This is a genomic window from Streptosporangium sp. NPDC006007 (genome assembly GCF_040614315.1).
In the GTDB taxonomy this organism is placed as follows: domain Bacteria; phylum Actinomycetota; class Actinomycetes; order Streptosporangiales; family Streptosporangiaceae; genus Streptosporangium.
Map to the genome: position 1 here is coordinate 57,672 of NZ_JBEXUG010000010.1, position 113,345 is coordinate 171,016.

Consider the following 113,345-nt stretch of genomic DNA (forward strand, 5'->3'; position numbering starts at 1 on the left):
ACCCCGTGCCAGTACAGGTGCGGCCTGCCACTCTCGTCGAGCGCGCGGATCGCCGCTCTCCGCCGGTCCTGCAGCATTGTGCTCCTCGAAGTCGTCCGGCCGCCCCCACAGGTCGCCTCACCGGATGCTCTCGCTCGGAGGCGGTGCGGGGCACGTACACCGATGCCCCGCGGTGGGACAGTCTCCCGCACCGAGCCCCTCCTACCGGGGACGGGGCTCAGACGTCCACGAGAGAGGCCGGGATTCAGGCGTTCACGAGGGGGACAGGGGGACGGAGTTCGGGCGTCCACGAAGGGAGCGGGACTCAGGCGTCCACGAGGGGGCCGAAGACGAGCCGGCAGCGCCGCCGGTAGCCGCCGCGGAACAGCGACAGCATCACCGTCAGCGCGGGACCGGCCAGTTTGCGCAGCCGGACGAGCTCCTCGGGCCTGGCGTACACCTCGAACCTCGGCAGGTCGACCCTGACGTCGGTCCCCTTGCGGGCGGCGTCCTCGACCCGCTTCCAGTCGGAGACGGACACGTACGCGGTGATGATGGGGAAGATCAGCCGCTCCTCCTCCTCGATGTGCGCGTCGAGCATCTCGGCGAGCCTGGTGAGCGAGGTGGCGAGCGCGGAGGCGTCCCTGGTGGAGGAGAACATCACCGCCTGGCCGTTGATCTCGGCCAGCAGCGGGTCCAGCGCGGAGTGGTCGTCGCTCAGCTCGCGCAGGTCGACCACGGCTCCGGCGGATCGCTCGATGACGGGCCAGAGCACCTCGTCCTCCATCGTGTGGTGATGGTGGATGCCCGCGCACAGCGCCGTGATGAATCCGGTGATGGCCGTGGCGCGGGTCGTGTCGGCGGACTGCCGTCCCTCGGCCAGCTCCGTCGCGAGGACGGCCAGGCGGCGGGCCTCGCCCCGCATGGCGCGGTGGGCGATCTGGAATCCCAGCAGTTCGGGGGTCATCGGGGGTCTCTCCTCGGTCGGTGTGCGGTGTCCACCCGACCACGATGCGACAGTTCACTTGTCGCCCACTTGGGGACCACTTGGTGTGGTTCTCCAGGACGGAGAGACCGGGGGGAGACGGCTGGGCGGCGACGGACGTCGCTCAGCGAGCCGTGGCACCCGGCGCGAGGTACATCTCCAGCTGGATGTCGTCCGGATCCCGGAACGCGATCAGAGTGAAGCCCGTCGCCGGCGTGACCTTGATTCCGGAATGCGTGACACCGGCGTCGGTCAGCCGGGCGACCCACGCCTCCAGCTCGGCCTCCGTCTCCACCGCGAACGCCAGGTGGTCGAGCCCCGTCCGGCGTTCGCTGAACTCCGCGTCGGCGTCCGCGTGCCTGTGCCTCGTCAGCCCGATGACGACTCCGCTCGGGTGGCGCATGACGCGCCTCTCGAAGCTGTCGGTGTCCCAGGGAAACAGCGGCGAGAAGCCCAGGACGTCGCCGTACCAGCGCGCGGAGGTGTCAAGGTCGCGCACGTTCAGCGCGATGTGGTGGATTCCGGAGAAGTTCGCTTCCGACACGTGTTACGCCTCTCGTCGCCGTCTCGCCCGCCCGAGTACGTTCGCAACCTTAGAACCCTCCTCGCCGCCGGGGAGTGCCGGTCCACGAGCCGTGGAAGTGCCCGGTCGGCGGGTTGCGTGGGAGGCCGTCAACGATGCCGGGGGAGTGCCAGGTCGGCGGTGTCGCGGGAGCGTCCGGGGGGCTGTGGCGAGTGCCGTCAACGGTGTTCCCGTGACGCGGGAACCCGGCTGTCAACGGGGCTGTCAACGGTGTCCCCGTGGGGAGGGTGTGGTGATCCGGGTGGTCCTCGATTGATTTCGCATCGCGCTGCCGAGGCGTGTATGGTTACTCCTGTCCGCGGGGCGAAAGCCAAGCCGGACAGGCCCCTTTAGCTCAGTCGGCAGAGCGTCTCCATGGTAAGGAGAAGGTCTACGGTTCGATTCCGTAAAGGGGCTCGACAACTCCAAGGCCCTGACCGTCCGGTTGGGGCTTTTGGCTTGGGTGGGCCTCTGGAGCCACCCGCGACCCCCTCAAGATTCCCGGCGCACGGGTGGGCATACCGGGGAAACCCGGAAGTGATGGCCCTGACCTGCGCAAGTACGCAGTCACTCTGCGGGTCGGGTATCCTTGCGGGGGCCGTCGGTTTTGTCGGCCGCAAGGCGGAGTAGCTCAGTCAGGCAGAGCAAACGGCTCATAATCGTTGTGTCGCCGGTTCAAGTCCGGCCTCCGCTACTACCCTCCCGGCTCCTTCTTCATGAGGAGTCGGCGTGGGTTGTCCCAGTCTCAAACGTAGAAAGGCACTCCCAAGTGGCTGCCACCGACGTTAGGCCGAAGATCACGCTGGCCTGCCAGGAGTGCAAGCACCGCAACTACATCACGCGGAAGAACCGGCGTAACGACCCGGACCGGCTTGAGCTGAAGAAGTACTGCCCCAACTGCAAGACGCATCAGGCGCACCGCGAGACCCGCTAAGTCTCTGCGAAGCCTCCCGGTCTCCCCGGGAGATGGGTACCTTCAGCAGCGCTCTCATACTCGAACACAGACCGGCGCCCTCCGCGAGGGCGCCGGTCTGTCGTATCCGCACAGCTTTTCCGCCCGGGTGTTGACCGTGCTCGACAGCGGGACTCCGGTGCGGGCCGGGCTACCGTTTTCCGGGGGGCGTCCGGGAGGACGATCCCCGGAACCTTGTTCTGTTACTGTCGGCCTCACCAGCCCGGTATCCGCAAAGGAGCACGATGGCTCTGAACCGTGATTTCGTCGGGCGGGCGTCCGCGCCCTCCCCGCCCTACGAGGTCAGCCGTGTGAAGATCAAAGAGTTCGCGACGGCGATCGGCGACGACAACCCGATCTACCGGGACCGCGAGGCCGCCCAGGCCGCCGGTCACCCGGACCTGATCGCGCCGCCGACCTTCCCCATCGTGTTCAGCCTGGCAGGCGGCTCGATCCTGGAGGACCCCGAGCTCGGCCTGAACTTCGCCATGGTGGTCCATGGCGAGCAGCGGTTTGAGTATCGGCGCCCGATCCACGCCGGCGACGAGCTGGTCACCGTCTCGACGGTGACCGACATCCGCAGCGTCGGCCGCAACGAGTTCATCACCGTGAAGAGCGACGTCACCACCGTCGAGGGCGAGCTCGTCTGCACGACCTACAACACCATCGTCGAGCGTGGAGGGGCGGGCTGAGATGGCCGCGACTGTCAAGTACGACGATGTCCAGACGGGCCAGGAGATTCCCGCCGTCGACTATCCGGTCCGCCGGGTCAGCCTGGTGATGTACGCCGGGGCCTCCGGCGATTTCAACCCCATCCACTGGAACGAGCGTTTCGCCAAGACCGTCGGCCTGCCCGACGTCATCGCGCACGGCATGTACACCATGGCGCAGGCCGGCCGGTTCGTCACCGACTGGGCGGGTGATCCGGGCGCGATCGTCGACTACGGTGTGCGCTTCTCCTCCATGGTGGTCGTCCCGGACGACGAGCAGGGCACCGTCATCACGGTGAGCGGCGTCGTCGAGCAGAAGCTTGAGGACAAGCGCGTGGTGATCGCGCTGACCGCCAGGTCCGGTGACTCCCGGGTGCTCTCCAAGGCCCGCGCGGTGGTCCAGCTCGCCTAGCCTCGACGATTACAGACGTTCACCGGGTCGCGTGTCGTTCACCGGTTGAGCCCGGTTGAGCCCGGTCGCGGTGCCGGGCCTCCCGGGAGTGGTTCCGGGCCGTGTCTCCGGCCGTGGGCCGTGTCGCCCGGCCTCTGGACGGGGAGGAGGCACGGGCGGGATCGGCCCCCGGGTACGGCCCACCGGTCGGCGGCCGATTCCTCCCCCGGTCCGTGGGTAGCGTCCGGGAATGAGCGAAATACCACCTCACGTGACCGTCCTCGCCGAGCAGTGGGCCAGGGCCCGGACCATCCGTGACCGTGCCGGGGCCGACGCGCTCCGCGACGAGATCGAAGGTCACGGCTGGCTTGTCCGAGATACCGGCGACGGCTTCGAGCTCACTCCCCGGCCGCCCTTCGAGGTGTGGCCCACGGTGGGGTCGATTCCCGTCCCGGGACGGGCCGGTTCGGATGGGATGCCGGATTCGGAGGGGGCGGCCGGTCCGGAGCGTTCCGGGGCCGCCGGTCGTGAGGCCGTCTCACCGGACGCCGGCCGGGTCGAGCGGGCCGCCGACCCCGAGGCCCGTCCCGAGCGGCTCGGAGATCTGGACGCGGGCCGGGTCGCCGAGACCGAGGCCGCGCCGAGGCAGAGGCCCCAGGGCTCCGAGCTTGTCGGCCGGTCGGCCGGGAACGAGGGCGACTCCGAGCGGATGCTCTCCTCTCAGCTGCTCTGGGACTCCAGTCTCGCGGTGTCGCGGCTTGACGAGGAGATCACCCCGATCAGGGCCGAGGAGCGGGCGGCGCCGCCGACCGTGACGGTCGGGCTCGTGGTGGACGGTTGGCCCGACGACCTGAGGGAGTGCGTCCGCGCTCTGATCGCCCGCACCGAGGTGAAGGTCATCGCCCTGGATCTGGGAAACGTGGACGGAGCCGGGATCGTCCTGCGGGAGCTGGCCGACGAGTATCCGCGCCGGGTGCGGGGGTGGCATGTGGCCGAGACCCCGCACTGGCGGGGAGGTTCGGCGGGGTGGGGCGAGAGCCGTACCAAGCTGCTGGAGCTCGACACCTCCGACGTGCACATCGTGATGGAGACCTCCACGATCATGGACGGCGACGCGATCACCCCGCTGGTCGTGGCGCTGACGGACGATGTGGTCGCGGCGGGCTGGAAGGGGGTGAACCCGGGGGAGGACGGGCACGACTGGCACGAGGCGGGCCCCGGCGAGGTGCGCGCGGTGCTCGGCGACCTGTTCGCCGTCAGGCGGGACGCCGCGCTCGCCGCGGGAGGGTTCTCTCGCGATGCCCGTTACTACCGCAACGCCGACCTGGAGTTCTCCCTCAGACTCTCCGGCACCGTGGTCGCGCTGGGCGAGGATCCGCCGGTCCACCAGGAACGGCATCGTGGCTATCACGACGTCGATCCCGGCTATCGCGACCGGGAGTCCGGCAGGACCTACGATCGTGTGCTGGGGCTGCTGCGCGCCACGTAGGCTGGTCGCCGGATTTCGCACCGGGGGTGGAGACGGGCATGACGGAACGGGTCGCGGGGGTACGGCTGGCGCCGTACACGACGTTGGGGCTGGGCGGACCGGCCAGGGCGTTCGTGGCGGCCGGGTCGGCGGAGGAGATCGTCGAGCTGGTGGCCGAGGCGGACCGGTCGGGGGAGCCCGTGCTCGTGCTCGGCGGGGGCAGCAACCTGGTCGTGGCGGATGAGGGGTTCGACGGGCTGGTCGTGCGCGTCGCCTCGCGGGGGATCGAGATCGACGGGGACCGGGTGACCGCGCAGGCGGGGGAGGACTGGGACGCGCTGGTCGCCCTCGCGACGGCGGAGGGGTGGTCCGGGGTCGAGTGCCTGTCCGGGATTCCGGGGCTGGTCGGGTCCACGCCGATCCAGAATGTCGGCGCCTACGGGCAGGACGTGTCGCAGACGGTCACCGGGGTGCGGGTCTACGACCGCGGGACCGGTGAGGTGCGCGACCTCGTCGCGGGGGAGTGCGGGTTCGCCTACCGGCACAGCGCGTTCAAGGAGGAGCCGGGCCGGTACGTCGTCCTGGCGGTCACCTACGAGCTGGCCGGGGACACGATGTCCGGCCCGATCGCCTACCGGGAGCTGGCCGCCCGGCTGGGTGTCGCGCTGGGCGGGCGGGTGCCGTTGGCGCGGGCCAGGGAGGCCGTGCTGGAGCTGCGCAGGGGCAAGGGGATGGTGCTCGACGGGGCTGACCCCGACACCCGGAGCGCCGGTTCGTTCTTCACCAATCCCGTCCTCACCGCGCGGCAGGCGGCCGAGCTGGAGCTGCGCGTTCCCGGTTTTCCCCGCTGGGACATGCCCGGGGGCGCCCTGAAGGTTCCCGCGGCCTGGCTGATCGAGAACGCCGGGTTCCCGAAGGGCTACCGGCGCGGTCCCGCGCGGATCTCCACCAAGCACACCCTCGCCATGACCAATCCCGAGCTGTCGGCGACGACCGCCGACCTTCTCGACCTGGCCCGTGAGGTCAGGGACGGGGTCTGGGAGAAGTTCGGCGTCACGCTCGTCAACGAGCCCGTGATGGTCGGCGCCCAACTCTGACCCGCGACTCAGCCCTGTTCCCTCTCTCCTGGGAGGACGCCTCCGGCCGGCGGGGTTCCGGCGCCTGTTACAGTCGGAGGGAAACACCCGAAGGGGAGTAGTCCCAATCGCGTGATCGACATGCTGGCGCCTCCGGGCGCCCGGTCGCGCGGGCCTCGAAACGAGGCGGACGAGACCTTCGGCCTGGCAGGCACAGTTGGATGCCGCCGGGCCGAAGTCGTGCCCGAGACTCCCCGAGGGCTCCTTCCGGCCCGGCCGCGCGCGGAAGGGCACCTCGTTGGAAGCGTTCTGGATCAGTCTCGCCGTGATCTTCGTCGCCGAACTCGGTGACAAAAGCCAGCTCATGGCGATGACCTTCGCGACCCGGTTCAGGCCGTGGCCGGTCCTGGCCGGCATCACCGTGGCCACCGCCGTCGTTCACCTGGTCAGTGTCGGCGTGGGCCGGCTGGCGGGCGACCTGATTCCCACCACGGCGATCACGGTCGTCGCGGGCGTCGCCTTCCTCGGTTTCGCCGCGTGGACGCTGCGCGGGGACGAACTGACCGAGGAGGAGGCGCGGAAGGCGGAGCGCACCACCCGGTCGGCGCTCATCGCGGTGACCGTGGCCTTCCTCCTCGCCGAGCTCGGTGACAAGACGATGCTGGCCACCATCACGCTGGCCACGCAGTACGGCTGGTTCGGCACCTGGCTCGGCTCGACGGTCGGCATGGTCGCCGCCGACGCGCTGGCCATCGCGGTCGGCCGGATGCTCGGCAGGCACCTTCCCGAGAAGGTCGTCCGGTACGGCGCCGCCGCGGCGTTCGCCGTCTTCGGCGTGCTTTTGCTGGTCGAGCCGCTGCTCGGCCGATCGTAGGAGGACCCGGGCGCGTGCCGGGGCCCTCCTGTGACGACCTCGCCCGGTCGAACGCCGGCGGTCAGGGCTGGGCCAGGCGTTCCCGGATCTCCTGAACGCCGGGGTTGACCAGGCCGGACCCGTCGGGGAGGACCACGGTCGGGATCAGCCAGGAGCCGCCGCCGATCTCGGTGATGATCTCGACGGCTCCCGGCGTCCGGTCGACGTCCACCTCGACGAAGGGGATGTCCGCGCGGGTGAGCGCTGCCTTCAGGCGGTGGCAGTGGCCGCACCAGGGGGCGCTGTAGACGGTAAGGGAGTCCATGTATTCCCCATTCGAAAGGTGGGATTGACCCGGATGCCATCTAGCGAATACTCTCCTGAGCCAACTGGATAGTAATGGTAGACGCAGCAGCTAGATGAGCTGGCTGGTCGCACGAAAGTAGGCCCCCGTGGCCGATCTCCCCAACGCCGCCTTCACCCGGCGCTCCCTCCTGAGGTCCATGGCCATCGTGGGCGGCCTGGCGGCGGTTCCCGGCCTGACCGCCGCCTGCGGCTCGACCGGTCAAACCGGCCCGGCCGAGAACCCCGGCGGGGCGGCGGGCTCCCTCGACCTCCTCAGGGTCGCGCTGCCCTCCTCCATCAGCTCGCTGCCCCGCGGCCTGGAGGCCACCGGGCGGGTCCGCGTCGCGGGTGAGCGGGTGGACGACGATCCGCGTGCCCGCGCACGGCAGCGCGGCGGAGTGGTCTCCCTCCTCATGCAGGACCCGTTCACCCTGCTCAACCCGTTGCGCAGGGCCGGGCGGCAGATCGCGGACGGGCTGCCGGGGGGAGCCGCTGCACCACGGCCAACGCCCTGTCCTGACTTTCCGCCGTGGTCTCAGTGACCGGAATACCCCTGGGGTTGTCGGTGGCATTCATGACTCCAGGTCCTCCTGGTCACGGAGTAGCCGGGCGAGGCCGGGAACGTCATCGGCGTCGACCATCTGATGCAGGCCCCGGCTCACCTCCTCTTCGGTGAGATGCCGACCGTTCCGAGTGGCCCACAGTCGGCCTGCTGAGCTGCGCCAGATGCGCCAGCCGGGAAAGGCCGCCTGGAGATCTTCTAGAATGACGGGGGTTGACATGGAGTAAGCGTCATTCCGTTTGAGTGACGAACCCACCGCATTCCAGAGACGTCCAGGACGTTTCAGCGTTAAGGGCAAAACGTCCCTGACGTCTTCGTTTCCCGAGGTGTACCGTGGCCAATGTTTCCCTGCGCCGCGCCATGCTCGACGCGAAGCTCAGCAGTCAAATCCTGGCGGACCGCTGCGAGGTGGACGTTAAGGCGGTGGAACGCTGGTTACATGATGAGACGCGAATTCCGCACCTTCAGCATCAGTGGTCTGCGGCTGAGGCATTAGGAGTTGATACGTCCGTGTTGTGGCCGGAGGCTATCCGTAACACCGTGAAGACCGGGCCGGACCGGGAGGTCCTGACCGTCTATCCCTACCGGTCCGCCTGCCCCAAGTCGATCTGGCGCAACCTGATCGGCTCGGCCCGTAACGAGATCGTCTTCGCCGGATACACCAACTATTTCCTGTGGCTGGAGCATCCCAACCTGGCCAAGGTCCTCAAGCGCAAGGCCGAGCAGGGGTGCCGAATCCGTTTCCTGATCGGCGACCCGGACAGCGAGGTCACCCGGCACCGGGAGGAGGTGGAGAACGTCCCGCTGACCGTCTCCACCCGCATCCGGATCACCCTGTCGGAGATCGAACAGGTGCGGGACGTGCCCGGCATCGAGGCGAGGTACGGTGATGAGCACATCGCGATGAGCGTCTTCCGGCTCGACTCCGAGATGCTCGTGACGCCGCACCTGGCCAAGCTCGTCGGGCACGACTCGCCCATGCTGCACCTTCGCCGCTGCCAGGACGACGGCCTGTTCGACCGGTTCGGGTACCACGCCTCCGAGCTGTGGAGCAGCGGCCGGGACGTCTGGGCCTAAGTCCCCGAAGGGAGCGCGGAGAGCGCGGACTCGGGGCGACGTCCTCCCGAGGATTGAGGCTCGAAGGCTCCATGCTGGAGGGATCCGATGGCCGACCAGGGGACGCGGTCCGGTCTTGAGGTTTGGTGCCCCTGAGGGGATCAGTGCTCACCCGGCGGCGGCTTGCCGAATCGAGCCGGCCTGACCAGGCGGAACGGTTTTGGTCCACTCCCGTTGGAGTCTCTGTATTCCCTGGTCAGGCGCCTGCTCGGATCCGTCCTTGCCGCTGAGGTCCGCCGGTCCTTACTCCGGATCGGCGGACAGGATCAGGTCCACGACCTTCTCGGGCTGCTCGGGCTCGACCGCCTGGACACCGGGATCGTCGCGGAGGGACACCAGGTAGCAGCCGGAACGCGCGTCCACGGTCACCGTCGCCTCGCAGTGGTCCTGGGAGCCGAGCACGGTCAGTTCCGGCGGGTACCGGCCCGTCCACGATCGGGGCGGGGCCTGATCAGGCCAGGTGACGCCGTCCACCCGATTGGCGTAGAGCCGCAGGCCGATCGTGTGATGGCACCGTGAACGGATCCCCCGTTCCTGGAGAAGCCGCTGCACGACGGCCAGTGCCCTGTCCTGGCTCTCCGCCGTGGCCTCGTCGATCGCCTCCTGAGGTTCGGTCTGTGCCGCGTGACCTGTCAACCGTCCTCCCGGATCGGAGTCGTCGGATTGGGGCGGCGAATGCCCTGGCACCCGCTCCTCCTCCTATTCTAGGAATCGCGGAGAGGGTTTGTTTTCACACTTTTGGTGAAAGATCATGTCAGGAGAGTTCTTAGAGGGACATGCGGTTTTCGAGTCGCCTCAGGGATTCGGGAATGATTCGGTAATGGGAGGAGAGTTGCCGGACGACTCTTCTCGCGGTGGCATGAAATCGGATCATCTCGGGGGCGACTTTTTCGGCCATGAAAAGTCGTTTCAGTGCCCTGTCCGCCCTGCCGGCCTGGGTGAGGGCCCGTGCCATGTCGATCTCGTGGTGCGCCCGCCGAGCCGCACTCAGAGGGGGGGAGAAAACAAGTCTCTCGTCCATTTTGATTGCTTGATCGTAGTCGCCCATTTCTATGGCGACGGTGCATCCGTGTATCTGGACATTGGAGGTGTTCGCCTGCAGCCCGTAGGGGTCGCCGCGGTGGCCGCCGGGGATTCGGAGGACCGCCTCGGTCGCCAGGGCGTGGTGCTCCCACGCGTCCCCGCCGTGAGCGGCCAGGGCGGCGGCGACGGCGCCGCGCAGGTGTACGGCGGTGAGCACGTGCAAAGCCCCCGGACGGCTCTGGTCGATCCTGCCCGCCGTCTGTCTCATCAGCCTGGAGGCCAGGGGCCAGGAGCCGACGGTGAAGAGCTGCAGGGCGCGCGACAGGTCGGCGATGTGGGGCAGGTTGGGGTCGTCGCCGAGGCCGGCGGCGTGGGAGGCCCGTTCGAGCGCGACCTGTCCCAGGTCGTGGTAGCCGAGCCTTCTGGACAGCGCGAACGCCAGGGAGAGCATGTTGCTCAGCAGCCGCCAGGCGCGGGGGTCCCCCGTCTCCGCGACATGGGCGGTCAGCTCCTCGATGGAGGCGGGCAGCAGCGCGCCGAGTCGCGCGTGGGCGGCGTCGCCCAAAAGCACGCGCGCCCGGTTCCGCTCGGCGGTCAGCTCGTCCAGTGAACGCGGGGGGACCTCCGGTTCGGGGGCCATGTCGATGCAGGCGATGACACGGCGGATCTCCGGAATCGCCAGGTGGGCCGCGTCTGGACGCCGCTCCCCGCCGCGGCGGGGGCGCCCGTCGAGTTTGGCCCTGTCCTCGGAGAGCGCACGGGCCACGGCGGCGACGAGGGCGGCGGAGGCCACTTTATGGCCGGATTCGACTTTGGATAGAAGGCTGTAAGAGATCTTAGCCTTTGCCGCTAAAGCCTGTTGACTGAGTCCCCGATGCTTCCGAACTCTGGCAATACGCTGTCCGGTGTGCTCTCCGAAGTCACTACCAAGATCAGGGTCCCAGTCGTTCCCTGTCATGTCTGTGCCTTCCTCGCGGCTGCGCGGCATCTCCACCATAACCGCCCGGCCATGCCGGTGACATGAACACTGTTTTACCCGTTCTTACACGCTCGCGGATGACGTGCGACGGCGAGGGCGGTGGCACGGCCTTTTCCGCAGGTGACCGTTGACCTTGACAGGGGAGAACGATTACCGGGCTGTTCGGGCCGTTGGTCACAATTGGTATGGATCGAGGGTCTCCTCCGCCCGGACATCCCGGTGGGGATCGAGACGGTCGCCGCAAATCCTCGAACCTCCGAGGCCACGCGCCCTCCCCGTTCAGTCCTCGGAGAAGGAGATCAGCGTCAGCACCCGGCAGGGAACGGGGCCGGTGGCGTAGACGTGGTCGGACTCGGAGGTGAACCGCAGGGCGTCGCCCGCGGCGAGGGTCACCGACCACTCGCCGGTCTCGACGGTCACCTCGCCCGACACGACGTAGGCGTGTTCCACCGAGCCCCGGCCGTGCGAGCTCTTGGCGCTCCGGGTGTCCGCCGGGATGTCGCCCTCGGCCAGCTCGAAGCGGCGCCGGTCCGGGGCTGCGAACAGGGTGCGGATCGTGCTGCCGCCGACCGGCAGCGGGACACCGTCGCCCCGGCGGATCACCTCGGGGCCCACCAGGTGGATCCGGGTCAGCTCGCCGAAGGTCAGCTCAAGGGTGGTCGCCAGCCGGGACAGCACCTCGACCGTGGGGTTGGCGACGCCGCGTTCCACCTGGGAGATCAACGCCTTGCTCACCCCGGTCAGCTCGGCCAGCTCGCGGACGCTGAGACCGCGGGCCAGCCGGGTGCGGCGCAGGTTGGCCGCGATCGCCCCGCGCACCCCCGCCGCCTCCGAAGGGGCGGGGACCATGCCGGCGGCGATGCCGCTCTCGCTCCGCACGTGCTTCCCCTCTCCCACCCTGGCCGACCCCCATGATGCGGGAATCAGCCGATCAGGGCGAGGCGGTGGGCCGCGGCCGCGGCCTCGCCCCGGGTCGAGACGTTGAGTTTACCCAGGATGTTCGAGACGTGGACGCTGACGGTCTTGGCCGAGATGAACAGCTCGGCGGCGATGGCGCGGTTCGACCGCCCCAGGGCGACCAGCCGGAGCACCTCGTGCTCGCGCGGCGTGAGCAGGGGTTCGGCGCAGGCGGCCTCCTTCTCCGTCAGGGAGACGCCGACCCGGCGGGCCAGAGCCTCGATCTCCGTGACCAGCGGCCGGGCCGACAGGCCGAGGGCGATCGGATAAGCCGCGCGCAGCCGTTCGGAGGCGCTCTCACGGTCACCCGCGCCGGCCGCGGCCCGCCCCGAGTGAAGCAGCGACGCGGCGCGCGGCAGGGGACGGCTCAACCGCTCCCAGGCGGTGGCCGCGCCGTCGTGGTCACGGTCGACGCAGAGCCGGTACGCCGCGGCGACCGGGTTGTGCGCCTTCATCGTGGCCGCCGTCTCCTCCACCCGGCGGCGCAGCGCCGCCGCGCGTCTGGGCGCGAACGCCTCGGTGACCTCGCAGACCCCGGCCAGCAGGGCGAGCGTCCGCCAGCCGAGCACGGTCCTGCGGGTGTTCCTGGCCTCCAGGAGGGTCTGCTCGACCGCCTCCAGCGCGGCCAGGGGCTCGCCGTCGAGCATGTGCAGGCCCACCCTGAGCCGGGCGTTGGTCGTCCACTCCTGGGTGAACTCCTCCTGCGCCGTGAAGGCGTCCACCTCGTTCAGCACCGACCTGACCACATCGGTCTGCCCGCGCGCGATCGCCACGCTGGCGCGAACCCGGCGCAGGTGATGCCGGGTGCGCAGGGGCGGATCCATGGTGAGCGCCTGTTCGGCCAGCTGGGCCGCCTCGTCGAGGCGGCCCAGCGCCTCCAGCGCCTCGGCCCGGTTGTTGGCGATGAACGTCCCCGAGACGCGGTAGCGGCCGTACTTCCTGGCCAGCCGCTCGCCTTCGAGCGCCAGCTCGACCGCCTCGGCCGATCGGCCCATGCTGTTGAGCGCGTCCACGTTGTTGGCCAGGGCCCGCAGGACGACGCTGTCGGAGCCCCTGCGCTCGCCGATCGCCTGGGCGGCCGAGTTGACGGCGATCGTGGCGTCGTGGCATCCCTCGATCGAGTGGCCCAGGGCGAGGTTGAGCAGCAGATCGGCCTCCAGGCGCTCGTCACCGTGCTCGCGGACGATCCGCAGCGCCTCCTCGGTGAGCGCGGTGCCCTCGGCCACCTCGCCGTTGAACATGAGGTAGGAGCCCAGCCTGGACAGCACGTGCGCCCGGTCCAGCCCGGGGTGGGGGACCAGCCGTTCGGCGTAGCGCAGGTCGTCGAGGGCTCCGGGCTTGCGCTTGGCCAGCTTGAACTGCGACAGCCGTACGACCAGCCCGGCCACCCGCTCGGGTTCGGCCTTCTCGTCCAGCTCGGCCAGCGCGCCCTTGACGAACTTCATGCCCCGGTCGCTCTCACCGCAGGCGTGGGCGGCCTCCGACGCCTGCTCCAGCACCGTGGTGTGGTCCACGCCGATCCGGGCCGAGGCGTCGGGAACCTTGCTCCACAGTGTGAGCACCCGCTCCAGCAGCTGCATCTTCTCGTTGTAGGCGAAGGTCTTCGCGGCCTTGCCCGCCGCCTCCCAGGCGGAGACGAGGGCCCAGAGGTCGTCGCGGGCGGCGTACCAGTGGTGGGCGATCTCGATGGGGGCCCGGCCGTGCGGGACCAGGGTGCGGTCCCTGCCGATCTCCTCGGCGAAGCGGGCGTGCAGCCGTACGTGCTCGCCGGGCAGGAGTTCGTCGTGTACGGCCTCGCGGATCAGGGCGTGCCGGAAGGCGTAGGCCCGGCCGTCGGCGACCTGTAGCACGTTGGCCGCGACGGCGGGCCGCAGCGCGTCCTCCAGGTCCGTGTCGGAGAGCCCGCTGACCGCGGCGAGCAGGTCGTGGCCGACCCGGATCCCACCGGCGGCGGCCGTGCGCAGCATGCGCTGGGTCTCGTCGGGGAGCTGCTCGATGGTGCCGATCATCAGGTCGTGGAGTGAGTCGGGGAAGGAGGAGTCGCCCCCGCACTCGACCAGCGCCTCGACGAACAGCGGGATGCCCTCACTGCGCTCGAAGACCTTGCCGACCCGTGCGAACTCCGGGGGCCTGCCGAGGATGCCGGCCATCTGGGCGGCCACCTCGTCCCGGGTGAGCCGGGGCAGGTCCAGTCTGAGAACCCCGTCCAGGCGGCCGAGTTCGGCGAGCACCGGCCGGAGCGGGTGCTGGCGGTGCAGTTCGTCGGAGCGGTAGGTGAGGACCATCAGGACCGGTGCGGCGCGCAGGTTCCGGCTGAGGAAGGCGATCAGGTCTCTGCTGGACCGGTCGGCCCAGTGGATGTCCTCGATGATCAGGACCACCGGCCGGCGTTCCGCCAGCCGTTCCAGCAGGGTGAGGATCTGCTCGAAGAGCCGGGCCCTGGCGGTGTCGCTCTTCACGTCTCCGCTCGGCTCCCCGAACTCGGGCAGCAGCCTGGCCAGGTCGCGTGCCGCGCCCTCGGGCAGCAGGGCGGCGACCTCCTCCGCGCCTGACTCGCGCACGAGCTGGCGGATCACCGCGGTGAACGGGGCGTAGGCGAGACCTTCGGTGGACAGTTCCACGCAGCCCCCGACGAGCACGTGGGCGCCGTCCTTGGCGGCGCGTTCGGCGAAGCAGCCGGTCAGCCGTGTCTTGCCGACCCCGGCCTCGCCGCCGAGCAGAACGGCCGCGGCCGTGTGGTTCCGTGCCTGCTCAAGAGCCTCCCCCAGGCCCGCGAGCTCGGCCTCTCGCCCTACAAAAACGGGACTTACCGCCCGACCCATCATGTCTTCCAGCATTTCATGCCTTATATAGCGACATCTTCTTATTTATCGCTCAGCGGAAGACGGGAAGGCTCTCATGGGGGTTGAGAGGCCCGGCCGGGCCTCGGGGTGCGGCCGGGCTCTCGTGACACGGTCATGCGGGAAGGATCCTGCTGAAGAGACCCCGGCGGCGCTCACCGCCGGAGCCGTTCTTCGCGGCCTTCTCCTCGGCCTTCCGCGCCTCGCGGGCGAGACGGTGCTCGTCCGCCGCCCTGCGGAGCTCGGCGGTGCGCTGGGACATCATCTGACGGTGGAACTCGGGAAGCATCTCTGCTCTCTCCTTGGGAGTCGGTGCCGGGTGGTGCGAATTCCTTACACACTCAAGATTCGTCCTAAGGTCCCCCTCGCCACATCGGACGGATGCCCTATCTCCGCGCGGCCGTCGCGCCGGGACTACCTAGGGCGGGGCGGTCCGACTTAGACACGCCGCGGAGAAGGGTGCGCGGGCCCGGCCGGAAGGGGCGCACAGCGGGAACAGCGGGGGAGAAGGGGCACCCGGGACGGCGGGCGGGAGAGGGGGAGGGCGGGAGAGGTGTCCCGCCGTGCCCCGCGCTGAACTCGGCGAATGTTGACGAAAACGAGTGGAGGGACTGGGTGGTGTCCAGTTTGGAACTAATCACACCAGTCGGCATGCTGGAGAGGTGTCAACTACGACGTCGCTCGCCGACCTGGCCACGTCCAACGTCGCGCTGCGAAACCTCCTCCACGGCCTGCCGGGTGTCGACCGTGTGGGCGCCGACCAGCGAGCCGCGATGCTCGGTACCCGATCGATCAAGACGACCGCCAAGGCCGAGGCCATCGACCTGGCCATCCGCATGGTGGACCTGACCACCCTCGAAGGCGCCGACACGCCGGGTAAGGTCCGCGCGATGTGCGCCAAGGCGGTCCGTCCCGACCCGGGCGACCCCTCCGTGCCCAAGGTGGCCGCCGTGTGCGTCTACCCCGACCTGATCGCCGAGGCGGTGAGCGCGCTCGGCGGCTCCGGGGTGAAGGTGGCCGGCGTCGCGACCGCGTTCCCCAGCGGCCGCTCGCCGCTGGACGTCAAGGTCGCCGAGACCGCGTTCGCGGTGGCCGCGGGAGCCGACGAGATCGACATGGTGATCGACCGGGGAGCCTTCCTCTCCGGTGACTACCTCAAGGTCTTCGAGGAGATCGCCGCGGTCAAGGCGGCCTGCGGCCGAACCGGAGCGCGGGGAGAGCCGGGAGGCGGGCACGGCGCGCACCTGAAGGTGATCCTGGAGACCGGTGAGCTGTCGACCTACGACAACGTACGGCGGGCGTCCTGGCTGGCCATGCTGGCCGGGGGCGACTTCATCAAGACCTCGACCGGAAAGGTGCAGCCCGCCGCGACCCTCCCGGTGACGCTGGTCATGCTGGAGGCGGTCCGCGACTTCCTGGCGGCGACCGGCCGCAAGGTCGGGGTGAAGCCCGCGGGCGGCATCAAGACCACCAAGGACGCCGTCAAGATGCTCGTCCTGGTCAACGAGACCGTCGGTGAGGGCTGGCTGGACCCCGGCTGGTTCCGCCTCGGCGCCTCCAGTCTCCTCAACGACCTGCTGATGCAGCGCCAGAAGATGGCCACCGGCCGGTACGCGGGCCCCGACTACTTCACCCTCGACTAAGGCGTCCACATGTTTGAATATGCACCGGCGCCCGAGGCGCGTGACGTCGTCGACATCAGGCCGTCCCACCGGTTGTTCATCGGCGGCGAGTGGGTCGACTCCCAGGGCGAGGAGCCGCACAAGACCGTCAACCCCGCGTCCGAGGAGGTCCTGGCGGAGGTCGCCTGGGCCACCGAGGCGGACGTCGACCGGGCCGTTCGGGCCGCGGGGAGGGCCTTCGCAACCTGGTCGGCGATGCCGGGCTCCGAGCGGGCCAAGTATCTGTTCCGGATCGCCCGCATCATCCAGGAGCGCTCCCGCGAGCTGGCCGTGCTGGAGTCCCTGGACAACGGCAAGCCGATCCGCGAGTCCCGCGACGTGGACCTGCCGCTGGTCGCGGCGCACTTCTTCTACTACGCCGGCTGGGCCGACAAACTCGGCCACGCCGGGTACGGCCCGGACCCCAGGCCACTCGGCGTGGCGGGTCAGGTCATCCCGTGGAACTTCCCGCTGCTCATGCTGGCCTGGAAGATCGCTCCCGCGCTGGCCTGCGGCAACACGGTCGTTCTCAAGCCGGCCGAGACCACCCCGCTGACCGCGCTGCTGTTCGCGGAGATCTGCCTGCAGGCCGACCTCCCGCCGGGCGTGGTCAACATCGTGACCGGTGCCGGTGAGACCGGCGCCGCCCTGGTCAACCACCCGGGCGTCGACAAGGTCGCCTTCACCGGCTCCACCGAGGTGGGCCGCCTGATCGCCCGGTCCGTCGCCGGGTCCGGTAAGAAGGTCACCCTGGAGCTCGGCGGCAAGGCCGCCAACATCGTGTTCGACGACGCCGCGCTCGACCAGGCGGTCGAGGGCGTCGTCAACGGGATCTTCTTCAACCAGGGGCACGTCTGCTGCGCGGGCTCGCGGCTGCTGGTCCAGGAGTCCGTCGCCACCGAACTGCTCGACGCGCTGAAGCGGCGGATCACCACGCTCCGCCTGGGTGATCCGCTGGACAAGAACACCGACATCGGCGCGATCAACTCCGCGGCCCAGCTCGCGAAGATCCGCGAACTCTCCGACCTCGGAGAGGTGGAGGGCGCCGAGCGCTGGTCTCCGGTCTGCCCGCTGCCCGACAAGGGCTTCTGGTTCCCGCCGACGATCTTCACCGGTGTCGCCCAGTCGCACCGGATCGCCCGGGAGGAGGTCTTCGGGCCGGTGCTGTCCGTGCTGACCTTCCGGACCCCGGCCGAGGCCGTGGAGAAGGCCAACAACACCCCGTTCGGCCTGTCGGCGGGGGTGTGGACCGAGAAGGGGTCGCGCATCCTGTGGATGGCGGACCGGCTGCGCGCGGGGGTCGTGTGGGCCAACACCTTCAACCGATTCGACCCCGCCTCCCCGTTCGGGGGGTACAAGGAGTCCGGATACGGCAGAGAGGGCGGCCGTCACGGGCTGGAGGCGTATCTCGATGTGTGACCATCCCAGGAGGCGGCGCCGTTCCCGCCGGGTCCGGGCCACCCAGGGCCACGACCTCGCCCGTGTGGGCCGTCCCGTGCCGCGGGGCTGGTTCGCCCACCGGTGCGGGGTGAGCCGCTGCGGTCAGATCTTCGTGCCGGCGCGGCTGGCGCAACAGGAGAGCACGTGGAGAGGGCAGGGAGATGAGTAGGGCCGAATCCGTGCGGCTGGCCGTGCGCAAGACGTACAAGCTGTACATCGGCGGGGCGTTTTCTCGTTCGGAGAGCGGAAGGTCCTACGTGGTGACCTCCTCCAAGGGTGACTTCCTGGCCAACGCGTCCAAGGCGTCCCGCAAGGACGCCCGTGACGCGGTGTCCGCCGCGCGCGGGGCCTTCGCGGGCTGGTCGGGCGCGACCCCGTACAACCGGGGGCAGATCCTCTACCGGGTGGCCGAGATGCTGGAGGGCCGCCGGGCGCAGTTCGTCGCCGAACTGACCGAGGCGGGCACCAGGAGGGCCGGGGACGCCCGGGACGTCGTGGACGCGGCCGTCGACCGGCTGGTCTGGTACGCGGGCTGGTCCGACAAGATCGCCGCGGTGGCCGGGTCCGCCAACCCGGTCGCCGGGCCGTACTTCAACGTCTCCTCGCCGGAGCCGACCGGCGTGGTCGCGGTGATCGCCCCGGACGATCCGCTGCTCGGGCTCGTCTCCGTGATCGCCCCGGTGATCGTCACGGGCAACACCTGCGTCGTGGTCGCCAGCGAGCGGGCACCGCTGCCGTCGATCACCCTGGCCGAGGTGCTCGCCACCTCCGACCTGCCGGGCGGTGTGGTCAACATCCTCACCGGCTCGGTCGGGGAGATCGCCCCCTGGCTGGCCTCGCACATGGACGTCAACGCCGTCGACCTGACCGGCGTCGCCGACGGGGACCTGGCGATCGCGTGCGAGGAGGCCGCGGCGGAGAACCTCAAACGTGTCTTCCGGCCGGCCGGGGGCGGCAGGACTTCCAGGGCTCCGGGAGCCTTCGGGGGTTCCGACGGGGTTGCCGAGGGGGTTGCCGAGGGGCCGCAGGGGGCCAAGGGGGCTGGGGAGGCGGCACGCCCGGGGCGCGCGGGAGCCCCCGCGACCTCGGCGCCCCCGGCGGCCTCGGGGACCGACTGGTTCGCCGACCCCGGCACCAGGCGGCTGACGGCCTTCCTGGAGACCAAGACCGTCTGGCATCCCACCGGGATCTGACCCTCGGCGCCTACCCCCCCGGCGCCTACCCCCCGGCGTCTGACCCGCGGGGGGAGACGCGCCGGGGAGGCGCGTCACCTCAGCCGGAGGTCTGGTCCGGCTCGTTGGCGTTGTCCCGCTCGGGCGGCCTGAGGCCGCGGCCCGCTCCCTTGAGCGCCAGGCGGAGGGCGTACTCCAGCTGGGCGTTGACGCTCCGCAGGTCGTCGGCCGCCCATCTGGCGATCGCCTCGTAGACGGCCGGATCGAGCCTGAGAAGGACCTTTTTCCGCTCAGGCATACAGGCTGCCGGCGTTGACCACCGGCTGGATCGCCCGGTCTCCGCACAGGACGACCAGGAGGTTGGACACCATCTGAGCCTTGCGCTCCTCGTCGAGCTCCACGACGCCCTCCTCGGCCAGCCGGTTCAGTGCCAGCTGGACCATACCAACAGCGCCGGCCACGATCTGGGTGCGCGCCGCGACCACCTGGGCCGCCTGCTGGCGGACCAGCATCGCCTGGGCTATCTCGGGCGCGTAGGCCAGGTGGGTGATCCGCGCCTCCAGCACCTCCACGCCCGCCAGCTCGGTGCGGTCGCTCAGCTCGGTGGTGAGCTCGGCGGCCACCTCGGCGCCGTCACGCAGGCTGGTGCGGCCCTCGTCGTGGGCGTCGTAGGGGTGGCTGGTGGCCAGGTGCCGCACGGCGGCCTCGGACTGGATCGCCACGTACTCCTCGTAGTCGTCCACGGAGAACGCGGCCTTGGCGCTGTCGGTCACCCGGTAGACGACGACGGCCCCGATCTCCACGGGGTTGCCGTCGGCGTCGTTCACCTTGAGCTTGGCCGTCTCGAAGTTGCGCACCCGGAGGGTGATCCGCCGTTTGGTGGTGAACGGCAACACCCACTGGAATCCCGCGTCGCTCACGGAGCCGACGTAGCGGCCGAGGAACTGCACGACCTTCGCCTCGTTCGGATTGATCACCACGAACCCGCTGGCCGCGACGGCCGCCACGATCACCCACGCGACGGCGGCGCCGATGAGAGCCGGGACTCCGGCGGCCCAGCCCGCTCCTGCCATGACGACGCCGAGAACCAGCAGCCCGACCAGAACGGCGAAGCCGTTGACCCGGAAGGCACGTCGCTCCATGTACTCCACCTTTGCTATCGAAGTGATATCACCAAGATAGCGCATCATCATCGGACATATAACCGCATGTTTCTCTTACCGCTTGTCCCGGAAATGGGTGTCCGCAGACGGGGGTGGGGGCCGGCCTCGATGAGGTGAGGGCGTCCGCCGGCTCAGCGGCGGGGGTTGGCGCGGCGGGTGGCCACCGCGGACAGCGGATCCTCGGGCCACGGATGCCTGGGGTAGCGCCCCCGGAGCTCGGCGCGGACCGAGCGGTAGCCGTCGCCGCGCCAGAAGGCGGCCAGGTCGGCGGTGACCGCCGCCGGCCGTCCCGCCGGGGAGAGCAGATGGACCACCAGCGGCACCCCGGCCACGCGCGGCGCCTCGTCCCACCCGAACAGCTCCTGCACCCTGGCGGCCAGGACCGGCCGGTCACCCGAGTAGTCCACCCTGATCCGCGAGCCGCTCGGCACCTCGATCCGCTCCGGGGCGGTCTCCTCCAGGCGCGCGCTCCACGGAACCAGGCGGTGCAGCGCCGAGACCACGTCGAGGCGCTCCAGGTCGGACCGGCGGCGGACACGGGACAGTTCCGGTTCCAGCCACCGGCCGGCCGCCTCCACCAGGGCGTCGTCGTCCGTCGCCGGCCACGGATCGCCGAGCGCGCGGTGACAGAAGGCCAGGCGCTCCCGCAGGGCGACGGCCTCGGGGGTCCACCGCAGGATCGACAGGCCCTCGGTGCGCAGGCCGTCCAGGACGGCGGGCCTGACGTCGGCGCCGCTGAGCCGTACCGAGGACAGCTCGACGGCGCCCAGGCGCTCCACCCGGCGCGCCGAGACGTCGCCGCGCCGCTCGCCCGGCGGGACCCGCCACACGATCTCCTCGCCGGAGCCGTACAGCGGGGCCGCGGCGAGTCTGGCGATCTCCTCGTCGATCACGACGGCCTGCCTGACGCGGGCCGTCGCCGACCCCGAGGGCCGGTCGGCGACCGCGATCGCCAGCCACTCCGCGCTGCTCAGCCGGGAGCCCTGCGGAAGGTCCGCCGCCGTCCCCGACGCCATCAGATAGGAGCCGCCACGCCGCCTGGCCACCCGCTCCGGGTAGGCCAGCGCCACGACCAGCCCGGCCACGGTGTCGTCGCCCGGCTCCGGTGCCCGGTCCCGGCCGGTCCCTGAGGTCCGGTCGGGTGAGGGGGCGGCCCGGACGAGACGCCGCGTCTCCCGGCGCCAGCGGGCCGAGAAGCCGTCGCCGCCCCGCCGGGCGGCCCGCCAGATCGCCACCAGGTCGTCGCCCGCGTCCCTGGGAAGTTGCTCCGACAGCAGCGCCACCACCTCGGCCGCCCCGGGCCCGGCGTCGAGCAGCGCCCTGGCCAGCCGGGGATGGACTCCGGCCCCGGCCATCCGGCGGCCCCTGGCCGTGACCCGGCCGTCTGGGGAGTCCAGCGCGTCGAGGGCGCGCAGGGTCCGCCGGGCGGCGTCCATCGCGGCGGGCGGGGGCGGATCGAGCAGGGCCAGACCGGTGGCGGCGGGGTCGCCCCAGCAGGCGGCCTGGAGCGCGAAGCCGGTCAGGTCCGCGAGGGCGATCTCGGGCTGGGCGTGGTCGGGGAGCCGGTCGTGCTCCGCCGCCGACCAGCATCGGTACACCACGCCGGGGGCCTCGCGCCCGGCCCGGCCGGCCCGCTGGACGGCCGAGGCCCTGGAGGCGCGGACGGTGGTCAGCGAGCCGAGCCCGCGGGCGTGGTCGGTCCGGGGTTCACGGGCCAGGCCGGAGTCGACCACGATCCGGACACCCGGCACCGTGAGGCTCGACTCGGCGACCGAGGTGGCCAGCACGACCCGCCGGTTCGCGCCGGGTGAGAGTACGGCGTCCTGGACATGGGCGGGGGCCTGGCCGTGCACCTGAAGCACCTCCACCCTCCGGAGCGCCCCACCGTCCCGGAGCGCCTCGGTCTCCCGGAGCCGCCTGCCGTCTTGGAGGCCGTCACCCTCCTGGAGCGCCTCGCCGTTCTGGAGCATCGCGGCCACCCGGCCGATCTCGCCGACCCCCGGCAGGAAACAGAGCACGTCCCCTTGGTGCTCGGCCAGTGCCCGCCGTACGACGCCGGCGACATGGGACAGGAACGCGGGGTCCACCCGCAGCCCGCGCGGTGGGGTCACCGTCCTGGGCGGGGGCACCCAGACGGGGGCGACCGGGTGCGCGGTTCCGGAGGCGTGCACCACCGGGGCCGCCCCGGCGGCCTCGGACCCGGGTACGGCGACGCCCGGAAGGCCGCCCGAGGGGGCGCCGGGGGCGCCGGAGCCCAGCAGCCGGGCCCAGGGGCCGGCGTCGGCGGTGGCGGAGGCCGCGACGAGCCGCAGATCGGGCCGGAGGGTGGCGCGGACGTCGAGAAGGAAGGCCAGGGCGGTGTCCGCGTCCAGGTGACGTTCGTGGCACTCGTCCAGCAGGACCACATCCACCCCGGCGAGTTCGGCGTCACGCTGGAGCCGCTGGAGAAGGACTCCCGTGGTGACGACCTCGACCACCGTCTCCGCGCCGGCCCGGCGTTCGCCGCGGACCGAGAACCCGACCTCCGCCCCGACCTCCGACTCCAGCAGCCACGCCATCCGCCGGGCCGCGGCCCGCACCGCCAGGCGGCGGGGCTCGGCCACGACCACCCGCCTCGATGGCGAGCCGCCGAGCAGCCCGGCCAGCGCGAGTGGGACGAGGGTGGTCTTGCCGGTGCCGGGCGGCGCGGTGAGCACGGCGACGCCACGCTCGTCCAGGGCGGTGAACAGCTCGGGCAGAACGTGACGGACGGGAAGGCCGGACCAGTCGGAACGCACCCTGTCAGTCTCCTCCGCCGGCCGCCCTCCCGCGCCGGACGGGGCGGCCGACGTACTGAACGTGCGCGGTCCGGTGAGGGGGCTCGGGTCGCCCGGTCAGGCGGAGGGGTCGAGGTATCCGAGGCCGACCAGGGTGATGATGAGGACGCCGAGGATGATCCGGTAGATCACGAAGCCGGTGAAGCGGTGGGTGCTGATGTACTTCAGGAACCACGCCACCGCGGCGTAGCCGACGATGAACGAGATCACGGTGGCCAGGATCGTCGGGCCCCAGTCGGGGGCCGTACCGTCGCCGATCTTGAAAAGCTCCAGCAGGCCGGCGCCCAGCACGGCGGGGATGGCCAGCAGGAAGGAGTACTTGGCGGCCTCCTCCCGGCGGTAGTCCAGCAGCAGGCCGGCGCTGACCGTGCCGCCGGAGCGGGAGACGCCGGGGATCAGGGCGAGCGCCTGGGCGAAGCCGTAGACCAGGGCGTGCGGGAAGCTGAGGTGCTTCTTCAGTGTGAGCTTGTTGCGGGCGGTGCGGTCGGCCAGCCAGAGGATCAGGCCGAAGACGATCAGCGTGGTGCCGATCAGGCGCAGGTCGCGGAAGACGGTCTCGATGCTGTCCTTGAACAGCAGGCCGAGGACGACGATCGGCAGGGTGCCGACGATGATGTACCAGCCCATCCGGGCGGCGTGGTGCGTGCGCAGGGCGGGCGTCCAGAGCGCGCGGACCCAGGTGGAGATGATCTCCCAGATCTCCTGACGGAAGTAGATGACCACCGCGGCCTCGGTGCCGATCTGGATCACCGCGGTGAACGCGGCCCCCGGATCCTCCCAGCCGAACAGGGCCGACACGACCCTGACGTGGGCGCTGGACGAGATGGGCAGAAACTCCGTCAATCCCTGAATGAGCCCGAGGACCACCGCTTCGAACCAGCCGATCAACTTGGGCACCTTCCGTCCCAGCGCGTGCGTGACGTACGCGAGGCTAGCGGAGCCCGGGACCTCCCGTGACGCGCCGGCCGGACCGGGGAGGAGCGCGCCCGGCCGAGCGATCACGACGGGGACCGCCGGATCGGCCGGCCGGGCGGGAACCGACCCTGTCAGGGTTTTCTCAGGGGTACACCGGGAACGGGGACGTCTTCGCGCTTCGTTGGATCAGATGAAGAGACCATGACCAGGGAGGAAAAGTGCATCGTTCGACGAACCACAAGATAATCGCCGGGGTCTGCGGTGGGATCGCGGAGAGCATCGGCTGGTCGCCCACGGTCGTCCGGGTGTTGTGGCTGCTGCTCTCGCTCCTGCCGGGACCGATGTGGGTCCTCTACCTCGTCATGTGGGTTCTCGTCCCGAAGGCTCCGCGGGCCCGCTACTGAGCCGCGGGCCGGTGCCGCCGGGGCGCGGGCGTGCCTTCGCTGAAATTAGGCTGGGGGTATGAGGGAACGGCCGCTGGCACTGCTGCGAGACGATCTGGTGGACTACGAGAAGGCCATGGAGCGGATGACCGACCTGGTCGGTCGGCGGCAGCGCGACGAGCGCCCCGACACGCTCTGGCTGCTCAGCCACCCGCAGGTCTACACCATCGGCAGGCGCACGCCCGAGCGGCACCTGCCCGACCCCTCCCGGGGCATCCCCGTCGTGACCACGGGCCGGGGGGGGCAGCTCACCTATCACGGCCCCGGCCAGCTGGTCGGCTATCTGATCGTCAAGCTCGGTGAGACCGAGGGGATCGTCGACTACGTCCGGGAGGTCGAGCTCCGTCTGGTCCGCGCGCTCGGCGCCCTCGGCGTCTCGGCCGAGCGCCGCGACACCCCGCCCGGCTCCGAGCTGCTCACCGGCGTGTGGACCACGGAGACGGGCCGTAAGATCGTCTCGATCGGCATGCGGCAGAGCCGGGGGGTCACCAGCCACGGGTTCGCCCTCAACGTCGACGGCGACCTGACGCCGTGGAACTGGGCGGTGGCCTGCGGCATGCCCGAGGTCGACATGACCTCGCTGAGCCGGGAGTCCGCCGCCGCCGGTGTGATGGACCGGGTCCGGGCCGCGGTGGCCGAGGCGTTCGAGGCACGCTGATCGGGCCGTCGCCGGGGTCGGCTCGGCCGACTGAGCCCTCTCGCGTTCCACTCGGGCAGTCCGGGTCTCCCAGCCCGGATACGCCGGATGTGAAGGGGGCGGCGCGCCCGGATGAGAGGATCCGTGGGCGTCCGGGAGAGTCGGCGCCGCCCGTCTTCCACGGTCAGGCGGGTAATCCGGTGGCCGAGCCCGGCCGGGTGATCGGGTGCCCGGACCTGCCCTTGATCGGCATCTGGCCAACGGGCTGTCCGGCGCATTTCCGGACGTCTGCCGGAGCATCTGGCATGCCGAACTCCTTTGGCCTACCTTCATACCATTGATCCGATTCTGCGGACGAGCTGTCACAGAGGGGTTGCCGACTTTGAACCTTCCCGACTCCGCGCGGGCCGTCGTGATCGGCGGTGGGGTGGCCGGGTGCAGCGTGGCCTACCATCTGGCCAGGCTGGGCTGGACCGAGGTGATTCTGGTGGAGCGACACGCGCTGACCGAGGGGACCACCTGGCATTCGGCCGGATTCGTGGGCCGGCTCCGCTCGACCGCCCCCCAGAGCAAGATGATCATGTATTCGGCCGGTCTCTACCCCGAGCTGGCCGAGCTGACCGGAATGGATCCCGGCTGGCGAGGGGTCGGAGGGCTCCGCCTGGCGACCACACCCGAGCGGGTGGAGGAGTCGCTACGGCTGGCGGGGGCCGGAGAGACCTACGGGCTGGACCTGTCGGTTCTCTCCGGGGCCGAGACGGGGGAGATGCTGCCGCTCCTCGACGTGAGCGACGTCCGCGCCGCGCTCTGGCTGCCCGGGGACGGCTGGCTCGACCCGGTGCTGCTGGCCAGGGCTCTGGCGGCCGGGGCGGAGAAGCTGGGGGTGCGGATCCTCACCGGCACCCGGGTGACGGGGATCGACGTGGTGGGCGGTGAGGTCCGCGGGGTCCGCCTGGCGTCCGGCCCGGAGTCCGACGCCACGTCCGACACGGCATGGGGAGCCGACGCCTCGCCTGCGTCGGAGCGTGACCGGTATCCGGCGTCCGGTGCGACCTCGGGTCCGGCGTCAAGGGCCACGCCGGGAGCGGTGCCGGGAGCGGAGGAGTGGTCGGTGCGGGCCGACGTCGTGATCATCGCGGCGGGTGCCGCCAGCGGGCGGGTCGGGAGGCTGGCCGGGGTGGACATCCCGGTCGTGCCGATCAGGCACCAGTACGTCGTCACCGAGCCCTTCGGGGTCTCCTCCACCACGCCCACGGTTCAGGACCCCGACAACCTCGTCTACTTCCGGGAGGAGGACGGCGGGATCCTGGTGGGGGGCTACATCCGGGCGACGGGGGTCTGGGAGACCGAACGCCCGTTGGCGGAGCCCCGGACGCTTTTCGCCCCCGATACGCCGAAATTTCAGGAATTATGGGAATCGGCGGGGCGGAGGTTACCCGCGCTGAGCCGTACCTCGATCGCGAAGACCGTCCACGGCCCCGAGGCGTTCACCCCCGACGGGGAGTTCCTGCTGGGGGAGACCGCCGTCCGGGGGCTGTGGGCGGCGACCGGACTCTGCGTCCACGGGGCGGCCTCGGCGGGCGGCGTGGGCAAGGTCATGGCCGAGTGGATCGTGGGCGGCACGCCGGAGTACGACGTGTTCGGCATGGACCTTCGCAGGTTCGGGGCCCACGCCCGGTCCACCCGATGGGCGCGGGCCAGGGCGCTGGACTCCTACTCCACCTACTGCGACATCGTCCATCCGGGTGAGGAGCGCACCACGGCCCGGCCGCTGCGCCGCTCTCCCGCCTGGGTACGGCACGCGGAGATGGGGGCGGTGTTCGGCGAGAAGTCGGGCTGGGAGCGGGTCAACTGGTTCGAGGCCAACACCGACCCCTCCCCGCTGGACCCGTTTGCCGGCCTGTCCATCCCGGGCCCGTTCACCGTCGTCCCGGGTGGGGGGAGCCTGCCGGACCCCGAGCTGTCCGGTATGTTCGACCCGGCGGCCACGGGTCTGCCTGACCCGGGCCTGCCGGCCGCCGACCTGTCCGGCGCCGACCCGACGGCCATGGGCCTGCCTGACCTCGCGGCGTCCGGCGCCGGCCTGTCTTCCCTGTCTCCCCTGGATCCGGTGGGGGCGGGCCTTCCGGGGCCGCCCGGCACCGGCACCTTCACCCCGGATCTGTTCGGTGTGGACCTGGTGGACGCGGACTCCACCGGAACCGGGCTGTCGTTTCCGGACCCCTCCATTTCGATCTGGTCCAAGGCCGGCCTCTTCGGCGGAGGCCCCTCCGTCATCGGCCGCCTGGATCCGCGCCCGGCCGACGAGGGCTCGTCGCGGCGAGGTCGCCCGGCGGGCTGGGCGGGCCGGGTCTGGTCCCCGGCGATCCGCCAGGAGTGCCTGGCCACCCGGGACGCCGCCGGGCTGTTCGACCGGACCTCGTTCTCGAAGCTGGAGGTGTCCGGTCACCGGGCCCTGGAGGATCTCCAGCGGGTGTGCGCCGGGCGGCTCGACCGGCCTACCGGCTCGGTCGTCTACACCCAGCTCCTCAACGAGCGCGGCGGCATCGAGGCCGGCCTGACCGTCACCCGCCTCGCCGAGGACCGGTTCCGCCTGGTCACCGGCACCGCCTCCGGTGTCCACGACGCGGCCTGGCTCCGCGGCCACGGCCTCGACGTCCAGGACGTCACCTCGGCCCACGCCTGCTACTGCCTGTGGGGGCCGCAGGCGCTGGCCATCCTCGGATCGCTCTCGGACGACGACCTGACCTTCGGATACATGAAGGCCAGGGAGATCGCCGTCGGCGGCGTCCCGGTGCTGGCCCAGCGGGTGACGTTCGTGGGCGAGTTCGGCTGGGAGCTGTACTGCCCGTCGGAGTACGCGCTCACGCTGTGGGACACGCTCATGGAGGCGGGCAGGCCGTACGGCATGCGTCCCGGGGGCTACCGCGCGATCGACTCGATGCGACTGGAGAAGGGCTATCGCGTCTGGGGCCTGGACATCACCCCGGAGACCACCCCCGCCGAGGCGGGCCTGGGGTTCGCGGTCGCCCACGACAAGGATTTCCTCGGCCGGACCGGTTCGAACGGCGCCGCCGGAGGCCGATCCGCGTCGAACGGTTCCAGCGGAGACCGGGGCGCGTCGAACGGGTCCGCCGGAGAGCGGGGCGACAAGGCCCCCGCCCGGCGGCTGCGCTGCCTCGTGCTGGACGATTCCGAGCAGATCTGCCTCGGGGGTGAGCCGGTCCGTTTCGGGGGTGAGCCCGCCTCCCGGGTGACCAGCGGCGGGTACGGCCACCGGGTTGACCACTCGATCGCCTACGCCTACCTGCCCGCCGGGACCGCCCCCGGCGACCGCGTGGAGATCGGCGTCACCGGTACCCTGGTCGGCGCCACCGTCGCAGCCGAACCTCTCTACGACCCGGCCGCCGAACGAGTCAGACGCCTCCCGGGATGACCCTCCGCTGAGAAGCGCGCTCCCACTCCTCTGCCGGAAGGCGCACCCCTGCGCCTGTGCCTTCCGGCAGAGGATCCCCGGCCGTCCCCGCCCGGAACGTCCGCCCGCCGTGTGAGGACCGTGGGGCGGTGTGAGGGCGAACGGACGCGGCGGGGAGACGCGGGACGGGGCGCGAGGCGGTGGAAACATCATGGAAAGCCTGTTTCCGCCGGGTCCTGATCAGTGCCCGGCGGTGCACCCGTGGGGCGCAGTAGGGTGTCGCAGGGGGTGTCGCAGCGAGGGCGAGGTGGGTTCGCGGTGCGGAAGTCAGGCGTCATGCCGACGCTCGATCTGGTCGAGGTCGGCGAGCACGTGTGCTGGATCGTCGACCCGCTTCAGGGATACACGGCCGCCACCTCCGCGTTCCTGGCGGACGGCGAGCTCTTCGGCGACAAGGTGGTCATCGTCGGCTCGCTGATCGACCCCTCCGCCTCCGTGGGCGCCCTGCGGGGCGCGATGATCGTCGATCCTCGATCGGTCTGCGGTGACGGCCCCGGACCCGACATGAGCTCTATGCTGGGCCTGGTCCGGCGCGAGGCGGACCGGGCGGGACGCCAGGGGTATCGCGCCCTGCGCGTGCTGGCCGTGATGGACCAGCTCGTGCCGCCCGATGTCGGCGCGGACGTGCTGATCGACCACGAGCTGCGGCTGGACGAGGCCGTGGCCGACATCGAGGCCATCATGCTCTGCGCCTACGGGCGTGACCGCTTCGGCGCGGCGACGTTGGACCATGTGGCGTGCGTGCATCCTCGCGAACTGGGTAACGGACGTACTGGGCTGTCGTTCCGGATGTTCAACTCGGGGCCGGACAGCTGGAGTGTGTGCGGAGTGGTCGACTCCGACGGCGCCGCGGCGTTCGGCGCGGCGCTGGCCGCCGCGACGGCGCTCTCTCCGGCGTTACGGCTCCGTCTCGACGAGCTGGAGCTGATGGACGCCGCCGGGATGCGCGCGCTCGTGGAGGCCGCCGCCGACACCGGGGTTCACCGGATCACGGTCGAGGGCGCGAACCCGACAGTGAGGTCGTGCTGGGAGATGCTCGGCTACAGCACCTGCGAGGTATCCGTGGAGCTGATGCCATGACCACCGAAGCCACCGGCGTGGCGGAGGCAGCGGGCCTCCGCCACGAGCTCTACTCCTACTCGGGTGAGGCGCAGTTCCTCACCGGGGTCATGTCCTTCATCGACGACGCGCTGGCGGCCGACGAGATCGTCCTGGTGTCCGTGCCCGAGCAGCGGGAGCAGGTCCTGCGAGGGGAGCTGACCGGCTCCGACCCCCGCGTGGTGTTCATGGACACCTCGGCGCTGGGCCGCAACCCCGCCCGGCTCATTCCCGCCTGGCAGCGCTGGATCAGCGAGCGGGCGGGGGAGGGGCGGCCGGTGCGCGGCATCGGCGAGACGGACTGGAACGGGCGGGGTGTCGCGGAGATCGCGGAGCTGCGCTACCACGAATGGCTGCTGAACCTCGCCTTCACCGGCTCTCCGGCCTGGTGGCTGCTCTGCCCCTACGACATCGACACGATCGCTCCCGAGACCATGCGGGCGATCAGCCGATGCCACCCGTTCGTGCTGGAAAAGGGTGCCCATCAGGAATATCCGGACTTCGCCCAGGAGCCCTATGTCTGGGATGAGCTGGAGCCGGCCTGTGACCCGTTCGAGGAGCTCTTCTACAGCCGGGGTGATCTCGCGGCGGTCCGGGAGAAGGTGACCGCCTGCGCCGCGCCGTACGGCCTGCGGGGGGACCGGCTGAGGGAGACCCTGGTCGCGGTCACCGAGGTGGCCGGCAACAGCATCGTCCACGGCGGCGGGCACGGCACCCTGCGCACCTGGGTGCGGCGGGGCACGCTGGTCTGCGAGTTCCGCGATGACGGGGTGATGACCGATCCCATGGTCGGCCGGAGGCTCCCCGCCTCCAGCTCGCTGCACGGCCGGGGCATGTGGCTGGTCCACCAGCTCTGTGACCTGGTCCACGTCCGCTCCACCCCGGAGAGCGGCACGGTCATCCGCCTGCACATCGCGCTTCCCACCCCGTCCTGACCCACGGCGCCCAGCCCCGTCCTGACCCGCGGCGCCGCCCCGTGCGCGCCCGGACGGCCTCACCGCTCCTTCAGCGCGTCCTCCACGGAGGCGGTCAGCTCGAAGAACGGCAGGAGTCCCGTGGTGGCCAGCATGTGGCGCAGGGTACGGTTCGCCCCGGCCAGGGTCAGGCGGGTCCCGGTCTCCTTGCTCCGGTGCAGCATCCACAGCAGTTCGGCGAGCCCGGTGGAGTCGCAGAAGGTGAGCCCGGTGAGGTCGAGGACGAGCGAGGGCGCGGGACCGGTGTCCGTGCCGGTCCTCCACAGCTCGGTGAGCTCCCGCCGGAACAGGGGGGCGTAGTCGTAGTCGAGCTCGCCGACCGCGCGGATCACGATGGCGTTCCCACGCGATCCCGACGTTATGAAGAGTGCGTTCGCACCTTCGGTTGACATTGGGAGACTCCTTCGACCCGCAGTTCACAGGGCGGGCGTTCCCTCCGTCCTACCAGGTATGCCGATCTGATGGCCCCTACTGGTGGGGATTCAGGGCGGATTGACATAATTTCAACGCATTTGACCCACCCGTTGTACGGCGGGCCCGCCCGGGTGCTCATCCTGCCTCATCGTGGTGCCGGGCATGACCGGCCCCCGTACGGCCCGCCGCCCGTCCCCACGCGGCCGGGGCGGCCGGGCCGGGGCCGATGTCGTCCCCCGCGCCTGACACGTGAGATCCGGATGACGGCGCCACCGGGGGGTGCCCGGTGGCGCCGTCATCCGGATCTGGGGCGGCGCTCCGGCGGCCGGAGCCCGCGCCGCGTCACCGGCCTGGGCGAAGGTCAGTCCTTGATCTTCTGCGAGAAGCGCAGCATGTTGCCCGACGGGTCGCGGAAGGCGCAGTCGCGGACGCCGTAAGGCTGCTCGATCGGCTCCTGCAGCACCTCGGCGCCCGAGGCGCGGATCTTCTCGAACGTGGCGTCGAGGTCGTCGGTCAGGAAGATGACGCCGCTCAGCGACCCCTTCGCCAGGAGTCCCCGGAGCGTCGCCTGGTCCGCCGGCCGGCCCATCCCGGCCGCCTCCAGGACGATCTCGACCTCGGGCTGGGAGGGCGGGCCGACGCTCAGCCAGCGGAACTCCTCGAACGGCACGTCGACGCGGAGTTCGAGGCCGAGAACATCGCGGTAGAAGGCCAGAGCCTCGTCCTGGTCGTGAACCTGAATGAAAGTGTGGGAAAGCTTGAGATCCATGACTGAAACGCTACTCAGTCGTCCCCCGCCGGGGCTTCTCGAATCCTGCTCGGCCGGGTGACGGCTTTGGCGTAGCACGCCGGTACCGCGGCGCTCGCGCTGTGGTCGCGTGCGCGGTAGGAGCTCGGGCTCTCGCCGACGATCTCGGTGAAGCGTGAGCTGAAGGAGCCCAGCGAGGTACAGCCGACCTCCATGCAGACCTCGGTCACCGTGAGGTCGCCACGGCGCAGCAGCGCCTTGGCCCGCTCGATACGGCGCGTCATGAGATAGCCGTAGGGCGTCTCGCCGTAGACGGAGCGGAACCGCCGGGCGAAGTGCGAGGGCGACATGAGCGCGGCGCGGGCGAGCGCCGGCACGTCGAGGGGCCTCGCGTACTCACGGTCCATGAGGTCGCGGGCCCGGCGCAGGTGGGCGAGGTCCTCAGGTGTCACCCGACCAGCATCCCACGCCACCGGAACCGCCGCCCCGCCCTGTTCGCCGTGCTCCCCGCGGAACTGCCGCTCGTGGTCGTGCTCGCCTCCGGGGTGGCGCTGCCCGGTTCGGTGGTCGCGGTGGCCGAGACGGCCGTCGTGCTGGTGCTCATTCTGGAGGCGGTGACCGCGTACCGGCGTTAATCAGGGCGATACGAATGCCAGATGCAATCGCATGTGGCCTGGATATGCGAACTCCAATGACCCGAATCCAGCAAACTGGAAGCAGTGCGATGAATTTCCCTTCGCGTCAACGATGGAGCGCAGCATAGCGCCGCTCCAAAGAGATCTCTCTCTGTCCGATCATCGCTCAGCACAATGGGGATGCCGGTCTCTATCTGGCGCGGTTCTACAATGCTGACAGAGTCCTGATCGGGGATCAGTTCACGAATAGATTCGACACGATGCAAAACGATCCTATCTCCCGTGAGGGGCTATGCGGGATTCCGACGAACCCGCAGTAGGTCGATGAGGTTGAGATATGGCATGGGATCGGCGGGGACCGACTCCCATGCCGCCGTTCGGAGGAAGGGCGAGATACGTGCCTGTCGAGACAGTGGCCCACTATAGGCAGTTCCTGGACACATATCAGTGGCTGGAGGCGGGGGGTTTTGGCTGGACCGTCTACAAAACTGATGGAGCGGTTCCGGGGGTCGGTGAAATCGCTGACGCGCTGTCCGTGTCAGGTGATGTCGACATCCAGGAGATGGCCGTCGCCGAAGAGCCTCTATCGGTCCCCGAATCTGTCGTGTTCTTTGAAATGTTCACCGACGGCTACTTCTTGTTCCAGCCGGAGGAGAGTTACATCAGCGAGAACGTCGTCCTGGAGAACCTCAGTGTGAACGGCCGATTGTGGAATATATCATGGAGTGCGGGATATCACAGTCGCCTGGCCTGTGCGGAGGCAGGTGAGATCAACCTGAAGTGGTTGAACTTTCAGTCTTCCGAATTTCCGCGCCCGCGAGCGATTCACGCCGTCGAAGAACAGATCGATTTGATCAACCCTATCCTCCGGAAGGAGAATCGAGGTTTCACCCTGGAGGAGATGATGGCGGTCATGGACCTCGCGACCGGCGTGCGTCTGCCCGGTGACTGGGTGGACGGAGTCCGTCCATGCATGATCATCCATGATCCACTGCCTCAAGCAGGCTGGCCCTTCGGTTAGAGATCGGGCGGAAACGGTATGCACGGGGCACGATGGCCATGGCCTTCTCCGCTCGGGCGCGGAGTCTGGAGCTCTGCCGGTGCCCGCGCGGCACGTATCCGCCGGAGGTGCGCATCGTCATCGGGGAGACGACCTCTCCCCGCGTCTGAGCATGGAGAAGGACCTCCGGGCCGGTGACCGGGCCGCGGACGGCAACCGTGGGGACCGCCCGCACCCCGGCCGGCGGCTCGTGGCTCAACCGCGTCGGGGCCCGGTTCGCCGCCCCGCGCCACTTCACCCTCGACGGCCCCGACCGCGCCGGCCCAGAAAGCGGGGTGTGATCCGCCGTATGTCGTCCGGCCCGACCGTCATGTCGGCGACCGGCGTCTACACGCCGCCGTCGACGGGGTAGACGTTGCCTGACGCGGCTCTGGTCGGGTAGGCGTCGCGGTAGCACTGCTCCACGCGGGCGAAGTAGTCCCGCATGCGGTTGAGGTTGCCCTCGACCGTGCCGCCGGCCTCAAGTGACTCAAGGGCCCGCTCGGCGATCTCCTGATACCGGTGCACGGTCCGCAGACTGTCCTCGTGGATGGCGAACCAGGCCGAGCTGGGCACGCGGAAGTACTTGCGGCGGGACAGGGGGCCGCTGACGTGTTCGAGGAGGCCCTTCTCCAGGAGTATGCGTATGGCGGTGGAGATGGCCCCGCTGCTTGTCTGGAGACGCTCTGCCAGATCTGCCTGTGACAGCGGCTCGTCCGAGACCAGGATGAGTCCGAGGACCCGGCCGTTCAGTCGTGGCATCCATCCTGTGTTGTCGACGATGTACCCGAGCTGCTCGGAGAATTCGAGCGCGCTTCGTCCCCGACCACTGTCGTCCATGCCCATCCCTTCGAGAAATCTGAATTCTTAGTATTGACTGAACTTTCAAAGCCTGGCAACCTCTGACTCGTCGGGTCGGGTGACCCCGGGCATGTCGGCCGCCACGGGCGCCGCCGGGTTCGGGCGGAGCGCCGAGGTGCGCATAGGCAGAAAGGCTATGGAGATGAGGTTCCAGCGTCGAGTGGTCGTCGCGATCGCGGCAAGCCTTGGACTGGCGGTGGTCACGGCCTGCTCCAGTGGTACCGCGAAGTCGGACGAGACGAAGCCGGCCGCGGCGAAGCCGGCCGTGTTCTCCATCGCGGACTCCATCCCGGACCACCTAACCCCTGGTCGCGGGTACTCGTACAACCAGTACAATGCCCTGTTCGCCCCTCTCATGAGACTGGGCGCCGACGGCACATTGACCATGGTGCAGGCGGAGTCGATGGAGTCTAGCGACAACCGCCACTGGGTTATCAAGATCAAGGATGGCTGGACGTTCCACAACGGGGAGCCGGTCACCGCCCAGAACTACGTCGACGCGTGGAACGCGACGGCGTACGGGCCCAACGCGTGGGCCAACAGCGGCTCCTTCGCCAACGTCAAGGGATACGCGGACCTCAACCCGTCGAAGGGTGAGCCCAAGACCAAGACGATGTCGGGGCTCAAGGTCGTGGACGAGCACACCATCGAGGTGGACCTGACCGGTCCCGACAGCCAGTTCCCGCTCGCCGTCGCCACCGGGCCCGCCTTCATGCCGCTGCCCAAGGTCGCCTTCGACGACTTCGACGCCTTCGACAAGGCGCCCATCGGCGACGGTCCCTTCAAGCTGACCGGCAAGCCGAACCTCACCGTCTCGATGGAGGTCAACCGGTACGACGGCTACAAGGGGCCCAAGCCGGGATCCGACGGCGTCGTCTTCAAGTTCTACAGCGACCTGCACACCGCGTACACGGACGCGCAGGGGAACGGTGTGGACATCTTCCGGGTGCCGGTGGACAAGTGGCCGCACGTCAAGAAGGACTTCGGTGACCGGTTCAGCGCCTTCAAGGCTCCGGCCCTGCAGTTCCTCGGCATCCCGCTGAAGGACAAGCGGTTCAGCGACCCCCGTGTCCGGAAGGCCATCTCACTGGCCATCGACCGGGAGGCCATCAACAAGTCCATCTTCGGCGGCCTGAACGACCCGGCCAAGTCGATCACGTCCCCGACGCACAAGGGGTCGCCGGCGAACCTCTGCGACTACTGCGCCTTCGACCCCGCACGAGCCAAGCAGCTTCTCGCGGAGGCCGGCGGCTGGAGTGGCGGCACGATGCAGATCTGGCTGCCGGGAGGACTGGGCTACGAGCCGCTGTTCACGGCCATCGCCAACCAGATCCGGCAGAACCTTGGAATCCAGGACGTCCAGATCAAGACGCTGCCCGGTTTCACGGCCTTCTTCGAGGCTCTCGGAAAGAAGCAGGTCAACGGGCCCTACCGAGGCATGTGGGGTTCGTTCTACCCCAGCATGGCCGAGCTGCTGACAGCCTTGTTCACGGCTGACGGTGGAGGCCAGTTCTCGACGGGTTACGTCAACAAGCAGATGGCGGAGCTGGTCGAGCAGGGCAACGCCGCCGACGGCGACGCCGAGCAGACGGCGAAGTACGTGGAGGCCGAGAAGCTCGCGCTGGCCGACGCGCCGGTCGTGCCGCTGTTCTACGACAGCTACGTGTACGCCTGGAGCGAGAAGGTGGCGGACGTCGAGATCGACCTGACGCCGATCAACATCACCAAGGTCACGGTGAAGCAGTAGGGCCGGCTCGGCCGGCAGACGATCGAAGATGCTCGGGGCGGAGCCCGTCAGGCTCCGCCCCGAGCGCGCACAGCAAGGGACTCCATGCGTCGGTACATCGCGATGAGGCTGATCGCCCTCATCCTGACATTCCTCGGGGTCACCCTCCTCATCTACATCCTGGTGTACGCCCTGCCCGGTGACCCCATCCGGGCCATGGCCGGTGACCGCCCTCTGCCCGAGAACGTGATCGCCGAGCTGCGCCGCCGCTACCACCTGGACGAACCCTTTCCGGTGCAGTACTGGTACTACGTGCGGGGCGTCCTTCAAGGCGATCTCGGCACCGACTTCAACGGACGTCCCGTGGCGGAGCTCATGGCCGACCGCTGGCCGGTCACCCTGACCCTGGCGCTCACCGCCTGGGTTCTGGAGCTCCTCGCCGGCCTCGCGCTCGGCGTCCTGTCGGCGCTGCGCAAGAACCGGACCCTCGACAGGATCGTCATGATCATGACGATCGTGGCCATCTCAGTGCCGATCTTCGTCGTCGCCTACACGGCGCAGCTGCTCTTCGGCGTCCACATGCGGTGGCTGCCCATCTCGGGTATCGCGGAGGGATGGCCTCGCAGCTACCTGCTGCCCGCGGTGGTGCTGGCCACGTTCGGGATCGCCTCCGTGTCCCGCCTCGTGCGCACCAGCCTGATCGAGAACCTCGACGCCGACTACATCCGTACCGCCCGCGGCAAGGGCCTTCCGACTCGGAGGATCGTGACGCGCCACGCGCTCCGGAACTCGCTGATCCCCGCGGTCACCTACCTGGGCGCGGATCTCGGCTTCCTCCTGGGAGGCACGCTGATCGTGGAGGGGGTCTTCAACCTACCGGGGATAGGACAGTTGCTCTTCGCCAGCATCCAGCAGCAGCAGGGTCCCGTCGTCGTCGGCGTCGCGACGCTGCTGGTGCTCACCTTCCTTGTCGCGAACCTCGTCGTCGACCTGCTCTACGGCGTGCTGGACCCGAGGATCTCCCATGTCCGCAGGTGAGGCGCTGACCCCGTCGTCCGACCCCGTCGACGGCGAGATGGAGACGTCGCCGGACGCCGGCGGATGGGGGCGGCTGCGCCGCTCGCCGGCCTTCCTTTTGGCCGCGTCGCTCGTGACGGTCATGATGGCCGTGGCGCTCCTGCCCGAGCTGTTCGCCGGCCTGTTCGGCAACGGCGATCCCCGACGGTGTGACCTGGCCCTGAGCGGCATGGGCGCGGCTCCGGGCCATCCGTTCGGGTTCGACATGCAGGGGTGCGACCTGTACGCGAACGTGATCCACGGCGCCCGCGCCTCGATCAGCGTGGGCGTCCTCGTCACGGTCGCGTCCTCGGCCGTCGCCATCGTCCTCGGGACGCTGGCCGGCTTCTACGGCCGCTGGCTGGACGGGATCCTGTCACGCCTCATCGACGTCTTCATGGGCTTTCCCTTCATGCTCGGCGCGCTCGTGGTGCTCATCGCGTTCCCCTCGGGGTCGATCTGGTCCGTCTCGCTGACGCTCACGCTGTTCGGCTGGCCCACACTCACCCGGCTGATGCGCTCGACCGTCCTGTCCGTCCGGGAACTCGACTACGTCACGGCCGGCCGGGCGCTGGGGGCCACGGACCTGCGGCTCATGGTGCGCCACGTCATCCCCAACGCCGTGAGCCCCCTCATCGTGCTGGCCGCGTTGACGGTGGGCACCGTGATCGTCGCCGAGTCGGCGCTCACCTATCTCGGTGTCGGACTGCACGCGCCCGCCATCTCATGGGGGCTGCAGCTGTCCCTGGCGCAGAACGACTTCCAGTCCCACCCCCACCTGCTGGTGTACCCGTCGCTCTTCCTGAGCGTCACGGTGCTCAGCTTCATCTTGCTCGGAGATTCCCTGCGCGAGGCACTGGACCCGCGGTCACGGTGAGGAGGACAGCGATGCATTCACGAGACGTCGACCGAGATGCCCCCGTGGACGGGGGTTCCGCCGAGGCCGCTGACTCGGCGTCCGGCCCGCCCCTGCTCACGGTCTCGGACCTGTCGGTCGCGGTCCGCCGGCGGCAACGGCCGCTCCCGGTCGTGCGCGGCGTGTCGTTCCAGCTCCGGGAGGGGCAGACGCTGGTGCTGCTCGGCGAGTCCGGCTCCGGAAAGAGCGTGACCGCCCTGGCGCTCATGGACCTTCTGCCGACCGGAGTCGAGATCACCGGAGGGCAGGTCGAGATCGCGTCCGGCAGCCTGCGGTCCCTGACGCCCGCGGCGCGGCGGCGCCACATCGGCAGCACCATGGCGATGGTCTTCCAGGACTCGATCTCCGCCCTCAACCCGGTGATGCGAGTGGGTGACCAGATCGCCGAGGCGGTCAGGCAGCGGGACGGTGTGTCGCGCGCGCAGGCGCGGGAGCGGACGATCGAGCTCATGGCGCGGGTGCGAATCCCCGCGGCCGAGCAGCGGTATCACGACTTCCCCCACCAGTTCTCCGGCGGCATGCGGCAGCGCATCGTCATCGCGATCGCGCTGGCGCTCCGGCCCAGGCTGCTCATCGCGGACGAGCCGACGACCGCGCTGGACGTCAGTGTGCAGGCGCAGATCCTCTCCCTCCTGGCCGAGTTGCAGGAGGAGAGCCGGATGGGCCTGGTGCTGATCACTCACGACCTCGGAGTGGCCGCGACGATCGCCGACCGCGTCGCCGTGATGTACGCCGGACGGATCGTCGAGATCACCGACGCCGACGAGTTGTTCAACCGGCCGGTCCACCCGTACACGACTGGACTGTTCGGTTCGGTGCCCCAGATGAACGGCGGCGGCACGGAGCTGCGGCCCATTCCCGGCTCGCCCCCCAGCCTCGTCGCGATCCCCCCGGGCTGTCCGTTCCACCCTCGCTGCCCCCTGGCCGTCGACCGGTGCAGGGCCCAGTTGCCGACGCTGGAGAACGTGAGCGAAGGACACGCGGTGGCCTGCCACCTGTCTCAGGAGATCGTCAATGCTCGATGAGCTCGTACCGCCACCGGACGACGTGGTGCTCCGCGCCGAGGCCCTCGTGCGCCACTACCCCACGGGTGGAGGGTTTCTCGGGGGGCGGAGCGGAACCATCAAGGCCGTCGACGGCGTCGACGTGAGCCTGCGCCGCGGCGAGACGCTGGGCCTCGTCGGGGAGTCCGGCTGCGGCAAGTCCACGCTGGTGCGGATGTTCACGGCGCTCGACCGGCCGACGTCCGGGCGGGTCCTCGTTCACGGCGTCGACATGCAGTCCCTGTCACGCGGGGAGCTACGGCGGATTCGCCGGCGCGTGCAGATCGTGCTGCAGGACCCGTACACGGCGCTGGATCCCAGGATGAGCGTGCGGCAGATCATCCGCGAACCGCTCGACATACACCGTGACCTCGTGCCCCGGCGGCGCCGTGACGAACGCGTGCGTGAGCTGATGGCCATGGTCGGCCTCAACGCCGACCACTGCGGCCGATACCCCCACGAGTTCTCGGGAGGTCAGCGGCAGCGCGTCGGCATCGCCCGCGCCCTGGCCCTCCAACCGGACATCCTCATCTGTGACGAGCCCGTGTCCGCGCTCGACGTCTCGGTTCAGGCGCAGGTTCTCAACCTCATCACCAGGCTCCAGGGTGAGCTCGGGCTCTCGGTGGTCTTCGTGGCACACGACCTGTCCGTCGTGCGGCACATCTCCTCGCGGATCGCCGTCATGTACCTCGGCAAGATCGTGGAGACGGGTGACGTCGCGGACGTCTACGAACGGCCGACCCACCCGTACACGCAAGGACTCCTCGCCAGCGTTCCCACCATGCAGGTGCCGTCGCGGCGCCGACCGGCCCTGCTGCTCACCGGCGACGTACCGAGCCCCGCCAACCCGCCCTCGGGCTGTCCCTTCCACCCGCGCTGCTGGAAGGCCGACGCCCGATGCGAGGTCGAGGTGCCCGCACTCGTCGAGCGGCCGGGCGGCGACCACCTCAGCGCCTGCCACTACGCGGCCACGGAATCGGGAGGTCCGCATGAGTGACACCTTGCCACGGGCGACGTACGCGTTCGCCGAGCGGATGCTGGACCACAACCGTGCCGACCTGGTGCCGGGGGAGCGCCTCGTCGTCACCTGGATCGACGCCACCCGGTGCTGGTACCGATTCGACGCCGACGGCGTCTCACGGTACACCGTCGTCGACGCCGAGCGGCGGACACGAGGCGACGCCTTCGACCACACCGACCTGGCGAAGAGGCTGGCGGGAGTCGCCGGGAGGCCGGTCGACGCCGACCGGCTTCCGATCAGCGAGGTGTCGCTCTCGCCGTCCGCCCTCACGTTCGACGCGTTCGAGCGCACGTGGAGGCTCGATCTCGAAACCGCCGAGCTGCGGGAGATCCTCGACGACGTGCCGCACCGGCGCTCCGTCCGCACCTCGCCGGACGGCCGATGGCGCGCGTTCACCCACGAGCACGACCTCTGGGCCCAGGACGCCGCCGACCGGCGACGCCGGCCGCTGACCCGGGGCGGCGTCGACGTCACGCCCTTCGCGGAGGAGCCCGACGCCGCCGGTGAGCGACACCTTTTGGACCTGCTGCGTCTCGGCCCACGGCCGCCTCGCGCGTTGTGGTCGCCGGACTCGCGACGGATCCTCACGCACCGGATCGACCAGTCGGGCGTCGGCACCAGCCACCTCCTCGACTGGGCGCCGGACGGCGGGGGACGCTCCCGGGTGCGCTCCTACAGGTACTCCCTGCCCGGCGAGCCGATGCCTCAGGGCCGATGGGTCGTCGCCGACGTCACCGGTCACGTCGTCGAGGTGGAGGGTCCCACGTTCGACGTCGCGTACCTGTCACCGGTCACCTGGGGTGAGATCTGGTGGGACCCCTCGGGTGAGGCCGTCTACTGGGTGCGTCACGCGCGAGACCGGCTCTCCGCCGAGCTCGTCGAGATCGACCCGCGGACCGGGCGTACCCGGACCGTCGTCAGGGAGTGCGGGCCCACCCGGGTCGACCTGAACCAGTACTTCTACGACCCGCCCGTCGTCGTCGTCCTGAGAGAGCGCGGCGAGGTGCTGTGGTTCTCACAGCGTGACGGCAAGAGCCGGCTCTATCTCCACGACCTCCGTACGGGAGAGTGCCGGGGGGCGGTCACCGACGGCGACGTGCAGGTACGGCAGATCCTCCATGTCGGCGACGCCGCCGTTCACCTCGTCGTCTCCGGGGCCTCGGGAGCCGACCCGTACGCCAGGACCCTGGCCAGGATCGACCTCGACGACCATTCCCTGAGCGTCCTGGTGGACGACGAGCAGGACCACCGGCTGTCCAGCTCGCCCGACGGCAGATGGTTCGTCGACTGCCGGTCGACGCCGGCCACACCTCCCACCTGGCTGCTCCGTGACGCCGACGGCCACGCCGTCTTCGAGCTGGGAAGAGCCGACACGGGCCGGCTGGTCGAACACGGCTGGTCCGCTCCCGAGCGGGTGCGTGTCCTGGCCGCCGACGGCATCACCCCCATCTACGGGGTGCTGCACCGGCCGAAGGACTTCGACCCCGCCCTGACCTACCCCGTCGTCGACCACATCTACCCGGGGCCGCAGGTCAACCGGGCCGAGCCGTCGTTCTACGGCGGTTACGGGGACGGTGAGACCGCGGCGATGGCCGCCCTCGGGTTCGTCGTCGTCACCATCGACGGCAGGGGAACGCCGGGCCGCGACAAGGGCTTCCACGACCACTCGTACGGCAACCTCGCGTCGGCGGGCGGCCTGCACGACCACGTCGCCGCCATCAGGCAGCTGGGCGCGACGCGTCCGTGGATGGACGTCACCCGCGTGGGCATCGTCGGTCACTCGGCCGGTGGCTTCGCCGCCACCAAGGCGGTCCTGCGCTACCCCGAGACGTTCTCCGTGGCCGTGGCCGAGGCGGGGAACCACGACAACCGCATCTACAACGCCTCGTGGGCCGAGGCGTTCGACGGCCCGGTCGACCCGGAACGGTACTCCGCCACGTCCAACATCGACGAGGAGATGGAGCTTCACGCCCGGCTGCTCCTCATCCACGGGGGTATGGACGACAACGTCATGCCCGACCACACCCTGCGTCTCGTCGACCGGCTCATCACCGCGGACCAGGACTTCGACGTGCTCGTCGTACCGCGCGCCGAGCACTCGTTCCACGGATACCAGCACTACGTCCTGCGCAAGCGATGGGACTACCTGGTCCGCCACCTGCTACGCCGGGAACCGCCCTCCACGTACCGGCTCGGTCCGGTCCCCCCGCCTCCGAGGCTGCTCGGGCACCTCTTCGACGGGTAGAACGGGGCGGACAGGGGCGCGGCGGCACGGGCCGGAGCCGGGTGCACCCATGCCGTGGATGGGGCAAGGGATCACCCGGTCAGGCGGGTGGGGGAGTGGAGCGGGTGACGGGGGCGAATTCGCGCTGTGTGCCTCCCTGCGGGGCAGTGGTCTCAGAGCTTGTACAGCTTGTTGAATGGTGTTGTGATGCGTTCCTGCCGCGATCCGAAATCGATGACCACGGCGACCTCGTCTTCTACGCCGATGACGACGCCAAGGCCGTACCGATCGTGGGTCACCTGGTCGTTCACGCTGAACCGCTCGGCGGGCGGGGCGGGAGGCGGAGGTTTGAAGGGACTGGTGGACAGGTGATGGCGGGGCGCGCCACTAGTATTCTGCGCCTGAAATTCACCGCGTAAGTTTGTGCGCTTATCTGTATGTCGCTTCCCGGTTCCTCCGCGGTGGAGATTCATCTGACCGACGCTGAGCGTGCTCAGCTGATCGCCATGTCGGCGGACGGATACGGTGTCCAAGTGGCGCACCCGGTTCCTGCGCCTGAGACTCGACGGGCTGATCGATGAACAGCGCCCGGGCCGACCGCCCTCGATCAGACTGGATCAGGTGGAGCAGGTCGTGGTGGCGACCTTGGAGCAGACGCCCAAAGGCGCCACGCACCGGTCGCGGATCTCGATGGCGCAGCGCAGCGGGCTGTCCAAGTCGACGATCGGGCGCATCTGGCGGGACTTCGGGCTCAAACCCCATCAGGCCGGCACCTTCAAGCTGTCGAGTGACCCGCTGTTCGTGGAGAAGGTCGTCGATGTCGTCGGGCTCTATCACAATCCGCCCGAGCGGGCGGTGGTGTTGTGTGTGGATGAGAAGTCCCAGATCCAGGCCTTGGATCGCTCTCAGCCGGTGTTACCGATGATGCCGGGGATGCCTGAGCGCCGCACCCGCGACTACGTGCGCAACGGCATCACCAGCCTGTTCGCGGCCTTCAACGTCGAAGACGGAACCGTCATCGGCGAGTTGCACCGCCGGCACCGCGCCGCCGAGTTCAAGAAGTTCCTGATCACGATCGACAAGACGGTCCCTGCGGAGTTGGACATCCATCTGATCTGCGACAACTACGGCACCCACAAGACCCTGGCGATCAAGGCGTGGCCGACGCGCCACCCCCGGTTCCACATGCACCTCACCCCGGCGGGCTCCTCGTGGATCAATCAGGTCGAGCGCTGGTTCGGCTTCCTGACCGACCAGCTGATCAGGCGCGGGGCCCACAAGAGCGTGCAGGCCCTGGAGAAAGACATTCGCACCTGGATCAGCCAATGGAATGACAACCCGCGGCCGTTCGTGTGGAAGAAGACCGCGGAGGAGATCCTCGAATCCCTCGCCCGATATTGCCGACGAATTTCAGGCGCAGGACACTAGCTGGTTTCAGCTTCTCCAGTATGTGCCGCCTTTGAGAACGCTCGCGACATAAGATCGGCCAGCTTGTTGAAATGATCAAGATTCGGGCGAGGATTCGACTCCTGACCTGGGCCTTGGCGGGCAGGGCGGATGACGGGAATCGAACCGGACAGGTAACAGGGTTCTCGCACGCAGGGTTGCCCTTTGGGCTGGTCACGCCTGCCGGGTTGAGCGAGGAGGTGGGCTCGTACATGCCACTGGGCCAAGTTGACGAGCATCGCGGGCGTTATCGCCGAGATCCTCATCTCGCCGCCGAGCGTGCTTGTGGTCGTCGCGACGGCCGGCGGCATCCTCACCGCGACCGGCGAACTGCCGCTGGAGAGCTTCATCGGGTTCCTCGTGTTCAGCACGGTCACCACCGCCGGATTCATGACGGTCATGATGTCGGTGCATCCGCTCGTCAGCGCGCTGAGTGTTTCCCACAGCATCCGGGAGCTGCTCTCCAGCCCGGAACCGCCCGTACCGGACCAGCCTGTCGTGCCCGATCCGGAGACTCCCGAACCGGTCGTGCGTATACGAGGCGTGCGCTTCGCCTACGGAGACACCGTTGCCCTGGACGGTATCGATCTCGCACTCGAACGCGGCACCGTCACCGCCCTCGTCGGCCCGTCCGGTTCCGGCAAGAGCACACTACTGAAGCTCGTCGGCCGCTTCTTCGACGTCGACGAGGGATCCGTACGCATCGGCGGCCGTGACGTGCGAGAGCTCGGCAGCACCGGTGTGTCGCGTCTCGCCGCGCAGGTGTTCCAGGACGTATATCTCCTCGAAGGCAACGTCGCCGACAACCTCCGCATGGCCAACCCCAACGCGAGCGACGACGACCTCGAACGCGTCGCCCGCGTCGCCCGGCTCGACGAAGTCGTCCACCGTCTCCCTCGCGGCTGGGATACGCGCGTCGGTGAAGCGGGCTCCGCCCTCTCCGGTGGAGAGAAACAGCGGGTCTTCATCGCCCGTGCCCTGCTCAAGGAGGCACCCGTCGTGCTGCTCGTCAGCCACGACGACGAACTACTCGCACTCGCCGGCGACGGGGAACTCCACCTGCGCCTCCTGCGAGAGGCGCCCACCATCTGCTCGGCTTGATCCCAGAGTGATTGGCAGCGGCCGGAACGGCCGCTGCCCGTCGGTTCAGATGGCCGGCGAGGCTCGTCGCCGGGGGTGCCCCGGGACCGCGAGACTTACCGGGGTCGTCGCCAGGACGAGCGGCGGGTTGACGCCACATTACATCGGCCACTCTGATGATCATGGCGGACCGCTTGGCGGGGAGCGCCTGCTGGGACGTGATGTTGGGGCCAGTGCGGGGTACTCTGTTGGTGTATGCGCTATTGCCGAGGTCGGAGAGTTCGTTCCGCCGGTCGGTGGCGCCATGTCTGCCCCGGTGGTGTCGCTGTCCTGGGTGTCGCGGTTCTGCCGTTGTTGCCCCTGCTCACTGTCCGCAGGGGTATGGATTAGGTTAGGCTAACCTTCCTTGTGTTGGTGGAGTCGGACGACGGAAGCCGGCCGGTCCCGCACGACGAGGGCACGGGAGGAGCGGGACATTCTGCTAGATATCAGCGAACTGGCCCGAAGGGCAGGAGTTCAGCCGTCCGCGCTCCGGTACTACGAGCGGGAAGGGCTGCTGACGCCTGCGGGCCGGTCGAACGGGCGCCGGATGTTCAGCGACGAGGGGCTGGTGCAGCTCGCGGCGATCGACTTTTGGCGGGAGGCGGGTTTCACAATCAGGGAGATGGCCGTACTGCTCAACGACGTGAACACCTCGATGGATGCCGTCAAGAAGATCGCTTCAGCGCGGGTCGCCGAGTTCGACGAGACCATCAGCCATGCCGAGCAAGTCAAGAAGCTGCTGTTCGAGCTCATGGAGTGCGGCCACCAGCAGCTCAACGAGTGCCCGTACTACCAGAGCATTCTGAGACAACGGGCCAACAGGATCCTCATGGGTGACTACCAGGGGTTCACCTCCCGGCGGACGCCGCACCCGCCGGAGTGACCCGGCCGGGTTCCAAGCCTTTGTCGCGAGAATGTATGGATTGCCGTGGCAAGGTAACGAGTTTCCGTCCGCTCATCCCCGGCCGGCGCGGGACGATCGATGCGGACCTGCACGCCCGCATGGGCGACGTCCGGCCGCTGCTCGGCGGCGACACCGTCATGTGGGAACTCGGCGACGGCTCGGCCGGCCACGTGGACCCGCCCCGGCTGCTGCACGAAGGACATCTTACCGACTTCCCCGCGATCACCACGGCCGTGGTGATCGACTGACCCGCGCCGAACGGAGTCCTCATCTGAGGGAAGCACGGAGGGCTTTCTTGTCCACCTTGCCGATGCCCAGGTATGGCAGCCGGTCGACGACCTCAAGCCGCTCAGGCAGCTTGAACCGCGCCAGCCCCCGCCCGGCCAGGAAGCCGCGCACTTCCCGCAGGTCTGGGACGGGCCGGTCGGCGTGGCACACCACGTACAGGCAGACGACCTCGCCGTAGCGCTCGTGCGGGGCGCCGATGACCGCGACCCCGGCCACCGAGGGGTGCTCGGCGGCCAGCGACTCCAGCTCGGCCGCCGGGATCTTCTCGCCGCCGCGGTTGACCACGTCCCGGCACCGGCCCTCGACGACAAGCGAGCCGGAAGGCTGGTGCACCCGGACCAGGTCGCCGGTGCGGTAGTACCCGTCCGCGGTGAAGCTCCTGGCGTTGGCCTCCGGGTCGGTGTAGTAGCCCGCGACGGTGTAGGGGCCGCGGGTCAGCAGCTCGCCCACCTCGCCCGGTGGCACCGGGCGGCCGTCCGTGTCGACGACGAGGATCTCGTCGGCGGGCGAGGCCGGGCGGCCCTGGGTGTCGAACGCGACGTCGTCGCCGTCGCCCAGCGCGGTGTAGTTCAGCAGGCCCTCGCTCATCCCGTAGCACTGCTGTACCCGCGCGCCGAGCGTCTCGGGAATCCGCTCGACCTGGGCGCGGCTCGGCCGGGCCCCGCCGACCTGGAGCACGCGCAGGCTGGAAAGGTCGTGGTCGGTGTCGGCTGCCGCGGCCCAGCGCTGGGCCAGAGCGGGAACCAGCGCGCAGTGGGTGACCCGGTGCCGTTCGATCAGCTCGAAGGCGACCGACGGTTCGGCCGAAGGGCCCAGCACGACCCGGCCGCCCGCGCCGAGAGTGCCCAGCACGCCGGGGCAGCCGAGCACGAACCCGTGCGTGGCGGGCATGACCGCCAGGTACACCGAGTCCGGGCCGACGCCCGCCAGTTCGGGGGTGATCCGCAGCTGGTAGTCGTATGCCTCGTGGAGCCGGGGAATCACCTTCGGTGGACCCGTGGTGCCGCTGGACAGCAGGCACAGCGCGGGATCGCCGAGCCCGGCGGTCTCCGGCTCCGGCGACGGCGGCCCGTCGGCCTTCGGCGGTGCGCACAGGTCGGTCAGGTCGACGACCGACGCCTCGTCCGCTTCCTCCACACCGGACACGAACAGGCTGCGCACGCATGAGTGCGCCGCGCGCAGGCGCTCGGCCATCGCCAGGTGGTCGAAGCGGGCCACGGTCGCCGGGACGGCGACGGCAACCGGCTGAGTGATCCGGACCAGGTGGTTCAGCTCATAGTCGCGCAGCGCGGTCGGGGTCATGACCGGCGGCGCACCGATGCGCGAGAGCGCCAGCGTCAGCACGACGAGTTCGAGGTCGTTGGGCAGCTGCACGATGACCGCGTCGCCGCGCCGGACGCCGCGGGCGGTCAACCGGGCGGCTGCCGCCGCCACCGCGGCGGCCAGCTCGCCGTGAGTCAGGCTTCGCTCGCCCGCAGTCAACGCGACGGCGTCCGGGCGGGTCCGCGCCGCTGAGAGCACGGTCTGGTCGACTCTTGCGCCGCCCCACAGCCCACTTTCCCGGTATCGCTGTGCGCGCTGCTGGTCAATCCTGCTCAGTGGCTCCCGCACCGGTGGCTCCCTTTGTGCCGTGTGCACGCGCGTGCTCGATCCGCCCGGCCAGCTCGGCCACGGTGAAGTCGTGCTTGTCCCACAGATCGACTACGACACCGAACCGCCGGTGGAGTTCCTGCTCCAGCTCGACGGTCTCGGTCGAGTCCAGGGCCAAGTGGGCGCGCAGCCTGCGATCCGCCGTGATCTCGTCGTCCTTCACGCCCAGCGCCAAGAGGATTTTCCGCAGTTCGCCCATGAATCGAAGGATAACGACGGAATTCGTTGCGCCGCATACATCCTTGGTGCTAAACCATTCGGCCAATACCTCGGGCGCGATCCCGCGGACAAGACTACGGAACCGTGGCGACATCACCGAGCTACCTCGTCCCGTATCCACAACGCGGAAGCGTGCTCGCCGACGCGGAAGTAGACACGATCACCGAGATCTTGAGATCCGGCGCGCCGCTTTCCGGCGGCCCTTACCGGGAAGCCTTCGAGCGGCGGTTCTGTGAGCTGGTCGGCGCGCGGCACGCGCTGTCGGTGACCAGCGGCACGGTGGCGCTGTCGCTCGCGATCAACCTGCTCGGGCTGCGTCCGGGCGACGAGGTGCTCGTGACGCCGCAGACGTTCAAGGCCACCATCCAGCCGCTGCTCGACCTCCCGGTCACCGTCCGGTTCTGCGACGTCGACCCGATGACGCTCAACGTGGACCCGGCCGGCGTCGAGGCGCTGGTGACCGAGCGCACCAAGGCGATCGTGCTCGTGCACTATGGCGGGCTGCCCGCCGACATGGACCGGATCATGGGCATCGCCCGGCGGCAAGGCATCGTGGTCGTGGAGGACTGCGCGCACGCGCTGGGCAGCCGCTACCGCGGACGGCGCCCCGGCGCGCTAGCCGATATCGGCTGCTTTAGCTTCCACACCAGCAAGAACATCACCACCCTCGGCGAGGGCGGGATGGTGACGGTGCACAACGAGGAGCGTGGCCACGAGTGGGCCGAGCGGCTCGACCGCATGCGCTCCAACAACTCCGACGCCGTCTTCGTGCCCGCGCCACTGCGCATCGGCAACCGCGAGGACGCGCCGTCTTGGATGCTGCACGCGGGCAACTCCTACACCCACGACTGCGTGGAGATGCGCTATTCGGGCACCAACGCCACCCTGTCCGAGCCCGCCGCCGCGGTCGGTATCGCCCAGCTTGACCGGCTGGACCGGCTGGTCAAGCGTCGCAGGGAGAACTCGGCGCGGATCACCGAGGTGCTGCGCGGGTTCCCGTTCGTCGAGCCGGTCGCCGAGCCCGCGGACGTGGTGAACGCGTACCACCTGTACACGTTCCTCGTCGACCCGGCCGCGGGTGTCGACCGGGACGCGGTCGTGGAACGGCTGCGCCAGCTGGGGGTGCAGCTGCAGCTGCGGTACTTCCCGCTGCACCTGCTGCCGGAATGGCGCGCCCGCGGGCACCGGTTCGGTGAGTGCCCTGCCGCCGAGGAGGTGTGGTTCCGGCGGCAGGTGAACGTGCCCTGCCAGCCGAGTCTGTCCGACCAGCAGGTCAGCCACCTGCTGGAGGCGCTGCACACGGCGCTCACCGAGGTGGAAAGGACTGTGCGATAGATGACCGGCTCAGACCTGTTCGACATCGTCGTCGTGGGCGGCGGCCCGGTCGGCCTGTCCACTGGCTGGCAGGCCGCGGCCCGGGGCCGGCGCACCCTGGTGCTCGACCGGCACGGCTTCTTCAACGAGCGCTGCGGGACCAGCGGGGCCGAGCGGCACTGGCGGCTCCAGTACACCCAGGAGGACCTGTTCCGGCTGACCCTGGAGGCGCTGCCCAGGTGGCGGCGGCTGGAGAGCCTCGCCGAGCGCACCCTGATCCACGAGATCGGCAGCCTCTGGTTCGGCGATGTCGATGTGGAGACCAACGAAGGCCAGATCGCCGAGACCATGCGGGTGATGGACCGGCTCGACGTGCGCTACGAGGCGCTGACCGCCCGGGACATCGAGCGCCGCTTCGGGTTCGCCCGCCTGCCCGGGCACTACGCGGGGTTCCTCCAGCCCGGCGGCGGCACCATCGATGTGCGCGGCACCCTGGCCGCGCTGTACGGCCTGGCCCAGCAGGAGGGCTGCCTGTTGCGCGGCGGCGAGCGGGTGCTGGGCCTGGAGCCTGACGCCGACGGCGTCACCGTGCGGACCGACCGGCAGACCTACCGCTGCGCGAAGGTCGTGCTCGCCAACGGTGCCGAGGTCAACAGCCTGCTCACCCCGCTCGGCCGCGGTCTCGACATCAAGCTGTACGAGATGGCCCTGGTGTCGCTGCGCCGCCGTGACCAGGCCGTCGACTTCCCGTTCTGGTTCGTCTTCCAGCAGCCGACCGAGGAGGACACGAACCTGTTCTACGGCTTCGGCCGCAACCCGTGGTCGCCCAGCGAACTGGTGCGCCTCGGTCCGGTGTTCGAGGTCGACCCGATCGCCGGCGCCGACCACACGACCGGCGAGCCCGATCCCCGCCACGTGACCCGGCTGTCCACATGGGTGGGAAACCACCTGCCCGCGCTCGACCCGGAGCCGGTGCGCACCTCGACTTGCCTCGCCGTGCTGCCCGGCGACCTCCGGCGGCAGTTTTACCTCGGCCTGGCCACCGACCTGGTGCCCGACGGCGGGAATATCGTGCTCTATAGCTCGGGCTGGGGGTTCAAGTTCGTCCCGCTGCTCGGCGAAGTGTGCGTCGACCTCGCGCTCCACGGTAGCACCGAGCACGACATCTCCCGGCTGGCCCCCACCGCGACCCAGGAGGCCGCCAGGTGACACCGCGCGACCACACCGAGATATCCGGCCGGTATGTCGCGGTCGTCGGCATGGCCTGCCGGTTCCCCGGGGCGCCGGACGTGGACACCTTCTGGCGCAACCTCCGCGACGGCGTCGAGTCGATCACCACGTTGTCCGACGAGGAGCTGCTGGCCGAGGGCGTGCCGCAGGAGCTGTTCTCCCGGGGCGACTATGTGCGCTCCGCGTCGGTGCTGGACGGCGTCGACCTGTTCGACGCCGCGTTCTTCAACATCCCCGCGCGGGAGGCGGCGCTGCTGGACCCGCAGCAGCGGCTGTTCCTGGAGACCGCGTGGCACGCCTTGGAGGACGCCGGGCGTGGACCGGGCACCGACCCCGACGTCGCGGTGTTCGCCGGGGCGAACATGCCCGCCTACCTGATGTCCAACCTGCTCGGCGGCAGGCGGATCGTGATGAACTCGACGATGTTCGAGCTCCAGATCCACAACGACAAGGACTACCTGGCCAGCCGTACCTCGTTCCTGCTCGGGCTGACCGGCCCCGCGGTGACCGTGCAGACCGCCTGCTCCAGCTCGCTCGTCGCCGTGCACCAGGCCGGCCAGGCGCTGCTGGCGGGGGAGTGCGGCACCGCGCTTGCGGGCGGCGTGTGCGTGCGGGTACCGCACCGGGTGGGCTATCTGTTCGAGGAAGGTCTGATCTACTCCCCGGACGGGCACTGCCGCCCGTTCGACGCCGGCGGGCAGGGCACTGTGTTCGGCAACGGCGTCGGCGTCGTGGTGCTGCGCAGGCTGGAGGACGCCGTCGCCGACGGTGACCGCGTGCTCGCCGTGCTCCGCGCGTCGGCGGTCAACAACGACGGCTCGGACAAGGTCGGCTACACCGCGCCGAGTGTGGCCGGGCAGGAGCGGCTCGTGGCCGCCGCGCTGGCGGTGGGCGGCTTGGACGCGCGCACCATCACCGCGGTCGAGGCGCACGGCACCGCGACCCCGGTCGGCGACCCGATCGAGATCAAGGCGCTGAGCCGGGCGTTCGCAGCGCACACCTCCGACACCGGGTTCTGCGCGGTCAGCTCGGTCAAGGGCAACGTCGGACACCTGGAGTCGGCCGCGGGCGTGGCGAGCCTGATCAAGGCCGTGCTTCAGCTGCGCCACCGCAGCCTCGCGCCCACCGTGCATTTCCAGACTCCCAACCCGCGCATCGGATTCGACGACTCGCCCTTTCGCGTCACCGCCGAGCTGACCGAGTGGACCAACGGCACACACCCGCGGCGCATCGGGGTCAGCTCGTTCGGTATCGGCGGCACCAACGCCCACGTCATCCTTGAGGAGGCCCCCGCGCCCCGGCCTGCGGCCCCGCCGGACCGGCCGGCGCAGATCGTCGTGCTGTCCGCGAGGTCTCCGCGGGCGCTGGAGGAGGCCACCCGGGACCTCGCGGCGCACCTCGGCTCCGGCCGGGGCACGGGCAGTCTCGCCGACATCGCCACCACCACCCAGCTCGGCCGCGGCGCGCAGCCGTTCCGGCGGGCCCTGGTGACCGGGGACGTCGACGAGGCTGCCGCCCTGCTCGCGGGCGCGGACCCGGCGCGGGTGTTCAGTGCGGTCGCGCCGCCCGACCCGCCCAGACTGGTGTTCCTGTTCCCCGGCCAGGGCACCCAGTACCCGGGTATGGGACACGGCCTCTACCTCGGCGAACCGGTGTTCCGGGCCGAAGTCGACGCCTGTGCCGATGCGCTGGCCCCGCTGCTGGGCGCCGACCTGCGCGAGGTGATGTACCCGGCGGCGGGCGCCGACCCCGAGGAGGCGGCCCAGCGGCTGGAGGACACCGGGTTCGCCCAGCCCGCGCTGTTCGTCACCGAGTACGCGCTCGCCCGCCAGCTCGCGTCCTGGGGCCTGACCCCGGACGCGATGGTCGGCCACAGCCTCGGTGAGTTCGCCGCCGCCTGCCTGGCAGGCGTGTTCGACCTGCCGGATGTGCTGCGGCTGGTCGCCATGCGGGGCGTGATGATGCGGAACCTGCCGTCCGGGGCGATGCTCTCGGTCGCCGCGCCGGAGGAGCGCGTGCGCGAGCTGCTGGCAGGGGAGCCGTCCGGCGCCGTGTCCGTCGCCGCGGTGAACGGGCCGGGCCTGTGCGTGGTGTCCGGTCCACACCCGGCCGTTGCCGAGGTGCGGCGGTTGCTGGCCGCGGCGGACGTGCCCGCGCGCGGTCTGCGCACCTCGCACGCCTTCCACTCGGCCATGATCGACCCCATGGTGCCCGCGTACACCGACCTTGTCCGCGAGGTTGGCGCGGCCCGGCCGGCGACGCCGATCGTGTCCACGGTGACCGGCCGGTGGATCGAGGACGAGCGGGCCACCGACCCCGAGTACTGGGGCACCCACATGCGCTTGCCCGTCCGCTTCGGCGACGCCGTGCGCACGGCCACCGGACCGGACCGGACCGTCCTGCTGGAAGTCGGGCCGGGCAACACCCTTGGCACCCTGTCGCGCCAGGCGGTCGAGTCCGCCGCCAGGACCACGGTGCTGGCCACCCTGCCCCGGCCGGACGAGGACCGCTCCGACCCGGACGCACTGCTGGCCTCGGTCGCGGGACTATGGCTCGCCGGCTTCCCCGTGGACTGGACACGGCTGCAGAGCCGCGGCGCCCGCGTGGCCCTGCCCGGGTACCCCTTCCAGCGCAAGCGTTACTGGGTCGAGCCGCGCGCCACCGTCGGCGCGGGCGGTGCGGAGCTGGTCGTCGACATCCCCGCGCCGGAGGAGACGGGCGGCGCCGTGACCGCGGGCAGCAGGCCGGAACACCTGCTCACCCCCTACACGGCGCCCCGCGACGAGCTGGAACGCGGCATCGCCGCGCTGTGGGAGGAGTTTTTCGGCTTCCACCCGATCGGCGTGCACGACAACTTCTTCGAGCTGGGCGGCCACTCGCTGCTGGCCACCCAGCTGCTCAACCGGGTGCGGGCCGAACTTGGCCGCTCGGCCACCCCGGCGCAGCTGCTGTCCCGGCCGACCGTCGCCGCGCTGGCCGAGCTGCTGGCCGGGCAGGAGTCCGACGGCGTGGTCTTGGCCCCGCTGCCCGCGATCACGCCCGAGCCCGCGCGGCGGTACGAGCCGTTCCCGCTTACCGAGATGCAGCAGGCCCAGTGGATCGGCAGGCTGGGCAGCTTCGACATGGGCGGCGTCGCCCCACACCTCTACCTGGAGTTCGACAGCGACGCGCTGGACCTGCACCGGCTGGAGCGGGCGTGGCAGCAGGTGGTGCGGCGGCACGAGATGCTGCGGATCGTCGTGCTGACCGACGGCCGCCAGCGAGTGCTGACCGACCTCTCGGACTACCGCTTCGAGGTTCTCGACCTGCGCGGGGTCGACCAGCCGACGGCGGAGGCCCGGCTCGCCGAGGTGGCCGACCGGATGGCGGCCGACGTCCGGCCCACCGACACCTGGCCGCTGTGGGAGATTAGGGCCACCTGGCTCACCAGCGGGACACTGCGCGTGCACATCGGTTTCGACCTGCTGTGCGCCGACGTGGCGAGCTTCTTCTACCAGGTTCTGCCCGCCTGGCGGGACTTCTACCAGGACGCCGGGCTTTCGGCCGAGCCGCCCGAGCTGTCGTTCCGCGACTACGTGCTCGCCGAGGAGGCCCTGCGCGAGACCGAGCTTTACGAGCGCTCGCTGGCGTACTGGCGAGACCGGGTGCGTCAGCTGCCCCCCGCTCCGGAGCTGCCCACCGCGCTGGCCCCCGGCGAGCTGGGCAGGCCCATGTTCGTCCGGCGGCATGCGAGGCTGGACGCCCAGGTGTGGGCCAGGATCAAGGAGAAGGCGGGCGAGCACGGGGTCACCCCGTCCAGCGTGCTCGTCGCCGCGTACGCGGCCACCGTGGCCCGCTGGAGCAAGAGCCAGCGCTTCACGCTCAACTTCACCGCGGTGAACCGGCTGCCCTTCCACGAGGAAGTCGACGACATGGTCGGCGAGTTCGCCTCGTTCGAGCTGCTTGAGGTGGACGCCCGCACGCCGCGCACCTTCGCCGGGCTGGCCACCCAGGTGCAGCGGCAGAGCTGGGAGGACTTCGAGCACCGCTACGTCAGCGGCGTGCGCATCCTGCGCGAGCTGAACCGGGCGCGGCAGGACACCACCGGGGCCGTCATGCCGGTCGTGTTCACCAGTGCCCTGCCCACCGGGCAGGACCCGGCTCAGGCGTCGTCGCCGGTGGCCTGGCTCGGTACGCAGAATCGGTTCATCTCGCAGACCCCGCAGGTCACCGTCGACCATTTCGTGCTGGAGTTCGACGGCGCGTTGGAACTGGCGTGGCACGCGGTGGACGAGCTGTTCCCGGACGGCCTCATGGCCGACATGTTCGGTGCGTACCAGGACCTGCTCGCCGGGCTGGCCTCGTCTGACGGGTGGGAGCGACCGCCGTCGGCCGACCTGCCGGCCGGGCAGCTGACGCTCCGGGAGCGGGTGAACACCACCCGCGGGCCACTGCCCGACGGGCTGATCGTGGAGCCGGTGCTGGCGGCGGGCGTGGCCCCGGCGACCGCGGGCCGGGACGCGGTGGTCACCGCGGAGCGCACGCTCAGCCACGCCGAGCTGTGCGGCAGGGCCGTCGACCTGGCCGCGACGCTGGCCGCGCGCGGGCTCGGCCCCGGCGCGCCGGTCGGGATCGGCGTCGCCAAGGGCTGGCGGCAGATCGTGGCCGTCGTCGGGGTCGCCGCCGCGGGCTGCACCTACGTGCCGATCGACCCCGGCCTGCCGGAGAGCAGGCGCGCGTGGCTCGTCGAGCACGCGGGTGTCGAGTGCGTGGTCACCACGGACTCGGACGGGAGCACCTGGCTGGTGGACACCGTCGCGGTCGCCGAAGAGCCCGACTGGCGGTCGGCCGACGTGACCGGATGGCGGTGCCCGGCAAGCCGCGACGACATCGCCTACATCATCTACACCTCCGGGTCGACCGGCACCCCGAAGGGCGTGGCGGTCACCCACACCGGCGCGGGCAACACCTTGGACGATGTCAAGGACCTGTTCGGGATCACCGCGGCGGACCGGGTGCTCGGCCTGTCCTCGCTGAGCTTCGACCTGTCGGTGTTCGACGTCTTCGGGGTGCTCGGCTCCGGCGGCGCGCTGGTGCTGCCCGAACCCGCCGCACGGCGCGACCCGGCCCGGTGGATCGAGCTGGTCCGCGCGCACGGCGTCACGGTGTGGAACACGGTGCCCGCGCTGCTGGAGATGCTGGTGACCCACCTGGAGGCCACGCCGCAGGGCGGCCCGGCGCTGCCGCTGCGGCTGGCGATGCTCAGCGGCGACTGGATTCCGGTCCGGCTGCCCGACCGGGCCCGTGCGCTCGCCGGCGAGCTGACGGTGATCAGCCTGGGCGGCGCGACCGAGGCGGCGATCTGGTCGATCTACTACCCGGTGGGCGAGGTCCCCGCGCACTGGACGTCCATCCCGTACGGCTTCCCGCTGCGCAACCAGTCGTTCCACGTGCTCAACGAGCGGATGGAGCCCGCCCCGGTGTGGACCGTGGGGCACCTGCACATCGGCGGAGCCGGGCTGGCGGCCCGCTACTGGAACGACGAGCAGCGCACCGCGGAGTCGTTCATCACCCACCCGGACACCGGGGAACGGCTCTACCGCACCGGCGACCTCGGCCGCTACCTGCCCGACGGCTCCATCGAGTTCCTCGGCAGGGAGGACTTCCAGGTCAAGATCGGTGGATTCCGCGTCGAACTCGGCGAGGTGGAGCACGCCATCGCCGCGCACCCCGGGGTAGCGAAAACGGTGGCGACCGCGATCGGGCCGCGCACCCAGCAGCGGCTGGTCGCCTACCTGATCCCCGCGGAGCCCGGCGCGGACGCCGAGTTGGTCGAGTCGGTGCGCGCGCACCTGGCGGACGCGCTGCCCGCCTACCTGATCCCCGCCGACATCCTGGTGCTGGACGCGCTTCCGCTGTCCGCCAACGGAAAAGTCGACCGGGCCGCGCTGCCCGCGCCGGGCCGCGTCGGCGACACGGCGGGGGAGACGGTGGTCGGGGAGCGGCTGCGCGAGACCGTGGAGCGGTTGACCGCGCTGTCCCGGTCGGTGCTCGGCGTGGAGGCGGTCGGGGCCGGGGACAACTTCTTCACCCTGGGCGGCGACTCCATCATGGGCATCCAGCTGGTCAGCCAGGCCAACGCGGCAGGGCTGCCGATCGCCCCGCAGGACCTGTTCGAGAGCGACACCTTCCTCGACCTCGCCCGGTGTGTCGTGGCGGGAGCCGACGTCGCCGACACCACCGCGGTCCCGCTCTCCGCGCGCCAGGCGGAGCTGCTCGCCGTCGGGGCGGTCAGGTGGGTCCAGGTCGCGGTCCCGGCCGGGTTCGACTCTCGCGTCGCCGACCGCGCGCTCCAAGAGGTCGCTACCCGGCACACGGCGCTGCGCCTGCGCCTCGGGTCGCGTGACGACGGCACGAACACCGCGGCGACCGGCCTGTCCGACACGGGCGCCGGGCCCGACATCGCCGAGATCGACCTGAGCGGACTGCCCGAGGACGGCCGGACACAGGCGATCGCCGAACTGGTGGCCGAGATGGCCGAGGAGCTGGACCTGACCGCGGGAGACGGCGTCAAGGTGGCGCACATCGCCGCGGGCGACGGCGATGGCCAGCTGGTCTGGCTGAGCGCGGCGGCGGCGCTGGACGACAGCTCGCTGCGGCTGCTGCTCGGCGAGTTCGCCCACGCCTACCGTCAGCTGGCCGGACACGGTTCGGTCGACTGGGCTGACCGGCCCATGTGCTTCCTGGAGTGGGCACGAGAGCAGCCCGCGCCCGCCACGGTGGCCGAGCCCGTGCAGGCGGCTCCGGTGCGCCTCGACGAAACCGCGATCACCGTGCTCGCCCCGGACGAGGTCACCGCGCTCCGGGAGACCGCCTTCGCCGCTTACCACCTGGACTTCGCGGAGGCGGTCGCCGCGGCTGTGGTCGTGGCCATGCGGTCGGTGTCGGACGACACGCCGGTCGTCGCGGTCGAGCGCAGCCGCCGGGAGCCCGCTGTGGAGGGTGTGGCCGGCCGGTTCACCGACCTGGTCGCGCTCACCGCGGCAGGCCCGGCTGATCCCGGGCAGGTGCTGTCCTCGGTCAAGCGGGAGTACCGAGATCCGGCTGGGCCGCTCCCGCCCGGCGGGCTGCTCCTGCTGCACGAAGTGGTCGGCGCCGACTGGCAGACGGGCGGCGGGGTCTTCTCGCCGGCCGGATTCGCCGGTCCCGACGGGACCAACCTCCGGCCGGGCACCGTGTCCGAGGTCGGCGCCGCGCTGGTGGACGGCGAACTGCGGATGCGCTGGCGCGGAGCGGCCACCCGGGTGGCCGCCGCCTTCCCGGACGCCGTCGCGGCTGTCACCGGGCACTGCCGCAAGGCGGGCTCGGGCACCTACTCCCCGTCTGACTTCCCCCTCGCCGGGCTCGACGCCGACGATCTCAGCGCGTTCCTCAGTACGCTCGACGACGAAAGGCAGGCGACGTGAGCGCCCACCGGGCCGCCAAGGGCATCGAGGACGTCTACGAGCTGACCCCCATCCAGCAGGGCCTGCTGTTCGAGCAGCTCAAGCGCCCCGGCGCCGGGGTCTACATCGAACAGCTCGTGCTCACCTTCGCAGGCTCCATGAACACCGACGCGTTCGGCGGGGCCTGGCAGCGGGTGGTGGACCGGCACCCGATCCTGCGCACCTCCTTCCACTGGCGGGCCGAAGGGCAGCCGCTGCAGGTGGTCCGCTCCGGCGTCGAGCTGCCCATCGAGGTGCTCGACTGGCGGCACATCCCGGTCGCCGAGCAGCAGGAGCGGCTCGACGTCTGGCTGGACCGCGAGCGGGTCGAGGGGTTCGAGCCGGCCAAGGCTCCGCTGATGCGGATCACCGCCATCCACAGCGAGCAGGACACGTGGCTGTGCGTCTGGCGGCTCTCGCACCTGTTGATGGACGGCTGGTCGTTCGCCATCGCGATCACCGACTTCGTCACCGCCTACCGGTCCTGTTGCCTCGGCGAGGAGCCGGTCTGGGGCCCGATGCGCCCGTACCGGGACTACGCCGCGTGGTGGCGCGCGCAGGACGGCGCCGACAGCGCGGAGTTCTGGCGGTCCGAACTGGACGGATACCATCCGCCGGAGCCGCTGTTCCTGGGCGGCTCGCCGCCTGAGCCCGGCGCGCCCAGTCACGGTTTCGCCGAGCTGGGGCTGGCCGCGATCGAACCGGGGCTCATTGAGCTGGCCAGGACCAACCAGCTGACCATGAACACGATCGTGCAGGGCGCGTGGCTGATCGTGCTCGCGCACCACTACGGCACCACCGACGTCGCCTGCGGCTTCACCATGGCGCACCGGCCCGCGCGGCTGCGCGGCAGCGAGATCATCCTCGGGCCGCTGATCGCCACCATGCCGGTGCGGGAGAAGCTGGAGATGACCAGGGCCGCGCTGTCCTGGCTGCGCGACCTCCAGGTGCACATCGCCGCGGTTCGCGACCACACCACGGTGCCGCTGTTCGAGGTGCAGCGCCTGCTAGGCCTTCCACTGGACGTGCCGCTGCTTGAGAGCAGCGTGTCCTACGAGAACACGCCGATGCCGGACTTCGCGCTCCAAGAGACCGGCATGAGGTTCACCCACCTGCGCTACGACGGCCGCCCGCACTACCCGATCACCATGGTCATCATGCCGGGCGACGGTATGCCGCTGCGGGTGATCTACGACCGCGGCCGCTTCTCCGCCGAGGCCGCACAGCGGTTCTGCGACCAGGTCAGCACGCTGCTGGTCACTCTGGTCGAGCGGCCGGACCTGACTCTGGGCGAGCTGTCGCCCGCGGCGGTGCCCGCCGCGCCGGTCAGCGGCGCCGTCGGCCTCGAGATCGACGGGCGGGCGCTGCACGACACCTTCACCGAGCACGCGCGGCGGACGCCGGACGCCGAGGCGGTCGTCTTCGGCGACATCCGCCGCACCTACCGCGAGCTGGACGAGCACAGCGACTGGATCGCCCACCGGCTGATCACCGCCGGAGTGCGCCCCGGCGACCGGGTCGGTCTGTGCCTCGTACGGTCTCACCTGCTGGTGGCCGCCGTGATCGGGGTGTTCAAGGCCGGGGCGGCTTACGTGCCGCTCGACCCGGGGCTGCCCGCGGCGCGGTCGGCCGACATGGCCGCCGACGCGGGCATCTCCGCGGTGGTGACCACGCCCGACGTGGCCGCCCGGACCCCGGCAGCGGCGGGCGCGGTCGTCGTGCTCGGCGACGAGCGGCCCGCGCGGCCCGACGGGCTGCGGCTGCCCGGTACGGTCGCCGACGACCCGGCGTACGTGCTCTACACCTCCGGCTCGACCGGGCGGCCGAAGGCTGTCGTGGTGTCCCACCGGAACGTGCAGAGCCTGCTGTCCGCGGGGCGTGAGCTGTTCGCCTTCGACGAGCGCGACGTGTGGACGTTCAGTCACTCCTTCGCGTTCGACTACTCGGTGTGGGAGATGTGGGGCGCGCTGGGCAACGGCGGCAGGCTGGTCGTCGTTCCCCAGCGGACCGTGTGGTCGCCGGAGGACTACCATCGGCTGGTGCGCGCGGAGCTGGTCACCGTGTCCAGCCAGACACCGACGCTGTTTGAGCACTTCGCCGCCGTCGATGCCGCCGCGGACGCCGAATCCGTTGCGGGGACGGCGCTGCGCTGCGTCTTCATCGGAGGCGACCGGCTGTACACGGCCGTGCTGCGCGACTGGATCGACCGCCACGGGGACGAACGGCCGCGGGTCTATAACCTGTATGGGGTCACCGAGGCCGCCGTGGTGTCCACCTGCTACCGGGTCACGGCCGACGCCGTGCGGGACGACGCGCCGGTGCCGATCGGCACGGCGCTGCCCAACCAGCGGGCGTACCTGCTCGGCGACCGGGACCGTCCGGTGCCCCAGGGCGCGCGGGGCGAGCTGTGCGTCGCGGGCCTCGCGGTGGCGCTGGGCTACCACGACCGCGCCGAACTCACCCACCGCCGGTTCGACGTCGAGCCCGCCCCGCCCGGCGAGCGGATGTACCGCACCGGCGACCTCGCTCGCGTCCTGTCCGACGGGACGCTGCAGTACCTCGGCCGGGCCGACAACCAGGTCAAGATCCGCGGCTACCGGGTCGAACTCGGCGAGGTCGAGTCCGTGCTGCGGGCCCACCCGGCCGTGCGCTCGGCGGTCGCCACCACCCGCAGGAACGCCGCAGGCCCGGCCGACCTGGTCGCCTACGTGACCCCTTCCGGTGACGCCGTCGCCGCGGTCACCCCGGCGGGGCTGCGGGAGTTCGCCGCGCAGCGCCTGCCCGAGCACATGGTGCCGGTGGCGGTCGGCTGGCTCGACGAGCTGCCCACCACGGTCGGCGGTAAGATCGACGTGCGGGCGCTGCCGGACCTCGACATGGTCCGTGGCGATCTCGTCGAGCCCGCCACGGAGCTGGAACGTGATCTCGCTACCCTGGTTGCCGGGCTGGTCGGCGCGAGCGCGATCGGGGTGCGCGACCGCTTCGCCGCCCTCGGCCTGCACTCGGCGCACCTGATGCGGCTGATGAGCGTGCTGCGCTCGGGCTGGGGCGTGTCGGTGCCGCTGCACGAGCTGTATGTCGCGCCGACCGTCGAGGCGCTGGCGCGGCTGGTCGAACGGGAGCGAGCATGACTGCCACCGGTCCGGAGGTGAACACCGCGACCGTAGTCCGGGCGGGCGAGCTGACCGATGAGCAGTGGCGATCCAAGGTCTGCGACTTCGCCCGGCGGGAGATCGCCCCGCTCTCCGCCGAGATGGACCGCGACGCCACCCTGCACCCCGGACTGCGCGCGAAGCTGTTCGCCGCCGGGCTGATGGCGATCGAGGCGCCCGCGCGCTACGGGGGTGGCGACGGATCGCTCATGCAGGTGGTGCTGGCGATCGAGGAGATCGCCAGGGTCGATCCCGGCGTCGCCGTCGCTATCGACGTGCAGAACGCGCTGATCGTGGCCACCCTGCTGCGGCTGGGCACCGGGGACCAGAGGCGCAGGCACCTGCCGCTGCTGGCGACCCGGCACGTCGGCGCCTTCTCGCTGTCGGAGGAGCAGGCGGGCAGCGATGCGCTGGCGGTCAGCACGACCGCCGACGCCAAGGGCGGCGGCTTCGTGCTCAACGGGCGTAAGCGCTGGACGAGCAACGCCCTCCAGGCCGATCTGTTCCTTGTGTTCGCCCGGGCCGAGGGGCACGGTACCTCGGCTTTCCTGGTCGAGCGCACCGCGCCGGGCCTGTCGATCGACCCGCGCACCGAGCAGTTGGGGGTACGCGCGGCCACGACCGCGGACCTGGTCCTCTCCGACGTCGCGGTGCGCGCGCAGAGCTGCGTCGGCGGACTCGGCGGCGGCGACGGTGTGGCCATCGCCGCGCTGGACATCGGCCGGATCGGCATCGCCGCGCAGCTGGTCGGGCTGGCCCAGGGCGCGCTGGACGAGGCGGTCGCCTACAGCAGGCGGCGGGAGCAGTTCGGCCGGCGCATCAGCGGATTCCAGGGCGTCCAGTTCGTTCTCGCCGAGACCGCGACTGAGGTGGCGGCGGCGCGGGCGCTGCTCTACGACGTGACCAGGGCGGTGACCTGCGGCGCCGATGTCGCCGAGCGGCTGCGGCTGTCGGCGATGGCGAAGTACTTCGCTTCCCAGGTCGCCGAGCGGGCGGCCTCCCGCGCGGTGGAAGTGCTGGGCGGCAACGGCTTCACCCGTGACTACCCGGTCGAGCGGTTCTACCGGGACGCCAAGGCGGGACGGATCTATGAGGGCACGTCGAACATTCTGCTGCGCGCGATCGCGGGCTCGCTTCCGGCGGAGCGGACATGAGCGGCGGGAACGGCGGCCCCGGCGGACGGAGAACGGTCCGGCTCTACTGCCTGGCCCACGCCTGCGGTGACGCGCGGATGTACGCCCCGTGGTCGGCGTGGCTGCCTGAGCACGTCCAGGTGTACCCGGTGCAGCTGCCCGGCCGCGGCGACCGGGTCGGGGAGCGGCCGCGCTGGACGTTGCCCGAGGTCCTGGCCGAAGTGCTCGACGCCGTGGACACCCGTGGCCCGTACGCCTTGTTCGGGCACAGCCTGGGCGCGCTGCTCGCCTTCGAGGCCGCGCACCGGCTGCGGGAGCGGCCGCCGGTCCGGCTGATCGTGTCCGGACACCGCGCCCCGCACCTGCCGCTCCGGGAGGAGCCCACCCACCACCTGCCCGACGAGGAGTTCGTCGCCCGGCTGGCCGTCCTCGGCGGGATGCCGCAGATCGTGCTGGACAACCCCGAGTTCCTGCGGATGCTCCTTCCGGCCATGCGCGCCGACCTCACCGTGTCCGAGACCTACCGGTACCGGGAGCGCCCCACGCTCGACTGCCCGGTTTCGGTCTTCGGCGGCACCGAGGACCCGACCGTGGGCCGCGACGAGCTGATCCTCTGGCACCGGCACACAGCGGGGATCTGCCGGATCACCCAGTTCCCCGGCAACCACTTCTACCTGACGGCCGACCCCGATCCTGTGCTGGCGGCGCTGGCCGGGGAGCTGTCCGGGCCCGCCCGGTCAGGAGGTGGGCTACCGGCGCTGTAACGGCACCGGGTGGTCGATACGCGGGTACGCGGGCACCAACGCCGAGCGCATCGCGATGACGACCGCCTCGGTGCGGTCGGCCGCGCCGAGCTTGCGGTAGATCATGTGCAGGTGGGCCTTCACCGTCTGCTCGGTGATGTGCAGCGTCCGGCTGATCCGGCGGTTCGTCGCCCCCTGCGTGAGGAGTTCGAGCACCTGCTGCTGGCGCCGGGTCAGCTGGACGCCCTGGCGGGGGACGGTGAGCACGGCCGCCGGGGCGAGCTCACCGCGGATTGGCCGCGGCTCGCCGAACGGCGGCTCCTGGCAGGCGGCGACCAGCCTGTTGCGGGCGTCGCGGGCCAGCTCGCCGATCATCTGGAAGTGCGCCAGCACCTCGTCAAGGCTTCTCATGGCAGCCGCGAGGTCCCCGTCCTTGTGCGGCGGGTGTGACATGATCCACTCCTTCGTCAGGCCGTGCGCGGGCTATGGTCCCCAGCGGGGCTCTTGACCAGGGCCCCGTTCTTCCACACGTGGGTGATGTCATCCGGCCGCGCCAGCATGGAGATGTCGTCCAGCGGGTTGGCGGCCAGCGCGAGCACGTCGGCGTCGTAGCCCTCGGTCAGCCTGCCCGAGCGCGGCCCCCGCCTGCCGAGGGTGAGCGGACCGGTCGCGGTGCCCGCCTCGACGGCCTGCAGCGGACTGAGTCCCGCGGCGACGAGGTGGCCGAACTCCTCGCCATTGCGCCCCCAGGCCAGCGGCGAGCCGGACGCGCAGGTGCCCAGGTCGGTGCCCAGGGCGATGCGCACACCGGAGGCGACGGCTGTGGACATCGCCGCGCGGTGTCGCGCTTCCAGCTCCTCCAGCTTGCGGCGGGCTTCTGGCGGGAGTTTGCCGCGCAGGCCGAGGAAACCCTCGAAGACGGTCCGGGTGGGGACGAAAATCGCGTCCGCCGCCCGCATCGCGGCCGCGGTCTCCTCGTCGAGTTCCGTGCCGTGCTCGATGGTCCGGCAACCCGCCTCCAGCGCCGCGGTGATGCCGGCTCGGCCGTGGCAGTGCGCGGCCACCACCCGGTCCGCCCGGTCCGCCTCCTCGACGATCGCCCGCAGCTCGTCCGGGCTGAACTGCCGGTGCGCCGGGTGGTCCAGCTCGCTGATGACCCCGCCCGACGTGCACACCTTGATCACCTCGGCGCCGAGCCGCAGTTGCAGCCGGACCGCGCGCAGGCACTCCGGGACGCCGTCGGCGAGGTGCAGCATGCCGCTGGCGCGCTGCGGGTCGGTGGCCCACTGGTATGGCAGCGAGTGCGCGTCTGAGTGCCCGCCGGTCTGGCTGATCACCCGGCCTGCCGCGTAGATCGACGGTCCCGGCACCGTGCCTTCGTTGACCACTTGGGCCAGGTAGACGCCGTAACCGCCGAGTTCGCGGACGCTGGTGAAGCCCGCGCGCAGGGCCACTGCGGCGTCGGCCACCGACCGCGCGGTGGCGACCTCCGACCGTGTCAGCATCATCCGCTCGGTGCTCACCATGTCGATCAGGCCGCTGAAATGCGTGTGACAATCCCACATCCCCGGCATCACCACGGGAACGGACAGGGTGTCCTCGCCGGGCGCTGCGGCCGGAGCGCCCACCCCGGGGCCCGCGTAGGCGATCCGCCCGTCGACGAGCAGTAAGACGGCGTCGGGCACGGGGTCGCCCCGACCGGGAATGAGCAGGTCAGCATGAATTCGATACAACATGGCCCCCGGACGGCAACGGGACACGATCAAACGGTCGTGGGACGATGAACTGCGGAAATGTCGCCCGAATGCCAGGCCGATAAATCACCGGGCTCCCGGGAAATCGCAGGCGCCGCCGGTTTCGGTGCTAGACGGCGCCATTGTGCCTGCCATTCGAGTGTGGCAGTTGAACCCAACTTTAAGGCAACTGTTTTTGTGCGGTGTTTCCAGCGACGCGTTACGCGTATGGCGCTAGTGGTGATTTTCTGGGGTGGCGTGTCGTGGGGTTGCACTGGAAGAGCGGGGAGTTTCACACTGCGGTGACTCCTGAGGAGCTTTCGGCTGTGCGGCAACGTCTTGGGACCTTCGCCGCAGAGATATTCGCGCCTATCGAACTCGTGTAGCCGGTGGCGTGGGTCGTCGACGAAACCGGGTTTCATGTCCAGGCCGCCGGGCGGGCTGCTGCGGTGCCGGTCACCTGGCGGGAGAGTTCCCAAAAGCACTACTGGGCCGATTGACGGCGAGCGGTCGTTCGGTATCGCCTCTGCCTGCACGCGGGTGAGCAATATACTCGCTTCCGGCCGTGGGCGGGCTGGGCGAACTCGCCCGCGCACACGGCGCACCGGCCAAGGGGCACCAGGTTTTCGTCACGCGATGGGCTGATTTCGTTACGCCGCAGCCGGTCGTGCGCGTGCGGGAACGAACGCGCCGTGACGAGGGCGTCCGCGGCGACAAGCCCGCGCGGCGTGTGGGTGGCCAGCTCCCCGTCGAGGTGCGGACATTCCCGGACCACGTCGTCGTCCGGGCAGAAGGAGAGGTGCGACAGGTACCCCAGCGCGTTCCGCAGCCTGGCGATCTGCGCCTCCACCAGTTCGGCGTGCCGCCGCACCGCGGCCTGCCACTCTCGGTTGCGGTGACCGCCTGCGGTCACCAGCGCCGCTTGGTCGAGCGGCATGCCGCCCACCACGCAGCAAAGGTACGCCAGCCCGATGCGGCGCAACTCGGTCTCGGTGTAGACGCGGCGCCCGTTGACTCGCGGCGGTTCGGGGAGCACTCCTTGCGCCTCCCACCAGCGCAGCGTCGACGGGACGAGACCGTACAGGGCGGCAGCTTGGCCGATTGAGACTCCGACGGGGGCGCGCACAGCCCTATTTGACATCAAGTCGCCTTGAAGTCTCAAGATTGCCTCAGGTAAGGCATGCCTTAGTGCAGCGTCCTTTGGCAGGGCGACGCGCCCGCCGTACGACCACCAAGGAGAACCGTCCGCCCATGCTCACCACTTCCCACCGCCGTCGCCTGGCCCGAGTGGTGGCCGCGGTCGCCGTGTCCGCGCTCGTCCTCACCGCCTGCGGCTCCGCGGGCGACACCGCGGCCGGCCAGTCGGGCCGAGTCACGCTCGCGGGCGCGTACGGGGAGGTGACCGTCCCGGTCACCGACCAGAAGATCTGGGCCCTCGACCCGAGCACGGCGACCGAACTGCTTCAAGTCGGTGTCCGGCCGACCCACTCGGGCAGGTTCACCCACCAGGGAGACGCCGCCTTCGAGGCCCGGCACGACCTGCTCGCCAAGGAGGGCGTGACGCTGGTCGAGCCCGGCAAGCTCGAACTGGTGGTCCAGGCTCGGCCCGCGCTCATCATCGGCGCCCAGAGCCTCAGCAGCGACGAGCTGGTCGAGGAGCTGAAGAAGATCGCTCCCGTGTTCGTGGTCAAGGGCTCTGTGACATGGAAGGAGACTCTGAGCCAGCTCGGCCGGGCCACCGGGCACGACAAGCAGGCCGAGGCGATCATCAAGCACCTCGGCCAGCGGACCGCCGCTGTCCGGGCAGACTTGGACAAGGCCGGGTACACCGGGGAGACCGTGTCGCTGATGTCGGCCTGCGGCGCGGGCTCGTTCTGTGCTTACGGCTCCGGCCGCTCCGCGGGCCCGCTCCTCGCCGAGCTGGGCTTCACCCGACCGGCCGCGCACGGCCAGGACAGGTCCGGCACCGAGTACGGCTACACCATGGTCAGCGAGGAGAAGCTCGGCGACCTGGTCGCGCCGATCGTGTTCGTGCTCACCGGCTCGGTCCAGTACGGCGCCCCCGACCCGCTGGGCAATCCGCTGTTCAAGGTCGGGGACGCCAAGGTCGGTAAGGTCGACTTCGGGGCCTGGTACGGCGCCTCCTCCTTCGACGTCCCGTGGATTCTCGCCGATATCCGCGCGGTCCTTCTCGGCGACGGCGAAATCACCGGCCGGAAGGGCGGCTCCGCGTACTTCGATGAGCTGAAGAAGGCCGCGGCTTGATGCTGGCCATGCCGCTGATTCCCCGCAGGGCGCGCCAGGCATGATCAGGCTTCGCGTGAGCCTTCGCAGCACGCCCGCGGCGCCGCGCACCACCCCGGGCGCGCGGCGCCGCCGGGTTCGGCTGGGCCTGCTGCTCGCAGCCCTGCCCGTCGTCGCCGTCCTCAGCCTCGCGGTCGGCTCCGGCGGCCTCGCGCCGGGGACGGTGCTTTCCGTTCTGGCGCACCCCGACGGCGGCGACGCGGCGGTCATCGTCCACAACCTGCGCATCCCGCGCACGGTGCTCGCGCTGGCCGTCGGAGCCGCGCTCGGCCTGGCGGGGGCGCTGATGCAGGGCCAGACCCGCAACCCGCTGGCCGATCCCGGGCTCCTGGGCATCGAGGCGGGCGCCTCGCTGGCGGTGGTGCTCAGCATCGCCCTGCTCGGCGTCGGCGGGATCGGCGGTTACCTGTGGTTCGCGCTGGCCGGGGCCGGGGTGGCCGCGGCCGGGGTGCTGGCCGTCGGGTCCGGCCGCGGCGGTCCCGACCCGCTGTCGCTGGTGCTCGCCGGAGCCGCGACCACCGCGTTGCTGATGGCCGTCACCCAGGCGTTCGTCGTGCGCGACGGCGACACGATCGCCGCCTTCCGGGTCTGGGGCTCCGGCACCCTCCTGGGCCGCGGCATCGAGATCTTCCACCAGTGCCTGCCGCTGCTCGTCCTCGGCGTGCTGCTGGCCGCCGCCACCGCGCCGGGGCTCAACCTGCTGCAACTGGGCGACGACGTCGCCCGCTCGCTCGGGCAGCACCCGCTGCGGCAGAAGATCCTGGGCGTCAGCGCCATCCTGGTGCTCACCGGGACCGCGACCGCGGCCTGCGGGCCGATCGGGTTCATCGGCCTCACCGTCCCGCATGTGGCCCGCTACCTGTACGGCGTCGACTACCGGTGGGTCGTCGCCTGCTCCGGCCTCCTCGGCGGGATGCTGCTGACCCTCGCCGACACCATCGGCCGGGTCATCGCGCTGCCGTCGGAAGTGCACGTCGGCGTCGTCATGGCGCTCATCGGCAGTCCGGTGTTCGTGCTCATCGTCCGCCGCACACAGCTGGTCCGGATATGAAAGCCCTGCCGCGCAGCTCCCGCGCGCCCGCGCTCCGCGTCGGCCCCGTCTCCCTGCCGGTGCGGGCACGCGCCGTTGCGACCACCGTCGCAGGCGTCGTGCTGCTGGTCGTGTTCGTCACCGGCGACCTCGCCACCGGCGAGGTCGACATCGGTCTCGGCGCGGCGTTCCGCGCCCTCGTGGTGGGGGACAACCCCACGCACGCCCTGCTCATCAGGGAGTTCCGGCTGCCCCAGACCGCCGTGGCCGTCCTGTCCGGCGCCGCGCTCGGCCTGTCCGGAGCGCTCACCCAGACGTTCGCCCGCAACCCGCTGGCCAGTCCCGACATCCTCGGCGTCACCCGCGGCGCGTCGCTGGCCGCCGTCGTGGTGATCGTGGGCGCCACCCCCGGCGGGTACGGCGCGGGTCTGGTCGAGGGCGCGCTGCAGCGGGTGGGGCTCATGCCCGCCGCCCTGGCAGGCGGTCTCGCCTCGGCCGCGCTGCTCTGGCTGCTGGCCTGGCGGCACGGGCTGGACCCGCGCAGGCTGGTGCTGGTCGGGATCGCGGCCGGCGCCGCGCTGACCGCGATCACCCAGTGGCTCCTGGTGGTGGCCAGCATCGAAGACGTGGCCAGCGCCCAGGTGTGGCTGTTCGGCACCCTCAACGGCCGCGGCTGGGACCACGTCGTCCCGGTCGCTGTCGTCCTCGCCGTAGTTTTCCCGCCCGCGCTGCTGCTCATCCGCCACCTCAACACGATCCAGCTCGGCGACGACGCCGCGCGCGGGCTCGGCGTGCGGCTGCAGCGCATCCAGCTGCTCACCTTGCTGGCCGCGGTGCTGCTCGCGGCGGCTGCGGTCTCCGCGGTCGGGCCGCTGGACTTCGTGGCGTTCGCCGTCCCGCAGATCGCGCTGCGGCTGACCGGGGGGTCGAGGCCGCCGCTCGTCGCATCGATGGTCTGCGGTGCGAGCCTGGTCGTCGCCGCCGACCTGGTGTGCCGCATTGTCCTTCCCCCGGGTGTGCCCGCGGGTGTCGTCACCGCGGGCGTCGGGGCGCCGGGCCTGATCTGGCTCCTCGCCCGCGCCAACCGGAGGAACAGCGTATGACCACCCAGCCATGCTCGCGGTTCGGAGCGGAGGGCGTCACCGTCGGCTACGGCGGCGACCCCGTCGTGCGCGACCTCACCCTGGACATTCCCGACGGGAAGATCACCACCATCATCGGCCCCAACGGTTGCGGGAAGTCCACCCTGCTGCGTGTGATGGCCCGCATCCTGACTCCTGCGGCGGGACGGGTCCGCCTCGACGGGCGCGCGCTGCACACGACCGCGACCCGCGAGGTGTCCACCCTGCTCTCGCTGCTCCCGCAGAGCGCTTCCGTGCCGGAAGGGCTCGTCGTGCGCGACCTCGTCCGCCGCGGCCGCCACCCGCACCAGCGGTGGTTCCGCCAGTGGTCGCCCGAGGACGAGGCGGCCGTCGATCTGGCCATGGAGCTGACCGACATCGCCGACCTCGGGGGACGCCGCCTCGACCAGCTCTCCGGCGGCCAGCGCCAGCGCGCCTGGATCGCGGTGACCCTGGCCCAGGACACCGAGATCATGCTGCTCGACGAGCCGACGACCTACCTCGACCTCGCCCACCAGGTCGAGGTGCTCGACCTGGTGCTGCGCCTCAACCGCCGGCGTGGGCGCACCGTCGTCATGGTGCTCCACGACCTCAATCTGGCGGCCCGGTTCAGCGACCTGGTCGTCGTCATGACGGCGGGCACGATCGCCGCGCAGGGCACGCCCGCGGAGATCTTCACCGCCACGCTGCTCGCCGGCGCCTTCGGACTCGACGCCGACGTCATCGCCGACCCGAGGACCGGGCTCCCGATCGTGGTCCCCGTGCGCTCCTGTCTCCCGGAGGGCGGAACGCGCCAGAACGGATCCGCGGTGGATACCGGTTGACCGCAGCCGCCGAACGCGGTCGAGTGATCCGCCGCCTCACGGCGCGCGGGTGACCGACAGGGCGTGGTGGAAGACATCGCGCGGGTCCCACTTCGCCTTGACCTCTTGCAGCCTGGGGTAGTTGTCGCCGTAGTACAGCGTGTGCCACGGGACGCCCGAGGTGTTCCATCGCGGATCGGCCAGGTCCACATCGGCATAGTTGATGTAGGCGCCGGTGTGCGTCTCGTCCGGCACGGGAACCCCGCCCGTCGTCGCGTGGACGTCCCGGTACAGCTCGCGAATCCACCGCAGATGCCGGTCGTCGTCGGCCACGTCATGCCACACCACCATGTAGAACGACTTCAGCAGCGCACCCCTCGGGGCGGCGGTCGCCGAGGACGGCACGGTGTTCGCCCTGCCCCCGTACGCGATGTACTCCAGCGCGGAGTACATCGTTTGGTAGTCGTCCCCGGTGAGGTGGCGGTAGGCGGTGGCGCGCTGCTCCTCGGTGTGCGCGCCGCGCAGGTCGGCCGACTTCACCTTGCAGCGCAGCGTGACCGCGAACGGCCCGGTCTCCGGGGCCGCCAGGTAGCGGGTGGCGGCCAGCCACGGCAGCGACCGCCGCCGCACCGACGGGGCCGCACCGACGCCGTCGCCGAGCGCGGCGAGGAAGGCGGCCATGCGGGCGTGCGCGTTCGGCGCGTCCTCGGGCACGTGGGCGTGCATGGCGATGTCGCCCGCTGAGCGGTGCAGGCAGTTCAGCAGGGCGTAGATGTCCACGTCGGGGGAGTCCGGGGCGCTGTTGGCCAGCTGCCAGCCGATGAAGTTGCCGACCAGCCGGACGAAGTCGGCCTCGGTGAGCTCGTCCCATGGCCAGCTCACCTCGGCGATGTGCAGGGCGTTCGGCGGGTGCGGCAGCAGCTCCCCAGGGGCGGAGCCGGCGGCGTCGGGGAAGCGCATGAAGTAGCGGGTGACCACGCCGAAGTTGCCGCCGCCACCGCCGGTGTGCGCCCACCACAGGTCTCGGTTCGGGTCGTTCTCCTCGCGGGTCGCCAGCACCGTCGACACGGTGCCGTCCCCGGCCACGACCACCACTTCGACGGCGTGGAGGTAGTCGACGCTGAGCCCCAGCAGCCGCGACAGCGGCCCGTAGCCGCCGCCGCTGATGTGCCCTCCCGCGCCCACGCCCATGCAGAACCCGCACGGGATGGTGACCCCCCAGTTCTGGAACAGCTCGCGGATGATCTTCCCGACTGTCGCGCCCGCCTCGATAACGAACGCGCCCCGCTCGGGGTCGAACGAGACCTTGGACATGGGGGACATGTCCACGATGACATCGACGTCAGGCGCGGCGACGAAATCCTCACCGCAGTGCCCGCCCGACCGCACGGTAATGCGTTTTCCCGCGACCACCGCGGCGCGGACCGCCGTTTCGACGTCGCGGGGGGAGCGGGCCAGCATGATGTAGTCCGGTTTCGCGACGAACCGGTAATTGTACGCGTGGCACAGGGCCTCGTAGCGCATGTCGCCGGGCGTGACGAGCGTGAACTCCGGAGTCGGGAAAGCGTTGACGTCGCGCTGGCTCTCGTCGCATTCCATGAGTCTGCTCGCCACTCCTGTCGCGTGGTGTGGGTGTCCGGTCGCCCAACTTTCCCAGCGCTGTTGCCGGAGGCGCAATCGCGACAAAAGTTGGAACGAAAATAAATCGCGGGGTTTAGAACCCGTTGCCTGTGCGGAGAGGGCACGGATATGGTCGGGTCCGGCGTAAACGCGTCAGGTGTGCCCGTGATGCGGGTCGCCTTGGTGGTCGAATGATAAGGAACATTATGGCTGTCCCGGCTGATGAGCGCGTTTACGCGGACTACGTGTTGAACGGATGGCTGGTCGGCGTGGGGCTCGGGGTGGAATACACGAGGGCTGTCGGAAACACTCTGTATGTGACCGAGAACGGCACGGAGGTGCCCATTGTCGACCACGTCTGCGGCTTCGGGTCCCTGATCTTCGGCCACAACAACCAGGAAATCATCGACCACGCGAAGGCGTGTCTAGACCGGCAGATCCCGGTGTTCGCCCAACTATCCGTACAATCGCACGCCGGCGAGATCGCCGCCACCCTGAACGCGATTCTGCGCCGCGAGACCGGGGACGACCGGCAAGCCTATTCGGCGATCTTCGCCAACACCGGGGCCGAGGCCGTCGAGATCTGCATGAAGCACGCCGAGCTGGAGCGCCAGGACCGGATCGCGAAGCTGGCGGGCGAGATCGAGGCGAACATCGGGAAGGCACGGGCGGCTGTGCGGGCCGGACTCGTCACGCGGATCGAGCACACGGGCCCGGCCGACGGGCCGGCCGGCGACGTGTCGGAGTTCGACTCCCTCGTCGCCGAGGTCGAGCGCCACAACGGCGAGGTCGCCGTGGCCAGGCCCGTCTTCCTGGCGCTGGCGAACGCGTTCCACGGCAAGCTGGTCGCCAGCATTCAGCTGACCCAGAACCCGCAGTGGCGGATGCCGTTCACCGCGCTCGCCTCGGCGGTCCGCTTCGTGGACGTCGAGCGGCCGGAGACGATCCGCCCGGCGGTGGACGAGCTGCGGAAGAGCCTGCTCGACATCGCGGTGGTGGACGACGCGGTGCGCGTGGTGGCCAGGGACTTCCCGGTGGTGGGCGCGTTCTTCGTCGAGCCGGTGCAGGGGGCCAACGGCATGCGGCCGCTCGCCGGGCCGGTCGCCCGCGAGATCAGGGCGGTGTGTGACGCGCTCGGCTGCCCGCTGGTGGTGGACGAGATCCACAGCGGCATGGGGCGGACCGGGGCCTTCCTCGCCAGTTCGCACATAGGCCTGCGCGGCGACTACTACACGCTGGCCAAGAGCATCGGCGGGGGGATCGCGAAGAACTCGGTCGTCCTCCTGCGGCAGGACCGGTTCCACCCGGAGTTCGAGGTCATCCACAGCTCGACGTTCGCCAAGGACGGGTTCTCCGCGGCGATCGCATTGAAGGTCCTGGCGATGCTGGAGGCCGACGGCGGGCGGGCGTACCGGGCAGCCGCCGAGCGCGGGGCCCGGCTGCGGGCGATGCTCGACGCCGTCGCCGCCGACTTCCCGGGTGTGGTCACCGCGGTCAACGGCCTCGGCCTCATGCTCGCGATGGAGTTCGCCGACCAGTCGGCGGCGCTCTCGGACGCCATCGCGGAGAAGGCGCGCTCGGGCGTGCTCGGCTACGTCATCGCGGGCTATGTGCTGCGCGAGCACCGGGTGCGTGTGCTCCCGGTCGGTCCCACGGGCAACTCGGTCCGGTTCGAGCCGTCCATCCACCTGACCGATGAGGAGATCACGCAGACCGAGACCGCTCTGCGGGACGTCTGCGCCATCCTGCGCGACCAGGACGGCGACCGGCTCGCCCCCTGAACGCGTGCCTTGCGCTCCCCGCGGATCTCCGCCACTAGCAGATGAGGTGTGTTCGGCAATGGGCAACGACATGTCGGCCGGCTCCCCGGTGCCGGAACTGATGGAGCTGGCGCTCGGCGCCGCCCGCGCGGGCGCCGTGCGGGCGGCCGTGACGCTGGGCCTGCCCGACGCGCTCGGCGACACGCCCGCACCCGTGGCGAACCTGGCTGCTGCGGTCGGCGCGGATCCCGACGCGCTCGGCAGGCTGCTACGGTCGCTGGCGTCCCACGGAGTTTTCGCCGAACAGGGCGCCGAGCACTACGTCCACACGCCGACGTCGCTGGCTCTGCGCTCGGATGCCGCCGACAGCGTCAAGGACGTCGTGCTGTGGTGCACCGAGCCGTGGACCTGGTCGCTGTGGGGCAGCCTGGACGAGGCGGTGCGCACCGGGGACGAGATGTTCACCGCGGCGCACGGCAGGCGGTTCTATCAGCACCTGCACAGCGAGTGGCCGGAATCGGCCAAGGTCTTCGACCGCGCCATGACCCAGCAGAGCCGGGTGGCGGCACTGGCGCTGGCCGACCTGCTTCCGCTGCCCGGCGCAGGCACCATCGCCGACGTCGGCGGCGGACAGGGCATCGTGCTCGTCACCCTGCTGCAGCGCCACCCCGGGCTGCGCGGATGCCTGCTCGACCTGCCGGACGTGGTCGCCAACGCCGACGCCCGGCTGCGTCCCGGTGGCGAGCTGGGCGACCGCGTCCGGTTGCTGGGCGGTGACTGTCTCAAGGAGATCCCCGTACGGGCGGACGTCTACCTGTTCAAGAACATCCTCGGTGTGGACGAGGACAACTCGGTCCTGATCCTGCGCAACGCGCTGGCCGCGGCCCCGCCCGGGGCGCGCATGGTGATCGTGGAGAACTTCGTCGACGACGGACCGGGCACGCGGCTGGCGAGCGCGATGGACCTGCGGATGTTGCTGGTCACCGGCGGGCGCAAGCACACCAAGGCCGGGCTGCTCAGGGTTGTCGAGCGGGCGGGCCTGACCGTACGGGGCGTGCGGCCGGTGGATTCCAACCTCCACATGATCGAGGCTGTCGCCCCGTGATCGGGGCGCCGCGCCGATGCGGGTGCGGCCGTGCCCGCCGCCCCGTCCGTGCCTCGTGCGGCACCCTCGAATCCTGGTTCGCTCCAGGGCTCGGGACGCCGTGCGCGACTACGCCGTGCTCGGGGCTCCCCATTCGGCCATGAAGGCGCCCATCGGCAGCACGCCGGAGTTGACCTGGGCGAAGGCATTCATGGCCCGGACGTTGCCGTCGATGTCCGCCAGCAGTTGCTTGAACTGCGCCGAAGGCGGGTCCAGGGTGGCGGTGTCGGCGGTGAACTCGTAGACGGGCAGGGCATGCGCGTCGCGGACGGCCTGGTAACCGGCCATGGTGGCGGCGTAGGGCCGCCGTCCGGACAGTGCGTCGTCCAGAGCCTGGGCGCACCACTCCGCGGAGAGGAACGCGTCGCTGATTCCCTGGGCGGTGAAGAAGTCCTTGCAGTACCCGGCGTCGCCGACCAGAGCCCAGCCGGGGCCGAAGGGGGTCCGGAAGAAGTTCGGCAGTGCCGTGCCCACCAGCCGCGCCTCACGGCGTGCGGCGCGGATGCGTTCCGCGAAGGCAGGCGCCAGGTCGAAGTTGCCCAGGTAGTGGGCGTCGACATCGTGCTTGACGGCGGCGAACTCCGCGAACGGCCAGCAGCCGCCCACCAGCGTCAGGCCGTCGTTCGTCGGCCACGCACCGAAAGCGCGGTAGGGGCGGGAGTGTGCGCGAAAGACGCCCTCCATGTCCAGCCCGCTGTAGTAGCTGTAATACCCCACCATCAGCCGCGGCTTCTCGTTGTAGCGCTGCGCCTCCACCGCGCGCGCGACCACCGAGCGCAGGCCGTCGGCGCCCACCACGACCCGGGCGCGCTCTGTCACCGCCGGGCCGTCGGACTCGCGGCCGCGGATTCCGATGGCCCGGCCGCTGCCGTCGAAGACGATCTCGGAGACCGCGAACCTCTCCCGGACCTCGGCTCCCGCCTCGGCAGCCGCGTCCACGAGCAGTCTGTCCAGTACGATCCGGCGGGGACCGTAGGCGACCGGTTCGTCGGCCGTCCCGGGGCTGCCCGCGATGACCAGGTCGTCGAAGTCGAAGGCGTAGGTGTGGATGGGCGGGCATCCCGTCGCCTTCAGCCGGTCGAGCAGACCCCACCTGCGCAGCGCCCCCACACCGGGTGGGTGCACCAGGTGCGTCGAGAGCGTGTCGCTGGGGAAGGTCGCGCGGTCCACAACCAGAACCCGATACCCCGCTCTGGCCAACAGCATGGCGGTCGGCGACCCCGCGCACCGCGCCCCCACCACGATCACATCGTATCCGGTACCAGGCATGTTCCTCTCCCGATCGGGCGACGAGCACTCCAAGCAAGCTAACCACCGCCGAGACGGCAGGGCAACGAGACTAGATCCAGGGTTCTACACCACTCAGACGATCGGATACCAGCTCGGATATGGCCGGGCGCATACCGGACTTGTAGGTTCGGAAAGCGAGTGCGAGAACTATCCACTGTGGATGAGAATCCGGCAATGCGGCCCGGATGTGATCCGGGCACAGTCAGCCGACCGCCAGCAGAAGCCGAGGAGCCAGACTATGACCGGACCTGCGTCCGCGCTCGACACGTCGTGGGACAGCCCCCCGCACGAGGGGGACCTCATCCAGGAGGCCATGGACTGGCACTTCGGTGAGCGCACCGGTTCGCCGTTCTGGCTGGAGCGGGCGAAGACTCTGGAGTTCGATCCGCGCACGGACGTCCGGACAGTCGAGGACCTGTCGCTGTTCCCGAACGTCGTCGACGATCTGCGCGACGTCCGGATCGAGGAGCTGGTGCCCCGTGGGTACGGTGACATCGGCGATCTGGCCGTGCCACCGGTCGTGGGGGAGAGCGGTGGCACGACGGGTGCGCCGAAGCGGGTCTTCGCGCTGCCCGACGTCCTGGAGCAGTCCTGGTCCTGGTACCACAACCGGCTGGCCGAGCACGGGATCGCCGACGGCGACAGCTGGCTCGGGGTCATGCCCGCAGGCCCGCACATGGCGGGCATCTTGGCCAGAGACACGGCCGCACGGTTCAACAGCGTCTTCTTCACCGTGGACCTCGACCCCCGGTGGGCGAAGCTGTGCGTGGCCCGCGGCGCAGTCGACGAGCTCAAGGGCTACGTCACGCACATCGTCGACCAGGTCGAGTGGGTGCTGCGCAGCCAGGATGTCGGTGTCATGGTCATCACGCCGCCGCTGATTGAGGCCCTCTGCCAGCGCGACCACCTGGTTGACCTGGTAAACGAGAAGATCAACACCATCATCTTCGGCGGCACATCGATGGACGAGGACACCAGGAGCCTGCTGCGCGCCGAGGTCTTCCCCAGGGTCGACTTCGTGAGCATCTTCGGCAGCACGATGATCTTCTGCGCGATGCCGGAACGCCCGGGGGCGCCCGCGACCGAGCCCCCGGTCTTCGACCCGCCCTCCCCATTCGCCATGTTCTCGGTGATCAATCCGGAAACGGGGGAGAACGTTCCGTACGGGGAACGCGGCCAAGTGGTCACCCACCACATCACGCGCAACCTGCTCCTGCCCAACAACCTCGACCGGGACACCGGGGTCCGCCACCCGCACCGGCTCGGCTACGCAGGCGACGCGGTGTCCGGATTCGCCCCGGTCCAAGAGTTCGGGGACACAGCCGTGATCGAGGGGGTCTACTGACGTGGCGCCCACGGCTACCGCGCTGACAAGGCTCCCCGCGCTCGGTCCGGCCGGGCCCTACCAGGGCAGGCGCGCCGAAACCGTCACCGATGTGACCGGCGCCACGGTGGCCGAGCTGAGCCTGGTCCCCTGGCTGTTCGCGCAGCGCGCCGTCCGGGCCCTGCGCCGGGCCGTCCCGCCCCCGCCGGAACAGCGGGCCGCGCTGCTCGCGGAGGCGGGCAGACTGTTCGCGGGCGGCACGGTCGACGGGGTGAGCGCCGAAACCTACTGCCGGACCGTGGCCACCGCGTCCGGCACGCCGGTCTTCACCGTGCGCGAGGTGGCCCGCTCGGTCGGCGACCACGCCGCCGCAGCGCACCAGAGCGTGCACCAGGCCCGGCCGATCGGTACGGCGGACAGCTGGCGCGACCACCGCGCCCGGCTCGGCTGCGGGGTGTGGACGCGGCGCGGCGAGGTGCTCGCCGTCCACGCGCCCGCCAACTCCGCCGCCGTGCACACCGCGTGGATCGACGCGCTGGCCCTGGGCTACCGCGTCGCTGTCCGTCCGTCGCAGCGGGAGCCGTTCACCCCCTACCGGCTGATAGCCGCGCTGCGCCAGGCCGGGTACGGCGACGACCAGGCCGTCCTGCTGCCCACCGACCACCAGACGGCCGACCGGCTGGTCGCGGAGGCGGACCTCGCCATCGCCTTCGGCTCCGACAGGGTGGTCGGCAAGTACGGCGCCGGCGCCAGGGTCATGCCGTTCGGGCCGGGGCGCTCGAAGGTCCTGCTCGCCGCAGGCGCGGACACCGCCGCGCACCTGAACACGATCGTGGAGTCCGTCGCGGGTCACGCCGGGACCGGCTGCGTCAACGCGACCGCGGTGTTCGTCGAGGGCGACCCCGAGCCCGTCGCCGAGGCTATCGCCACGCGGCTGGCCGAGATCCCCTCGCTGCCGCCGGGTGACGAGCGCGCCCGGCTTCCGGTGCGCCAGGCCGCCACCGCCCGCGCCGTTCAGGAGTACCTGACGGCGAAAGCGGGCAGAGCACGGGCATTGGGCGCGGAGCCGGTCGTCGACGACCTCGGCGACGGGTCGGCAGTGCTGCGCCCGGCCGTGTTCCTGCTCGACCGCGCGGACGCGCCGCAGGCCCGGATCGAGATGGGCTTTCCCTGCGTGTGGGTCGCGCCATGGCGGCGCGAGGGCGACTGGATGGCGCCACTGCGGGACACTCTGTCGCTCACCGCCTTCACCGACGACGTGGACCTCATCGACGCGCTGGTCGCCGAGCCAACCATCGACAAAGTGCAGATCGGAAATCACCCGACCACGTGGACGCGGCCCGGCATGCCGCACGAGGGCTATCTCGGCGACTTCCTCATGCGCAGCAAGGCCGTCATCGCCGGCTGACCACCGAGTGCCGTTCAGGAGAACACATATGACATCCGTATCACGGCGCATGACCGCTGAGGCCGACGCCCGCCGCGTCGTCATCTCGGCGATCTTCGGGACGCTGGCCACCCAGGCCATCGGTGCCGCCACGCGACTGGACCTGGCCGAGCGCATCGGCGACACCGACGCGGGTGCCGCCGAACTGGCTGCGGCCTGCGGCTTGCCCGCCGAGCAGCTGACCAGGCTGCTGCGCACGATGGCCTCCCTCGGCCTGTGCGCCGAGCGCGCGAGCGGCCGGTTCGTCCTGACCGAGGCCGGAGCGCTGCTGCGCCGGGACCACCCGGCGTCGCTGCTGGACTTCGTGAAGCTGATGACGCACAAGGTGTTCCAGCGTAACTGGCTGAACGTGGACGATTCGCTGCGCACTGGCCTGCCCGCGTTCGACGCCGAGCACGGCCAGCCGGTGTACAACTACATGTCGGGCCGGCCGGAACTGGCCGCGCTGTTCCACGCGGCCATGAGCAGGCGCACCCGGCCACCGGAGACGGCCGAGGCGATCTCGGCGGCCTACGACTTCAGCCGGTTCGGTACGGTCACCGACGTCGGCGGCGGCGACGGCACCCTGCTCGCGGCGTTGCTGGCGCGGCACCCGCAGCTGAGCGGCACGGTGTTCGAGACCGAGGCCGGGGTGGCGCGGGCGCGCGAGACCATCGCCGCGTCTGGACTGGCCGACCGGTGCCGTGCGGTCGCGGGCGACTTCTTCACCGAGGTGCCAGAAGGCGCGGACCTGTACTTCATCAAGAACGTCGTGCTCAACTGGAACGACGAGCCCGCGGTGACGATCCTGCGCCGGTGCCGGGCGGCCATGCCCGGTCACGGCAGGCTGCTCATCGTCGAGCCGGTGCTGCCCGACCTGGCCAACGTGGACACCCTCAACCACGCCGCCGTCGAGAACCCGTACCTGACCGACCTGCACATGCTGGTCACCCTCGGGGGCCGTGAGCGCACGGGGGCGGAGTACACAGCGCTGCTGGCGCGGGCAGGTCTGCGCGTCACCGCGATCACGCCGCTCGCAGCGGAGATCAATGCCTCGCTCATCGACGCCGTCCCGGACACGGACGTGCCGGTCTGAGCGGGTGACGGCGGCGAGAGACACTCAGCTCGTCCCACCGCCGTCCTGGCGGACTGACTAAGCTGACCGGAATGAGCCGACGCCGTTTGACGCCGGGCAGGCCTCGCACCAAGCCCGCCGAGGAGCGCTACGCCGATATCCTCGACGCCGCTGAGCGAGTGTTCGTCGAGCGCGGTATCCACGCCGCCCGCCTCGACGAGGTCACCGAACGCGCGGGCGTCGCGATCGGCACGTTCTACCTTTACTTCGGCTCCAAACACGACCTCATGCTTGCGCTGCGCGCCCGGTTCATCGATCGGCTGGTGCGACGCCAGGACGCGGTGGTGCGCAGCCTGCCGGCGGACGACTGGGTCGGCCGTCTGGACGCGTGGCTCAGCGACGCGGTGCGCGCGTACGTGGAGCACGCCGAACTGCACGACGTGCTCTACGACCACACCCCGATCAACGCCAAGACGACGATCCAGGTCGCCCTGGAGACCGAGAACGCCCACCTGGAGGCGTTCCGGCGGCTCATCGCCGAGCGCCGGGACGCCCCCGCGGACGCCCCGGACCCGGCGATGGCCGCCAACCTGATCTACAGCGCCTGGTACGGGGCCACCCACGTGCTGCTGCACCACCAGGCCGGCGAGATTGACCGGCTGGCCGACGAACTGATCGCCAGCATCACCGACCTCGCCCACCGGTACCTGCACGTCGAGCCATGACCGGCTGAGAGGTCAGCCTGCGGCGCCGGCGATGCGCCAGTGCCGTGCCCGCTCGTACTGCCCGCTCAGCCGCGCGAACGCCCCGCCCGTTGCCAGAAGCTCGGCGGGCGTGCCGGTCTCGTCAACCCGGCCGTCATCGAGGGAGACCACGTAGTCGGCGGCGGCCAGGGTGGCCGGTCGGTGGGCGATCACGATCACCGTCCGGTCGGGGGCGGCGCCGAGGTTGGCGATGGCCTGGGTGACCGCGGCCTCGTTCTCCGGGTCCAGCGCGGAGCTGGCCTCGTCGACGAGCACGATGCGCGCCCGTTTGAGCATCGCCCTGGCGATTGCCACGCGCTGACGTTCGCCGCCGGAGAGCTGGGCGCCCGCCTCCCCGACGCGGGTGCCCCAGCCGTCGGGCAGGCGGGCGATCACCTCGTCGAGGCGGGCCGCCGCGGCGGCCGCCTCCAACTCCTGCCAGGTCGCCTCCGGGTGGGCCAGGCGCAGGTTGTTCTCGATGGTGTCGTCGAACAGGTAAACGTCCTGGAAGACGATGGCGGTCTCGTCGAGCAGGACGGCCGGGTCGAGGTCGCGGACGTCGACGCCGCCGACGCGTACGTGTCCGGTGTCGACGTCGAAGAACCGGGCGATGAGCCGGGTCACAGTCGTCTTCCCCGAGCCGGACGGCCCGACCAACGCGGTGGTGGTGCCCGGCCGGAAGCGCAGCGACACGTCGGTCAGCGCGGGAGCGTTGCCACCGGGGTAGGTGAAGCCGACCTTGGAAAGCTCGATATCGGCCGACGCGATGATCCCGGGCGCCGGGTTCGCGGGCGCGGGCAGGGGCGGGGTGGCCAGCAACTCCTCGATGCGGGTGACCTGGTTGGTCAGCGCGCGTAGCGCCCCGATGAGGTCGATCAGGTTACCCAGCGGTTCCAGGAACCGGGCGCCCAGCACCAGCAGCGCGACCGTGGTCGCGACTTCGACGTGCCCGCTGAGCAGCAACCACGCGGCCATCGACAGCATGGCCACGAACCCGGCCATGATCACCACAGCATAGACGAAGAACGGCCGCCGCGCCCGGCGCATGCCGTCGCGGTAGGTCTCGCGGTGGTCCTCCAGCGTGGCGCGCATCCGCGGCGTGCCGTCGGCGTGGCCCGCGGCCCGCAGGACCGGCTGGGCCTGGCCGAGTTCGATCGCCCGGCCCGCGACCGCGGTCGCGGCCACTTCCAGCTCGATCTCGGCGATCGAGGCGATCCGCGCGGCGCGCTGAAGCGCCCAGTAGGCGACCACCGCGATCACGCAGAACAGCAGCGCCATCCGCCAGTCGACCGCGAACGTCACGGCGACGATGGTCGCGGGCAGCAGCGTCGAGGTGATCGCCGGTCCGCCGATGGTCACGGCCAGGTGCGCGGCGTTGCCGACGTCGGCGGTCACGGCCCGCGCGAACCGGGCCTTGTGGTCCGCGGTGAACCAGCCCAGCGGCAGGGTGCTCACATGGCACATCAGCCGCCGCCGTAGCTGCGCGGCGAGTGTGCCCGCCGCCGCGAAGCCCACCGGAGAGGCGACGATGCTCAGCACCGCGTACAGGACCGCGGCGACCGCGCCCGCCACCAGCCACGGTGTGGCCGCGGCGAAGTCGGGCTCGGGCCGCACGATGGCATCCAGGATCGGAACGAGCAGGCCCAGCAGCAGACCTTGCAGGACGGCCTGCAGCGCGGTGAGCAGCCACAGGCGGGCGAGCAGTCGCGGCTGTGGCCAGAGCCGGTACAGGCGGCGGATCATGCGAGCACCCCTTCCTGCGCGGCCCACATCCTGGCGTAGAGGCCGTCGCGCGCCAGCAGTTCGTCGTGGCTGCCCCGCTCGACCAGGCGTCCGCCGTCGAGCACCAGGATCTGTTCGGCCCCGGCGATCGTGTGCAGCCGGTGGGCGATGATGATGACCGTCTTGCCCGCGGCCAGGCTGGCCAGCGCGTCCTGGACGGCGGCCTCGCTGTCGGGGTCCAGGGCGGCTGTCGCCTCGTCCAGCACGACGATCGGCGCGCCGGACAGGATCGCCCGCGCGATCGTCAGCCGTTGGCGCTCCCCGCCGGACAGGCCGCCTCCGCCGCCGTCGAGCAGCGTGTCGTAGCCGTTGGGCAGCCGTTCGATCACCTCGTGGATGTGCGCCGCGATCGCTGCCTCGCGCACCTCGGCGTCGCCGGCCCCCGGCCTGCCGATCCGGATGTTCTCCGCGACGCTGTCGCGCAGCAGGGCGACGTCCTGGAAAACCAGCGACATCAACGACAGCAGCTCGGCAGAGGGGATCGAGCGGACGTCGACTCCGCCGATCCGGACCGCACCGTCGGTCACGTCGTAGAAGCGCGGCAGCAGGCTAGCCAGCGTGGTCTTGCCCGCCCCCGACGGCCCCACGATCGCGGTCACCTGCCCTGGCGGGCAGACGGCGCTGATGTTCTCGACCGCGTTGGTCGCGCCGTCATAGGAGAAGGTGACGCGGTCGAACTCCACATCGTGGCCAGACGGCGTGCATGCCTGCTCGGGCTCGGGCAGCGGCGCGCGCGACAACAGCCGCTCGATGTTGGCCGCGCCCATCCGGCCCTTGCGCACTCCCTGCGAGGCGGACACGGCGGGCAGGATCGAGGTGGGCATCCCGACCGCGATGACCAGGAACACCACCAGGTCGGCGACGCCGAGCGTGCCATGGGCGACGAACGCGAGCCCGGCGGCCGTGACGACGGCGAGGATGGCCATCTCGGAGCCGAACAGCCGCGACACCGCCGAGCTGTAGCGCACCTCGGCCACCCACGCCGCGAACGCGTTGGTGTGCTCGTCCACGGCCTCGTCGAAGCGGCGCAGTACCCGGCCTCCGGTGCCGAAGGTCTTGACCACCTGGATGCCGTCGGCGTACTCGACGCTGGCGGCGCTGATTCGCGCTTCCGCAGCGATCAGCCGGTTCATGTGGGTGGTCATGGACCGCATCGCGATGCGGTAGAACAGCGCCATCAAAGCGAGCACCCCGAGGGTGATCAACGCCATGCGGGCGTCCACTGTGAACAGGTAGACCGTGCCGATGACCATCACCGTGGCCGCGCCGGTCAGCTGTCCCAGGGCGTGCGCGATGACCTCGTGCATCTCCTCCAGATCGCCGGTCATGGCCCGCTTGACCTTGCCCGAGCCCGCGGCGCGGAACCAGCCCAGCGGTAGCGAGCCGAGATGCCGCACGATGCGCATGCGCAGGTCGTGCAGGATCGCCGCATCCGCGTAGTGGCCCACGCGGGCGGACTGCACGGCCAGCAGCAGCCACAGGCCCGCGCCCGCGGCGCCGGCGCCCACCCAGGCCCAGACGGTCGTGTGCGCCCCGTCGGGATTGTCGAGCATCGTCCGCGCGATCTCGGCGACGGCTATGTATGGCACGATCCCCGCCGCCGCACTCAGCGCCGACAGAACCGCGCAGGCCACGAGATGGGTCCGGATCGGCGCGAACAGGCGCCGTAACGCTCCCGGGGCGGCCAGCCCCGGAGTCTCCGCCGATTGAAGAGTCATAAGGGTACCCTAACATGTTGAATGAATTTCATTCAATAATGTCTTTTCTGGCTTTGACCTGGAAAGAGATGTCAGGCAACGGGCTCGTGCCCAGGTGAGCCGGTCGTCTGGAGCCGCATGCGGATGATTCCGGCTGGTTCCGCGAGCCCTGGATGCTCGCCGAGGACCTGCTCCTTCCACGTCTGCCGCAGGAGGAGGCCGGTCGGCGGCCACTCGATCGATCGGGACGAGGGTGCCGTCCAGGACGACGAAGGCGTGTCCGGCGCGCTTGGCGGCCCGCGGGGTCTGCTCCGGGCTCGGTGATCGACGGGCGAGCAGTGTGATCGCCTCGCGGATGTAGCGCCAAGCGGTGGCCACACCGATCCCGAAACCGGCCGCGACCTCGGTGAATCGCCCCAGTTTCGGTGGAGACTTTGGTATGCCCCGGCTCTCGTGGAGGCGAGTTTCTGGATTTTCATGCCACGATGGTCGCGTTTTCGAACGCTATCGGGGTCAGCATGCCCAGGCTGCTGTGTCGCCGCCGTCGGTTATGCCGGATCTCCAGGTACTCGAAGATAGCGTTGGCCAACTCAATACGGGTGCGCCAACGTTGCCGGTCGAGCAGTTCGACCTGCATACGAGACCAGAACGCCTCGATCATGGCGTTGCTGAGGTTGAAGAGCTGAGGTTACGGTGGTTCGAGAGTGAAGCCGGTCTGAGCGATGAAGCCGTCCAGCAGTCCGGGCCGGTACTGCATCCGTTTGAGCTTGGTGGCGACCACCGCGGCCAGTTCATTGATGTCGCGCGGGCCGAGGTTGGCCAGGGCCCGCTTGAGCGCTGACCACACCCCCTCGGCCGGGTTCAGCTCCGGCGCATAAGACGGCAGGTGGAAGACCGTCAGCCACGGGCGAGCCTCGATCATCGCGCGCATCACCCGCGACAGGTGGCGGCGGTCGTTGTCCCACACCAGCACAATCGGGCCACCGAGCTGCTGATGGGCGGCCTCCAGCAGCGCCACGAACCGCCACGGGCTAAAACCCTTGACCTCCCCGGGACGGCCGCACCGCAGCAGCATCCGATACATCAACCGGGTGCGCTGTCCGGAGGATCCGGGGCACCTCGGCGGCGTGACCGGTCGGCGGCTTGCCGCCGGGTGCACCCATGCCGTGGATGGGGCAAGGGATCACCCGGTCAGGCGGGTGGGGGAGTGGAGCGGGTGACGGGGGCGAATTCGCGCTGTGTGCCTCCCTGCGGGGCAGTGGTCTCAGAGCTTGTACAGCTTGTTGAATGGTGTTGTGATGCGTTCCTGCCGCGATCCGAAATCGATGACCACGGCGACCTCGTCTTCTACGCCGATGACGACGCCAAGGCCGTACCGATCGTGGGTCACCTGGTCGTTCACGCTGAACCGCTCGGCGGGCGGGGCGGGAGGCGGAGGTTTGAAGGGACTGGTGGACAGGTGATGGCGGGGCGCGCCACTAGCTGGTTTCATCCCCCCCAGTATGTGCCGCCTTGGAGAACGCTCGCGACATGAGATCGGCAGGCATGCTGAAATGATCAAGGTTTGGGCGAGGATTCGCCCCCTGGCCTGGGCCTTTGCGGGCAGAGCCGGTGACGGGAATCGAACCCGCGCTGTCAGCTTGGGAACCATTCTGGGCTGGGGACACGGGGTGCGGGTCAGGGGGGGCAGGGGGGGCGAGTGACTGTGAGTCTGTCAACGACAGTTTTCAGGCGGCGTCGGCAGAGTCCCCGTGAGTGACCGAGTTTCCCCGCCTGTTCCGGCACGCATCCGGCACGATGCCGATCTGTCCCATTGGACTGGGGCGAAGGGTTCCGGCCGGCGTGGCGAGACGGTGCGCCCGGCGAACCGGCCGCTCTGAAGGGGCGGTGACTGCGCGCTGTGGAGTTTCTCGAATGGGTGGGTGAGAACATGGCCCAGGGGGCGGTGGCCGTCGGCTTCGCCTTCCCGAACGGCCGGGTGACGATCTCAACGCCCTCGTCATACGAGAGCCTCGGACACGGGTGGGCTGCCCCGAACCGCGTCACTCCTCGCCGGAGAACCGCTCCCACGCGGACTGGCGGGTGATCCCGAGAGCCTCCCCGATCCTGACCCAGGTGACACCGCGCCGGCGCAGTTCCTGCACCCACGAGCGCAGGTCGGCCTCGGCCCGGTCGATGTGCGCGGCGACGCGCGGAATGTGGTTCAGCATCTCCTCGTCGGTCAGCGACTCCCATATGGGCACGCGCGATCCCTCGGGGCTGTTGAGGCTCCCGTCGATGATCGACACGGACAGAGCCACACACTCGTTGCAGATGTACACCCCGGGGCCGGCGATCAGCTTGTCGACCTCGGCGGTCGGCTTGCCGCAGAAGGAACACCGGGTGGGTTCGGCCAGAGCGTCGGGCGGTGTCACGGCGCACTCCTATGATGTCAGGATTTCCCTGACATCATAGGTCGTCAGGGAATCCATGACAACTCGTATGCGCGTTGCGCCGCCCTGACGCCACTCCGGCAGCAGGGCGATTGCCGTTACTGAGACACGCTCCTAGTCGTTCTCGGAGGTAAGCCGGTGTCGAGCTGTGAAACGGGGGAGAGGCCAGGTTTCGGCGGTGTCCGTGGCCATGCCAAAGTCGCCACAGGTGGCCAATTCCAGGTCACCGCTGGTGGCCGGATAGAGGTCCCCACTCTGCTCGCGTGTCATCGAGGGGTGTGTGCCCTGAGCGGTGATCGTGACGGTGTCAGCCAGTCACGAGATCACCGCCCAGGGGGTCTGTTCGGCCATGAAATCTTCGGGGGAAGTCATGGACATCATCGCCGCCTACCGCGAGGTAGGCACCTACCGCGGGGCCGCCGCCATGTGCGGCACCACCCACAAGACCGTCAAACGCATCATCAACAAGGCGCTGGCCGACGACAAGCCGCCGGGCCGCAAGCGCCGTGAGCACAACTACGACGCGGTCACCGACCTGGTGACCGAGAAGGTCGCGGCCACGGCCGGGAAGATCTCGGCCAAACGGCCGTCAACTCCGTGGCAAGTTGCATGAGCTGCGTTTTCACCTCGATCGGGAAGCGGTACGGATCACCTACTGGATCGCACCGGGCCGGCGGATCACCATGCTGATGGTGTTCCGCAAGCAGTGGATGCGCGAGTCCGCCGAGGTCGAGCGCGCGTGGCGGGCTATGCAACGGTATATCGCTGAGGCGCGCACGGCAGACGAGGAGTGAGAGGCATGGTTGAGCGCGAGAGCTGGGGCGCCAAGCGCGCTGAGATCACGAGCCGTCCCGGGGCAGGTGCGGCATACGAGGCCGCCAGGATTCGGTTTGAGCTGGGCGAGGCGGTACGGCTGCGCCGTGAGCAGCTTGGCCTGACCCAGAGCGAGCTGGCCGAGCGTACGGGGTTGAAGCAGCCGGCGGTGGCACGGTTCGAGGCGGGGGGGACGATGCCGACCATCCCGATGCTGGAGCGGCTCGCGGAGGCTCTGGAGATGCGGTTGAGCGTTCAGTTCCAGCCGCTGCGCGAGGCGAGCTGATCTTTCAAGGCGTTTTGAGGGCTGTGGCTCGCCGAAGCGGGAGCGGTGGGTTGAACAATACTGAGAACAATCAAGGTTCAGGCTCGGAAACTCTCCCTGACCAGGGCCTTCGTGAAAGGTGGGGCCGCACGGTTCGAGCCCCGAGCGCCGGTCGCATGCCGACCGCTCATATCAGGGGCGTTACCGTGCTCTCGACACTGATCATGGGGGTGGAAAGGACCACCTCGGCTGCAGACGCTCGGCTCGTGTCCGGATCTACAACGAGGTGTGGACCCTCATCGCGGGCGGTCTCGTTTCTGAACGCCTCGGCGCCGTCGGCGCTCGCCAGCGGCTGATCTGCCGATCGTTGACTGGTGTCAGGCGGCCGCGCCGGGGCAGCTCACCTGTCATGGGCAAGGTTCTCGTCGGTACGGCGTCCTGGACGGACCGGTCGCTGCTGAAGTCGGGCTGGTACCCGCCGACGGCCACCACGCCGGAGGAACGGCTCGACTACTACGCGTCGACCTTTCCTCTGGTCGAGGTCGACGCCACCTACTATCACCCGCTTGCCATACGCACCGCCGAGTTGTGGCGCGACCGTACGCCTGACGGCTTCATCTTCAACGTCAAGGCGTTCTCGTTGCTCACTCAGCATCCGACGCGGGTGCAGGCGCTCTACAAGGATCTGCGGGGTCGGCTGCGTACGGCCAAGAGCCGGGTCTATCTGCGTGACGTGGGAGCGGGGATCGCCGAGGAGGTCTGGGGCCGGTTCGTGTCGGCGCTGCGGCCGTTGCACGAGGCGGGCAAGCTGGGGGCGGTGCTGTTCCAGTTCCCGCCGTGGTTTCCCGCCGGACCCGCCAACCGCGACTACATCCTGCGATGTCGTGACCGGTGTTCACCGATGCGGATCTGCGTGGAGTTCCGCCATGGGTCGTGGATGACCGGGGAACGGCGTGAGGAGACTCTGAGCTTCCTGGCCGCCAACGACCTGCCGTACGTGGTGGTTGACATGCCGCAAGACCACTCCTCCTCGGTGCCGCCGGTGATCGCGGCGACCGCGGACCTGGCCGTGGTGCGCCTGCACGGCCATTCCGAGCAGTGGACCAGCAAGAGGATCGAGGAGCGTTTCGGCTATCTGTATTCCACGGCCGAGCTGGAGCACTGGGCCGTCCGCATCGCGCGCCTCGCGCGGCAGAGCCGTACCACACACGTCCTGACGAACAACTGCTGTGCCGACAACTCCCAGCGCAACGCCGCCGAACTGACCGAACTGCTGGCCGAGCGCGGTGCAGAGGTAGTACGGCCGCCAGCGCGTCCCCGCCAGGAGGCGCTACCCGGCCGGGGTGTCGGCAGGGAGGGCCGAGGGGGCTGAGTCGACCTACTCGCTGCGAGGTGACGAACATGTCGTATCGGGTGTGGGCTTGGCATTGGTGCACGCGGGGGAGTCATTTCCCGCTGGCCACTGTGCCCCAGAACGCCGGCCCCTTGACCGAGGTCCTCTCCCAGGCGATCAGGACTGTCGCCTCGCTGCACGACTTCACCTGTGGTCTGCCTCATGCCGGGTCCCCCTCGACCTGAGCTTCCCCCCGCATCTGGGGCATCCCGCGTGAGTTGGAGAGGGCCGGAGTCATCGTCCTGGCCGACAAGGGCTATCAGGGCGCCGAAGGCCCGGTCATCACCCCGTACAAGGGCAAGAACAAGCCGGAGTCCCGGAAACAGGCCAATCGCTCCCACGCCCGGCTGCGCGGACCCGGCGAACGCGCGAACGCCCAGCTAAAGAGCTGGAAGATCCTCCGGAAGCCACGCTGCAGCCCCAGCAGGGCCGGTCACCTCGTCAAAGCCATCGCCGTCCTTCAAAACCACCGCGTTGCGCAGGCCGCCCGAGGATGAAAAAGGTTCAGTGTAGGCGTGAGCTGCTGTGTGCCTCTGTTGCAGTACCAATGTTCCGTGACGATCCAGAACAGCCCGAAAACCAGATGAGCACCAGATGTACGAAGTGGGACGATCCGGATCATGGCTAAAGGAACGCCCCTCATGGACTTGAAAAGAGCAAGACGTTCCGGTGAACCTGTGAGGGTCAGCCGGGAGATCGACCGTTCGGATCGGCTCGATGCCTACGTGGTCGGCATCGGCCGAAAGTGGGTACTGCTGCACACCATCTCCGACGAACTCCGTCTCGACGGCCACTCGGCCATACGTCTCCGCGATATCAAGCACGCGACGCGTTCGGGCTGGAAGGGTGCAGCCATGACCCATCGTGCCCTCGCCTTACGTGGGGAGTGCGTCCAGCCTCTGACCGGGGTCGACCTTGATTCCACCGCGGGCCTGATCGAGACGCTGACCGAGGCGTTTCCTCTCATGGCTGTCTACATCGAAAAGATCGACCCACATGTCTGCTACATCGGCCGTGCTCACGGGGTCACCCGGAAGAAACGATTGTGTCTCCAGGAGATCGGGCCGGCTGCGGACTGGGCACTCACCTACTTCACAAACAAGACAACGGACATCACCCGGTTCGACGTTGGTGGCGGGTACCTCGATGCCCTCCATGCGGTCGGTGGAGATCCACCAAAGTGTTGACCTTCGGCAGTGCAACGTCTGCGCGACCGGAATGCGACCACCAGTTTGGAAGATCCCGGTGCGCGACCCCGTGAGCTGCTGGGGCCCAGGTCGAAGATGATCTTGCCCTGCCCGTGATTCCTCCTGTTCCCCGGCCTTACTGGCACGCGAATGGCACGGCCTGAGAACCCCGTGCGGACGCAGGCACCCCTTCCCACCGGATCTTCCCGTCTGCCTCGTCTCACCCCGGAGGGGCAACAGCTCGGGGACGGAGGGTCAAGGCCGTCTTCGCGTGTACGTCAGCCGGTAGACGTTCCTCGGTCATTGGATGCCAACGGTCACAGACGGCCTTGATCCGGAGGAGTCGAGATGTTGGGCTTGCCTGGGACGTGGCAGACGGGAAGATCAGGCTTCCACCCCAACCACTTACGGCCTCGGAACTTGTCAAGCTCGGTGAGACATGATTGCCTTAGCCGTTCTCTGCCTGCTTCTCCCGTTTGTCGGGGTCGTTGATCCACGCTTTCGCGGGGATCGCGGGTGGAACCGGTCTCCTGCGGAACCGGCCGGGGTTGGCCTGATAGGCGACCTCCAGGGTCTCGGCCCGCTGGGCGCGGATCTGCTCCGCGGCGCCGAAGTGCACCGAGGCCGGAGTGTGCAGCCCGATCCCCGAATGGCGGTGCTCGTGGTTGTAATAGGTGAAGAACGCCTCGCAGAACGCGCGGGCGTCATCGATGCTCCCGAACCGCTCGGGAAAGGCCGGGCAGTACTTCAGCGTCTTGAACGCCGCCTCCGAGTAGGGGTTGTCATTAGAGGTCTTCGGCCGCGAATGCGAGCGGGTGATCTGCAGGTCGGCCAGTAGCGCGGCCACGTCGCCCGATGTCATCGAGGTGCCGCGGCCGGAGTGCACCACACGCGGCCGGCCACCGTTGCGAGCCACGGCGGTGGCGATGAAGTCAGCGGCCAACTCGGCGCTTTCCCGGTGCTCGACCCGCCGGCCGACCACGTAACGGCTGTAGATGTCGAGCATCACGTACAGGTCGTAGGTGATACCCGGACGGGCCCCTTGAGCTTGGTGATGTCCCAGGAGAACACCTGGCCGGGGGCGTCGGCGACCAGCTCGGGGATCGATTTGGCCGGGTGGCGGGCCTGAGCGCGGCGCTCGCGCACACCGTCCTCGGCACGCAACAGCCGGTACATCGTGCAGATGCTGCACAGGTAGCGGCCCTCGTCCAGCAGCGTCGCCCACACCTGCGGCGGAGCTTTATCGATGAACCGGCAGGAGTTGAGCGTCTCCAGCACCCGGTGACGCTCATCGCGCGACAACGCATTGGGCGGAGCCGGACGCGGCGCGGGCGGGCCGGCGCTCCGGGGCCGGGGGTTGCGCCGCCGAATACAGGGTGGCCCGTGAGATCCCGGTCAGCTCGCAGGCGCTCTTGATGGTCAATACCCGTTCCAGCTGCTCGAATGCTTCGGTGATCACTCGGTCGGCCTGCTCGGCCTGCCCGGGGTGTCCACCTCCTCGGACAACAGTTGCAAGAGCTCGTGTGCTTTTCCCAGGATCGTCAGCGCCTTCTGGGTCTTGGCCAGCTCCGCGGCGAGCTTCTCGTTCTCCCGCCGCAGCCGCTCGGCCTCTTTGCCGGCCGGGCTCTTGGCGTCTTTGCGCACCGGCGGCTTGGGTTCCAGCGCCTGCAACGCTCCATGATCGCGGGCCAGCCGCCAGTCCAGGATGTGCGTGGAGTACAGGCCCTCGCGGCGCAGCAGCGCTCCCTTGGCACCCGGCTCGGTCAGCGCGTCGTACTCGGCCACGATCCGCAGCTTGTACCCGGCGCTGAACCTGCGCCGTTTGGGCCGCTCGGCCCGTGGCCCCTTCGGCTCTGGCTCCGAACTCACTGTTACATCATCACGCACGCCGACACTCAGGTCGGCAGCAGTCAAGGTCACGATCGTCAACGGTCCTGTTCTCGCCCTACATGCAGCTCAGAAGGGTACTTCCTCCTGATGTCTCACCTGACCCTGCCAAAGAGGGGCCGGGTGTCGTAAATGGTGTGAAGCGAGGCTGGCGGTGCCGGCCGGGAAGTCACGGAAGCGTGCAGCCATTCAAACAAAATTAGTAACGGCCGAGCATTGATCGCTGTCAATATTGCTGGTTCAATGCGACCGTCAGCATCTAAGTAAACGGAGGTTGTACGTGGCACTCCTGAAACGACGCGGCACGGTCATGCTCGGGGTCGGGCTCTTCGCTCTGCCCCTCGTGGTTTTTGCCGGGCCGTCAGCCGTCGCCGACACCGGCTGCGGCTCCAGCAACACCGGCTGGTTCCCCTACGATGTTCGCACCGACGTGATTATAGTCAACCAGAACCAGCACAACGAGCGCGCGGTGGAGCTGAATCTCACCAACGATCAGGTATCCGATCATTCCTATGCATCGATCGGCTATGGCTACAAGTCGGGCGACCAGACATGGGTCGACCGTTCCTACAACGGCGGAAGAACGTGGACTCAGTGTGGTCCGTTCACACGCTCTTACTCCAACACCCTGAGCAACATCGGCAACTCGATGCGTGCATGCTGGCGTCCGGTCGACTATCCGCAATCCTATTGCACTGCCTGGTATTACGACAAGGACTAACGCGGCGGCGGCCCCACATGACAAGGGTGCTTGTAGCCCTCTGCGGGTAGATCATAAAATGGCCACCGCTTCGATTGGCGAGGGCGTGTACAGACGCGACACGAAGCGGTGGTCACCTGTATCAGGCCGCGATTAAGTTCGATGTTTCGCCGCATCACGCGCTCCCAGCCGACGGTAAAGGCCAGGCGAAGGTCGGCAAGCAGCTCGGATAGCGTCGGCCTTGCCCGGTCGAGGTGACCGACGTCGCGTTCCGGCCCGCCGATCTGGCGCCTGAGCCCAAGAGCGCGGGGATCGTCTTCGCCCGGGGTGTCGGCCAGGAGTGCGGTCATGAGGCCCAACGCCAGGTCGATGCGTCCCCGCGGGCCTGGGGGCGACCGGTGTTCGCTCCTGCGGCGTCATCTTGTCGTCCGTCATCTCGTGATCAGAGAACGCATCGGCCCTGCGACGCCAAGAGGTGCAGGCTCTTTTACCACGCATGTTCAGCATGTTTCACCTGGAAAACGATAGGCCTGAGTATCAAAGGTCAAGGTGTCTTGCCAAGGAATATCCCGTCTGACAGCCTGGGGGTGTGGCAGCGCACGAGGGTGACCCGGTCAGAGTCTGCGTCGAGCGGAGCGGGCTTGAGGTGCCCGTCGACGAACTGGCGGCACTTCGTCGTGACGACGAGCTGTTCCGAAGTGGACTCGCAGGGTTCGACGAGGTGGACCTGTCCCAGGCGGACGCGACGTTCGACGTGATGCGCCCATATCCTGACGGCATCGGTGAGGCGACGGCCTCCCCCCCGCGGCGTACCGAACGCGTCGATGCGGCGCGGGGCACCGGGAGGGAGCCGGTGACGCTGACCGAGGCCGGCGAGGCACTCGCCGAGGGCCGGTGCACGTCTACGGAGCTGACCGAGCGCCTGCTTGAGCGCATAGCCCGTCTGGACCGGCGCCTGGGCGCCTTCGTGACGGTGGACGCCGCCGGAGCCGTGCGGCAGGCCGAGGAGGCCGACCGAGATATCGGCCGAAGGCGCCGCCGTGGTGCGCTGCACGGCGTTCCGATCGCGATCAAGGACGTCATCGACGTCGAGGGCCTGCCGACGGTGGCCAACAGCAGGTTGCGGCTGGGCCGCCCACCCGAGCCGCACGACGCGGTCGTGGTACGGCGGCTGCGTGAGGCGGGCGCCGTCGTGCTCGGCAAGACCACGACCTACGAGTTCGCCGCCGGGCTGCCCGACGAGGACGCGGGCTTCCCCCACCCGCGACACCCGTGGAACGACGAGCACAGTCCCTTGGGCTCCAGTACGGGCATGTCCATCGCGATTGTGGCCGGGCTGGCGTTCGGCGGACTCGGCACCGACACCGGAGGGTCGGTTCGGGCACCGGCGGCAGCGACCGGCCACACGGGTCTGAAGTGCACGTACGGCGCGTTGAGTAACCGCGGTGTCGTGGCGCTGGCGCCCAGCCTCGATGTCGTGGGACCGATGGCCCGATCGGCACGCGACTGCGCGTACCTGCTCGACGCGATGTCGGCGGCCCGTGACGGGCCGGTCGCCGGGGGGATGGGCGCCGTGGCGCGGTTGGACGCGACGCGGGGCAACCTGTCCGGCACCAGGATCGGCGTGCCCGTCCCATGGTTCTATGACCACCCGCATTGCAGCGCCGAGTCGCTCGACGCCACCCAGCGGGCACTCGACGCGATGGCAGACCTCGGCGCCGCGGTCGACCGGGTCGACCTACGGGGCAGCGGTCTGGCCGCCACGTGCAACCACGTCATCGTGGTGTCGGAGGCTCTCGCGCGGCACCGTGCCGACCTCGCCCGTAGCTGGGCCCTCTACGGCTCCCATACCCGGGTGACCATCGCGCGTGGTGCCCTTGTGTCGGCGCCTGATCTCGTTCGCGCGCAACGCTTCCGTTCGGTGTACGCGCAGTGGGTCGGTGAGCTGCTGCACCGCTACGACGTCCTCGTCACGCCCACCACCGCGGCGGCGGCGCCGCCGCTGCGCACGCTGTCCGCCAGCGAGCGTCTGGAGGCGCCCAGCTTCACCAGTCCCTGGAATCTCGCCGGGCTGCCGGCCGTCGCGATTCCCGCGGGCTTCAGTGCCTCCGGCCTGCCTCTGTCGGTGCAGATCGTCGGCCGCCCATTCGCGGAAGGCACGGTTCTAGCGGTCGCCGACGCCTACCAGCGGATCACGGACTGGCATCTACGCGGCCCGCGACTCGGCTAGTCGCACGGCTCGGCCGACGTTCTACGCCAAGGCGGCCCCGGCGTGATCGACGACGTGAGCGCTCGGGCCCAGTACGTCGGTGCCGGCCTCGTGCGGGTTCAGGACGGAGGAACCGACGCTCATGGCGAGCGCGCCCGGCGGCGGTTGTTCAGCGGTGAACCGAGCGGACCAACGGTAGGGGCACGGAGGCGCGGCAGAGGCGTACTCCCTCCAGCCGCAGCCCGGGACACGACCCTTGTTCGTGCCGCCCTTCATTGATCAAGGAGCTTGTCCAATGAAGGGCGGCGCCGTGCACCCGGCTTCCAGAGGGAGCCCCGGCGGCTTGCGGCGACTCCTGTCTTACTCTGGCCAGATGCCAAGTAATCAGCCATAAACGTGGATCAACGGTGCCTGTCGAGTCAGGGTGAGACGCAGAGGAGCGGTCCAGGTTGCTTGGTATAGCCTATTGACCACTCGGCGCGGTATCCGTAGGGTCTCCCCCATGTCGCCGATGCGTCAGCCGTTGGAGGCTTCGGTCCGGCTTAGAAGGAGGTCTCACGGTGTCGAGAGTTTGGCCAGTGCTCACGGGCGGCGCGAAGCCAGCCGTGGGGCGGAGACGTTTCGTCGCCGCCCTGTCCGTGCTCGCTACCGTGGCCGTTGCCGCGGCGTGCGGTTCCGGCCCGTCCGGCTCCGCCGGTGACGGGGGGTACTCAGGGACGCTCGTCGTGGCGTCGTTCGGCGGGTCCTTTGACGAGGCCCTCAACGAGGTGGTCGTCAAGCCGTTCGAGAAGAAGTACGGCGTCAACGTCGAGGTCGTCACCGTGCTGACCTCCGAGGTGATGGCCAAGCTGCGCGCCCAAGGTGCTCGCGCCGGCTACGACGTCGTGCAGTTCTCGGGTGGACAGGAGACCGAGGCGTTCGAGCTCGGCCTGATCTCTCCGCTCAACGGCGAGGTGGCCACCAACGCGGCTGATGCCAACCCGGCCGCGAAGCGTGCGGACGGAAAGATCGCTCCGGCCTACGCCTTCAACACGACCGGCATCATCTACAACGTCGACAAGGTGCGGCCGGCTCCCACTTCGTGGGACGTCCTGTCCGACCCCAAGTACGCAGGCAAGGTCGGCATCCCCGATATCTCCGTGACCGCGGGGCAGAACCTGCTCATCTCGCTGGCGCGGATCAACGGCGGTGGCGAATCGAGCATCGACCCGGGCTTCGACGCGCTTCCCGCCCTGCTGAAGAACTCCCGTTCAGTGTTCGGCGACGGTCCGACCATGACGCAGTTGCTCGGTCAAGAGCAGATCGTGCTGAGCGTCTTCGACAGTGGGTACGGCTACCTGCTGGCTAAGAAGGGGCTACCCGTCCGATTCGCGATCCCCGACAAGGGAGGCGTGCTCTATGGCCTGACCTCCCAGGTGGTCAAGGGCGGTGCGCAGGAAAAGCTCGCCTGGGAATGGGTGAACTTCCAGCTCGACCCGCAGATCCAGGTCGCCTTCGCCGAGCGGGCCGGCTACGCGCCCACGAACGGCAAGGCCAAGGTCGAGGGCGAGTTGAAGAAGCTCCTGCCGCTGTCGAGCGCCATCGACCGTCTTGAGCCCTCCGACGCGAAGGCGGTGGCCGAGAACCGGGCGGCGTGGACCGAGCGATGGAACAAGCTCGTTGGCAAGCGATAGAGCCCTGAGCCCGGAGACGCGGGAGCGGACCGCCGCTCCCGCGCCCTCCGATGGAAACCGGGACCGTTCAGGTGGTCGCCGCCGGTCGAGGCCGCGGCCGTGGCTGCCGCTGCTTCCCGTGACGGTGCTTTACCTCGTGCAGTTCGTGCTGCCGCTGGCCATCGTGGCCGTGACCGCGTTCCAGACGAGCGCCGGCCCCGGCGTGATCACCTCCGACCTGACCCTCGGCAACTTCCACAAGGTGTTGACCGACTCGTTCTACCTCGAGATGCTGGGGCGTTCGTTCGTCCTCGCCCTGGGTACGGCAGTGCTGACGGTACTGCTCGGTTACCCGATCGCCTGGGCCCTGGCTCGGAGCCGGTCCTGGCTGCGAACCTTGATCTTGGTTGTCGTCATGACTCCGCTCATGACCAGTTCGGTGGTCAGATCCTTCGGCTGGATGGTGCTGTTCGACCCGGAGAGTCCCATCTTGAAGCTCTTTGGACCCCTGGCGGACGAGCGCACCGGACTGATGTACACGATGCCCGGTCTGCTCATCGCGATGGCCCACGTGCTGTTGCCGTTCATGGTCCTCACGTTGTACGGCATCATCGATCGGCTCGACCCGACGCTTGAGCACGCCTCCCTGAACATGGGGGCCGGCCGTGTCGAGACGTTCCTGCGCGTGACGTTCCCGCTGACGCTGGGAGGCGTCTTCGCGGGCATGCTGCTCGTCTTCGCGACCGCCATCAGCACCTTCGTGACGCCGAAGCTCATCGGCGGCACGCAGTACCGAGTACTGGCAACGGAGATCTACGAGCAGTCGGTGCAACTGCTGAACTGGCCGCTGGCCAGTGCCATGGCGCTGTTGCTGCTGCTCATCGCCGTACTCACCAATCTCGTCTACGTAAGCCTGACCCGCCGCATCCCCGGAGGAGGATGATCTTGAGCCTCCGTCGGCCCACCCGTTTGATCTTCCCTGTCGTCGTTGCCGCGATCATGGTGTTCCTCGTGTCCCCGTTGGTCGTGCTGGTCGGTACGGCTTTCACCACGACGAGCTACCTGACCTTCCCACCCAAGGGATGGACGCTGTCCTGGTTCACCCAGGTGCTGCGGGATCCGACGTGGGGATACGCGGCTCTGAACAGTCTGGTCATCGCGGCGGCGGGTTCGCTGCTCGCGAGCGTGGTGGCCATTCCGGCGGCCGTCGTGCTCTCGCGGCGCGGCGTGCGAGCGTCCAACACCGTGACGACGCTCATCATGGCGCCCATCATGGTGCCCGGCATCATGTTCGTCCTCGGTGTGATGCTGAGCTACAACAGGTTCGATATGGCGGCGCCGCAGTGGGGACTGGTGCTCGCGCTGGCCGTGCTCACCACGCCCTACATCGCTCGCACGATGATCGCGGCGCTGTCCCAGCTTGATCCCGGGCTTGAGGAGGCCGCGATGAGCCTGGGTGCTTCGCGGGTCCGGGCCTGGGTCCAGATCGTGCTGCCGAACGTGTCCAAGTCGTACTTCTCCGGGTTGGCACTCGCCTTCATCCTGGCCTTCGACGAGCTGGTCGTCCCGCTCTTCCTGGCCGGACCGTCTTTTCCCACCCTTCCCGTCCGGATCTATCGGTCGGTGGCCTTCGACGTCAGTCCGGAGATCTCAGCGGTGTCCTCGCTGCTGGTCGTGGTGGCGGTCGTGGTCGCGACCTTCGCGGTCCGTGACCCCTCGACTGCGAAAACCGCGAGGTAGGAAGCAAGATGTCTGATCTGGAAATCACCGGCCTGACCAAGAGGTACGGGACCGAGTCGGCGCTCGACGATGTCACGTTCACAGTGTCCGACGGTGAACTCGTCACGGTGCTCGGCCACTCGGGGTCCGGCAAGACCACGCTGCTGCGTAGCGTCGCCGGCTTCATCGAGCCTACGTCGGGCGACGTGCGGGTCAATGGAAACAGCCTGCTGGACCTGCCGATCAACCGGCGTGGCATCGGCATCGTGTTCCAGAACTACGCGCTGTTCCCCCATATGACCGTACGGCAGAACGTCGGCTACGGGCTGCGTGTTCGCCGGATCCGCAAGGACGAGGTACGCGAGCGGGTCGATCGCGAGCTGGAGCGTGTGCAACTTTCCAAGTATGCCGATCGTAAGCCGGCGCAGTTGTCGGGCGGTCAGCAGCAGCGTGTCGCGCTGGCCCGGGCCCTTGTGCTCGAACCGAGCATCGTGCTGTTCGACGAGCCGTTCAGCAACCTCGACGCGATGCTGCGCGACGGTCTCCGCCGGGACCTGCGTCAGTTGCAGCGGCGGCTGGGCTTCACCGCGCTGTTCGTGACCCACGACCAGCGTGAGGCGATGGCGCTGGCGGACCGCGTGGCCGTGATGCGTTCCGGTCGCCTGGTGCAGTACGGCCCGCCGCAAGAGATCTACAACCGCCCGTCGCAGGTGGAGGTGGCCGCGTTGCTGGGTCGCTCGAATCTGCTGCGTTGCCTGGTCAAAGAGCGTGACGCGATGCCGGTGCTTGAGTGGTGTGGTCAGCCGCTGATCGCCGACGATTCCATCCCGGCGCACGCCAGAGAGGTCACGGCGTTCATCCGGCCGGAGAACCTGGTCATCGAGCCGCCGGTTGAGGGCGCCACCTCGCGACCGAACGTCATCACCGGCCGGGTGGTCTCGACGGACTACTTCGGCTCCGCCTCGCTGATCACGGTCGAGACGGAGAACAACGAACCGATCCTCGTCGAGGCGCGGCACAACGCTCTGAGCGACCAGGACGTATCCGTGGGCGCCCAGGTCACCGTCCGCATCCCCAAGGAGGCCATCCGGATCCTCGACTGAGTGCAGGGCAGACATCGACACACCTGAGAGGAAACAGAGTGCTAGACCTCATCATCCGCAACGGTCTGGTCGTGGACGGCTCGGGTCGCCCCGGACGTCGCGGCGACGTCGCGGTCCAGGGCGACGAGATCGTATCGGTCGGCCGGGCCTCGGCCGACATGCGGGCCGTTACGGAGATCGACGCGCAGGGGAAGGTGGTGTGCCCCGGCTTCATCGACGTCCACGGCCACTCCGACTCGCTGCTCATCATGGACCCCCAGTGCGACTCGAAGATCACGCAAGGCATCACGACGGATGTCGGCGGCAACTGCGGCCTGTCGCCGGGCCCGTACCGTGACCTGTGGTACGTCGACTGGTGGGTCGACAACCCGAAGAACTTCTTCTCGGTGCCGATGGATGAGGGCAAGCAGATCCTCGCGGGTCACGGCCTGGAGCTGGACTGGACCGACCTCGCCGGGTTCTACCGGCGGCTGGAGGCGGCCCGTCCGGCGCTCAACTACACCGGCCTGATCGGGCACTACGTGCTGCGCGCCACCGCCTACGGGGAGGCGGAGACCCAGCCGTGGCGGCAGCCGACCCGCGCCGAGCTCGACGTCATGAAGGCGTTGGTCCGTGAGGCCATGGAGCAGGGCGCGCGAGGGATCTCATGCGCCTTCCACCACACAGACCCCGAACTCGACGTGCCGGTCGAGGAGTTCCAGGAGCTGGCGTCGGTCGTCGCCGAGTTCGACGGTGTCTTCGCCTTCCACCTGCGCTCCTACACCGACGGGCTGCTCACGGCCGTGCGCGAGGCCATCGAGCTGGCGGCCAAGACCGGCGTGCGCACCACCATCTCCCATCTGTGGGGTGACGGTAAGGAGTACTGGGGCAAGGTCCGGGTCGCGATGGACGCGATCGAGAAGGCCCGGCTGCGCGGGATCCCGATCTGGTGCGACGTGCTGCTGACCCTGCAACCTCGCAACTATATGTCCGGCGGTCTCAAGACGCTTTTCCCCGATGAGGTCGCCACCGAGGCCGAGGGGCGGTGGGGTGAACACTTCGCCGGCTCCGGCGCCCTGAAGTCGGCGGCGCGCCGGATGCGGGCCGGTGGGAGCAACCGCTGGTACAAGGAGCGGTTCAACCCGCTGACGTACTGGCCGATGTGGGACGAGATGATGCGGGTCATCTACAGCCCGCAGCGGCCGGAGTTCGAAGGTCTGATGGTGTACGACCTGGCCACCGAGCTGGGCTGTGACTCCTACGAGGCGCTGTGCCATCTCATTCAGCTCAACGACGGCGATGCCGACACCATGTTGGAACGCACCGACGACCGGGACATCATCGACGTGCTCGCGCACCCCGTGAGCATGGTGGGAACGGATGGCAGTCCGGTGCGCCCCATCCGCAGTCCGAGACCGCCGAACCCACGGCTGTATGGCACGTTCCCGCGGCTGTTCGCGCACTTCGTGCGCGACAAGCAGGCGCTGCGCCTGGAGGAGGCCGTGATGAAGTCGACTTCCATGCCGGCGGAGTTCCTCGGGTTGAGTGATCGTGGCGTGCTGCGGGAGGGGTTCAAGGCGGACATCGCGGTCTTCGATCCGGCGACCGTGCAAGATTACGCGCACCTGCGGAGCAAGCCGGAGAGCTACCGCGACTATTCACGGGGTGTCAGCGACGTCATCGTGAACGGCAGGGCCGTGGTGCGGGACGGCATACTCACCGAGGAGCGGCCCGGGAGGGTGCTTCGTCACGGGTAGACGCAGGGGGAGCCTGTACGGGCGGAGCGGAGACCCCGCGCGGCGGTGACCCTGTCAGATCGTCATGGTGCCCGGCCTGGGAAGGCCGGGCACCGGCACGTCCGGACCGTCGTCGCCCCTGGGGCTTGTGAGGGGTCTCGCCGAAGGACAGGCCGTGCCGCGATGCCGTCGCCGCTGTCGAAGCCCGTTACCCCCGCAGCACGCCGGCGACGTCCGGCGCCGACGACAGCGCCAGCAACCGCCGCAGCAGCAGTGCCGTCTGCTCCGCACCACGTGACGGCCGAACGAGGTCGGTGAACTTGTCCATCACCAGGCTGTCCGGCACGGGATTCCGCAGCGATCCGGTCGGGTAAAGCACGCGAGCGGACCACTGGCCGCCGTCGACGTGGCGCACCACGACCTCGGCCCCGTAACTGTGCGCGAGAGTCGGATCCGGGTCGACCGTGTAGTTGATCCGGCCCATCAGCGCGGCGGTGCTCGCCGTGACCTGGAACGGCTCCCCGGCCGGCGGCAGGAAGTCGACGGGTTGCACCGTCGCGTTCTGCAGCGCCACGGCGAGGCAGTAGTAGAGGCTGAACTTGGCGGCGTAGCCCGAGGAGGGCATCAGCTTGTCCGCAGCCGGCTCGCAGACCACGTGCACCGCCTCACGGGGGACGCGGCACTCCACCGACGCGATCTTCTTGAGCGCGGCCGCGTCGACGGGCCCGTGCTCAAGCACGTACCGGCGAGCGGCGTCGATCGGCGCATGCGTGAAGTGGCAGCACGGGTACGGCTTGATGACCACCCGGGTGGTCTCCCACTCCTCGAACAGTCCGCGGGTCAGACGCGGCAGGTCAACCTCGCCGAGCGCCTGTGACCCGAGGAAGGCCGCGAACAGGCCCTGCTCGCCCTCCAGGACCGCGTGCGGGCCGGTGAGCCCGGCAGCGGCCAGCCTGGCGGCCCAGATACCCGCCAGCGCGGCCCACCCGAGGTGGAACGACTTCAGGTCGCCGCCCTCGATGACGGTCTGCAGGATGCCGCTCGACTGACTCGCGGCGATGCCCATGGCGTCGGCCACCTGCCGGCTGTCGAGCCCCAGGCCCATCGCCACGGCCGCGGCGGTTGCGACCGTGCCGCAGACCGAGGAGGCGTGCAGGGCGTGCAGCGTGAACCGGTGCGGGGCGGCCGACGCGATGCGTGCCATCACCTCCAGGCCGACTACGGTCGCCCGCACGACCTGATCTCCGCTCCAGCCCTCCTGCTCGGCGACGGCCAGCACGGCGGGGACGACGACGCCGGCGGGGTGCAGGCCCCCCTCCGGGTGTGTGTCGTCGAAGTCGGAGATGTGGACGGCGATGGCGTTGGCCAGCGCGGCCGTTGACTCACCGCGGGGCGTGCCGTCCCCCCAGGTGGTGCTGCGGCCCTCGGTGCGCCCGACCGAGCGGGCGGCGACGACCGAGGGGTGCTCGGCGTTCGCGATCCCCAGCCCGACGGCATTGAGAACGAGCAGCGTCGCCCTGCGGCGTACGTCATGGGGGATCTCGGCGGACCGCAGCGCGACCGCGAAGTCCGCCAGGACAAAGGAGGCAGTCTTCATGGTTAAACAGCCTGCCACGCCATGGCTTCCAAGGAAACACTTGATCCCCGTGGCGCGTACCACTCCAGGCGTATCCCCGGCAGAGGAAATGCGATACGGCGCCGGTGCGCACGAGGTCCGCTGTTGCTACTCTGGAGTCGTGTTTTCCCCTGTAAGGACAAGACATCCCTTCCAAGAGGCCGTTCAGCAGATCACCGACGCCATCCGCGCCGGTGATCTGTCCGTGGCTGATCGGCTCCCCTCGGAGCGGGTACTCGCCCGCCAGATGGACATCAGCCGACCTACCCTCCGAGAGGCGGTAAAGGTTCTTGTCCAGACAGGGGTACTGGAGGTTCGCCCCGGTGCGGTCGGCGGCATCTTCGTTCGTTCTGACACGGTGCCCGTGCAACTCAATGACGACGGCTGGCGGCTCCGGGTCAGCGAGGTCACCGATGTCCTTGAGGCGCGGCGGGTCATCCAGATCAACATCGCTCAGCTGGCCGGGATGCGAGCCACCGAAGAAGACGTGCGGGCGATGGACACCACACTGAGCCTGCTGCGCGAGAGCGTCGCGGACCGGCAACGCTTCATGCAGCTTGACGAGCGGTTCCAGATCGCCATGGCGCGGGCCGCCCACAACCAGGTACTGCTCACTCAGGTGCAGCACCTGCTGCGGCAGGTCCGGCTCGCCAAGGACCTGGCACTGCGCGACGCGCCGCCGGACGAGTCGATGTGGGCACTGGGGTCGCTGGGACGGCTGCTCGACGCCATCCGGAGCAAGGACCTCGCATGTGTCGTCAAAGAGATGGATGAGCACCTGGCCTATCTGGAGAACATATGGTCCGAAGAACTCAGCCACGGGCAGCGGACCGCGCGGGCGCTGCTCGCTCACCCGGAACCGGCCCGGTTCACCCGAACCAGACAGGACTGACCGGAACACCCCCTCCTCTGTCATCAGCCTGGCCCGAGGCTCAGAGAAGGACGGTGGCCACGGTGGAGGGCCTGATCGGGCGTCCTGCGGCGGTGTTCCTCGCGCCCCTGGCCGGGTGAGGCGAGCCGGGAGAGGGACATGTACAAGCTGCATCATCTGCTGACCTTCCAGGCCGTCCACCGGACAGGCTCGTTCGCGATGGCCGCGCGGGAGCTCGGTTACACCGCGTCGGCGGTGTCGCAACAGATCGCCGCTCTGGAAAAAGAGACCGGTCTGGCGCTTTTCGAGCGCGAGGCACGCGGTATCCGGGCGACGACGGTCGCGCACCACCTGGCTGAGCTGAGCCGGGGGATACTCGCCGGCGTCGACGAGTTCGACTCCCAGGTGCGACGGCTCGCGAAGGGGGTGAGCGGGCGGCTCCGGGTGGGTGGCTTCACAACGGCGAGTGTCCGCCTGGTGCCCGCGGCGCTGTCCGGTTTCCGGCAGCGCCGGCCCGGTGCCGAGATCACCCTGGACGACGGCGAGCCGGAAAAGTTGCTCGACTCGCTCATCGACGGCGGGCTCGACATCGCGCTGGTCTACGAGTACGGACTGATTCCCCGGCAGTGGCCCGCAGGGGTCAGGACGCTCCCCCTGGTCAGGGAGGATCTGCTTTTGCTGCGCCCGTCCGGTGAGACGGGACCGCCGGACCTGTCGCGACTGGCCGACCGCCTGTGGATCACCAGCCGGAAGGGTACGGCCGGGGACCTCTCCCTGGCTCGGCTGTGCGCGTTCGCCGGGTTCACCCCCACGGTCGCCTTCCGCAGCAACGACTATGACGTCGTACGCGAGCTGGTCGCCTACATGGGCGGTGTCGCGGTCGTGCCCGCGCTCGGTCACGTGCCCGACGAGCGCGTATCCGCCGTGTCGCTGCTGTCGTACGCCGCCGCCCATCGCACGGTGCTGGCGATCCATCGGGAGGGTAACGCGAACCCGGTGCTCGGTGACTTCCTGGCGGCTCTGCGCCAGGCGATCCCCCGGAACGCGGACCATCTGATCGCTTTGTGATCCGGGTGCGGGCCCGCGAGGTCGGGTGCCGGACGCCGGGTGCGGTGAAGCCGGGCTCACGCTCGGCCATGGCTGGATTCCGGGCCGCTCATGGCTCGCTTCCAGCCCGCTTCCGGCCGCGACACCCCGGCCGAGGGCCGGTGAGCCGCGTCAGGAACCAGGACCCTCCCCCAGCCATGTGTCATCGGTCGCGAGCTCTCGCAGCACGCTGACCAGGGCGGCCACGGACGGACGCCGCTCCGCGGAGGTGCGCACGATGGCCACGATATGCCGCTCGAATGTCTCGGCCAGCCGGACGATGCTGAGCCGGGAGGGACGCAGACGCAGCATCAGATCTGTGACGGGGGTGACGCCCAGTCCTGTTTCCACCAGGGCCAGCGAGGCCGCGGTGTCTGTGACCTCGTGACGCACATCGGGTTCGACGCCGAACCTCCGGCAGACCGTCCGGACGGCCTGTCCGTAATGGCTTTTCGCCGGAGGCAGGATCCACCCCAGCGATCCTGTGTCGGCGATGCCGATCAGTTCCACCCCTTCGAGGGTCGCAAGCGGCGTCGCCAGTGAGAACCGCTCGCGGTAGAGGCGCACCACGCGCAGGTTCGGATTGCGCCGGATGGGCACGTCGGGGTAATCGATGCCCAGGGCCAGATCCACCGCACCGGAGGCCACCGCGTCGTAGACCTCGTCGACATCCATCTCCCTGCTTCGAACGGCGAGGTCCGGATACCGTTGCTCAACCCGGCCGAGGGCCAGGGGAAGGATCTCGGCGGCCGCTGTCGCGAAGATTCCGATCGCCAGGGAGCCGGCGATCTCGGTGGTACTCCGTTCGAGGGTCGCCACCGCCTCCGCCTCTATCTCAAGCATCCGCTCGGCGTGCCGGACGAGTGCGCTGCCCGCGTCCGTCAGTTCGAGTCGCCGTCCCACTTTGCGCAGCAGAGGCACCCCCGCCGCCCTCTCCAGGGCGCTGAGTTGCTGCGACACGGCACCGGGGGTGTAGCCAAGAGCCTGTGCCGCAGCGGTGACGGTGCCCCGGCGGGCCAACTCCACCAGCGACCGTAGTTGCACGCTCGACCAATCCATTCAGGAAATCTTATAGATTAACCACAAAAATTGTGAATAGACGTGAATGATCTGGAGCTTCATGATGGGTGCCAGTCGCCCACTGCGGCCACGCCTCCTGACGGCGGGACGCTCCGCGGCTGAAACGCCCCCCTCCTCCGCGCTGACCCGCGCTGCCTGAAGGAGAACATTGTTGCCTGTCTCGCAAATCTCCCGTAACGTGCCCGGCCGCGCCGACGTGGTGATCGTGGGAGGTGGGGCGATCGGCACGAGCATCGCCTTTCACCTGGCCGAGGCCGGGGTCACCGACGTGGTCCTCCTGGAGAGGGGTGAGTTGGGTGGGGGGTCGACGTCCAAGGCGGCGGGTGGCGTTCGCGCCCAGTTCTCCGACCAGGTCAACATAAAGCTCGGTGCCCGAAGTCTTGAGGCGTTCTCCCGCTTCGGGGCGCGGCCCGGGCAGGAGATCGACCTGCACAGCGTGGGATATCTCTTCCTGCTGTCGGACCGTAAGGACGTCGAGTCCTTCGAACGCGACATCAAGCTCCAAAACGACCTCGGTGTCTCCAGCCGGCTGATCGACGTCGCCGAGGCCAAGCGGCTCTCCCCGCTGATCGACACCAATGGCCTCCTCGCCGCCGCCTACTCGCCCGACGACGGCCACTGCACCCCGGAGTCGGTGGTTCTCGGTTACGCTGCGGCCGCCCGGCGGCTTGGCGCCAAGCTGCTGACCAGGACGACGGTCATCGGGATCGAGCCGGCGGGGGACGAGGTCCGTACCGTGGTGACCGACCGCGGCGAGATCGAGGCCGGCACCGTGATCTGCGCCGCCGGTGCCTGGTCCCGGGCGGTCGGTGAAATGGCCGGCGTCGACCTGCCCGTGACCCCGGTACGTCGTCAGGTCATGTTCACCGAGCCCCTGCCCGAGCTCGCGCCGGTGGTGCCGTTCACCATCGACTTCTCCACGACGTTCTACTTCCACCGCGAAGGCCGCGGTTTGCTGATCGGCATGTCCGACCCCGACCAGGATCCCGGATTTCACCTCGACTACTCCCAGGACTGGCTGCCCAGGCTCAGTGAGGCGATCGGCACCCGCGCCCCCGGACTGCTCGACGTCGGACTGCGTGACGGCTGGGCCGGCCTGTACGAGGTGACGCCGGACCACAACGCGCTCATCGGCCGGGCCTCGACGCCTTCCAACTTCCTGTACGCCACGGGCTTCTCCGGGCACGGCTTCCTGCAGAGCCCCGCCGTCGGGGAGGTTGTCCGTGATCTCCATCTCGGCCGGACGCCCGTCATCGACGTCGGCCCACTGACCGTTCGGCGTTTCTCCGACGGAGCGACGGTCCGCCCGGAAACCCACATCGTCTAGTCACCGGCATCCGAACGAAGAGACGCCTTCATGAAAACGATCAGCCAGTGGCAGCTCCGTGCGGTGTTTGCCCGGCGGATGTCGGACATGTACGGCCGGGAGGTACCCGCCTATACGACCCTGGTCGATGTCTCCCGCGAGGTCAACGCCGAGGCGTTGCAGCACACGGACGCCGAGCGCCTCGGCTCGATCGGCCGGGTCACCGCCGAGCGGCACGGCGCCATCCGGGTCGGCACACCGAGCGAGCTGAACCAGGTCGCCCGGATCTTCGGGGCACTCGGCATGCACCCGGTTGGCTTCTACGACCTGCGTGAGGCGGCGGCCAGCGCCGTGCCGGTGGTGTCCACGGCCTTCAGGCCCCTCGACGCCGACGAACTCGAGCGTAATCCGTTCCGGGTCTTCACCTCCATGCTGACCTCGGCCGACCCGCGCTTCTTCAGCGAGGATGTGCGCCGGCAGTTGGAGATCTTCCTCTCCGGCCGGGAACTGTTTCCGCCGGAACTGCTGGAGCTGGCCGACCGCGCGGAGCGTGACGGCGAGCTGCCGGAGGACGCCGCGGAGCGCTTCCTGCGGCTGGCGGTGGGCTCGTTCGAGTTGTCGGCGGAACCGGTCGACCGCACCTGGTACGCGACCTTGGAGGCCATTTCCTCGGTCGCCGCCGACATCGGCGGTGTGCGCAGCACTCACATCAACCATCTGACGCCCCGGGTCCTCGACATCGACGAGTTGCACCGGCGGATGGGAGAACGCGGTATCGAGATGATCGACACCATCCAGGGCCCACCCCGCTGGGACGGCCCCGACGTGCTGCTCAGGCAGACGTCGTTTCGTGCCCTCGCCGAGCCGCGTGCTTTGCGAGAGCCCGACGGCAGTGTCACCGCCGGGGTGTCGCGAGTGCGTTTCGGCGAGGTGGAGGCCCGGGGCATCGCGCTTACCCGCGAAGGCCGCACCCACTACGACAGGCTGCTCGCCGTCGTCGATCGCCGCCTGGCCGAGCGCCCCGGCGGCAGCCGCGACGAGATCACCCGCGAAGTATGGGAAGAAGGCCTGCCCGACACCGAGCGAGGTCTCATCGAGCAGGGCCTGGCGTTCTTCACCTACCGCCTGCGAGAGGACCGGCCCCGCTGCGGCCCGCGGCGGCCGACGAGTGTGCTCGCCCTCCTCGACGGGGGCTGGGTCGATGCCGAACCCATCGTCTACGAGGACTTCCTGCCCCGCTCCGCAGCCGGGATCTTCCAGTCCAATCTCAGCGGCGAGGGCAGCCGGGACAACACTCAGCAGGCCGTCCACTATGACGCCGACTGGATGGCAGGGGCGATCGACCGGCACATCCACGACCCGTTCGCGCTCTATGAGCGGCAGCGGAGTGACTCGATCAGCCACGTCGCCAAGTTCCTCGGTCTCGCCGGCGACCTCATCTGACCGTCCGGACCCGACGCTCGGCAAGGGAGATCCGATGACCGGCCGTACCGTGAATTTCCTGAAGAAGGACCGGCTGCCGGACACCCCGGCGAGCCTGTATGCGCCGGGCGACCCAGACGGTTCTCCCTGGTCAAAGACCTGCTTAAGACGTTCTTATACTGCAATCGCCTTGGATGGGCGGACTGTTGGATATGTCCTCTCGCCGGGCGATGCCGTACGGTGGGACCGTCTGGGTCCCGGAAAGGCATCCCATGTCCCAGAGCGCTTCTCTTCTCGTCCTGTCCGCCGCGGACGTGCACGCCCTGTTCGGCGTCGACCTGGCGATCGAGTCGCAGCGCCGGGCGTTCACCGAACTCGGCCTGAACCGTGCCGTGCTGCCAGCGCGTCTGCTCGTTCCGGGGCAGGACGACTCGGTGTCCTTCTGCTACGCGGCCCGGCTGTCGCCCGACGCGGGCGCGGTGTGTAAGTTCGGCAGCGTCAATCCGGCGAACGGCGGACGGGGCCTGCCCGTCGTCTCCGCCCTGGTGACCGTTCTGGACCCGGAGGACGGCCGCCCCGTCGCCATCATGGACGGGACATCGGTCACCACCATCCGCACCTCCGCCGCCAGCGCCGTCGCGGTGGACGCGCTGACCGGCCAGGGAACGCGCTCCCTGGCGATCCTGGGCTCGGGAGTGCAGGCCGGTGCGCACGTACGGGCCATCGCCCGCGTGCGCGACCTGAGTGACGTGCGAATCTGGAGTCCGGACGCCGGCCAACGCCGTACGCTGGCCGGCACGCTTGACGCGGAGTTCGCCTTCGCGGTCTCCGCGGCCGAGTCGGCCGAGGACGCGGTGCGCGGCACCGACCTCGTGGTCTGCTGCACCACCAGCAAGGATCCGGTTGTCGAGTACGACTGGCTCGCCCCGGGCACCACCGTGATCAGCATCGGTTCCTTCGCCGCCGACCGTCACGAGGTCTCCGCCGAACTCGTGGCGCGGGCGGGAGCCCTGGTTGTCGACGACGTGGCGACCGCCCTGGAAGACGCCGGGCCCATTGTCCGGGCGATCTCCGATTCCGTCATCTCGGAGTCCGATCTGATGTCGCTCGGAGAGATCGTCGCCGGGGTGCGCGCGTGGCGGCGTGAGGACTACGACGTCGTTTACTTCAACAGTGTCGGAATCGGAGTGCAGGACGCGGCCGCGGCGGCGGCCGTCGTCGAGGCGGCTCGGGCCGGCGGGCGGGGCGTGCGGGTCAGCGTGTGACGACGTGCCTACCCGCCCGGGGGCGGGTAGGCGAGCACCGCGCCTTCACCCCAACCGTGATCCGCTCTGTCCGGCCGAGGCCTTCGAGGCTCACCGCGCCTTCATCGTCCGCCGCCGGGTCACCCGACCCGGTGAAGAGTACCGGAGCCCCACCGAAAAGGAGTGGGACGCTTTCCTCGCGCACTTCGAGAAGCGCGAGGTATCCATCGGCATCCGCGCTCGTGCCTTTCAAGCTATGAGCAGGCGGAGGCCGAGATCTGCCGCGTCGAGGTCGGCGAGGTCGCTGTTGCGCTCGGCCCACCGGCCGAAGCCGAGGTCGTCGCCGAGGCCTCGCACCGCCCGCTGCTCGGCCTCCGGTCCGACCCTCGTCCATACCGACATCGCACGGCGCACGTGATCCTCCAGATACGCCGCCGGTCGGCGCCAGTACGCCTCGAACAGGCCGTCGGCGCAGTCCCACGGGATGGGCACCGGCTCAGCGCGGGCGCCGATCGCGTCGGCCATCCCCGCAAGCGAGGGAAAATCCGCCAGGACGGCGGCGAACTCGGGCAGGTAGTCGCGGGTAAGCCAGAACCGGTCCTGCCATCCGGGCTCGTCGGTGTCGAACGTGAGCACCACCACGCGGCGGGCCACGCGCCGCATCTCGCGCAGCCCCGCTATCGGGTTCCCCCAGTGGTGGACGGTGGAGACGGCCATCGCGACGTCGAAGGAGTGGTCCGCGAACGGCAGGTTCTCCGCGGTGGCGGCCACGCACGGCGCCGAGCCGGGAGGCCGCTGCCCCCGCATGACCGCCGATGGCTCCACCGCGGTCACGTCGCGATCAGCAGGCTCGTAGGAGCCGGTGCTGGCCCCGACGTTCAGCACCGTCCGCGCGTCCCCGAGCGCGTCCCAGATCTGCGCGGCGATCCGTGGTTCGGTACGCCGTGTCGCGGTGTAGGCGCCGCCGATCGCGTCGTACAGCCGTGCACCGAGCATCTCCAGTTGCTCCTCCGGTGTCACCTTCAGCCCCTTGGCCCGTGCCTCAAGTTCCCTGTCGATGGCCGCCACCATGGCGTCAGCGCGATCACGCCGCTCCAGCAACAGGCCGCGCAGTCGGCGCAGGTGCGTGACCGCATGGGTGGACGGGTCGCCGACCAGTTCCGCAACCTCCCGCAGCCCGAGGCCCAACCGCCGATAGGCCAGCACCTCCCGCAGCCGCTCCACGTCGCCCGCCGGATAGGTCCGGTACCCGGCCACGGTCCGCGCCGACGGCCGAACGAGCCTGATCTCGTCATGTGATGCAGCGTGCGGACGCTCACGCCGGCCAGCTCGGCCACGCGTCCCACGGTCCAGTGATCCTCCACGGAACCGACTATGCAACCTGACGCCACGTGAGGGTCAAGAGCCTTCAGCCCAGGGGGGCCAAAGCGGGCATGGTCCCGATTTGGTGCCGGGGCAAGGTGCACAAGGCCGAGCACCTCGGCTACGCGGCCCGTGCTGATCTGTCTGCACACCGAGGGGGACCGGGATCGGAGGATCGCCGACGGCATGGGCAGGCTCGCCGAGGAGGCCCTGAACGGAGGGGGATCGGGCACGTAACGGGCACGGAAGATCGAAATGACCCCGGAAAAAATCAAGGCCCAGATCGGGAAACCATCCCTGACCTGGGCCTTCATGGTGAGAGCAGGTGACGGGAATCGAACCCGCGCTGTCAGCTTGGGAAACGGCCGCTGGCGTTGGTGGGCTGAGCTGGGAAAACGGGGATGCAGGTAGACGGGGTGCGGTTCCCCGTGAGTTCCCGTGGGTGACCGGGATTCCCCGCCTGTTCTGGCACGGATCTGGCACGTGATCAGCGCCGCTCGGGACGACCTGGACGAAACCAGGCAGGACATGGCGCACCCGCGCATGTGTCCGCATGCCTGACGGCCTCGTCCGTCATCGATCCTTCCTGGCGGAGAGCCGAGCATTTTCGGGACGCGGTACTTGCCGTCGCTATAACGTCCGTGTTATAAACTGGGGAGAGGTGGAACTGGAGCCAGAGGTTGATGAGTGGTTCGACACGCTTGATCAGGAGGGGCAGGAGACGGCGGCGTTCTACGTCGACCTGCTGGCCGAGCGTGGCGTCCTGCTGGATGAGCCCTACACCCGTCAGCTCCGCGGCAAGTTACGTGAGCTGCGTTTTCACCTCGATCGGGAGGCGGTACGGATCACCTACTGGATCGCACCGGGCCGGCGGATCATCATGCTGACGGTGTTCCGCAAGCAGCGGATGCGCGAGTCCGCTGAGATCGAGCGGGCGTGGCGGGCCATGCAGCGGTGTATCGCCGAGGCTCACACGGCAGACAAGGAGTGAGCGGTATGGGTGAGCGCAAGAGCTGGGGCGCCAAGCGGGCCGAGATTATGAGCCGTCCTGGGGCCGGAGCGGCGTATGAGGCCACCAGGATCCGGTTTGAGCTGGGTGAGGCGGTACGGCTGCGCCGTGAGCAGCTTGGCCTGACCCAGAGCGACTTGGCCGAGCGGACAGGCTTGAAGCAGCCGGCGGTGGCACGGTTCGAAGCGGGCGGGACGATGCCGACCATCCCGATGCTGGAGCGGCTCGCGGAGGCTCTGGAGATGCGGCTGAGCGTTCAGTTCCAGCCACTGCGCGAAGCAAGCTGATCTTCAGAGGGTTTCCAGGGCTGTGGACCGCCGAAGGAGAACTGGGAGACCGAAGGTCACTGGAAACGACTAAGGCCCAGATCGGGAAACCGTCCCTGACCTGGGCCTTCATGGTGAGAGCGGGTGACGGGAATCGAACCCGCGCTGTCAGCTTGGGAAGTCTCTATCGCACCTGGTCCCTGAGCTGGGAAGACGCTGACCTGCGGGGGAGCGGGGTGGGTGACCGTGGTTCCCCGTGAGTCCCCTTTGATCACTCTTCTGACGGGCACGCAACGGGCACGGGAGCGTCTCCGCCTTCGTCGCCCTGATGCTCGGTGGTCCGGGGTTGAGGAACGAGACCCCGGACCGTCGATCGCCCCCAGCCCTGTGCTGAGATCAGCCACCGCCAGGCGATCGTCAGGGCGGTAGCTCAACGGACCGGGTCTGGAGATCCACTTTCCCGCGTGCGATCATCGGCTCATGACGTTGATCAGAAAGGGCCATGCCGCGTAGGCGCCCTTCGGAGGTTCGCGCACGGGGATCAGTGTGCGAAACCCACAGAGCTTCGATCCATCAGATTCCGGGCCTCGGGCGTCGGCCCATGGCGGCGGTGATCGCACTGGAGCACACGCGGATGCGGCCGGGCACGGTGGCCGAGGCACTGCTGGCCTGGACGCAGGCGGCTCTTCCCGGGAGTGCCGACCGGATCGGTCCCGGGTGCATGTGTCCCGAGTGCTGCGGAGACGCGCCACGCCAGCGGCTCGAACAGGCGCTTACCGCCTTACCGCGCTGGGCCAGGCCGTATCTGTACGCCTTGGTCCTTCCTATCGACAGGCGGTTTCTCGCCCGGACATCGCCGGACCTGCATGCCTCGCCCGAGCGGCCATGGTGGCAACAGCGGCGTTAACCATTGAGAACGGCTTATCAGCCAGTAGGCGGCGGTGCGGTCCTGGTGCGGCGGTTGATGGGCGAGTACGGCGTGCGGGCGGTGCGGTGGGCGGCCCGTGGTCCCGCCGCCGGCCGAGACCGGCGCCCACGCCGCACGCTCGGGTGGCGTTCGGGCGGCGGGCCGTGCGGCGGCGCGCCGCGCCGCCGTCTTGATACCCATGAGAACAATTCGGCAGTACTGATCAAGAAGTGCGGGCGTGACATAGGTTTGACCACTTATCAGGCACTGTTTTCCCAGGTGACATCCTTGAAGGATGAGGTATTCAGACA

The 113,345-nt window shown here is 69.7% G+C and carries 98 protein-coding genes, 2 tRNA genes and 7 pseudogenes (1 of these 107 only partly in view); 68 read left to right on the plus strand and 39 right to left on the minus strand.

The window, feature by feature from the left end; genetic code table 11:
• The 3 genes from ABZ194_RS10795 to ABZ194_RS10805 all read right to left on the minus strand — a co-directional run.
• Positions 1-77: the start of a hypothetical protein gene (locus tag ABZ194_RS10795; RefSeq protein ID WP_355594686.1), read on the minus strand. Its footprint begins 235 nt before the window's first position; the window shows 77 of its 312 coding nt (coding positions 1-77); its start codon is at positions 75-77; the stop codon falls past the left edge of the window.
• A gap of 227 nt (positions 78-304) precedes the next feature.
• Complete coding sequence (locus tag ABZ194_RS10800) at positions 305-946, minus strand: hemerythrin domain-containing protein (protein WP_355594688.1); 642 nt, start codon at positions 944-946, stop codon at positions 305-307.
• Positions 947-1,088: 142 nt separating this feature from the next.
• Positions 1,089-1,508: a VOC family protein gene (locus ABZ194_RS10805; RefSeq protein WP_355594690.1), complete on the minus strand. Its 420-nt coding sequence runs from the start codon at positions 1,506-1,508 to the stop codon at positions 1,089-1,091.
• Positions 1,509-1,870: 362 nt separating this feature from the next.
• Between ABZ194_RS10805 and ABZ194_RS10810 the strand changes: the two genes are divergently transcribed.
• The 8 genes from ABZ194_RS10810 to ABZ194_RS10845 all read left to right on the plus strand — a co-directional run bounded on the left by ABZ194_RS10810 (position 1,871) and on the right by ABZ194_RS10845 (position 6,997).
• Positions 1,871-1,943, plus strand: a tRNA-Thr gene (locus ABZ194_RS10810).
• 203 nt (positions 1,944-2,146) lie between these two features.
• Positions 2,147-2,220: transfer RNA gene (locus tag ABZ194_RS10815), tRNA-Met, on the plus strand.
• Positions 2,221-2,295: 75 nt separating this feature from the next.
• Positions 2,296-2,460, plus strand: coding sequence for a 50S ribosomal protein L33 (gene rpmG, locus ABZ194_RS10820; RefSeq protein ID WP_030921771.1), 165 nt, complete (start codon positions 2,296-2,298; stop codon positions 2,458-2,460).
• A 263-nt stretch (positions 2,461-2,723) separates the two neighbouring features.
• Positions 2,724-3,170 carry a MaoC family dehydratase N-terminal domain-containing protein gene (locus ABZ194_RS10825; protein WP_355594692.1) on the plus strand — a complete coding sequence of 149 codons (447 nt, stop codon included), beginning with the start codon at positions 2,724-2,726 and terminating at the stop codon, positions 3,168-3,170.
• A gap of 1 nt (position 3,171) precedes the next feature.
• On the plus strand, positions 3,172-3,600 hold the full coding sequence (locus ABZ194_RS10830) for a MaoC family dehydratase (protein WP_355594694.1): 429 nt from the start codon (positions 3,172-3,174) through the stop codon (positions 3,598-3,600).
• Between the two features lie 229 nt (positions 3,601-3,829).
• Positions 3,830-5,068: a glycosyltransferase family A protein gene (locus tag ABZ194_RS10835; protein WP_355594696.1), complete on the plus strand. Its 1,239-nt coding sequence runs from the start codon at positions 3,830-3,832 to the stop codon at positions 5,066-5,068.
• Positions 5,069-5,106: 38 nt separating this feature from the next.
• Positions 5,107-6,144 (plus strand): UDP-N-acetylmuramate dehydrogenase, encoded by a 1,038-nt coding sequence (locus ABZ194_RS10840; RefSeq protein WP_355594698.1) that lies wholly within the window; start codon positions 5,107-5,109, stop codon positions 6,142-6,144.
• A 277-nt stretch (positions 6,145-6,421) separates the two neighbouring features.
• On the plus strand, positions 6,422-6,997 hold the full coding sequence (locus ABZ194_RS10845; protein ID WP_355594700.1) for a TMEM165/GDT1 family protein: 576 nt from the start codon (positions 6,422-6,424) through the stop codon (positions 6,995-6,997).
• Between the two features lie 61 nt (positions 6,998-7,058).
• Here the strand turns inward: ABZ194_RS10845 and ABZ194_RS10850 are convergent, their stop codons facing one another.
• Entirely contained in the window at positions 7,059-7,301 is a 243-nt protein-coding gene (locus ABZ194_RS10850; RefSeq protein WP_355594702.1) for a glutaredoxin domain-containing protein, read from the minus strand.
• Positions 7,302-7,428: 127 nt separating this feature from the next.
• Between ABZ194_RS10850 and ABZ194_RS10855 the strand changes: the two genes are divergently transcribed.
• The gene (locus ABZ194_RS10855) at positions 7,429-7,863 is read left to right on the plus strand and encodes a hypothetical protein (RefSeq protein ID WP_355594704.1); all 435 of its coding nucleotides are present in this window, start codon (positions 7,429-7,431) and stop codon (positions 7,861-7,863) included.
• Positions 7,864-7,893: 30 nt separating this feature from the next.
• Here the strand turns inward: ABZ194_RS10855 and ABZ194_RS10860 are convergent, their stop codons facing one another.
• A complete protein-coding gene (locus ABZ194_RS10860; RefSeq protein WP_355594706.1) occupies positions 7,894-8,103 on the minus strand; it encodes a hypothetical protein in 210 nt (69 codons plus the stop codon).
• A gap of 290 nt (positions 8,104-8,393) precedes the next feature.
• Here ABZ194_RS10860 and ABZ194_RS10865 point away from each other — a divergent pair, with 290 nt between their 5' ends.
• Complete coding sequence (locus ABZ194_RS10865) at positions 8,394-8,960, plus strand: hypothetical protein (RefSeq protein ID WP_355594708.1); 567 nt, start codon at positions 8,394-8,396, stop codon at positions 8,958-8,960.
• A 282-nt stretch (positions 8,961-9,242) separates the two neighbouring features.
• Here ABZ194_RS10865 and ABZ194_RS10870 read toward each other — a convergent pair whose 3' ends face one another.
• The 5 genes from ABZ194_RS10870 to ABZ194_RS10890 form a co-directional block, all read right to left on the minus strand.
• Complete coding sequence (locus ABZ194_RS10870) at positions 9,243-9,635, minus strand: hypothetical protein (RefSeq protein ID WP_355594710.1); 393 nt, start codon at positions 9,633-9,635, stop codon at positions 9,243-9,245.
• 130 nt (positions 9,636-9,765) lie between these two features.
• Positions 9,766-11,019, minus strand: a complete 1,254-nt coding sequence (locus ABZ194_RS10875; RefSeq protein ID WP_355594712.1) for a helix-turn-helix transcriptional regulator — start codon at positions 11,017-11,019, stop codon at positions 9,766-9,768.
• Positions 11,020-11,280: 261 nt separating this feature from the next.
• Positions 11,281-11,880 carry an XRE family transcriptional regulator gene (locus tag ABZ194_RS10880; RefSeq protein ID WP_355594714.1) on the minus strand — a complete coding sequence of 200 codons (600 nt, stop codon included), beginning with the start codon at positions 11,878-11,880 and terminating at the stop codon, positions 11,281-11,283.
• A gap of 44 nt (positions 11,881-11,924) precedes the next feature.
• The gene (locus tag ABZ194_RS10885) at positions 11,925-14,795 is read right to left on the minus strand and encodes an AAA family ATPase (protein WP_355594716.1); all 2,871 of its coding nucleotides are present in this window, start codon (positions 14,793-14,795) and stop codon (positions 11,925-11,927) included.
• Positions 14,796-14,913: 118 nt separating this feature from the next.
• Positions 14,914-15,087: a hypothetical protein gene (locus ABZ194_RS10890; protein ID WP_355594718.1), complete on the minus strand. Its 174-nt coding sequence runs from the start codon at positions 15,085-15,087 to the stop codon at positions 14,914-14,916.
• A gap of 373 nt (positions 15,088-15,460) precedes the next feature.
• Here ABZ194_RS10890 and deoC point away from each other — a divergent pair, with 373 nt between their 5' ends.
• The 3 genes from deoC (at position 15,461) to ABZ194_RS10905 (ending at position 19,092) form a co-directional block, all read left to right on the plus strand.
• Positions 15,461-16,441: a deoxyribose-phosphate aldolase gene (gene deoC / locus ABZ194_RS10895; RefSeq protein WP_355594720.1), complete on the plus strand. Its 981-nt coding sequence runs from the start codon at positions 15,461-15,463 to the stop codon at positions 16,439-16,441.
• A 9-nt stretch (positions 16,442-16,450) separates the two neighbouring features.
• Entirely contained in the window at positions 16,451-17,878 is a 1,428-nt protein-coding gene (locus ABZ194_RS10900; RefSeq protein ID WP_355594722.1) for an aldehyde dehydrogenase family protein, read from the plus strand.
• Between the two features lie 182 nt (positions 17,879-18,060).
• Positions 18,061-19,092, plus strand: a complete 1,032-nt coding sequence (locus tag ABZ194_RS10905; protein WP_355594724.1) for an aldehyde dehydrogenase family protein — start codon at positions 18,061-18,063, stop codon at positions 19,090-19,092.
• Positions 19,093-19,171: 79 nt separating this feature from the next.
• Here the strand turns inward: ABZ194_RS10905 and ABZ194_RS10910 are convergent, their stop codons facing one another.
• The 4 genes from ABZ194_RS10910 to ABZ194_RS10925 form a co-directional block, all read right to left on the minus strand.
• Positions 19,172-19,369: a hypothetical protein gene (locus ABZ194_RS10910; protein WP_355594726.1), complete on the minus strand. Its 198-nt coding sequence runs from the start codon at positions 19,367-19,369 to the stop codon at positions 19,172-19,174.
• Positions 19,362-20,213, minus strand: coding sequence for an SPFH domain-containing protein (locus tag ABZ194_RS10915; protein ID WP_355594728.1), 852 nt, complete (start codon positions 20,211-20,213; stop codon positions 19,362-19,364). The genes ABZ194_RS10910 and ABZ194_RS10915 overlap by 8 nt, the downstream gene beginning before the upstream one ends.
• Before the next feature lie 152 nt (positions 20,214-20,365).
• Complete coding sequence (locus tag ABZ194_RS10920; protein ID WP_355594730.1) at positions 20,366-23,011, minus strand: ATP-dependent helicase C-terminal domain-containing protein; 2,646 nt, start codon at positions 23,009-23,011, stop codon at positions 20,366-20,368.
• 96 nt (positions 23,012-23,107) lie between these two features.
• Positions 23,108-23,947 carry an undecaprenyl-diphosphate phosphatase gene (locus ABZ194_RS10925; protein ID WP_355594732.1) on the minus strand — a complete coding sequence of 280 codons (840 nt, stop codon included), beginning with the start codon at positions 23,945-23,947 and terminating at the stop codon, positions 23,108-23,110.
• Positions 23,948-24,183: 236 nt separating this feature from the next.
• Here ABZ194_RS10925 and ABZ194_RS10930 point away from each other — a divergent pair, with 236 nt between their 5' ends.
• From ABZ194_RS10930 to ABZ194_RS10950, 5 genes are all read left to right on the plus strand, one after another.
• Positions 24,184-24,369, plus strand: a complete 186-nt coding sequence (locus ABZ194_RS10930) for a PspC domain-containing protein (protein WP_355594734.1) — start codon at positions 24,184-24,186, stop codon at positions 24,367-24,369.
• Positions 24,370-24,427: 58 nt separating this feature from the next.
• The gene (gene lipB, locus ABZ194_RS10935; RefSeq protein WP_355594736.1) at positions 24,428-25,066 is read left to right on the plus strand and encodes a lipoyl(octanoyl) transferase LipB; all 639 of its coding nucleotides are present in this window, start codon (positions 24,428-24,430) and stop codon (positions 25,064-25,066) included.
• A gap of 361 nt (positions 25,067-25,427) precedes the next feature.
• Positions 25,428-28,481 (plus strand): FAD-dependent oxidoreductase, encoded by a 3,054-nt coding sequence (locus ABZ194_RS10940; protein ID WP_355594738.1) that lies wholly within the window; start codon positions 25,428-25,430, stop codon positions 28,479-28,481.
• Positions 28,482-28,778: 297 nt separating this feature from the next.
• Complete coding sequence (locus ABZ194_RS10945) at positions 28,779-29,600, plus strand: MEDS domain-containing protein (RefSeq protein ID WP_355594740.1); 822 nt, start codon at positions 28,779-28,781, stop codon at positions 29,598-29,600.
• A complete protein-coding gene (locus ABZ194_RS10950; protein ID WP_355594742.1) occupies positions 29,597-30,553 on the plus strand; it encodes a sensor histidine kinase in 957 nt (318 codons plus the stop codon). The genes ABZ194_RS10945 and ABZ194_RS10950 overlap by 4 nt, the downstream gene beginning before the upstream one ends.
• Positions 30,554-30,612: 59 nt before the next feature.
• Here the strand turns inward: ABZ194_RS10950 and ABZ194_RS10955 are convergent, their stop codons facing one another.
• The 3 genes from ABZ194_RS10955 to ABZ194_RS10965 all read right to left on the minus strand — a co-directional run bounded on the left by ABZ194_RS10955 (position 30,613) and on the right by ABZ194_RS10965 (position 32,161).
• Positions 30,613-30,984, minus strand: a complete 372-nt coding sequence (locus ABZ194_RS10955) for an STAS domain-containing protein (RefSeq protein WP_355594744.1) — start codon at positions 30,982-30,984, stop codon at positions 30,613-30,615.
• Between the two features lie 383 nt (positions 30,985-31,367).
• Positions 31,368-31,775: a VOC family protein gene (locus ABZ194_RS10960; protein WP_355594746.1), complete on the minus strand. Its 408-nt coding sequence runs from the start codon at positions 31,773-31,775 to the stop codon at positions 31,368-31,370.
• Between the two features lie 14 nt (positions 31,776-31,789).
• Positions 31,790-32,161 (minus strand): helix-turn-helix transcriptional regulator, encoded by a 372-nt coding sequence (locus tag ABZ194_RS10965; RefSeq protein WP_355594875.1) that lies wholly within the window; start codon positions 32,159-32,161, stop codon positions 31,790-31,792.
• A 93-nt stretch (positions 32,162-32,254) separates the two neighbouring features.
• Here ABZ194_RS10965 and ABZ194_RS10970 point away from each other — a divergent pair, with 93 nt between their 5' ends.
• Both ABZ194_RS10970 and ABZ194_RS10975 read left to right on the plus strand, forming a co-directional pair.
• A complete protein-coding gene (locus tag ABZ194_RS10970) occupies positions 32,255-32,389 on the plus strand; it encodes a hypothetical protein (RefSeq protein WP_355594748.1) in 135 nt (44 codons plus the stop codon).
• A gap of 397 nt (positions 32,390-32,786) precedes the next feature.
• Positions 32,787-33,410 (plus strand): hypothetical protein, encoded by a 624-nt coding sequence (locus ABZ194_RS10975; protein ID WP_355594750.1) that lies wholly within the window; start codon positions 32,787-32,789, stop codon positions 33,408-33,410.
• A gap of 366 nt (positions 33,411-33,776) precedes the next feature.
• Here the strand turns inward: ABZ194_RS10975 and ABZ194_RS10980 are convergent, their stop codons facing one another.
• Both ABZ194_RS10980 and ABZ194_RS10985 read right to left on the minus strand, forming a co-directional pair.
• Entirely contained in the window at positions 33,777-34,268 is a 492-nt protein-coding gene (locus tag ABZ194_RS10980; RefSeq protein ID WP_355594752.1) for a MarR family transcriptional regulator, read from the minus strand.
• 45 nt (positions 34,269-34,313) lie between these two features.
• Entirely contained in the window at positions 34,314-34,577 is a 264-nt protein-coding gene (locus ABZ194_RS10985; protein ID WP_355594754.1) for a hypothetical protein, read from the minus strand.
• Positions 34,578-34,692: 115 nt separating this feature from the next.
• On the opposite strand from ABZ194_RS10985, the gene ABZ194_RS10990 reads away from it, so the two are divergent.
• The 6 genes from ABZ194_RS10990 to ABZ194_RS11015 all read left to right on the plus strand — a co-directional run bounded on the left by ABZ194_RS10990 (position 34,693) and on the right by ABZ194_RS11015 (position 42,296).
• Positions 34,693-36,036, plus strand: a complete 1,344-nt coding sequence (locus ABZ194_RS10990; RefSeq protein WP_355594756.1) for an ABC transporter substrate-binding protein — start codon at positions 34,693-34,695, stop codon at positions 36,034-36,036.
• 84 nt (positions 36,037-36,120) lie between these two features.
• Positions 36,121-37,053 carry an ABC transporter permease gene (locus ABZ194_RS10995; RefSeq protein WP_355594759.1) on the plus strand — a complete coding sequence of 311 codons (933 nt, stop codon included), beginning with the start codon at positions 36,121-36,123 and terminating at the stop codon, positions 37,051-37,053.
• Positions 37,040-37,948, plus strand: a complete 909-nt coding sequence (locus tag ABZ194_RS11000; protein ID WP_355594761.1) for an ABC transporter permease — start codon at positions 37,040-37,042, stop codon at positions 37,946-37,948. The genes ABZ194_RS10995 and ABZ194_RS11000 overlap by 14 nt, the downstream gene beginning before the upstream one ends.
• A gap of 11 nt (positions 37,949-37,959) precedes the next feature.
• Entirely contained in the window at positions 37,960-39,012 is a 1,053-nt protein-coding gene (locus ABZ194_RS11005) for an ABC transporter ATP-binding protein (RefSeq protein WP_355594763.1), read from the plus strand.
• Complete coding sequence (locus ABZ194_RS11010) at positions 39,002-40,027, plus strand: oligopeptide/dipeptide ABC transporter ATP-binding protein (protein ID WP_355594765.1); 1,026 nt, start codon at positions 39,002-39,004, stop codon at positions 40,025-40,027. Before ABZ194_RS11005 ends, ABZ194_RS11010 begins: the two co-directional genes overlap by 11 nt.
• Positions 40,020-42,296: a prolyl oligopeptidase family serine peptidase gene (locus tag ABZ194_RS11015; protein ID WP_355594767.1), complete on the plus strand. Its 2,277-nt coding sequence runs from the start codon at positions 40,020-40,022 to the stop codon at positions 42,294-42,296. Before ABZ194_RS11010 ends, ABZ194_RS11015 begins: the two co-directional genes overlap by 8 nt.
• Positions 42,297-42,448: 152 nt before the next feature.
• Here the strand turns inward: ABZ194_RS11015 and ABZ194_RS11020 are convergent, their stop codons facing one another.
• Positions 42,449-42,586: a hypothetical protein gene (locus ABZ194_RS11020; RefSeq protein ID WP_355594769.1), complete on the minus strand. Its 138-nt coding sequence runs from the start codon at positions 42,584-42,586 to the stop codon at positions 42,449-42,451.
• 211 nt (positions 42,587-42,797) lie between these two features.
• Here ABZ194_RS11020 and ABZ194_RS11025 point away from each other — a divergent pair.
• The 4 genes and pseudogenes from ABZ194_RS11025 to ABZ194_RS11040 all read left to right on the plus strand — a co-directional run.
• Positions 42,798-43,703: pseudogene (locus ABZ194_RS11025) on the plus strand (IS630 family transposase); the annotation flags it as partial.
• Between the two features lie 246 nt (positions 43,704-43,949).
• On the plus strand, positions 43,950-44,822 hold the full coding sequence (locus ABZ194_RS11030) for an ATP-binding cassette domain-containing protein (protein ID WP_355594771.1): 873 nt from the start codon (positions 43,950-43,952) through the stop codon (positions 44,820-44,822).
• Between the two features lie 385 nt (positions 44,823-45,207).
• Positions 45,208-45,726, plus strand: a complete 519-nt coding sequence (locus ABZ194_RS11035) for a MerR family transcriptional regulator (protein WP_355594773.1) — start codon at positions 45,208-45,210, stop codon at positions 45,724-45,726.
• 35 nt (positions 45,727-45,761) lie between these two features.
• Positions 45,762-45,995 carry a hypothetical protein gene (locus ABZ194_RS11040; protein ID WP_355594775.1) on the plus strand — a complete coding sequence of 78 codons (234 nt, stop codon included), beginning with the start codon at positions 45,762-45,764 and terminating at the stop codon, positions 45,993-45,995.
• 19 nt (positions 45,996-46,014) lie between these two features.
• Here ABZ194_RS11040 and ABZ194_RS11045 read toward each other — a convergent pair whose 3' ends face one another.
• Both ABZ194_RS11045 and ABZ194_RS11050 read right to left on the minus strand, forming a co-directional pair.
• Positions 46,015-47,646 carry an AMP-binding protein gene (locus ABZ194_RS11045; RefSeq protein WP_355594778.1) on the minus strand — a complete coding sequence of 544 codons (1,632 nt, stop codon included), beginning with the start codon at positions 47,644-47,646 and terminating at the stop codon, positions 46,015-46,017.
• A complete protein-coding gene (locus ABZ194_RS11050) occupies positions 47,621-47,884 on the minus strand; it encodes an acyl carrier protein (protein WP_355594780.1) in 264 nt (87 codons plus the stop codon). The genes ABZ194_RS11045 and ABZ194_RS11050 overlap by 26 nt, the downstream gene beginning before the upstream one ends.
• Positions 47,885-47,988: 104 nt before the next feature.
• On the opposite strand from ABZ194_RS11050, the gene ABZ194_RS11055 reads away from it, so the two are divergent.
• Genes ABZ194_RS11055 through ABZ194_RS11080 form a run of 6 tightly spaced genes read left to right on the plus strand, consistent with a single transcriptional unit; the run spans position 47,989 to position 62,960 of the window.
• Complete coding sequence (locus tag ABZ194_RS11055) at positions 47,989-49,239, plus strand: DegT/DnrJ/EryC1/StrS family aminotransferase (protein WP_355594782.1); 1,251 nt, start codon at positions 47,989-47,991, stop codon at positions 49,237-49,239.
• Positions 49,240-50,427: an FAD-dependent oxidoreductase gene (locus ABZ194_RS11060; protein ID WP_355594783.1), complete on the plus strand. Its 1,188-nt coding sequence runs from the start codon at positions 49,240-49,242 to the stop codon at positions 50,425-50,427. It abuts the gene before it with no gap.
• Positions 50,424-57,893: an amino acid adenylation domain-containing protein gene (locus tag ABZ194_RS11065; RefSeq protein WP_355594785.1), complete on the plus strand. Its 7,470-nt coding sequence runs from the start codon at positions 50,424-50,426 to the stop codon at positions 57,891-57,893. Before ABZ194_RS11060 ends, ABZ194_RS11065 begins: the two co-directional genes overlap by 4 nt.
• The gene (locus ABZ194_RS11070) at positions 57,890-61,042 is read left to right on the plus strand and encodes an amino acid adenylation domain-containing protein (protein WP_355594787.1); all 3,153 of its coding nucleotides are present in this window, start codon (positions 57,890-57,892) and stop codon (positions 61,040-61,042) included. Before ABZ194_RS11065 ends, ABZ194_RS11070 begins: the two co-directional genes overlap by 4 nt.
• Positions 61,039-62,217 carry an acyl-CoA dehydrogenase family protein gene (locus tag ABZ194_RS11075; RefSeq protein ID WP_355594789.1) on the plus strand — a complete coding sequence of 393 codons (1,179 nt, stop codon included), beginning with the start codon at positions 61,039-61,041 and terminating at the stop codon, positions 62,215-62,217. Before ABZ194_RS11070 ends, ABZ194_RS11075 begins: the two co-directional genes overlap by 4 nt.
• Positions 62,214-62,960, plus strand: coding sequence for an alpha/beta fold hydrolase (locus tag ABZ194_RS11080; RefSeq protein WP_355594791.1), 747 nt, complete (start codon positions 62,214-62,216; stop codon positions 62,958-62,960). Before ABZ194_RS11075 ends, ABZ194_RS11080 begins: the two co-directional genes overlap by 4 nt.
• Here ABZ194_RS11080 and ABZ194_RS11085 read toward each other — a convergent pair.
• The 3 genes from ABZ194_RS11085 to ABZ194_RS11095 all read right to left on the minus strand — a co-directional run bounded on the left by ABZ194_RS11085 (position 62,946) and on the right by ABZ194_RS11095 (position 65,798).
• On the minus strand, positions 62,946-63,392 hold the full coding sequence (locus ABZ194_RS11085; RefSeq protein ID WP_355594793.1) for a LuxR C-terminal-related transcriptional regulator: 447 nt from the start codon (positions 63,390-63,392) through the stop codon (positions 62,946-62,948). The two genes, ABZ194_RS11080 and ABZ194_RS11085, sit on opposite strands and share 15 nt — an antisense overlap.
• Before the next feature lie 14 nt (positions 63,393-63,406).
• Entirely contained in the window at positions 63,407-64,624 is a 1,218-nt protein-coding gene (locus ABZ194_RS11090) for an amidohydrolase family protein (RefSeq protein ID WP_355594795.1), read from the minus strand.
• A gap of 532 nt (positions 64,625-65,156) precedes the next feature.
• Positions 65,157-65,798 carry a MerR family transcriptional regulator gene (locus ABZ194_RS11095; RefSeq protein WP_355594797.1) on the minus strand — a complete coding sequence of 214 codons (642 nt, stop codon included), beginning with the start codon at positions 65,796-65,798 and terminating at the stop codon, positions 65,157-65,159.
• Positions 65,799-65,923: 125 nt separating this feature from the next.
• Between ABZ194_RS11095 and ABZ194_RS11100 the strand changes: the two genes are divergently transcribed.
• The 4 genes from ABZ194_RS11100 to ABZ194_RS11115 are packed head-to-tail and all read left to right on the plus strand — an operon-like array spanning position 65,924 to position 69,951.
• Positions 65,924-66,937 (plus strand): ABC transporter substrate-binding protein, encoded by a 1,014-nt coding sequence (locus ABZ194_RS11100; RefSeq protein ID WP_355594799.1) that lies wholly within the window; start codon positions 65,924-65,926, stop codon positions 66,935-66,937.
• A 55-nt stretch (positions 66,938-66,992) separates the two neighbouring features.
• Positions 66,993-68,027 (plus strand): iron ABC transporter permease, encoded by a 1,035-nt coding sequence (locus tag ABZ194_RS11105; protein WP_355594802.1) that lies wholly within the window; start codon positions 66,993-66,995, stop codon positions 68,025-68,027.
• Positions 68,024-69,109 carry an iron ABC transporter permease gene (locus ABZ194_RS11110; protein WP_355594804.1) on the plus strand — a complete coding sequence of 362 codons (1,086 nt, stop codon included), beginning with the start codon at positions 68,024-68,026 and terminating at the stop codon, positions 69,107-69,109. The genes ABZ194_RS11105 and ABZ194_RS11110 overlap by 4 nt, the downstream gene beginning before the upstream one ends.
• A complete protein-coding gene (locus ABZ194_RS11115; protein ID WP_355594806.1) occupies positions 69,106-69,951 on the plus strand; it encodes an ABC transporter ATP-binding protein in 846 nt (281 codons plus the stop codon). Before ABZ194_RS11110 ends, ABZ194_RS11115 begins: the two co-directional genes overlap by 4 nt.
• 36 nt (positions 69,952-69,987) lie before the next feature.
• Here the strand turns inward: ABZ194_RS11115 and ABZ194_RS11120 are convergent, their stop codons facing one another.
• Positions 69,988-71,529, minus strand: a complete 1,542-nt coding sequence (locus tag ABZ194_RS11120) for an FAD-binding protein (RefSeq protein WP_355594808.1) — start codon at positions 71,527-71,529, stop codon at positions 69,988-69,990.
• A gap of 227 nt (positions 71,530-71,756) precedes the next feature.
• Between ABZ194_RS11120 and ABZ194_RS11125 the strand changes: the two genes are divergently transcribed.
• Together ABZ194_RS11125 and ABZ194_RS11130 are read left to right on the plus strand one after the other, a co-directional pair.
• Positions 71,757-73,331 carry an aminotransferase class III-fold pyridoxal phosphate-dependent enzyme gene (locus ABZ194_RS11125; RefSeq protein WP_355594810.1) on the plus strand — a complete coding sequence of 525 codons (1,575 nt, stop codon included), beginning with the start codon at positions 71,757-71,759 and terminating at the stop codon, positions 73,329-73,331.
• Positions 73,332-73,389: 58 nt separating this feature from the next.
• Entirely contained in the window at positions 73,390-74,415 is a 1,026-nt protein-coding gene (locus ABZ194_RS11130) for a methyltransferase (RefSeq protein WP_355594812.1), read from the plus strand.
• Between the two features lie 108 nt (positions 74,416-74,523).
• Here the strand turns inward: ABZ194_RS11130 and ABZ194_RS11135 are convergent, their stop codons facing one another.
• Positions 74,524-75,723 (minus strand): NAD(P)/FAD-dependent oxidoreductase, encoded by a 1,200-nt coding sequence (locus ABZ194_RS11135; protein ID WP_355594814.1) that lies wholly within the window; start codon positions 75,721-75,723, stop codon positions 74,524-74,526.
• Positions 75,724-75,982: 259 nt separating this feature from the next.
• Here ABZ194_RS11135 and ABZ194_RS11140 point away from each other — a divergent pair, with 259 nt between their 5' ends.
• The 4 genes from ABZ194_RS11140 (at position 75,983) to ABZ194_RS11155 (ending at position 80,294) form a co-directional block, all read left to right on the plus strand.
• Positions 75,983-77,089 (plus strand): phenazine antibiotic biosynthesis protein, encoded by a 1,107-nt coding sequence (locus ABZ194_RS11140; protein WP_355594816.1) that lies wholly within the window; start codon positions 75,983-75,985, stop codon positions 77,087-77,089.
• A 1-nt stretch (position 77,090) separates the two neighbouring features.
• Positions 77,091-78,476 (plus strand): aldehyde dehydrogenase family protein, encoded by a 1,386-nt coding sequence (locus tag ABZ194_RS11145; RefSeq protein ID WP_355594817.1) that lies wholly within the window; start codon positions 77,091-77,093, stop codon positions 78,474-78,476.
• A gap of 28 nt (positions 78,477-78,504) precedes the next feature.
• A complete protein-coding gene (locus ABZ194_RS11150; RefSeq protein ID WP_355594819.1) occupies positions 78,505-79,590 on the plus strand; it encodes a methyltransferase in 1,086 nt (361 codons plus the stop codon).
• A gap of 71 nt (positions 79,591-79,661) precedes the next feature.
• Complete coding sequence (locus ABZ194_RS11155) at positions 79,662-80,294, plus strand: helix-turn-helix domain-containing protein (protein ID WP_355594821.1); 633 nt, start codon at positions 79,662-79,664, stop codon at positions 80,292-80,294.
• A gap of 12 nt (positions 80,295-80,306) precedes the next feature.
• On the opposite strand, the gene ABZ194_RS11160 is transcribed toward ABZ194_RS11155, so the two are convergent.
• The 6 genes and pseudogenes from ABZ194_RS11160 to ABZ194_RS11185 form a co-directional block, all read right to left on the minus strand.
• Positions 80,307-82,055 (minus strand): ABC transporter ATP-binding protein, encoded by a 1,749-nt coding sequence (locus tag ABZ194_RS11160; protein ID WP_355594823.1) that lies wholly within the window; start codon positions 82,053-82,055, stop codon positions 80,307-80,309.
• Positions 82,052-83,812: an ABC transporter ATP-binding protein gene (locus tag ABZ194_RS11165; protein ID WP_355594825.1), complete on the minus strand. Its 1,761-nt coding sequence runs from the start codon at positions 83,810-83,812 to the stop codon at positions 82,052-82,054. Before ABZ194_RS11165 ends, ABZ194_RS11160 begins: the two co-directional genes overlap by 4 nt.
• 454 nt (positions 83,813-84,266) lie before the next feature.
• Positions 84,267-84,464 (minus strand): annotated as a pseudogene (locus ABZ194_RS11170) (IS3 family transposase); the annotation flags it as partial.
• A gap of 15 nt (positions 84,465-84,479) precedes the next feature.
• On the minus strand, positions 84,480-84,866 hold the full coding sequence (locus ABZ194_RS11175; RefSeq protein ID WP_355594827.1) for a transposase: 387 nt from the start codon (positions 84,864-84,866) through the stop codon (positions 84,480-84,482).
• A 189-nt stretch (positions 84,867-85,055) separates the two neighbouring features.
• The gene (locus tag ABZ194_RS11180) at positions 85,056-85,193 is read right to left on the minus strand and encodes a hypothetical protein (protein ID WP_355594769.1); all 138 of its coding nucleotides are present in this window, start codon (positions 85,191-85,193) and stop codon (positions 85,056-85,058) included.
• A gap of 871 nt (positions 85,194-86,064) precedes the next feature.
• Positions 86,065-86,205, minus strand: a pseudogene (locus tag ABZ194_RS11185) (ClpX C4-type zinc finger protein); the annotation flags it as partial.
• Between the two features lie 367 nt (positions 86,206-86,572).
• On the opposite strand from ABZ194_RS11185, the pseudogene ABZ194_RS11190 reads away from it, so the two are divergent.
• From ABZ194_RS11190 to ABZ194_RS11215, 6 genes and pseudogenes are all read left to right on the plus strand, one after another.
• A pseudogene (locus tag ABZ194_RS11190) lies at positions 86,573-86,809 on the plus strand (IS21 family transposase); the annotation flags it as partial.
• Between the two features lie 19 nt (positions 86,810-86,828).
• Positions 86,829-87,017, plus strand: a complete 189-nt coding sequence (locus ABZ194_RS11195) for a type II toxin-antitoxin system RelE/ParE family toxin (protein ID WP_355594829.1) — start codon at positions 86,829-86,831, stop codon at positions 87,015-87,017.
• Between the two features lie 5 nt (positions 87,018-87,022).
• Positions 87,023-87,322: a helix-turn-helix transcriptional regulator gene (locus tag ABZ194_RS11200; RefSeq protein WP_355594831.1), complete on the plus strand. Its 300-nt coding sequence runs from the start codon at positions 87,023-87,025 to the stop codon at positions 87,320-87,322.
• A 388-nt stretch (positions 87,323-87,710) separates the two neighbouring features.
• Positions 87,711-88,673 carry a DUF72 domain-containing protein gene (locus tag ABZ194_RS11205; protein ID WP_355594833.1) on the plus strand — a complete coding sequence of 321 codons (963 nt, stop codon included), beginning with the start codon at positions 87,711-87,713 and terminating at the stop codon, positions 88,671-88,673.
• 206 nt (positions 88,674-88,879) lie between these two features.
• Positions 88,880-89,191 (plus strand): annotated as a pseudogene (locus tag ABZ194_RS11210) (transposase family protein); the annotation flags it as partial.
• Positions 89,192-89,314: 123 nt separating this feature from the next.
• The gene (locus ABZ194_RS11215; protein WP_355594835.1) at positions 89,315-89,881 is read left to right on the plus strand and encodes a hypothetical protein; all 567 of its coding nucleotides are present in this window, start codon (positions 89,315-89,317) and stop codon (positions 89,879-89,881) included.
• A 448-nt stretch (positions 89,882-90,329) separates the two neighbouring features.
• On the opposite strand, the gene ABZ194_RS11220 is transcribed toward ABZ194_RS11215, so the two are convergent.
• The 3 genes from ABZ194_RS11220 to ABZ194_RS11230 all read right to left on the minus strand — a co-directional run bounded on the left by ABZ194_RS11220 (position 90,330) and on the right by ABZ194_RS11230 (position 91,750).
• On the minus strand, positions 90,330-90,887 hold the full coding sequence (locus ABZ194_RS11220; RefSeq protein ID WP_355594877.1) for an integrase core domain-containing protein: 558 nt from the start codon (positions 90,885-90,887) through the stop codon (positions 90,330-90,332).
• Positions 90,887-91,159 carry a hypothetical protein gene (locus ABZ194_RS11225; RefSeq protein WP_355594837.1) on the minus strand — a complete coding sequence of 91 codons (273 nt, stop codon included), beginning with the start codon at positions 91,157-91,159 and terminating at the stop codon, positions 90,887-90,889. The genes ABZ194_RS11220 and ABZ194_RS11225 overlap by 1 nt, the downstream gene beginning before the upstream one ends.
• Positions 91,160-91,336: 177 nt before the next feature.
• Positions 91,337-91,750: a hypothetical protein gene (locus ABZ194_RS11230; RefSeq protein ID WP_355594839.1), complete on the minus strand. Its 414-nt coding sequence runs from the start codon at positions 91,748-91,750 to the stop codon at positions 91,337-91,339.
• Between the two features lie 298 nt (positions 91,751-92,048).
• Here ABZ194_RS11230 and ABZ194_RS11235 point away from each other — a divergent pair, with 298 nt between their 5' ends.
• The 7 genes from ABZ194_RS11235 (at position 92,049) to ABZ194_RS11265 (ending at position 100,887) form a co-directional block, all read left to right on the plus strand.
• Positions 92,049-92,489 carry a hypothetical protein gene (locus ABZ194_RS11235; protein WP_355594841.1) on the plus strand — a complete coding sequence of 147 codons (441 nt, stop codon included), beginning with the start codon at positions 92,049-92,051 and terminating at the stop codon, positions 92,487-92,489.
• Positions 92,490-93,057: 568 nt separating this feature from the next.
• The gene (locus ABZ194_RS11240) at positions 93,058-94,698 is read left to right on the plus strand and encodes an amidase (RefSeq protein ID WP_355594843.1); all 1,641 of its coding nucleotides are present in this window, start codon (positions 93,058-93,060) and stop codon (positions 94,696-94,698) included.
• A gap of 557 nt (positions 94,699-95,255) precedes the next feature.
• Entirely contained in the window at positions 95,256-96,350 is a 1,095-nt protein-coding gene (locus ABZ194_RS11245; protein WP_355594845.1) for an extracellular solute-binding protein, read from the plus strand.
• A 118-nt stretch (positions 96,351-96,468) separates the two neighbouring features.
• Complete coding sequence (locus ABZ194_RS11250) at positions 96,469-97,272, plus strand: ABC transporter permease (RefSeq protein WP_355594847.1); 804 nt, start codon at positions 96,469-96,471, stop codon at positions 97,270-97,272.
• Positions 97,273-97,340: 68 nt separating this feature from the next.
• Positions 97,341-98,069: an ABC transporter permease gene (locus ABZ194_RS11255; RefSeq protein ID WP_355594849.1), complete on the plus strand. Its 729-nt coding sequence runs from the start codon at positions 97,341-97,343 to the stop codon at positions 98,067-98,069.
• A gap of 8 nt (positions 98,070-98,077) precedes the next feature.
• On the plus strand, positions 98,078-99,151 hold the full coding sequence (locus tag ABZ194_RS11260; RefSeq protein ID WP_355594852.1) for an ABC transporter ATP-binding protein: 1,074 nt from the start codon (positions 98,078-98,080) through the stop codon (positions 99,149-99,151).
• Between the two features lie 38 nt (positions 99,152-99,189).
• Positions 99,190-100,887 (plus strand): amidohydrolase family protein, encoded by a 1,698-nt coding sequence (locus tag ABZ194_RS11265; RefSeq protein WP_355594854.1) that lies wholly within the window; start codon positions 99,190-99,192, stop codon positions 100,885-100,887.
• Positions 100,888-101,074: 187 nt separating this feature from the next.
• On the opposite strand, the gene ABZ194_RS11270 is transcribed toward ABZ194_RS11265, so the two are convergent.
• On the minus strand, positions 101,075-102,463 hold the full coding sequence (locus tag ABZ194_RS11270) for an MmgE/PrpD family protein (RefSeq protein ID WP_355594856.1): 1,389 nt from the start codon (positions 102,461-102,463) through the stop codon (positions 101,075-101,077).
• An 88-nt stretch (positions 102,464-102,551) separates the two neighbouring features.
• On the opposite strand from ABZ194_RS11270, the pseudogene ABZ194_RS11275 reads away from it, so the two are divergent.
• From ABZ194_RS11275 to ABZ194_RS11285, 3 genes and pseudogenes are all read left to right on the plus strand, one after another.
• Positions 102,552-102,797 (plus strand): annotated as a pseudogene (locus ABZ194_RS11275) (winged helix-turn-helix domain-containing protein); the annotation flags it as partial.
• 48 nt (positions 102,798-102,845) lie between these two features.
• Positions 102,846-103,373 carry an FCD domain-containing protein gene (locus tag ABZ194_RS11280; protein WP_355594879.1) on the plus strand — a complete coding sequence of 176 codons (528 nt, stop codon included), beginning with the start codon at positions 102,846-102,848 and terminating at the stop codon, positions 103,371-103,373.
• A 138-nt stretch (positions 103,374-103,511) separates the two neighbouring features.
• Positions 103,512-104,420 carry a LysR family transcriptional regulator gene (locus ABZ194_RS11285; protein WP_355594858.1) on the plus strand — a complete coding sequence of 303 codons (909 nt, stop codon included), beginning with the start codon at positions 103,512-103,514 and terminating at the stop codon, positions 104,418-104,420.
• A 150-nt stretch (positions 104,421-104,570) separates the two neighbouring features.
• Here the strand turns inward: ABZ194_RS11285 and ABZ194_RS11290 are convergent, their stop codons facing one another.
• On the minus strand, positions 104,571-105,497 hold the full coding sequence (locus ABZ194_RS11290; protein WP_355594860.1) for a LysR substrate-binding domain-containing protein: 927 nt from the start codon (positions 105,495-105,497) through the stop codon (positions 104,571-104,573).
• Between the two features lie 172 nt (positions 105,498-105,669).
• Between ABZ194_RS11290 and ABZ194_RS11295 the strand changes: the two genes are divergently transcribed.
• The 3 genes from ABZ194_RS11295 (at position 105,670) to ABZ194_RS11305 (ending at position 109,511) form a co-directional block, all read left to right on the plus strand.
• Complete coding sequence (locus ABZ194_RS11295; protein ID WP_355594862.1) at positions 105,670-106,845, plus strand: FAD-binding oxidoreductase; 1,176 nt, start codon at positions 105,670-105,672, stop codon at positions 106,843-106,845.
• Between the two features lie 30 nt (positions 106,846-106,875).
• Positions 106,876-108,267 carry a DUF1338 family protein gene (locus ABZ194_RS11300; RefSeq protein WP_355594864.1) on the plus strand — a complete coding sequence of 464 codons (1,392 nt, stop codon included), beginning with the start codon at positions 106,876-106,878 and terminating at the stop codon, positions 108,265-108,267.
• A 251-nt stretch (positions 108,268-108,518) separates the two neighbouring features.
• On the plus strand, positions 108,519-109,511 hold the full coding sequence (locus tag ABZ194_RS11305; protein ID WP_355594866.1) for an ornithine cyclodeaminase family protein: 993 nt from the start codon (positions 108,519-108,521) through the stop codon (positions 109,509-109,511).
• A gap of 228 nt (positions 109,512-109,739) precedes the next feature.
• Here the strand turns inward: ABZ194_RS11305 and ABZ194_RS11310 are convergent, their stop codons facing one another.
• A complete protein-coding gene (locus ABZ194_RS11310; protein ID WP_355594868.1) occupies positions 109,740-110,747 on the minus strand; it encodes a methyltransferase domain-containing protein in 1,008 nt (335 codons plus the stop codon).
• Between the two features lie 766 nt (positions 110,748-111,513).
• Between ABZ194_RS11310 and ABZ194_RS11315 the strand changes: the two genes are divergently transcribed.
• The 3 genes and pseudogenes from ABZ194_RS11315 to ABZ194_RS11325 all read left to right on the plus strand — a co-directional run.
• Positions 111,514-111,843: a type II toxin-antitoxin system RelE/ParE family toxin gene (locus ABZ194_RS11315; RefSeq protein WP_355594870.1), complete on the plus strand. Its 330-nt coding sequence runs from the start codon at positions 111,514-111,516 to the stop codon at positions 111,841-111,843.
• 5 nt (positions 111,844-111,848) lie between these two features.
• Positions 111,849-112,148 (plus strand): helix-turn-helix transcriptional regulator, encoded by a 300-nt coding sequence (locus tag ABZ194_RS11320; RefSeq protein ID WP_189792389.1) that lies wholly within the window; start codon positions 111,849-111,851, stop codon positions 112,146-112,148.
• A gap of 943 nt (positions 112,149-113,091) precedes the next feature.
• Positions 113,092-113,345: pseudogene (locus ABZ194_RS11325) on the plus strand (hypothetical protein); the annotation flags it as partial.

Bases quoted from the DNA above. Each gene is read 5' to 3' on its own strand.
- ABZ194_RS10800 (WP_355594688.1), bottom strand. From the start codon at position 946: ATGACCCCCGAACTGCTGGGATTCCAGATCGCCCACCGCGCCATGCGG.
- ABZ194_RS10825 (WP_355594692.1), top strand. From the start codon at position 2,724: ATGGCTCTGAACCGTGATTTCGTCGGGCGGGCGTCCGCGCCCTCCCCG.
- ABZ194_RS10830 (WP_355594694.1), top strand. From the start codon at position 3,172: ATGGCCGCGACTGTCAAGTACGACGATGTCCAGACGGGCCAGGAGATT.
- ABZ194_RS10835 (WP_355594696.1), top strand. From the start codon at position 3,830: ATGAGCGAAATACCACCTCACGTGACCGTCCTCGCCGAGCAGTGGGCC.
- ABZ194_RS10840 (WP_355594698.1), top strand. From the start codon at position 5,107: ATGACGGAACGGGTCGCGGGGGTACGGCTGGCGCCGTACACGACGTTG.
- ABZ194_RS10850 (WP_355594702.1), bottom strand. From the start codon at position 7,301: ATGGACTCCCTTACCGTCTACAGCGCCCCCTGGTGCGGCCACTGCCAC.
- ABZ194_RS10860 (WP_355594706.1), bottom strand. From the start codon at position 8,103: ATGTCAACCCCCGTCATTCTAGAAGATCTCCAGGCGGCCTTTCCCGGC.
- ABZ194_RS10875 (WP_355594712.1), bottom strand. From the start codon at position 11,019: ATGGTGGAGATGCCGCGCAGCCGCGAGGAAGGCACAGACATGACAGGG.
- ABZ194_RS10885 (WP_355594716.1), bottom strand. From the start codon at position 14,795: ATGCTGGAAGACATGATGGGTCGGGCGGTAAGTCCCGTTTTTGTAGGG.
- ABZ194_RS10890 (WP_355594718.1), bottom strand. From the start codon at position 15,087: ATGCTTCCCGAGTTCCACCGTCAGATGATGTCCCAGCGCACCGCCGAG.
- ABZ194_RS10900 (WP_355594722.1), top strand. From the start codon at position 16,451: ATGTTTGAATATGCACCGGCGCCCGAGGCGCGTGACGTCGTCGACATC.
- ABZ194_RS10905 (WP_355594724.1), top strand. From the start codon at position 18,061: ATGAGTAGGGCCGAATCCGTGCGGCTGGCCGTGCGCAAGACGTACAAG.
- ABZ194_RS10910 (WP_355594726.1), bottom strand. From the start codon at position 19,369: ATGCCTGAGCGGAAAAAGGTCCTTCTCAGGCTCGATCCGGCCGTCTAC.
- ABZ194_RS10915 (WP_355594728.1), bottom strand. From the start codon at position 20,213: ATGGAGCGACGTGCCTTCCGGGTCAACGGCTTCGCCGTTCTGGTCGGG.
- lipB (WP_355594736.1), top strand. From the start codon at position 24,428: ATGAGGGAACGGCCGCTGGCACTGCTGCGAGACGATCTGGTGGACTAC.
- ABZ194_RS10950 (WP_355594742.1), top strand. From the start codon at position 29,597: ATGACCACCGAAGCCACCGGCGTGGCGGAGGCAGCGGGCCTCCGCCAC.
- ABZ194_RS10955 (WP_355594744.1), bottom strand. From the start codon at position 30,984: ATGTCAACCGAAGGTGCGAACGCACTCTTCATAACGTCGGGATCGCGT.
- ABZ194_RS10960 (WP_355594746.1), bottom strand. From the start codon at position 31,775: ATGGATCTCAAGCTTTCCCACACTTTCATTCAGGTTCACGACCAGGAC.
- ABZ194_RS10965 (WP_355594875.1), bottom strand. From the start codon at position 32,161: ATGGACCGTGAGTACGCGAGGCCCCTCGACGTGCCGGCGCTCGCCCGC.
- ABZ194_RS10980 (WP_355594752.1), bottom strand. From the start codon at position 34,268: ATGGACGACAGTGGTCGGGGACGAAGCGCGCTCGAATTCTCCGAGCAG.
- ABZ194_RS10985 (WP_355594754.1), bottom strand. From the start codon at position 34,577: ATGGAGTCCGCGATGGAGAACACGGCCGGCTTCGCCGCGGCCGGCTTC.
- ABZ194_RS10990 (WP_355594756.1), top strand. From the start codon at position 34,693: ATGGAGTCTAGCGACAACCGCCACTGGGTTATCAAGATCAAGGATGGC.
- ABZ194_RS10995 (WP_355594759.1), top strand. From the start codon at position 36,121: ATGCGTCGGTACATCGCGATGAGGCTGATCGCCCTCATCCTGACATTC.
- ABZ194_RS11000 (WP_355594761.1), top strand. From the start codon at position 37,040: ATGTCCGCAGGTGAGGCGCTGACCCCGTCGTCCGACCCCGTCGACGGC.
- ABZ194_RS11005 (WP_355594763.1), top strand. From the start codon at position 37,960: ATGCATTCACGAGACGTCGACCGAGATGCCCCCGTGGACGGGGGTTCC.
- ABZ194_RS11010 (WP_355594765.1), top strand. From the start codon at position 39,002: ATGCTCGATGAGCTCGTACCGCCACCGGACGACGTGGTGCTCCGCGCC.
- ABZ194_RS11015 (WP_355594767.1), top strand. From the start codon at position 40,020: ATGAGTGACACCTTGCCACGGGCGACGTACGCGTTCGCCGAGCGGATG.
- ABZ194_RS11040 (WP_355594775.1), top strand. From the start codon at position 45,762: ATGGATTGCCGTGGCAAGGTAACGAGTTTCCGTCCGCTCATCCCCGGC.
- ABZ194_RS11050 (WP_355594780.1), bottom strand. From the start codon at position 47,884: ATGGGCGAACTGCGGAAAATCCTCTTGGCGCTGGGCGTGAAGGACGAC.
- ABZ194_RS11060 (WP_355594783.1), top strand. From the start codon at position 49,240: ATGACCGGCTCAGACCTGTTCGACATCGTCGTCGTGGGCGGCGGCCCG.
- ABZ194_RS11075 (WP_355594789.1), top strand. From the start codon at position 61,039: ATGACTGCCACCGGTCCGGAGGTGAACACCGCGACCGTAGTCCGGGCG.
- ABZ194_RS11080 (WP_355594791.1), top strand. From the start codon at position 62,214: ATGAGCGGCGGGAACGGCGGCCCCGGCGGACGGAGAACGGTCCGGCTC.
- ABZ194_RS11085 (WP_355594793.1), bottom strand. From the start codon at position 63,392: ATGTCACACCCGCCGCACAAGGACGGGGACCTCGCGGCTGCCATGAGA.
- ABZ194_RS11100 (WP_355594799.1), top strand. From the start codon at position 65,924: ATGCTCACCACTTCCCACCGCCGTCGCCTGGCCCGAGTGGTGGCCGCG.
- ABZ194_RS11110 (WP_355594804.1), top strand. From the start codon at position 68,024: ATGAAAGCCCTGCCGCGCAGCTCCCGCGCGCCCGCGCTCCGCGTCGGC.
- ABZ194_RS11115 (WP_355594806.1), top strand. From the start codon at position 69,106: ATGACCACCCAGCCATGCTCGCGGTTCGGAGCGGAGGGCGTCACCGTC.
- ABZ194_RS11120 (WP_355594808.1), bottom strand. From the start codon at position 71,529: ATGGAATGCGACGAGAGCCAGCGCGACGTCAACGCTTTCCCGACTCCG.
- ABZ194_RS11125 (WP_355594810.1), top strand. From the start codon at position 71,757: ATGGCTGTCCCGGCTGATGAGCGCGTTTACGCGGACTACGTGTTGAAC.
- ABZ194_RS11130 (WP_355594812.1), top strand. From the start codon at position 73,390: ATGGGCAACGACATGTCGGCCGGCTCCCCGGTGCCGGAACTGATGGAG.
- ABZ194_RS11135 (WP_355594814.1), bottom strand. From the start codon at position 75,723: ATGCCTGGTACCGGATACGATGTGATCGTGGTGGGGGCGCGGTGCGCG.
- ABZ194_RS11140 (WP_355594816.1), top strand. From the start codon at position 75,983: ATGACCGGACCTGCGTCCGCGCTCGACACGTCGTGGGACAGCCCCCCG.
- ABZ194_RS11150 (WP_355594819.1), top strand. From the start codon at position 78,505: ATGACATCCGTATCACGGCGCATGACCGCTGAGGCCGACGCCCGCCGC.
- ABZ194_RS11155 (WP_355594821.1), top strand. From the start codon at position 79,662: ATGAGCCGACGCCGTTTGACGCCGGGCAGGCCTCGCACCAAGCCCGCC.
- ABZ194_RS11160 (WP_355594823.1), bottom strand. From the start codon at position 82,055: ATGATCCGCCGCCTGTACCGGCTCTGGCCACAGCCGCGACTGCTCGCC.
- ABZ194_RS11165 (WP_355594825.1), bottom strand. From the start codon at position 83,812: ATGACTCTTCAATCGGCGGAGACTCCGGGGCTGGCCGCCCCGGGAGCG.
- ABZ194_RS11175 (WP_355594827.1), bottom strand. From the start codon at position 84,866: ATGCTGCTGCGGTGCGGCCGTCCCGGGGAGGTCAAGGGTTTTAGCCCG.
- ABZ194_RS11200 (WP_355594831.1), top strand. From the start codon at position 87,023: ATGGTTGAGCGCGAGAGCTGGGGCGCCAAGCGCGCTGAGATCACGAGC.
- ABZ194_RS11205 (WP_355594833.1), top strand. From the start codon at position 87,711: ATGGGCAAGGTTCTCGTCGGTACGGCGTCCTGGACGGACCGGTCGCTG.
- ABZ194_RS11215 (WP_355594835.1), top strand. From the start codon at position 89,315: ATGGCTAAAGGAACGCCCCTCATGGACTTGAAAAGAGCAAGACGTTCC.
- ABZ194_RS11220 (WP_355594877.1), bottom strand. From the start codon at position 90,887: ATGCTCGACATCTACAGCCGTTACGTGGTCGGCCGGCGGGTCGAGCAC.
- ABZ194_RS11260 (WP_355594852.1), top strand. From the start codon at position 98,078: ATGTCTGATCTGGAAATCACCGGCCTGACCAAGAGGTACGGGACCGAG.
- ABZ194_RS11270 (WP_355594856.1), bottom strand. From the start codon at position 102,463: ATGAAGACTGCCTCCTTTGTCCTGGCGGACTTCGCGGTCGCGCTGCGG.
- ABZ194_RS11285 (WP_355594858.1), top strand. From the start codon at position 103,512: ATGTACAAGCTGCATCATCTGCTGACCTTCCAGGCCGTCCACCGGACA.
- ABZ194_RS11290 (WP_355594860.1), bottom strand. From the start codon at position 105,497: ATGGATTGGTCGAGCGTGCAACTACGGTCGCTGGTGGAGTTGGCCCGC.
- ABZ194_RS11300 (WP_355594864.1), top strand. From the start codon at position 106,876: ATGAAAACGATCAGCCAGTGGCAGCTCCGTGCGGTGTTTGCCCGGCGG.
- ABZ194_RS11305 (WP_355594866.1), top strand. From the start codon at position 108,519: ATGTCCCAGAGCGCTTCTCTTCTCGTCCTGTCCGCCGCGGACGTGCAC.
- ABZ194_RS11320 (WP_189792389.1), top strand. From the start codon at position 111,849: ATGGGTGAGCGCAAGAGCTGGGGCGCCAAGCGGGCCGAGATTATGAGC.